At 62.0% G+C, this 115343-nt stretch carries 99 protein-coding genes (1 of these 99 running past the window's edge); 65 read left to right on the forward strand and 34 right to left on the reverse strand.

All coding sequences use genetic code 11. The features are described from left to right. Positions 1 to 408: 408 nt before the first annotated feature. Together C9383_RS12375 and aptA are read right to left on the reverse strand one after the other, a co-directional pair. Entirely contained in the window at positions 409 to 1902 is a 1494-nt protein-coding gene (locus C9383_RS12375) for a CoA-acylating methylmalonate-semialdehyde dehydrogenase (RefSeq protein ID WP_090366986.1), read from the reverse strand. A 39-nt stretch (positions 1903 to 1941) separates the two neighbouring features. Then, entirely contained in the window at positions 1942 to 3291 is a 1350-nt protein-coding gene (gene aptA / locus C9383_RS12380) for an omega-aminotransferase AptA (protein ID WP_060755746.1), read from the reverse strand. Between the two features lie 126 nt (positions 3292 to 3417). Between aptA and C9383_RS12385 the strand changes: the two genes are divergently transcribed. The 6 genes from C9383_RS12385 (at position 3418) to C9383_RS12410 (ending at position 9533) form a co-directional block, all read left to right on the forward strand. Beyond that, on the forward strand, positions 3418 to 4338 hold the full coding sequence (locus C9383_RS12385; RefSeq protein WP_090366988.1) for a LysR family transcriptional regulator: 921 nt from the start codon (positions 3418 to 3420) through the stop codon (positions 4336 to 4338). 88 nt (positions 4339 to 4426) lie between these two features. Continuing rightward, a complete protein-coding gene (locus C9383_RS12390; RefSeq protein ID WP_090366990.1) occupies positions 4427 to 5812 on the forward strand; it encodes a uracil-xanthine permease family protein in 1386 nt (461 codons plus the stop codon). A gap of 96 nt (positions 5813 to 5908) precedes the next feature. Beyond that, positions 5909 to 6568, forward strand: coding sequence for a TetR/AcrR family transcriptional regulator (locus C9383_RS12395; protein WP_060755744.1), 660 nt, complete (start codon positions 5909 to 5911; stop codon positions 6566 to 6568). A 12-nt stretch (positions 6569 to 6580) separates the two neighbouring features. Further along, positions 6581 to 7162 (forward strand): IMPACT family protein, encoded by a 582-nt coding sequence (locus C9383_RS12400; protein WP_060755743.1) that lies wholly within the window; start codon positions 6581 to 6583, stop codon positions 7160 to 7162. 185 nt (positions 7163 to 7347) lie between these two features. Next, complete coding sequence (locus tag C9383_RS12405) at positions 7348 to 8034, forward strand: SDR family oxidoreductase (RefSeq protein WP_090366992.1); 687 nt, start codon at positions 7348 to 7350, stop codon at positions 8032 to 8034. A gap of 143 nt (positions 8035 to 8177) precedes the next feature. After that, positions 8178 to 9533, forward strand: coding sequence for an 8-oxoguanine deaminase (locus C9383_RS12410; RefSeq protein ID WP_060755741.1), 1356 nt, complete (start codon positions 8178 to 8180; stop codon positions 9531 to 9533). Here the strand turns inward: C9383_RS12410 and C9383_RS12415 are convergent, their stop codons facing one another. Further along, on the reverse strand, positions 9534 to 10625 hold the full coding sequence (locus C9383_RS12415; RefSeq protein ID WP_060755740.1) for a calcium:cation antiporter: 1092 nt from the start codon (positions 10623 to 10625) through the stop codon (positions 9534 to 9536). It abuts the gene before it with no gap. 192 nt (positions 10626 to 10817) lie between these two features. On the opposite strand from C9383_RS12415, the gene C9383_RS12420 reads away from it, so the two are divergent. Further along, on the forward strand, positions 10818 to 11771 hold the full coding sequence (locus tag C9383_RS12420; protein WP_043051475.1) for an adenosine deaminase: 954 nt from the start codon (positions 10818 to 10820) through the stop codon (positions 11769 to 11771). Between the two features lie 64 nt (positions 11772 to 11835). Here C9383_RS12420 and C9383_RS12425 read toward each other — a convergent pair whose 3' ends face one another. The 3 genes from C9383_RS12425 to C9383_RS12435 form a co-directional block, all read right to left on the reverse strand. After that, entirely contained in the window at positions 11836 to 13206 is a 1371-nt protein-coding gene (locus C9383_RS12425; RefSeq protein WP_090366994.1) for an MFS transporter, read from the reverse strand. Positions 13207 to 13315: 109 nt separating this feature from the next. Then, positions 13316 to 14011 (reverse strand): ArsR/SmtB family transcription factor, encoded by a 696-nt coding sequence (locus C9383_RS12430; RefSeq protein ID WP_060755737.1) that lies wholly within the window; start codon positions 14009 to 14011, stop codon positions 13316 to 13318. A gap of 134 nt (positions 14012 to 14145) precedes the next feature. Continuing rightward, positions 14146 to 15075 (reverse strand): LysR family transcriptional regulator, encoded by a 930-nt coding sequence (locus C9383_RS12435; RefSeq protein ID WP_090366996.1) that lies wholly within the window; start codon positions 15073 to 15075, stop codon positions 14146 to 14148. Positions 15076 to 15191: 116 nt separating this feature from the next. On the opposite strand from C9383_RS12435, the gene C9383_RS12440 reads away from it, so the two are divergent. The 3 genes from C9383_RS12440 to C9383_RS28180 all read left to right on the forward strand — a co-directional run bounded on the left by C9383_RS12440 (position 15192) and on the right by C9383_RS28180 (position 16842). After that, positions 15192 to 15485, forward strand: coding sequence for a putative quinol monooxygenase (locus C9383_RS12440; RefSeq protein WP_060755735.1), 294 nt, complete (start codon positions 15192 to 15194; stop codon positions 15483 to 15485). A 24-nt stretch (positions 15486 to 15509) separates the two neighbouring features. Next, positions 15510 to 16523, forward strand: a complete 1014-nt coding sequence (locus tag C9383_RS12445; RefSeq protein WP_060755734.1) for a zinc-binding alcohol dehydrogenase family protein — start codon at positions 15510 to 15512, stop codon at positions 16521 to 16523. Between the two features lie 145 nt (positions 16524 to 16668). Beyond that, positions 16669 to 16842, forward strand: coding sequence for a hypothetical protein (locus C9383_RS28180; protein ID WP_162843517.1), 174 nt, complete (start codon positions 16669 to 16671; stop codon positions 16840 to 16842). A gap of 8 nt (positions 16843 to 16850) precedes the next feature. On the opposite strand, the gene C9383_RS12450 is transcribed toward C9383_RS28180, so the two are convergent. After that, complete coding sequence (locus C9383_RS12450; protein ID WP_090366998.1) at positions 16851 to 18044, reverse strand: multidrug effflux MFS transporter; 1194 nt, start codon at positions 18042 to 18044, stop codon at positions 16851 to 16853. A gap of 87 nt (positions 18045 to 18131) precedes the next feature. After that, positions 18132 to 18329 carry a heavy-metal-associated domain-containing protein gene (locus C9383_RS12455; protein WP_090367000.1) on the reverse strand — a complete coding sequence of 66 codons (198 nt, stop codon included), beginning with the start codon at positions 18327 to 18329 and terminating at the stop codon, positions 18132 to 18134. 289 nt (positions 18330 to 18618) lie between these two features. Between C9383_RS12455 and C9383_RS12460 the strand changes: the two genes are divergently transcribed. From C9383_RS12460 to cueR, 3 genes are all read left to right on the forward strand, one after another. After that, on the forward strand, positions 18619 to 18999 hold the full coding sequence (locus tag C9383_RS12460) for a hypothetical protein (protein ID WP_060755731.1): 381 nt from the start codon (positions 18619 to 18621) through the stop codon (positions 18997 to 18999). Positions 19000 to 19066: 67 nt separating this feature from the next. Further along, a complete protein-coding gene (locus tag C9383_RS12465; protein WP_090367002.1) occupies positions 19067 to 21268 on the forward strand; it encodes a heavy metal translocating P-type ATPase in 2202 nt (733 codons plus the stop codon). Then, entirely contained in the window at positions 21265 to 21666 is a 402-nt protein-coding gene (gene cueR, locus C9383_RS12470; protein ID WP_060755729.1) for a Cu(I)-responsive transcriptional regulator, read from the forward strand. The genes C9383_RS12465 and cueR overlap by 4 nt, the downstream gene beginning before the upstream one ends. A 142-nt stretch (positions 21667 to 21808) precedes the next feature. Here cueR and C9383_RS12475 read toward each other — a convergent pair whose 3' ends face one another. Then, on the reverse strand, positions 21809 to 22708 hold the full coding sequence (locus C9383_RS12475) for a PA4780 family RIO1-like protein kinase (protein ID WP_090367004.1): 900 nt from the start codon (positions 22706 to 22708) through the stop codon (positions 21809 to 21811). A 124-nt stretch (positions 22709 to 22832) separates the two neighbouring features. Then, positions 22833 to 24110 (reverse strand): acetyl-CoA C-acetyltransferase, encoded by a 1278-nt coding sequence (locus C9383_RS12480; RefSeq protein ID WP_060755727.1) that lies wholly within the window; start codon positions 24108 to 24110, stop codon positions 22833 to 22835. Between the two features lie 114 nt (positions 24111 to 24224). Between C9383_RS12480 and C9383_RS12485 the strand changes: the two genes are divergently transcribed. The 4 genes from C9383_RS12485 (at position 24225) to C9383_RS12500 (ending at position 30357) form a co-directional block, all read left to right on the forward strand. Beyond that, on the forward strand, positions 24225 to 25568 hold the full coding sequence (locus C9383_RS12485; protein WP_090367007.1) for a 3-oxoacyl-ACP reductase: 1344 nt from the start codon (positions 24225 to 24227) through the stop codon (positions 25566 to 25568). A gap of 2 nt (positions 25569 to 25570) precedes the next feature. Further along, positions 25571 to 26419, forward strand: coding sequence for a MaoC family dehydratase (locus tag C9383_RS12490; protein WP_090367009.1), 849 nt, complete (start codon positions 25571 to 25573; stop codon positions 26417 to 26419). A 300-nt stretch (positions 26420 to 26719) separates the two neighbouring features. After that, on the forward strand, positions 26720 to 28489 hold the full coding sequence (locus tag C9383_RS12495; protein ID WP_235863193.1) for a collagen-like triple helix repeat-containing protein: 1770 nt from the start codon (positions 26720 to 26722) through the stop codon (positions 28487 to 28489). A 185-nt stretch (positions 28490 to 28674) separates the two neighbouring features. Next, positions 28675 to 30357 carry a ShlB/FhaC/HecB family hemolysin secretion/activation protein gene (locus C9383_RS12500; protein WP_090367011.1) on the forward strand — a complete coding sequence of 561 codons (1683 nt, stop codon included), beginning with the start codon at positions 28675 to 28677 and terminating at the stop codon, positions 30355 to 30357. Positions 30358 to 30673: 316 nt separating this feature from the next. On the opposite strand, the gene C9383_RS12505 is transcribed toward C9383_RS12500, so the two are convergent. From C9383_RS12505 to C9383_RS12515, 3 genes are read right to left on the reverse strand one after another with little or no spacing between them, the layout of a single operon-like run. Continuing rightward, complete coding sequence (locus C9383_RS12505) at positions 30674 to 31081, reverse strand: response regulator (RefSeq protein WP_060755723.1); 408 nt, start codon at positions 31079 to 31081, stop codon at positions 30674 to 30676. Positions 31082 to 31139: 58 nt separating this feature from the next. Beyond that, positions 31140 to 31328 (reverse strand): Flp family type IVb pilin, encoded by a 189-nt coding sequence (locus C9383_RS12510; protein WP_090367013.1) that lies wholly within the window; start codon positions 31326 to 31328, stop codon positions 31140 to 31142. Between the two features lie 36 nt (positions 31329 to 31364). After that, positions 31365 to 31553 carry a Flp family type IVb pilin gene (locus C9383_RS12515; RefSeq protein ID WP_060755721.1) on the reverse strand — a complete coding sequence of 63 codons (189 nt, stop codon included), beginning with the start codon at positions 31551 to 31553 and terminating at the stop codon, positions 31365 to 31367. 333 nt (positions 31554 to 31886) lie between these two features. Between C9383_RS12515 and cpaB the strand changes: the two genes are divergently transcribed. Genes cpaB through C9383_RS12555 form a run of 8 tightly spaced genes read left to right on the forward strand, consistent with a single transcriptional unit; the run spans position 31887 to position 39305 of the window. Beyond that, positions 31887 to 32816, forward strand: a complete 930-nt coding sequence (gene cpaB, locus C9383_RS12520) for a Flp pilus assembly protein CpaB (RefSeq protein WP_090367016.1) — start codon at positions 31887 to 31889, stop codon at positions 32814 to 32816. A 15-nt stretch (positions 32817 to 32831) separates the two neighbouring features. Then, a complete protein-coding gene (locus C9383_RS12525; RefSeq protein WP_090367017.1) occupies positions 32832 to 34052 on the forward strand; it encodes a type II and III secretion system protein family protein in 1221 nt (406 codons plus the stop codon). Further along, positions 34049 to 35242: a CpaE/TadZ family protein gene (locus C9383_RS12530; RefSeq protein WP_060755718.1), complete on the forward strand. Its 1194-nt coding sequence runs from the start codon at positions 34049 to 34051 to the stop codon at positions 35240 to 35242. Before C9383_RS12525 ends, C9383_RS12530 begins: the two co-directional genes overlap by 4 nt. Continuing rightward, entirely contained in the window at positions 35239 to 36507 is a 1269-nt protein-coding gene (locus tag C9383_RS12535) for a TadA family conjugal transfer-associated ATPase (protein WP_090367019.1), read from the forward strand. The genes C9383_RS12530 and C9383_RS12535 overlap by 4 nt, the downstream gene beginning before the upstream one ends. A gap of 13 nt (positions 36508 to 36520) precedes the next feature. Next, positions 36521 to 37402 (forward strand): type II secretion system F family protein, encoded by an 882-nt coding sequence (locus tag C9383_RS12540; protein ID WP_090367020.1) that lies wholly within the window; start codon positions 36521 to 36523, stop codon positions 37400 to 37402. A gap of 1 nt (position 37403) precedes the next feature. Continuing rightward, positions 37404 to 38297: a type II secretion system F family protein gene (locus tag C9383_RS12545; RefSeq protein WP_090367022.1), complete on the forward strand. Its 894-nt coding sequence runs from the start codon at positions 37404 to 37406 to the stop codon at positions 38295 to 38297. A 10-nt stretch (positions 38298 to 38307) separates the two neighbouring features. Beyond that, positions 38308 to 39030 carry a tetratricopeptide repeat protein gene (locus tag C9383_RS12550; RefSeq protein ID WP_090367023.1) on the forward strand — a complete coding sequence of 241 codons (723 nt, stop codon included), beginning with the start codon at positions 38308 to 38310 and terminating at the stop codon, positions 39028 to 39030. Positions 39031 to 39032: 2 nt separating this feature from the next. Then, positions 39033 to 39305, forward strand: coding sequence for a DUF3613 domain-containing protein (locus C9383_RS12555; RefSeq protein WP_060755714.1), 273 nt, complete (start codon positions 39033 to 39035; stop codon positions 39303 to 39305). Between the two features lie 26 nt (positions 39306 to 39331). On the opposite strand, the gene C9383_RS12560 is transcribed toward C9383_RS12555, so the two are convergent. Together C9383_RS12560 and C9383_RS12565 are read right to left on the reverse strand one after the other, a co-directional pair. Then, positions 39332 to 40105, reverse strand: a complete 774-nt coding sequence (locus tag C9383_RS12560) for a response regulator transcription factor (RefSeq protein ID WP_060755713.1) — start codon at positions 40103 to 40105, stop codon at positions 39332 to 39334. Between the two features lie 143 nt (positions 40106 to 40248). Next, on the reverse strand, positions 40249 to 40722 hold the full coding sequence (locus C9383_RS12565) for a prepilin peptidase (protein WP_060755712.1): 474 nt from the start codon (positions 40720 to 40722) through the stop codon (positions 40249 to 40251). Positions 40723 to 40794: 72 nt separating this feature from the next. Here C9383_RS12565 and C9383_RS12570 point away from each other — a divergent pair, with 72 nt between their 5' ends. Then, entirely contained in the window at positions 40795 to 41235 is a 441-nt protein-coding gene (locus tag C9383_RS12570) for a TadE/TadG family type IV pilus assembly protein (RefSeq protein ID WP_060755711.1), read from the forward strand. Next, positions 41232 to 43952, forward strand: a complete 2721-nt coding sequence (locus C9383_RS12575; RefSeq protein WP_090367025.1) for an ATP-binding protein — start codon at positions 41232 to 41234, stop codon at positions 43950 to 43952. The genes C9383_RS12570 and C9383_RS12575 overlap by 4 nt, the downstream gene beginning before the upstream one ends. Here C9383_RS12575 and C9383_RS12580 read toward each other — a convergent pair. The 5 genes from C9383_RS12580 to C9383_RS12600 form a co-directional block, all read right to left on the reverse strand. After that, positions 43949 to 45925 carry a pilus assembly protein TadG-related protein gene (locus C9383_RS12580; RefSeq protein ID WP_090367027.1) on the reverse strand — a complete coding sequence of 659 codons (1977 nt, stop codon included), beginning with the start codon at positions 45923 to 45925 and terminating at the stop codon, positions 43949 to 43951. The genes C9383_RS12575 and C9383_RS12580 overlap by 4 nt on opposite strands. A 382-nt stretch (positions 45926 to 46307) precedes the next feature. Then, entirely contained in the window at positions 46308 to 46865 is a 558-nt protein-coding gene (locus C9383_RS12585) for a DUF4136 domain-containing protein (protein ID WP_060755009.1), read from the reverse strand. Between the two features lie 44 nt (positions 46866 to 46909). Continuing rightward, positions 46910 to 47512 carry a DUF4136 domain-containing protein gene (locus tag C9383_RS12590; protein WP_060755010.1) on the reverse strand — a complete coding sequence of 201 codons (603 nt, stop codon included), beginning with the start codon at positions 47510 to 47512 and terminating at the stop codon, positions 46910 to 46912. A gap of 23 nt (positions 47513 to 47535) precedes the next feature. Continuing rightward, positions 47536 to 48285 (reverse strand): methyltransferase, encoded by a 750-nt coding sequence (locus tag C9383_RS12595; RefSeq protein ID WP_060755011.1) that lies wholly within the window; start codon positions 48283 to 48285, stop codon positions 47536 to 47538. Further along, positions 48278 to 48586 carry a MazG-like family protein gene (locus C9383_RS12600; RefSeq protein ID WP_003188211.1) on the reverse strand — a complete coding sequence of 103 codons (309 nt, stop codon included), beginning with the start codon at positions 48584 to 48586 and terminating at the stop codon, positions 48278 to 48280. Before C9383_RS12600 ends, C9383_RS12595 begins: the two co-directional genes overlap by 8 nt. Positions 48587 to 48765: 179 nt before the next feature. On the opposite strand from C9383_RS12600, the gene C9383_RS12605 reads away from it, so the two are divergent. Continuing rightward, positions 48766 to 49059 (forward strand): hypothetical protein, encoded by a 294-nt coding sequence (locus tag C9383_RS12605; RefSeq protein WP_060755012.1) that lies wholly within the window; start codon positions 48766 to 48768, stop codon positions 49057 to 49059. Between the two features lie 3 nt (positions 49060 to 49062). Continuing rightward, positions 49063 to 50406, forward strand: a complete 1344-nt coding sequence (locus tag C9383_RS12610) for an MATE family efflux transporter (RefSeq protein ID WP_090367029.1) — start codon at positions 49063 to 49065, stop codon at positions 50404 to 50406. A 48-nt stretch (positions 50407 to 50454) separates the two neighbouring features. On the opposite strand, the gene speA is transcribed toward C9383_RS12610, so the two are convergent. From speA to C9383_RS12630, 4 genes are all read right to left on the reverse strand, one after another. Further along, positions 50455 to 52368, reverse strand: a complete 1914-nt coding sequence (speA, locus tag C9383_RS12615) for an arginine decarboxylase (RefSeq protein WP_060755014.1) — start codon at positions 52366 to 52368, stop codon at positions 50455 to 50457. 142 nt (positions 52369 to 52510) lie between these two features. Then, a complete protein-coding gene (locus tag C9383_RS12620) occupies positions 52511 to 52882 on the reverse strand; it encodes a translation initiation factor Sui1 (RefSeq protein WP_060755015.1) in 372 nt (123 codons plus the stop codon). Between the two features lie 182 nt (positions 52883 to 53064). Next, positions 53065 to 53601, reverse strand: coding sequence for an NUDIX hydrolase (locus C9383_RS12625; protein ID WP_090367031.1), 537 nt, complete (start codon positions 53599 to 53601; stop codon positions 53065 to 53067). Positions 53602 to 53603: 2 nt separating this feature from the next. Beyond that, complete coding sequence (locus tag C9383_RS12630; RefSeq protein ID WP_372241630.1) at positions 53604 to 54581, reverse strand: DUF2333 family protein; 978 nt, start codon at positions 54579 to 54581, stop codon at positions 53604 to 53606. Positions 54582 to 54969: 388 nt separating this feature from the next. Here C9383_RS12630 and C9383_RS12635 point away from each other — a divergent pair, with 388 nt between their 5' ends. The 13 genes from C9383_RS12635 (at position 54970) to C9383_RS12695 (ending at position 71952) form a co-directional block, all read left to right on the forward strand. Beyond that, positions 54970 to 56640, forward strand: a complete 1671-nt coding sequence (locus C9383_RS12635; protein ID WP_060755018.1) for a response regulator — start codon at positions 54970 to 54972, stop codon at positions 56638 to 56640. A gap of 53 nt (positions 56641 to 56693) precedes the next feature. Then, a complete protein-coding gene (locus C9383_RS12640; RefSeq protein WP_090367033.1) occupies positions 56694 to 58655 on the forward strand; it encodes a methyl-accepting chemotaxis protein in 1962 nt (653 codons plus the stop codon). A 283-nt stretch (positions 58656 to 58938) separates the two neighbouring features. Continuing rightward, a complete protein-coding gene (gene aroQ / locus C9383_RS12645) occupies positions 58939 to 59394 on the forward strand; it encodes a type II 3-dehydroquinate dehydratase (protein WP_010213488.1) in 456 nt (151 codons plus the stop codon). 24 nt (positions 59395 to 59418) lie between these two features. Continuing rightward, positions 59419 to 59880, forward strand: coding sequence for an acetyl-CoA carboxylase biotin carboxyl carrier protein (accB, locus tag C9383_RS12650; protein WP_090367035.1), 462 nt, complete (start codon positions 59419 to 59421; stop codon positions 59878 to 59880). Positions 59881 to 59897: 17 nt separating this feature from the next. Then, entirely contained in the window at positions 59898 to 61259 is a 1362-nt protein-coding gene (accC, locus tag C9383_RS12655) for an acetyl-CoA carboxylase biotin carboxylase subunit (RefSeq protein ID WP_060755021.1), read from the forward strand. 219 nt (positions 61260 to 61478) lie between these two features. Beyond that, on the forward strand, positions 61479 to 62357 hold the full coding sequence (gene prmA / locus C9383_RS12660; RefSeq protein ID WP_090367037.1) for a 50S ribosomal protein L11 methyltransferase: 879 nt from the start codon (positions 61479 to 61481) through the stop codon (positions 62355 to 62357). A gap of 30 nt (positions 62358 to 62387) precedes the next feature. Next, positions 62388 to 63623, forward strand: coding sequence for a DUF3426 domain-containing protein (locus C9383_RS12665; RefSeq protein ID WP_090367038.1), 1236 nt, complete (start codon positions 62388 to 62390; stop codon positions 63621 to 63623). A 185-nt stretch (positions 63624 to 63808) separates the two neighbouring features. Further along, positions 63809 to 64822 carry a tRNA dihydrouridine synthase DusB gene (dusB, locus tag C9383_RS12670; protein ID WP_060755024.1) on the forward strand — a complete coding sequence of 338 codons (1014 nt, stop codon included), beginning with the start codon at positions 63809 to 63811 and terminating at the stop codon, positions 64820 to 64822. Further along, the gene (gene fis / locus C9383_RS12675; protein WP_002555375.1) at positions 64819 to 65139 is read left to right on the forward strand and encodes a DNA-binding transcriptional regulator Fis; all 321 of its coding nucleotides are present in this window, start codon (positions 64819 to 64821) and stop codon (positions 65137 to 65139) included. Before dusB ends, fis begins: the two co-directional genes overlap by 4 nt. Before the next feature lie 81 nt (positions 65140 to 65220). Then, positions 65221 to 66828: a bifunctional phosphoribosylaminoimidazolecarboxamide formyltransferase/IMP cyclohydrolase gene (gene purH / locus C9383_RS12680; protein WP_060755025.1), complete on the forward strand. Its 1608-nt coding sequence runs from the start codon at positions 65221 to 65223 to the stop codon at positions 66826 to 66828. 129 nt (positions 66829 to 66957) lie between these two features. After that, on the forward strand, positions 66958 to 68250 hold the full coding sequence (purD, locus tag C9383_RS12685; protein WP_060755026.1) for a phosphoribosylamine--glycine ligase: 1293 nt from the start codon (positions 66958 to 66960) through the stop codon (positions 68248 to 68250). Between the two features lie 124 nt (positions 68251 to 68374). Then, the gene (locus C9383_RS12690) at positions 68375 to 71146 is read left to right on the forward strand and encodes a hybrid sensor histidine kinase/response regulator (RefSeq protein WP_090367040.1); all 2772 of its coding nucleotides are present in this window, start codon (positions 68375 to 68377) and stop codon (positions 71144 to 71146) included. A 209-nt stretch (positions 71147 to 71355) separates the two neighbouring features. After that, entirely contained in the window at positions 71356 to 71952 is a 597-nt protein-coding gene (locus C9383_RS12695) for a MarC family protein (protein WP_060755028.1), read from the forward strand. On the opposite strand, the gene C9383_RS12700 is transcribed toward C9383_RS12695, so the two are convergent. The 5 genes from C9383_RS12700 to cobG form a co-directional block, all read right to left on the reverse strand. Continuing rightward, complete coding sequence (locus C9383_RS12700; protein WP_090367042.1) at positions 71949 to 72728, reverse strand: hypothetical protein; 780 nt, start codon at positions 72726 to 72728, stop codon at positions 71949 to 71951. The two genes, C9383_RS12695 and C9383_RS12700, sit on opposite strands and share 4 nt — an antisense overlap. Before the next feature lie 236 nt (positions 72729 to 72964). Next, the gene (gene cobJ / locus C9383_RS12705; RefSeq protein ID WP_090367043.1) at positions 72965 to 74602 is read right to left on the reverse strand and encodes a precorrin-3B C(17)-methyltransferase; all 1638 of its coding nucleotides are present in this window, start codon (positions 74600 to 74602) and stop codon (positions 72965 to 72967) included. Beyond that, entirely contained in the window at positions 74602 to 75333 is a 732-nt protein-coding gene (locus C9383_RS12710; RefSeq protein ID WP_090367045.1) for a precorrin-2 C(20)-methyltransferase, read from the reverse strand. Before C9383_RS12710 ends, cobJ begins: the two co-directional genes overlap by 1 nt. Beyond that, complete coding sequence (locus tag C9383_RS12715) at positions 75333 to 75959, reverse strand: precorrin-8X methylmutase (RefSeq protein ID WP_090367047.1); 627 nt, start codon at positions 75957 to 75959, stop codon at positions 75333 to 75335. The genes C9383_RS12710 and C9383_RS12715 overlap by 1 nt, the downstream gene beginning before the upstream one ends. Further along, the gene (gene cobG, locus C9383_RS12720; protein WP_090367049.1) at positions 75952 to 77298 is read right to left on the reverse strand and encodes a precorrin-3B synthase; all 1347 of its coding nucleotides are present in this window, start codon (positions 77296 to 77298) and stop codon (positions 75952 to 75954) included. The genes C9383_RS12715 and cobG overlap by 8 nt, the downstream gene beginning before the upstream one ends. A gap of 38 nt (positions 77299 to 77336) precedes the next feature. Here cobG and cbiE point away from each other — a divergent pair, with 38 nt between their 5' ends. Genes cbiE through C9383_RS12740 form a run of 4 tightly spaced genes read left to right on the forward strand, consistent with a single transcriptional unit; the run spans position 77337 to position 80155 of the window. Continuing rightward, positions 77337 to 78542: a precorrin-6y C5,15-methyltransferase (decarboxylating) subunit CbiE gene (gene cbiE, locus C9383_RS12725; RefSeq protein ID WP_090367051.1), complete on the forward strand. Its 1206-nt coding sequence runs from the start codon at positions 77337 to 77339 to the stop codon at positions 78540 to 78542. Further along, positions 78539 to 79264, forward strand: coding sequence for a cobalt-precorrin-6A reductase (locus C9383_RS12730; protein WP_090367053.1), 726 nt, complete (start codon positions 78539 to 78541; stop codon positions 79262 to 79264). Before cbiE ends, C9383_RS12730 begins: the two co-directional genes overlap by 4 nt. 55 nt (positions 79265 to 79319) lie before the next feature. Continuing rightward, positions 79320 to 79670 (forward strand): hypothetical protein, encoded by a 351-nt coding sequence (locus C9383_RS12735; RefSeq protein WP_211322900.1) that lies wholly within the window; start codon positions 79320 to 79322, stop codon positions 79668 to 79670. Beyond that, positions 79667 to 80155, forward strand: a complete 489-nt coding sequence (locus C9383_RS12740; protein WP_090367057.1) for a PIN domain-containing protein — start codon at positions 79667 to 79669, stop codon at positions 80153 to 80155. The genes C9383_RS12735 and C9383_RS12740 overlap by 4 nt, the downstream gene beginning before the upstream one ends. Positions 80156 to 80212: 57 nt before the next feature. On the opposite strand, the gene C9383_RS12745 is transcribed toward C9383_RS12740, so the two are convergent. After that, a complete protein-coding gene (locus tag C9383_RS12745; protein WP_060755038.1) occupies positions 80213 to 80464 on the reverse strand; it encodes a DUF6124 family protein in 252 nt (83 codons plus the stop codon). Between the two features lie 517 nt (positions 80465 to 80981). Between C9383_RS12745 and C9383_RS12750 the strand changes: the two genes are divergently transcribed. The 7 genes from C9383_RS12750 (at position 80982) to C9383_RS12780 (ending at position 86837) form a co-directional block, all read left to right on the forward strand. Continuing rightward, the gene (locus C9383_RS12750; protein WP_090367059.1) at positions 80982 to 81296 is read left to right on the forward strand and encodes a type II toxin-antitoxin system RelE/ParE family toxin; all 315 of its coding nucleotides are present in this window, start codon (positions 80982 to 80984) and stop codon (positions 81294 to 81296) included. Then, on the forward strand, positions 81289 to 81576 hold the full coding sequence (locus tag C9383_RS12755; RefSeq protein ID WP_090367061.1) for an addiction module antidote protein: 288 nt from the start codon (positions 81289 to 81291) through the stop codon (positions 81574 to 81576). The genes C9383_RS12750 and C9383_RS12755 overlap by 8 nt, the downstream gene beginning before the upstream one ends. 98 nt (positions 81577 to 81674) lie before the next feature. Beyond that, a complete protein-coding gene (locus C9383_RS12760) occupies positions 81675 to 82070 on the forward strand; it encodes a DUF2946 domain-containing protein (RefSeq protein ID WP_090367063.1) in 396 nt (131 codons plus the stop codon). 46 nt (positions 82071 to 82116) lie between these two features. Then, positions 82117 to 82599 (forward strand): copper chaperone PCu(A)C, encoded by a 483-nt coding sequence (locus tag C9383_RS12765; RefSeq protein ID WP_060755042.1) that lies wholly within the window; start codon positions 82117 to 82119, stop codon positions 82597 to 82599. A gap of 11 nt (positions 82600 to 82610) precedes the next feature. Continuing rightward, on the forward strand, positions 82611 to 83000 hold the full coding sequence (locus C9383_RS12770; RefSeq protein WP_090367065.1) for a DUF2946 domain-containing protein: 390 nt from the start codon (positions 82611 to 82613) through the stop codon (positions 82998 to 83000). A 95-nt stretch (positions 83001 to 83095) separates the two neighbouring features. After that, positions 83096 to 85156, forward strand: coding sequence for a TonB-dependent copper receptor (locus C9383_RS12775; RefSeq protein ID WP_090367067.1), 2061 nt, complete (start codon positions 83096 to 83098; stop codon positions 85154 to 85156). Positions 85157 to 85463: 307 nt separating this feature from the next. Then, positions 85464 to 86837 carry a PepSY-associated TM helix domain-containing protein gene (locus C9383_RS12780; protein WP_090367069.1) on the forward strand — a complete coding sequence of 458 codons (1374 nt, stop codon included), beginning with the start codon at positions 85464 to 85466 and terminating at the stop codon, positions 86835 to 86837. On the opposite strand, the gene C9383_RS12785 is transcribed toward C9383_RS12780, so the two are convergent. Beyond that, complete coding sequence (locus C9383_RS12785) at positions 86832 to 91415, reverse strand: DUF4329 domain-containing protein (RefSeq protein ID WP_090367071.1); 4584 nt, start codon at positions 91413 to 91415, stop codon at positions 86832 to 86834. The two genes, C9383_RS12780 and C9383_RS12785, sit on opposite strands and share 6 nt — an antisense overlap. Positions 91416 to 91714: 299 nt before the next feature. Between C9383_RS12785 and urtA the strand changes: the two genes are divergently transcribed. The 11 genes from urtA (at position 91715) to ureC (ending at position 101739) form a co-directional block, all read left to right on the forward strand. Then, positions 91715 to 92980, forward strand: coding sequence for an urea ABC transporter substrate-binding protein (gene urtA, locus C9383_RS12790; RefSeq protein WP_090367073.1), 1266 nt, complete (start codon positions 91715 to 91717; stop codon positions 92978 to 92980). A gap of 134 nt (positions 92981 to 93114) precedes the next feature. Next, a complete protein-coding gene (urtB, locus tag C9383_RS12795; protein WP_090367074.1) occupies positions 93115 to 94617 on the forward strand; it encodes an urea ABC transporter permease subunit UrtB in 1503 nt (500 codons plus the stop codon). Next, the gene (gene urtC / locus C9383_RS12800) at positions 94617 to 95684 is read left to right on the forward strand and encodes an urea ABC transporter permease subunit UrtC (protein ID WP_090367076.1); all 1068 of its coding nucleotides are present in this window, start codon (positions 94617 to 94619) and stop codon (positions 95682 to 95684) included. The genes urtB and urtC overlap by 1 nt, the downstream gene beginning before the upstream one ends. Then, entirely contained in the window at positions 95681 to 96514 is an 834-nt protein-coding gene (urtD, locus tag C9383_RS12805) for an urea ABC transporter ATP-binding protein UrtD (RefSeq protein WP_162493818.1), read from the forward strand. The genes urtC and urtD overlap by 4 nt, the downstream gene beginning before the upstream one ends. A gap of 148 nt (positions 96515 to 96662) precedes the next feature. Beyond that, the gene (urtE, locus tag C9383_RS12810; protein ID WP_090367080.1) at positions 96663 to 97361 is read left to right on the forward strand and encodes an urea ABC transporter ATP-binding subunit UrtE; all 699 of its coding nucleotides are present in this window, start codon (positions 96663 to 96665) and stop codon (positions 97359 to 97361) included. A 31-nt stretch (positions 97362 to 97392) separates the two neighbouring features. Next, positions 97393 to 98232 (forward strand): urease accessory protein UreD, encoded by an 840-nt coding sequence (locus C9383_RS12815; RefSeq protein ID WP_090367082.1) that lies wholly within the window; start codon positions 97393 to 97395, stop codon positions 98230 to 98232. A 3-nt stretch (positions 98233 to 98235) separates the two neighbouring features. Next, the gene (gene ureA, locus C9383_RS12820) at positions 98236 to 98538 is read left to right on the forward strand and encodes an urease subunit gamma (RefSeq protein WP_003171437.1); all 303 of its coding nucleotides are present in this window, start codon (positions 98236 to 98238) and stop codon (positions 98536 to 98538) included. A gap of 8 nt (positions 98539 to 98546) precedes the next feature. After that, positions 98547 to 99059, forward strand: a complete 513-nt coding sequence (locus tag C9383_RS12825; protein WP_090367084.1) for a GNAT family N-acetyltransferase — start codon at positions 98547 to 98549, stop codon at positions 99057 to 99059. A 5-nt stretch (positions 99060 to 99064) separates the two neighbouring features. Beyond that, positions 99065 to 99598 (forward strand): GNAT family N-acetyltransferase, encoded by a 534-nt coding sequence (locus C9383_RS12830; protein ID WP_090367086.1) that lies wholly within the window; start codon positions 99065 to 99067, stop codon positions 99596 to 99598. Continuing rightward, positions 99595 to 99900, forward strand: coding sequence for an urease subunit beta (locus C9383_RS12835; protein WP_060755055.1), 306 nt, complete (start codon positions 99595 to 99597; stop codon positions 99898 to 99900). The genes C9383_RS12830 and C9383_RS12835 overlap by 4 nt, the downstream gene beginning before the upstream one ends. 138 nt (positions 99901 to 100038) lie before the next feature. Beyond that, on the forward strand, positions 100039 to 101739 hold the full coding sequence (ureC, locus tag C9383_RS12840) for an urease subunit alpha (protein WP_090367088.1): 1701 nt from the start codon (positions 100039 to 100041) through the stop codon (positions 101737 to 101739). Here the strand turns inward: ureC and C9383_RS12845 are convergent. The 3 genes from C9383_RS12845 to C9383_RS12855 form a co-directional block, all read right to left on the reverse strand. Further along, positions 101736 to 107624 (reverse strand): NEL-type E3 ubiquitin ligase domain-containing protein, encoded by a 5889-nt coding sequence (locus tag C9383_RS12845; protein WP_090367090.1) that lies wholly within the window; start codon positions 107622 to 107624, stop codon positions 101736 to 101738. The two genes, ureC and C9383_RS12845, sit on opposite strands and share 4 nt — an antisense overlap. A 97-nt stretch (positions 107625 to 107721) precedes the next feature. Next, positions 107722 to 113361, reverse strand: a complete 5640-nt coding sequence (locus tag C9383_RS12850; RefSeq protein ID WP_090367092.1) for an NEL-type E3 ubiquitin ligase domain-containing protein — start codon at positions 113359 to 113361, stop codon at positions 107722 to 107724. 108 nt (positions 113362 to 113469) lie between these two features. Next, complete coding sequence (locus C9383_RS12855) at positions 113470 to 114408, reverse strand: DnaJ C-terminal domain-containing protein (RefSeq protein WP_090367094.1); 939 nt, start codon at positions 114406 to 114408, stop codon at positions 113470 to 113472. A gap of 239 nt (positions 114409 to 114647) precedes the next feature. On the opposite strand from C9383_RS12855, the gene C9383_RS12860 reads away from it, so the two are divergent. Continuing rightward, a protein-coding gene (locus C9383_RS12860; protein WP_060755060.1) for an Hsp70 family protein crosses the window boundary here: on the forward strand, positions 114648 to 115343 show its 5' portion. Its footprint extends 573 nt past the window's final position; only the first 696 of its 1269 coding nucleotides appear in the window; its start codon is at positions 114648 to 114650; its stop codon lies off the right edge, out of view.

Raw genomic sequence — 115343 nt, forward strand, 5'->3', positions numbered from 1 at the left:
TTGCTGTCAAGTGATTATTTTCAGAAGCTTTCGAAGATTTCTTCAACAACTTCAACCACTTGCGCTTCCGATCTCTCGTTAGCGGGAGGCGAATTCTACAGCGTTACACGCTGCTGTCAACACCTCTTTTTCTCCGCTTTCGACCGAGAAGATCGAACCGTTGATAGAGCCAAACAACACCGCCCTACCAACTCCTTCTGGGCTTCGATGAACTGAAGCTATTCGCTGCCTGAATCTTCGTAACCTCTTGTTTACCAAGGAGTTTTCAGTTTCGACTGCGCCGGAAGTGGGGCGAATTATAGACAGATACAATTCGCCGTCAACCGCTTTTTTCACATTTCTGTCATATCAGTCAAAAAAGCCCCAAAAACACAAAGCCGGCCCCAAGGGGCCGGCTTTCAGTTCACCTTACAAACTAGGGAAGGCAAACTGCGAAGCTTCATGGCTGGCACGTTGCGGCCAACGCTGGGTAATCGCCTTGCGACGGGTATAGAAACGCACCCCGTCCGGCCCATAGGCATGCAAGTCGCCAAACAGCGAACGCTTCCAGCCCCCGAAGCTGTGATAGGCCACCGGCACCGGCAGTGGAACGTTTACGCCAACCATCCCCACTTCAATCTCATCACAGAACAAGCGTGCCGCTTCCCCATCACGGGTGAAGATGCAGGTGCCATTGCCGTATTCGTGATCGTTGATCAGTTGCATCGCGGCTTCCAGGCTGTTCACCCGGACCACACACAACACAGGCCCAAAGATCTCCTCTTTATAGATCCGCATCTCGGGGGTCACACGGTCAAACAGGCTGCCGCCCAGGAAGAAACCTTCTTCATGCCCGGACACACTCAGGCCACGACCGTCCACCACAAGCTCGGCACCCGATGCCACACCGTCTTCTATATAACCACTGACCTTATCCCGTGCCTGGCCTGTCACCAACGGCCCCATATCCAGGCCACAAGAAGTGCCCGCACCAATCTTCAGCGCCTTGACCTGCGGCACCAGCTTGGCAATCAACGCGTCCGCCACCTGGTCGCCCACGCATACGGCCACCGAGATAGCCATACAACGCTCGCCACAGGAACCATACGCCGCTCCCATCAAAGCACTGACGGCGTTGTCCAGATCGGCATCCGGCATCAGAACCGCATGGTTCTTCGCCCCACCCAGCGCTTGCACGCGCTTGCCACGCTTGGTGGCTTCGGCATAGATGTACTCGGCAATCGGAGTCGAACCGACAAAGCTCAGGGCTTTTACTTCGGGTGCTTCGATCAGCGCATCCACTGCCCCCTTGTCCCCGTGCACCACGTTCAGCACGCCTTTTGGCAGACCCGCTTCTTGCAGCAGTTGCGCGATCAGCAACGTTGAACTCGGATCACGCTCCGACGGTTTCAGGATAAAACAGTTACCGCAGACGATCGCCAGCGGATACATCCACAATGGCACCATCGCAGGGAAGTTGAACGGGGTGATACCCGCAACCACGCCGAGCGGCTGGAAGTCCGACCATGCATCAATGTTCGGCCCCACGTTGCGGCTGTATTCACCCTTGAGAATCTCCGGCGCCGAACAGGCGTACTCGACGTTCTCGATCCCGCGCTTCAGCTCACCTGCGGCGTCCTCCAGAGTCTTGCCGTGCTCTTCACTGATCAACTGCGAGATACGCGCCTCGTTCTGCTCCAGCAATTGCTTGAAACGAAACATCACCTGGGCACGCCTGGCTGGTGGGGTATTACGCCAGGCCGGAAACGCAGCCTTGGCCGAGTCGATCGCCTGTTGAATGGTTTCGCGACTGGCCAATGGCACCTGGTGGATCACCTGGCCGGTAGACGGGTTGTACACATCGGCGCTACGACGGCTGTCATTGACCAGTTCACCGTTGATCAAGTGTTGGATAAGGCTCATGCAAGGCTCCTGAAAAATTGTTCTATATAGAAGGAGAAATCAGTCGATCTTGTTCAGCACTTCGCCGACCGCGTCGAACAAGCGATCCAGATCCTGCGGCTTGCTGTTGAAGGTTGGCCCGAACTGCAGGGTGTCCCCGCCAAAGCGCACATAGAAACCAGCCTTCCACAAGGCCATACCGGCTTCGAATGGACGCACGATCGCATCACCGTCACGCGCGGCAATCTGGATAGCGCCGGCCAGGCCATAGTTGCGAATATCGATCACATTCTTGCTGCCCTTCAAACCATGCAGCGCATTCTCAAAGTGCGGGGCGACTTCAGCCACGCTCTGCACCAGGTTTTCCTTCTGCAACAAGTCCAGTGCCGCCAGGCCGGCTGCACAAGCCACCGGGTGCGCCGAGTAGGTGTAGCCGTGCGGGAACTCCACGGCGTACTCAGGCGTCGCCTGATTCATGAAGGTCTGATAGATCTCGCTGCTGGCAATCACTGCGCCCATCGGGATTGCGCCGTTGGTGACCTGTTTGGCGATGCACATCAGGTCCGGGGTCACTCCAAAGCTCTGCGCACCGAACATCGAGCCGGTACGGCCGAAACCGGTGATAACTTCATCGAACACCAACAGGATGTTGTGCTGATCACAGATTTCACGCAGACGCTTCAGATACCCCTGAGGCGGCACCAGTACGCCAGCTGAGCCAGCCATCGGCTCGACAAATACAGCGGCGATGTTCGAGGCGTCATGCAACTCGATCAATTTGAGCAACTCATCGGCCAGCGCAATCCCACCCTGCTCCGGCATGCCACGGGAAAAAGCATTGCTCGCCAGCAAGGTGTGCGGCAGATGGTCAACGTCCATCATTGCCTGCCCAAACATCTTACGGTTGCCGTTGACGCCACCCAGGCTGGTGCCGGCGATGTTCACACCGTGATAGCCACGGGCGCGGCCGATCATCTTGGTCTTGGTCGCCTGGCCCTTCAGGCGCCAGTAGGCGCGCACCATCTTCACCGCCGTATCGGCACACTCGGAGCCGGAGTCGGTGAAGAAAACGTGGTTCAGGTTGCCCGGGGTCAGATCGGTGATCTTTTCCGCCAACTGAAAGGACAGTGGATGACCATATTGGAAGCCTGGGGAGTAATCCAGGGTACTCAATTGCTTGGCGACCGCCTCCTGAATCTCCTTGCGGGTGTGCCCTGCGCCGCAGGTCCACAAGCCCGACAACGAGTCGTACACCTTGCGGCCCTTGTCATCGGTCAACCAACTGCCTTCGGCAGCCACGATCAGGCGCGGGTCACGCTGGAAGTTACGGTTGGCGGTGTAAGGCATCCAGTGGGCATCCAACTTCAGTTGGCTGGCCAGGGACGAAGGGGCGTTTTCGGGCATGTTCATCAGCAAAACCTCGCAGGGCAAAAGGCAGCGTCGGGATTGGAAAGCACAGGTTGCAGCTAAGTTGCCACGGCGATAAAGTCGGTGAAATCCAACTCTTCTAACCTTCAGTCAGGCTTTTACTAAACTATGAGCAGCCGTCGCCCCGATCCCCTGGCCCAAGTCAGCGACTTCGATATTCGCCTGCTGCGCATTTTTCGCAGCGTGGTGGAATGCGGTGGCTTCTCGGCAGCTGAAACCGTACTGGGTATCGGGCGCTCAGCCATCAGCCAACAAATGAGCGACCTGGAGCAACGCCTCGGCTTGAGGTTGTGCCAGCGCGGACGTGCCGGTTTTTCCCTGACGGAAGAAGGCCGCGAGGTTTATCAATCGGCCCTGCAACTTTTGAGTGCCCTGGAAAGTTTCCGCACCGAGGTCAACGGCCTGCACCAGCATTTGCGCGGCGAGCTGATCATCGGTCTCACCGACAACCTGGTCACCCTGCCGCACATGCGCATCACCCATGCCCTGGCGCAGTTGAAAGAACGCGGCCCGGACGTGCAGATCCAGATCCGCATGATCGCGCCCAATGAGGTCGAACAAGGCGTGCTCGACGGCCGCCTGCATGTCGGCGTAGTCCCCCAGGCCAGCGCTCTCTCGGGGCTTGAATACCAACCGCTGTACAGCGAACGGTCGCTGCTTTACTGCGCGGTCGGCCACCCGCTGTTTTATGCCGACGACACGCTGCTGGACAACGCCCGCATCGACAGCCAGGACGCCATCGCCCCCACCTTCCGCCTGCCCGCCGAGATCCAGGCCCATTATCAGGCCCTCAACTGCACCGCCAGCGCATCGGACCGCGAAGGCATGGCGTTCCTGATCCTCACCGGGCGTTACATCGGTTATCTGCCCGACCACTACGCCAGCCTCTGGGTACAACAAGGCCGACTACGTGCGCTGAAACCGGCTACACGCTTTTACGATTTAAGCCTGGCATCGGTCACGCGCAAGGGCCGGCGCCCTCATTTGGTGCTGGAAAGCTTCCTCGAAAGCCTGGCCGCAACGCGCTAACTCGGGCCTCGCACAAAAAGCTGAGCAACTGGACAGCTTTTTGCAAGAGAGCCAGGACCTTGAACCGTCCGCCTTGAGTTTGCCCGCCATGCCACCAGATTCCGCCAACACCAATGACCTGATCTACGGCCTCAACGACCGGCCAAAACCCGCTGCCGCCTGCCTGGCCGCCTTGCAACACGTGCTGGCCGCCTTCGTCGGCATCATCACCCCGCCGCTGATCATCGGCTCCACGTTGGGCCTGACCGCCCATTTGCCCTACCTGATCAGCATGGCGCTCATGGTCTCCGGTGTAGGGACCTTCATCCAGGCGCGTAGGCCGTTTGGGATAGGCGCCGGCATGATCTGCCTGCAAGGCACCAGCTTTGCGTTTCTCGGCGCGGTGCTGTCGGCGGGTTTCCTGGTCAAACAACGCGGCGGCAGCCCGGAGGACATCATGGCGATGATCTTCGGCGTGTGCTTTTTCGGCGCCGCGGTGCAGATTCTGTTGAGCCGTTTCATCGGCCAGTTGCGCCGGGTAATCACGCCGTTGGTGACCGGGATTGTCATCACGCTGATCGGCATCAGCCTGATCAAAGTGGGCATCACCGACCTGGGCGGAGGTTTCAACGCGCCGGACTTCGGCGCTCCCGGCAATCTGGCCTTGGGCCTGTTCGTGGTACTGACGATCATCCTGCTCAATCGCTCGAACACGCCGTGGGTGCGTCTCTCGGCGATCATCATCGGCCTGGCCCTCGGCAGCCTTGCGGCGTGGCTGAGCGGCAAACTGGTCCCTCAAGCCCTGCCCGACTTGCCCGTGATCAGCTTGCCGATCCCGTTTCGCTTTGGTTTCAATTTCGACTGGAGCGCTTTCCTGCCGATCGCGCTGATTTACCTGATCAGCAGCATCGAAACCGTTGGCGACCTCACCGCCAATTGCATGATTGCCCGTCAACCTATCAGCGGCCCTTCTTACATAAGCCGACTCAAGGGCGGCGTCCTGGGCGATGGTGTCAGTTGCATGATCGCCGCCACGTTCAGCGCCTTTCCCAACACCACCTTTGCGCAGAACAACGGCGTCATCCAGCTCACCGGCGTGGCAAGCCGTTACGTCGGTTTATACATAGGCTTGTTACTGTTCTGCCTGGGTTTGTTCCCGCTGGTGGGTGCCATCCTGCAGCAAATCCCCAAGCCGGTGCTGGGCGGTGCAACCCTGGTGATGTTCGGCAGCGTGGCCGCCGCCGGTGTGCGCATCCTCGCCCAGGCGCCGCTGGACCGGCGCAGCATGCTGATCATCGCCACCTCGTTTGGCGTGGGCCTGGGTATCGCCGCCCAACCCAACCTGCTGCATTTGATGCCACCCCTGGTGCAGAACCTGTTCGACTCGGCCATCACCAGCGGCGGCCTGACCGCCATCCTGTTGTGCCTGTTATTGCCCGAAGCCAAAGCCACGCACATTGCCGCAAATCACACGGCGCAAAGCGACACGCTGTAACAGCTTTAAGGGTTTTATTGCATCGGGACTTGTCTGAGGCTTGAGGGTGGGTTATCTGTGCACACGTCGCCTCTATCGATCAGCACGGAAACCTCCATGAGCCTCGAAGTTCCTGCCCACAGCCACCACGCCGGCAAGCCCGCCAGCCGCATTCGACAAAAGAACGAACAAGCGATTCTTCAAGCAGCTGAAGATGAGTTCGCGCGCCACGGCTACAAAGGCACCAGCATGAACACCATCGCCTCGAGTGCCGGACTGCCCAAGGCCAACTTGCATTACTACTTCACCAACAAACTGGGCCTGTATATCGCCGTGCTCAGCAACATCCTCGAACTGTGGGACAGCACCTTCAACGCGCTGACCGCCGAGGACGACCCAGCGGTGGCCCTTACCCGCTACATCCGCACCAAGATGGAGTTTTCCCGGCGACACCCACAAGCCTCGCGGATCTTCGCCATGGAGATCATCAGCGGCGGTGAATGCCTGACCGAATACTTCAGCCAAGACTACCGCGCCTGGTTCAGCGGCCGGGCGGCGGTGTTCCAGGCCTGGATCGAGGCAGGCAAGATGGACCCCATCGACCCCGTGCACCTGATCTTCCTGCTATGGGGCAGCACCCAGCACTATGCCGACTTCGCAACGCAAATCTGCCGCGTCACCGGCCGTACCAAGCTGACCAAACAGGATATGGAAGACGCCGGTACCAACCTGATCCATATCATTCTCAAAGGCTGTGGCATCAAGCCGGCCCTCTGAACGAAGCGACTTATGCCTTTCACGCTCACCGGCCTTTGCGAATTTCGTGAAGAAATCCGCAAAAGCCGCTTCATCACTCTCGCCGCGCCGATCACCAGCCCGCAGGACGCCCAGGCGTTCTTCGAGCAACACAGCGACCTCAACGCCACGCACAACTGTTGGGCCTGGAAGCTCGCCGATCAGTACCGTAGCAATGACGATGGCGAACCAGGCGGCACGGCCGGGCGGCCGATCCTGGCGGCTATCGAAGCCCAGGGGTTTGATCAGGTCGCCGTGCTGGTGATTCGCTGGTACGGCGGTATCCAGCTGGGTACGGGCGGCCTGGCCCGTGCCTATGGGGGTGGCGCGAACAAATGCCTGCAGAATGCCGAGCGCATCGAACTGATCAGCCGTGTACCGCTGAGCTGTGCCTGCGGGTTCTCCGAGTTGAACCTGGTGAAACTGCGCGTCGCCGAACTGGGCGGCCTGGTGGTGGACGAACACTTCACCGCCAATGGCGTCGAACTACAGCTCGCACTGGGCGAGGCGCACATCGATACCCTGCAAACCCAACTCGCCGACCTCAGCCGTGGGCGCATCCTGCTGCAACGTTGAAACTGCCCACATGTACTGTGCACCTGCCTGTGGATAACCTGAGCACATCGGCCTGTAACCCTTCTGTCACAAGGGGTTGCGAGCACTGTTCGTTTTTTGCTCAACAACACTTGACCCCATTTGCCCAAGCCTGGGGTAATGTGGTCAGCCGAATTCACTGAACCGCGACTCCAAAGGAAGCCTTCATGTCTACGCCAAAAACCGCATTGATCATCGGCGCCTCGCGCGGGCTGGGCCTTGGCCTGGTCAAGCAATTGCTTCAGGACGGCTGGGACGTGACCGCCACCGTGCGTGATCCGAACAAGGCCGATGCTCTGAAAGCATTGGGCCCGGTGCATATCGAGAAGCTGGATATGGATGATCAACAAGCCGTGATCGCCTTGAGCCAGCGCCTCAAGGACCGCACTTTCGACCTGCTGTTCGTCAATGCCGGCGTCAAGGGCCCGGCCAATCAGGAGCCGGGCCACGCCACACTGGCGGAAGTCGGCCAATTGTTCTTCACCAACGCGGTGGCGCCGATCAACCTGGCCCAACGCTTTGTCGGGCGGATCCGCCAGGACAGCGGCGTACTGGCGTTCATGAGTTCGGTGCTGGGCAGCGTGACCATTCCCGACGGCTCGGACCTGGCGCTGTACAAAGCCAGCAAAGCCGCGCTCAACTCCATGACCAACAGCTTCATCACTCAACTTGGCGATCACAAGCTCACCGTGCTGTCGCTGCACCCGGGCTGGGTGAAGACCGACATGGGCGGGGAAGACGCGCACATCGATGTCGACACCAGCGTGCGCGGCCTGGTGGACCAGGTGAACGCCTACACCGGCAAAGGCGGCCATCACTTCATCGACTACAAGGGCGATACCATCGCCTGGTAAACCGGTGGGGCGTTATCGACCGATTGCGGCCGATAACGCTCCACGCGTAGACTGCCCCCTCGCCTTCACCGGCGACCCTGGATCAGCAGACAGGGCAACACTGAGCTGGCAAACCTGAACCCATCATTCAGAGGAGCCGGCCAATGCCTGCGACCCGTATCTGGTTAAAAAACCCCCTCGCAATTTTCACTGCCAACGGCCTCGACGCCCGTGGCGGCCTGGTGCTGCAAGACGGCGTGATTGCCGAACTGCTGGCCCCAGGGCAAGAACCCGCGCAGCCCTGTGCACAGGTGTTCGATGCTCGCGAACATGTCGTTCTTCCCGGGTTGATCAACACCCATCACCACTTCTACCAGACCTTGACCCGCGCCTGGGCGCCCGTGGTCAACCAGCCGTTGTTCCCGTGGCTGAAAACCCTCTACCCGGTCTGGGCGCGACTGACCCCGGAAAAACTCGCGCTGGCGTCCAAGGTGGCGCTGGCCGAATTGCTGCTTTCGGGCTGCACCACGGCAGCGGATCACCACTACCTGTTCCCCGACGGCCTGGAAAACGCCATCGACGTGCAAGTGCAGAGCGTGCGTGAACTGGGGATGCGCGCCATGCTGACCCGCGGTTCCATGAGCCTGGGCGAAGCCGACGGTGGGCTGCCACCGCAGCAGACCGTCCAACAGGGCCAAGTGATTCTCGAAGACAGCCAACGCCTGATCCACACCTACCACGAGCGTGGCGAGGGCGCGCAGATCCAGATAGCCCTGGCGCCCTGCTCGCCGTTTTCCGTCACCCCGCAAATCATGCAAGCCAGCGCCGAACTGGCCGACACGCTCGACGTGCGCCTGCATACGCACCTGGCGGAAACCCTCGATGAAGAAGACTTCTGCCTGCAACGTTTCGGCCTGCGCACCGTGGACTATCTCGACAGTGTCGGTTGGCTCGGCCCGCGCACGTGGCTGGCCCACGGTATCCATTTCAACCCCGACGAGATCGCACGCCTGGGTGCCGCCGGCACCGGTATCTGCCATTGCCCCAGTTCGAATATGCGCCTGGCCTCGGGTATCTGCCCCACCCTGGACCTGCTGGCCGCAGGCGCGCCCATTGGCCTGGGCGTAGACGGTTCTGCGTCCAACGATGCGTCGAACATGATCCTTGAGGCCCGTCAGGCCCTGTATATCCAACGCCTGCGTTATGGGGCGGAAAAAATCACCCCTGAAGGCGTGCTGGGCTGGGCCACCAAAGGCTCGGCGCAATTGCTTGGGCGTACGGATATCGGTGAGTTGGCGGTCGGGAAGCAGGCCGACCTGGCGCTGTTCAAGCTCGATGAACTGCGTTTTTCCGGCAGCCACGACCCGATCTCGGCGCTGCTGTTGTGCGGTGCGGATCGTGCGGATCGGGTCATGGTTGGCGGCCAATGGCGAGTCATCGACGGCCAGGTCGAGGGCCTGGATCTGAAAGGCTTGATTGCCGATCACACCCAGGCGGCACGGCAGTTGATCGCAGGCTGATTACAAGCCCAACAGCGACAACATGATAAAGGTCGCGAACAACACGAAATGGGTCATCCCTTCGATGGCGTTGGTTTCGCCATCGTTGAGGTTGATCGCGCTGACGATCAGCGTGATAAACACCATCACCGTTTGCACCGGCGTCATCGCCATCTGAAACGGCTGGCCGGTGTAGAGTGCCATGGCCTCCATCACCGGCACGGTCAGGATCACCGTCGATAACGAAGCGCCCAACGCGATGTTCACCACCGACTGCATGCGGTTGGCCAAGGCGGCGCGCAACGCGGTGAGGATTTCCGGTGCGGCCGAAATAGCCGCAACCACGATCGCCGTAATCACCGGCGGCGCGCCCGTGCCTTCCAGGCCCAGGTCGAGGGTCTTGGACATCACCTCGGCCAATGCGCCAATCACAATCACCCCAAACACCAACGTAGCGATGGAAAACGCCAGGTTGATCGGCGGCTCCTGGTGTTCTTCCGGCTGTTTCTTACGACGCTTTTCCGGGTAGCTGTAGCTGAAGAAATAACTGTGCGGCCCCACCTGCATGCGCAGGAACAAGGTGTAGAGCAGCACCATCGCGCCGATGGTAAACGCCGAGTAGATTTTCCAGTCAGCTTCAGGGATAAATTCCGGCACCACCATCGACACCCCCATGGCGGTGAGGATCATCACACTGTAGGTGCGCGCCGAATCGTCATTGTAGGACTGCTCCCCGTGCTTGATGCCGCCCATCAGCGCGGCCAGGCCGAGGATGCCGTTGATGTCGAGCATCACCGCCGAATAGATGGTGTCGCGCACCAGGGTGGGCGACGGCTCGTTGCTCATCATGATCGCCAGGATCACCACTTCCACCAGCACGGCGGCCAGGGTCAGGATCATGGTGCCGTAGGGGTCGCCGACCTTTTCCGCCAATTGTTCGGCGTGATGGGCCACGCGCATCGAAGCCATCACGATAAAAACGATCAGGGCCAGGCCGGCGAGCAACGCGACCATTTGTCCGCTGTGGAGCATCCAGTGCTCCAGCGGGTAGGCGGCGATGGCGGCAACCAGCGCCAGGAGCATGAATTTTTCTTGCTTGAGGGATGTGAGCATTCCGGGCCTTATCAAACAGCTAATCAGTCATTGATGGGGTAAAGACTACGGCACATCGCTAACGTTTCGTTACACCTTAGTTCACGCTGCTCTGGCGTGAACCAAGCAAAACTCTCCTGCTGGTCAGGTTTTGCCAAATATTTCGTCCATGGCCTGTAGAATGCCGCCATTGCACCTGATGAGAAACTAGACATGTACGATTGGCTCAACGCCCTGCCCAAGGCTGAACTGCACCTGCACCTGGAAGGCTCGCTGGAGCCTGAGTTGCTGTTCGCCCTGGCCGAGCGCAACAAGATTGCGCTGCCGTGGAACGACGTCGAAACCCTGCGCAAGGCTTACGCCTTCAACAACCTGCAGGAATTTCTCGACCTGTATTACAAGGGCGCCGACGTGCTGCGCACCTCCCAGGATTTCTACGATCTGACCTGGGCCTACCTGCTGCGCTGCAAAGCACAGAACGTGATCCACACCGAACCCTTCTTCGACCCGCAAACCCATACCGACCGTGGTGTGCCGTTCGAAGTAGTGCTCAACGGCATCGCCGCCGCACTGAAAGATGGCGAGCAGCAACTGGGGATCACCAGCGGTTTGATCTTGAGCTTCCTGCGCCACCTGAGCGAAGCCGAGGCTGAGAAAACCCTCGACCAGGCCCTGCCGTTCCGTGATGCATTCGTGGCCGTGGGCCTGGACAGTTCGGAGATGGGTCACCCGCCGAGCAAATTCCAGCGCGTGTTCGACCGTGCCCGCCACGAAGGCTTCCTCACCGTGGCCCACGCAGGTGAAGAAGGCCCGCCCGAGTACATCTGGGAAGCCATCGACCTGCTGAAAATCCAGCGTATCGACCATGGCGTGCGGGCCATCGAAGACGAGCGCCTGATGCAGCGCATCATCGACGAGCAGATCCCATTGACCGTGTGCCCGCTGTCCAACACCAAACTGTGCGTGTTCGACGATATGGCCCAGCACAACATCCTCGACATGCTTGAGCGTGGCGTGAAGGTGACGGTGAACTCGGATGACCCGGCGTACTTCGGCGGTTATGTCACCGAGAACTTCCACGCGCTGTACACCTCGCTGGGCATGACCCAGGACCAGGCCAAGCGCCTGGCGCAGAACAGCCTGGATGCGCGCCTGGTAAAGCCATAACGCAATAAATGCAGCTCGACAGGTGAGAGGGGGCCTGCCCCCTCTCGCACTGTGCTCATCAACTTCAGGCTTGCGTCAGCTCTTCCAGAGTCTTGCCCTTCGTCTCCATACCGAATACCCACACCACCAGCGCCGCCACTGCAAAGCACAGCGCGCCCAAGGCAAACACCCCGCCCTGCCCGGTAACCGGGAACACCAACCCCGTCACCAACGGCCCCAGCAATGAGCCGACCCGACCAATCGCCGAGGCGAACCCCGAGCCGGTCGCCCGTGCCGAGGTGGGATACAACTCCGGCGTGTAGGTGTACAGCACCGCCCACATGCCAAACAGAAAGAACTGCATCAATAAACCCGAGGTGATCAGCAAACCGACATTGCCGCCGAATACCGCGCTCTGCCCATACACAAACGCCATCACCCCGCCGCCGAGCAAGGTCACCACGCACACCGGCTTACGCCCCCAGCGCTCCACCAACCAGGCGGCCATCAGGAACCCGGGGATGCCGCCCAGGGAAATGATCACGGTGTAATACACCGACTGGGTCACCGCAAAACCTGACTGCTGCAGCAATGCACTCAGCCACGAAGTCAGGCCGTAAAAACCGAGCAAGGCAAAGAACCAGACGCACCAGATCATCATCGTGCGCTGGCGATACTGCGCCGACCACAACTGCTGGAATGCCGAAAAAAACGTCCCTGGCGCGCTTTCCACCCGTGGCAGGCGGATCGGCTCCGGCAAATCGACGCGGCCCAATGAAGCACGCACTTTCTGTTCGATACCCTGCAAGACCTGGTCGGCAGCCGCATGCCGCCCGGCCTGCTCCAGCCAGCGCGGCGACTCCGGGATAAAAAACCGAATCGCCAGTACAAACACGGCCGGCACCGCAAGCACCAGGAAGATGTCACGCCAGCCAATCACCGGCAGCAGAAAGTAAGACAGCACACCCGCCGCCACAAACCCCAGCGGCCAGAAGCCATCCATCAACGCAATGTACCGACCACGCCCCTTGGCCGGAATCAGCTCCGAGAGCATCGACTGGGCAATCGGGAATTCCATGCCCATGCCGATCCCCAGCAAGATGCGAAACAACGTCAGCATCTCCAGCGTCTGCGCCGTGGAACACAGGTAGCTGGCAATGCCCCATAACACGATGCTCCACTGGAACACCGGCTTACGGCCAAAGCGATCAGCCAACATGCCCGACAACGAGGCGCCGACCACCATGCCGAAAAAGCTCGAACTGGCCAGTAACCCGGCCTGGGCCGTGCTCAGGCCAAACTCGGTTTTGATGGAACCTAACAGGAAGGTCATCATCGCCAAGTCCATGGAGTCGAAGAAAAACGCCAGGGCGATAATGATGAAGATGATTCGGTGGTAGCCGCTGATGGGCAACCGTTCCAGACGCTCCGCCGCGCTATAGCCCTGTAAACCCATGCCGCACCCCCAGTGTGAAAATCCCCTCGGTCAGTGTGCGGCATCATTGGCGCGGGTTATTGCTGGATGCGACCTGGTCGAAACCCTGAACGACGCCGGCCGACGGGCGTCAGGGTTGCTCAGGCGCCGCGATCAACTGGATGTGTGCAAGCCCGACGTCGTTCACCAACAAGGCCCGAAACTCGTTGATCACACTGATCCAGTTCGACTGCAGGAACAGTTGCAGCAGCCCCACGCCCAAGGCGCCACCCAAGTGGGGTTGTGGCTGGCTCCAGTCGAAACAGTCGCAGACCAGCGGCGACGCCAGCGCCTGAGTAAAAATACCCAGGTCTGCCAGGCATTGCGCACCCTTGACCGTGACCTCGATACGTTGTTCGTGACGCTCAATCCAACCCGCCGCCAACATGCGCTGATACAACCCCGCCGCCAACTCCCCACCGAGATGCCCATGGCACAACCGGGCACGGCGCAACAGCGGCGGCGCCACCAACGCCGGTGGCGAAACAGACGGGCGGCTACGGGCGGCGCTGGCCATGGTGGTACTGGCCAGCGCGTCGATGGCGGCACTCACATCGGCGGCCGCCACACGAAACAGGCGCTTGCCGCGTCGGGCCTCGGTGAGCAGCAGGCCGCTTGCGGTCAGCCGAGCCAAATGGGCGTTGGCCGACGCGGCGGACAACCCGGTGAGCACCGCCAACTCCTCTGAAGATTTCACGGAACCGTCCATCAAGGCCCAGAGCATGGCCGTACGTTTAGGCTCGGCAAGCAAGCTGGCGATCTGACTGATGCAAGGTGCTTCTTCCACGTATTCACTCCCTGTTGAATCATTTATCTGCTGCGGTTGGCGCCAAAGTATAGGTGCGCACCCCGCACGCACCGCCGGGTCTGACGCTGCAGATAGGGACAGGGTCTGAGTGAAATTTCCTGCTGTGGTGGAAGCTATTGCCCAGTGTTCAAGCGCTCCGACCATTGCGCAGTCAATGTCGCACAACGGGATACCAGCATCTCCCGCAGCAAGTTGATCGGCTTGCTCAATTGCGCACGGTGGGCGCATAGCAGGTTGAGCGGTGTGCGCTCCCCGCACAGCTCAGGCAGGATCACCCGCAAACGCCCGGCCAGCACATCCGTGCTCACATCCAACCAGGACTTGTAGGCAATGCCGACACCCGCGACAGCCCAGCGACGAACGACGTCGGCATCGTCACTGAAACGGTCGCCGGCCACCGTCAGGCTCACCTCACGCCGGCCGTCGTGAAAACTCCAGCGATCGTGGACTCGGCTGCCGAGCATATAGAGCAGGCAATTATGCTGGGCCAGTTGCTCCAGGTGCCGGGGCTCGCCATGCCGGGCGAGGTAACTGGGGGCGGCACACAGCACGCGAACATTGTCCGGGGCGATGGGCAGTGCAATCAGGCTCGAGTCCTCGGGCTCGCCGTAGCGCAAGGCAATATCGACAGGCTGGCGGAACAGGTCGGCAATGCGATCGCCCAGCAACAGGCGCACCGCCAGTTGCGGGTATTCACGCTGGAACTCATCCAGCCATGGCAACAGCTGGTTACGCCCGAAGTCCGAGGGCGCCGACAATTGCAACACGCCGCTGACATGGTCCTGGCCACTGGCCAATAAGCGCCGTCCTTCGTCCAGCGAACTCAATGCGGCACGGGCGTATTCCAGGAAACCTTCACCTTCGGCGGTCAACCGCAGGCTGCGCGTCGAGCGCGCCAACAAGCGCGTGCCCAGTTGCTGTTCGATGCGCTTGAGCGCAGCGCTGGCCACCGCAGGCGACAGGTCCATGACCCTCGCCGCGGCAGACAGGCTGCCCAGGTCCGCCGCGCGCACAAACAGCTGCAAATCATCGAAGCGCAGCATGTGTTCTCGCTCATTATCAAAAATTTATTGAAACAGCCTGCTGTTTTAGCCGCTTTTTCCTTCACGGGAAATAGCCAATCATCTATCCACCGCTTATCACGTGCCAGGAGTTGAGTATGTCTGCTGCCTTTAATGTCATTGCCACGCTGGTTGCCAAACCCGGCCAACAGGCCACGCTGGAAACCCTGCTGCGCGGCCTGCTGGAACCGACCCGCCTCGAAGCCGGTTGCGAGCAGTACGACCTGCACCAGGACCTGCAACACCCCGAAACTTTCTACATGCTCGAACGCTGGAGCGACGATGCGGCGCTGGCCGACCACGACCAGAGTGCACATATCCAGAGTTTCCGCGCCAAAGCCGCGGATGTCCTCGAACACTTCGAACTCAAGCGCCTGAAATTTCTCGCCTGATTGCCGCCCTTTTCCGGAGCCCCCATGAAAGCCATTGCCTACTACGCCTCACTGCCGATCAACGATCCCCAATCCCTGCAAGACATCGAACTGCCGGAGCCCGTCGCCGGCCCACGCGACTTGCTGGTAGAAGTCAAAGCCATCTCGGTCAACCCGGTGGACACCAAGGTGCGCCACAACGTCGCCCCGGAAAATGGCGCCGCCAAGGTGCTGGGCTGGGACGTGGCCGGTGTGGTCAAGGCGGTCGGCAGCGACGTGACGCTGTTCAAGGCCGGCGACAAGGTGTTCTATGCCGGTTCGCTGGTGCGCCCGGGTGGCAACAGTGAGCTGCACACGGTGGATGAGCGCATCGTCGGGCATATGCCCAAGAGCCTGGGTTTCGCCGAAGCGGCCGCGCTGCCGCTGACCGCCATCACCGCCTGGGAGCTGCTGTTCGAGCGCCTGCAAATCCGTGAAGGTCAGGAAGACCAAGGCCAGAGCTTGCTGATCGTTGGCGCGGCCGGTGGCGTAGGTTCGATCCTGACCCAACTGGCCAGCCGGCTCACTGCGCTGAAAGTCATCGGCACGGCCTCGCGCCCGGAGACTCAGGAATGGGCCAAGGCGCTGGGCGCCGATCTGGTGGTCGACCACAGCCAACCACTGAGCGAAGCCTTGAAAGCCGCCGGCCACCCGCAGGTGACCCACGTGGCCAGCCTGACCCAGACCGACCATCACCTGGACCAACTGGTCGAGGCCCTGCTACCTCAAGGCAAGCTGGCGCTGATCGACGACCCCAAGGCGCTGGACGTGAGCAAGCTCAAGCGCAAGAGCCTGTCGCTGCATTGGGAGTTCATGTACACCCGCTCGATGTTCGAGACCCCTGACATGATCGAACAGCACAACCTGCTCAATCGCGTCGCTCAACTGATCGATGCCGGCACCTTGAAAACCACGGTCGGCGAGCACTTCGGCGTGATCAACGCAGCGAACCTGCGACGCGCCCACGCCCTGCTCGAAAGCGGCAAGGCCAAGGGCAAGATCGTGCTCGAAGGGTTCTGAATAACAGCGGTCGGAGGCGTCCATTATTCATGTGGGTAATGGACGACACCATTAGTCCGAGAGTTGATCTTTGTCATATTTACGCGCGCATTCGGGTTTATATTGGCCGCCTTTGCCACGATTCTTTTACGTGAGGAAGTCAGCAATGAAGATCCTGATAAAAGCGTTAGCAAAATCCCAATGGGAAGTCCGCCTGGACCAAAAAGCCATTACCTTTCGCAGTGAGGCCGAAGCCCGAGCTTTTGCCGACACCCTGAAAGCCCGAATCCAGGCGCCCCACCACATTCCCCTCAGCCAGCAGCACTACGCCGCCGGCTGATCCGCACGTCAGACCTGCGCCTGCATGGCCCTGGCCCGTTGCAGGCGCTGGGTCGACACCGCCACCGTCACCGCCAAGACACCGCACAAGCTGATGACCATCGCCATCGGCATGGCCGTGCCGTCGTGCAACACGCCGACCAACGAAGCAGCCCCCGCCGCCACACCAAACTGAATGCAGCCGAGCAACGCCGACGCACTGCCGGCCCGCGCCCCCTGCCCGGCCATGGCACAGGCCGAGGTGTTGGGCAAAATGCAGCCCAGGCTTGCGATGCAAATGAACAGCGGCACCAGCAATGGCCACAACGCTTCGGTACGCAACGCGGCGATACCGAGCAAGGTCAACGCCGCCAGCACATAGACCCACACCGTACGCGACAACAGAAACGCCGGGCCGCGCTTGGACAGCAGCCGTGCATTGAGTTGCGCCACCAGAATGAAACCTGCGGCATTGGAACCGAACAGCCAGCCGTAATGCTCCGGGGCCACGCCATAGAGCTTGATGAACACGAACGGTGAACCGGCGATGTAGGCAAACATCCCGGCAATCGAGATCCCCCCGGTGAGGGCGTAGCCGAGGTAGACCCGATCCGACAGCAGCGCACCGTAGCGGCGCAGCGAGCCGGAGAGCGGCTGGCGCGGCTTGTCGGCCGGAAAGGTTTCCGGCAAGCCGACCGCGACAGCCAGGGCCGCCATCACGCTGAACATCGATAGCGCCAAAAAGATCGACTGCCAGCCCCACAGGCCGACCATCACCCCGCCCGCCAACGGCGCGAGGATGGGTGCCAGGCCGGTCACCAGCATCAGTTGCGAATACACCTTGGCCGAGCCCACGGCATCACATTTGTCGCTGACCACCGCACGGGAAATCACCATGCCCGCACATCCGCCGAGGGCTTGGACGAAACGCGCACCGATCAGCCACTCCAGCGACGGCGCATAGGCGCACGCGAATGAGGCCAGGGTGAACAAGGTCACACCGCTGAGCAGTGGGCCGCGTCGGCCAAACCGGTCCGCCAGCGGGCCGTAGATCAACTGGCCGATGGCCAAGCCGCCGAAATACACCGCCAGGGTCAACTGGATATGCTTCTCGTCGGTCGCGAAGGCCGTGGCCATGGCCGGAAAGCCGGGCAAGTAGAAATCGATCGCCAACGGCGCAAAGGCGCTCAAGGCGCCCAGAATCAGGATTATGCGGAGGTTCATCAGACACCCAAGTGAGTCGGCAGCTCGACAGTCTAGCCGCGCTTGGGTGTCATGAACATTAAGTTAGCTCGCTAACTATCAGAAAATTCAAGCGAGCCTGGCGCTGTAGCCTTCCTCACTGATCAGGCTGATCACCTGCTCGGCAGACAGACGGCTTTCAACCCCGACTTCCTTGGCCGCCAGGTCGACCGTCACACTCGCCGCCGGGTCCTGGCTTTGCACCGCCTGGGTCACGGCCCGGACGCAATGGCCGCAGGTCATTCCTTCAACACTGAATACTTGCATGATATTTCTCCTTGAACGAGGTAGGCAGTAGTGAGCGGGCTTGCCCCGCGCTGGGGGGCGAAGCCGCCCCAACAAGGGCCCCGCGGTGTTTCAGGACGACCGAGGTGCCTGGGTTTAGGGCGGCTACGCCACCCGCCGCGGGGCAAGCCCGCTCACTACAAGGTTGGAGGCAGTCTTGGGCTTGCCACGATGGTAAGGTCAAGTTCTGAAAATTTCTGCCGGGCTGGTATTCGGCGGCTTCAAAGGCCAAGCTTCACCTATCGTTGATTCAAACCACGGAGCATTCGCCATGCGCTGGTTGTTTTTTGCCCTTGCCGGCCTGATGGGCTTATCTGTCGCTGCGCCACAAGCCTTGGCCGCTGAAGACTATGCGGTGTTGATTATTTCCCGGGAGCGCCTGGAAGTACCGACCAATTGTGAAATCGGCCTGTACCTGAACGACCAGCTGGCAGGCCGACTGTTCCAGGAGCAGGCCAATTCCTTCAACCTGCCGGCGGGCAACCTGTCATTACGCCTGAAACTGCTGCCGGGCCAGGCTCCGGGTTGCCTGCCGGGCCTGCTGGCGCCGCCGGCGCAGAACATCACGCTGAAGGCCGGGGATGTACGCAAGTTGCGTATCGCTCAGGGCCCGGACGGCATGTACCTGAAACCCGCCGCACTGGAATACTGATCGGCCCTTGACCTTCCCCACAGGTCAAGGTTGATCCTAGGGGCAACTTCTTCTGGAGGACTGCCCCATGAATGGATCCACCGCCTTTGACCTGCCCATCAGCGGCATGACCTGTGCCAGCTGTGCCGGCCGCGTCGAACGCGCCCTGAGCAAGGTGCCGGGGGTGAAAAGCGTCAGCGTCAACCTGGCCAATGAACGTGCGCATGTCGAAGTCCTGGGGCAGCTGGACCCCGGCGTGTTGATCGCTGCCGTCGACAAAGCCGGCTACAGCGCCAGCCTGCCCCAGAGTGAAACCGCTACGGACGCCAACCAGGCCCAGCGCCTGCATCGCGAGCGCTGGTCGTTGCTGCTGGCAATTCTATTGGCGCTGCCGTTGGTGTTGCCCATGCTGGTGGAGCCCTTCGGCCTGCACTGGATGTTGCCCGCCTGGATGCAGTTCGCCCTGGCCACGCCAGTGCAGTTCATCTTTGGTGCACGCTTTTATATCGCCGCCTGGAAAGCCGTGCGTGCCGGCGCCGGGAATATGGACCTGCTGGTGGCCATCGGCACCAGCGCCGGTTACGGCTTGAGTATCTATGAATGGCTCACCACCACGGCAGGCGGCATGCCGCACCTGTACTTCGAAGCCTCGGCAGTAGTGATCGCCCTTGTACTGCTCGGCAAATACCTCGAAAGCCGCGCCAAACGCCAGACCGCCAGCGCCATCCGCGCCCTCGAAGCCTTGCGTCCGGAACGTGCGGTGCGGGTGCTCGATGGCCGTGAAGAAGAGGTGGCGATCAACGCGTTGAAGCTCGACGACCTGGTGCTGGTCAAGCCCGGCGAACGTTTCCCGGTGGACGGCGAAGTGGTGGACGGCCAGAGCCATGCCGACGAAGCGCTGATCAGCGGCGAAAGCCTGCCGGTGCCGAAGCAGCCCGGCGACAAAGTCACCGGCGGCGCCATCAACGGTGAAGGCCGCTTGCTGGTGCGTACCCAGGCCCTGGGCGCGGAAAGTGTACTGGCGCGAATCATCCGCCTAGTGGAAGAGGCCCAAGCGGCCAAGGCGCCGATCCAGAAACTGGTGGATAAAGTCAGCCAGGTATTCGTGCCCGCCGTGTTGGTGCTGGCGTTGATCACGCTCGTGGGCTGGTGGTGGTACGGCGCATCCCTGGAGACGGCAATCATCAATGCCGTCGCCGTCCTGGTGATCGCCTGCCCCTGCGCCCTGGGCCTGGCGACACCGACGGCGATCATGGCCGGTACCGGCGTGGCCGCGCGTCATGGCATCTTGATCAAGGACGCCGAAGCCCTGGAACGTGCGCATGAAGTCAGCGCCGTGGTGTTCGACAAGACCGGCACCCTCACTTCCGGTGCGCCGAAAATTGCCCATATGGCGGCGGTGGATGGCAATCAAGCCTTGTTGCTGCAACAGGCCGGCGCCTTGCAACGCGGCAGCGAACACCCCCTGGCCAAGGCCGTGCTGGACGCCTGCCACGAGCAGGGGCTGAACGTGGCGGATGTGAGTGCCAGCCAAGCCCTGAGCGGTCGCGGTATCGCCGGCACGCTCGACAGCCGGCAACTGGCCCTGGGCAATCGCCGTCTGCTGGAAGAGGCCGGTTTGAACGCGGGTGACTTGACCGCATCCGCCAAGGCCTGGGAAGCCGAAGGCCGCACCTTATCCTGGCTGATCGAGCAAGGCACCCAACCCCGTGTGCTCGGGCTGTTCGCGTTCGGCGACACACTCAAGCCCGGCGCGCTGGAAGCGGTGGAGCAGCTCAAGGCGCAACACATCAGCAGCCACTTGCTGACCGGCGATAATCGCGGCAGCGCCCGGGTGGTTGCGCAAGCGCTGGGCATCGAAGATGTGCACGCCGAAGTGCTGCCGGCGGACAAAGCCGCCACGGTCGCCGAGCTGAAAAAAACTGCGGTGGTGGCCATGGTCGGCGACGGTATCAACGATGCTCCAGCCCTGGCCGCAGCCGATATCGGCATCGCCATGGGCGGCGGCACCGACGTGGCCATGCACGCCGCCGGTATCACCCTGATGCGTGGCGACCCGCGCCTGGTGCCCGCGGCACTTGAAATCAGCCGCAAGACCTACGCAAAAATCCGCCAGAACCTGTTCTGGGCCTTTGTGTATAACCTGATTGGCATTCCCCTCGCGGCTTTCGGCCTGCTTAACCCGGTACTGGCGGGCGCGGCGATGGCCTTGTCCAGCGTCAGCGTGGTGAGCAATGCGTTACTGTTGAAGACGTGGAAACCCAAGGACCTGGAGGATCAACGCCCATGAACATCGGCCAAGCCGCTCGCCAAAGCGGGCTGAGCGCAAAGATGATTCGCTACTACGAATCCATCGGCCTGCTCAAAGCCGCGCACCGCACCGACAGCGGCTACCGTGTGTATGGCCCCGACGACCTGCACACGCTGGCGTTTATCAAGCGCTCGCGGGATCTGGGGTTTTCATTGGAAGAGGTCGGCAAGCTGCTGACCCTATGGCAGGACCGGCAACGGGCCAGCGCTGATGTGAAAGCCTTGGCGCGCCAGCATATCGATGAGCTGAACCAGAAGATTCTGGAGCTGGGACAACTGCGCGATACGCTGCAGGACCTGGTGGAACATTGCCAGGGCGATCATCGGCCGGATTGCCCGATCCTCAAGGAATTGGCCTCAGGCAGTTGCTGTACCTGATGCTTGACTGACTCCACACATCAAAATGTGGGAGGGGGCTTACTCCCGATAGCGGCGGATCAGTCAACTTATCTGTAGCTGACCCACTGCAATCGGGAGCAAACCCCCTCCCACATTTTTCAGATCTTCATTCCTTGCAAGATCACTGCATCCAGGGCGGTGGCGGGGGTTCGTCAGACGCTTTGCCGGGTGGCGCATCATCCGCCGCGCGAATCGCCTGGCGACGTTCTTCATCCCGCCGTGCCGCTTCAATTTCGCGCATCACGCCGCCCACGTCAGCCAGCTCTTCCGGTTCGTCGAATTCGCCGGTCAAGACGCTGGCCGGGTGCAGCGTACCGGCTTCGTACAACGCCCACATTTCCTTGGCGTACTTGGTCTTTTTCAACTCCGGGGCAAAGCGCCCGAAGTAAGACGCCATGTTGCCCACGTCCCGTTCCAGCATGCTGAACGCGTGGTTGTTGCCAGCCGCATCCACCGCCTGGGGCAGGTCGATGATCACCGGGCCGGTCGGGGTGAGCAGCACGTTGAACTCGGACAAGTCACCGTGCACCAGGCCGGTACACAGCATCAGCACGATCTGGGAGATCAGGAAGGCGTGGTACTCGCGCGCCTGGTCCGGCTCCAGCACCACGTCATTCAGACGTGGCGCCGCATCGCCGTACTCGTCGGCCACCAGTTCCATCAACAGCACGCCTTCGAGGAAGTCGTAGGGTTTAGGCACGCGCACACCAGCACCGGCCAGGCGGAACAGCGCCGCCACTTCGGCGTTCTGCCAGGCATCTTCGGTTTCTTTGCGGCCGAATTTAGAACCCTTGGCCATGGCCCGGGCTTGCCGGCTGTTGCGGACCTTGCGGCCCTCCTGGTATTCGGACGCCTGACGAAAACTTCGTTTATTCGCCTCCTTGTAAACCTTGGCGCAACGTAATTCGTTACCGCAGCGCACCACATAAACAGCTGCTTCTTTACCACTCATGAGTGGGCGCAGCACTTCGTCGACCAGACCGTCTTCGATCAGGGGTTCAATGCGTTTAGGAGTCTTCATCAGCTTTTATTGTGGGTCCTGTATTACCAAACACGCGTGTGGCACTCGTTATACGGCAATCGGCTCGCCGGTGGGAGAGGCTACCGACCGTTGATCACTTAAGAATGCATCCAATATGCCAGTTTCAACGCTCAATGATCGCGGTAACCCCCTGGCCACCGGCTGCACAGATGGAAATCAGGCCGCGCCCCTTGCCCGCCGCATCCAACAGTTTGGCCAGGTTGGCGACAATACGCCCGCCTGTGGCGGCGAACGGGTGCCCGGCGGCCAGCGAACTGCCCTTGACGTTGAGCCGGCTGCGGTCGATGGCACCCAACGGCGCATCCAGCCCCAGGCGTGTTTTGCAGTAATCCGCATCTTCCCAGGCTTTGAGCGTGCACAACACCTGGGCAGCAAAGGCTTCGTGGATTTCGTAGTAATCGAAGTCCTGCAGCGTCAGGCCATTCCTTGCCAGCAAACGCGGCACCGCATACACGGGCGCCATCAACAAGCCTTCGGCGCCGTTGACGAAATCCACCGCCGCCGCCTCGCCATCGCGCAAGTACGCCAAAATCGGCAAGCCACGCTCCTTGGCCCAGGCTTCACTGCCCAGCAATACCAATGACGCACCGTCGGTGAGCGGCGTGGAGTTACCGGCGGTCAGCGTGCCCTTGTCGCTGCGCTCGAATACCGGCTTGAGGCTGGCGAGTTTTTCCAGGGTCAGGTCGGCGCGCAGGTTGTTGTCGCGGGTCAGGCCCAAAAACGGTGTCAGCAGATCGTTGTGCCAGCCTTCAGCGTAGGACGCGGCCATTTTCTGGTGGCTTTCAAGTGCCAGCTGGTCTTGCTCGGCACGCGGAATCTGCCAGGTTTGCGCCATCAGCTCACAGTGCTGGCCCATGGACAAACCCGTGCGCGGTTCACCGTTGCGCGGCAGCTCGGGCTTGAGGTGATGAGGGCGAAGTTGTAACAGCAGTTTTAATTTATCGGCCATGGATTTGCTGCGGTTGGCCTGCAGCAGAATCTTGCGCAGCCCTTCATTCACGCCGATCGGCGCGTCGGAAGTGGTATCCACCCCACCGGCAATCCCGCATTCGATCTGGCCCAGGGCGATCTTGTTGGCCACCAGCAATGCCGCCTCAAGCCCCGTGCCGCAAGCCTGTTGAATATCGTACGCCGGGGTTTGCGGCGACAGGCGTGAGCCCAGCACACATTCGCGGGTGAGGTTGAAGTCGCGGGAATGTTTGAGCACCGCTCCGGCCGCCACCTCACCGATCCGCAGGCCGTGCAGGTTGTAGCGTTCGATCAGGCCCTCCAGGGCAGCGGTCAGCATGGCCTGGTTGCTCGCCGTGGCATAGGGGCCGTTGGAGCGGGCGAAGGGAATGCGGTTACCGCCAATGATCGCTACACGGCGCAATTGAGTCATGGAAAGCTCCCTGATGGTGGTGGGTGGAATCATCAAGCCTAGCCTAGGCTCAATCGAACGACCGATACCCATTGATGGTCCACCGTTTGAACCCCAGCACTCGGAGAGCGTTCCATGTCTGACCGTTATATCGACTTCGCCAACTCAAGCCTCGGCCATCGCCTGGTCGCCGCCATTGGCCTGCCGTCACCGGTACGCCTGGAACGCTGGCAGGCCGGACGCCTGCGCCCGGTCGAAGGCGCCTTGCTGCTCGGCGGCGGTGCGCTGGCGAATCAGGTGCACGCCTTCGCCCATAAACTCACCGACGCCATCTACAGCTACGGCACCACGACGTCGACGTGGATTCCGGGCCACGGCCCCAAGCTCAAGGCGGTGGTGTTCGATGCCAGTGACCTGCAACACACCGACCAGCTCAAGCAGTTGCGTGAGTTCTTCCAGCCCCTGTTGAAAAACCTGGATAACAGCGCGCACCTGGTGATTCTCGGCCGTGCGCCGGAGAGCCTCAGCGACCCGTTCGCCGCCAGCGCACAACGGGCCCTGGAGGGTTTCAGCCGCTCGTTGGCCAAGGAACTGCGCAACGGCGGTGTGGCGCAGTTGCTGTATGTCGGCGACGGTGCCGAGGAGCAGTTGGAAGGCGCATTGCGGTTTTTCCTCTCGCCTAAAAGCGCCTATATCTCCGGCCAGGTCATTCGCCTGCAAGCCTGCGCCACTGCGGTCGAGGATTGGACTCGCCCTCTCGCCGGGCGCAAGGCCCTGGTGACCGGTGCCGCCCGAGGTATTGGCGCGTCCATTGCTGAAACCCTCGCCCGCGACGGTGCAGAGGTGATTCTGCTCGACGTGCCCCAGGCCAAGGCTGATCTCGAAGCCCTCGCCGCCCGTCTCGGGGCACGTACCCTCGTGCTGGATATCTGCGCAGAAGACGCCGCCACGCGGCTGATCGAACAGTTGCCGGATGGCCTCGATATCCTGGTGCACAATGCCGGTATCACCCGCGACAAGACCCTGGCGAACATGACCCCGGAATATTGGGACGCGGTACTGGCGGTCAATCTCACTGCCCCCCAGGTGCTGACCAAGGCGTTGCTCGACAGCGGCACCCTGCACGACAACGCCCGCGTGGTGCTGCTGGCCTCCATCAGTGGCATTGCCGGCAACCGTGGGCAAACCAACTATGCCGCGAGCAAGGCCGGCTTGATCGGGTTGGCGCAGGCGTGGGCGCCGTTGCTGAAGGAACGCGGGATCAGCATCAACGCAGTGGCGCCCGGGTTTATCGAAACCCAGATGACCGCGCATATTCCCTTCGCCCTGCGTGAAGCCGGGCGGCGCATGAGTTCGTTGGGCCAGGGCGGCCTGCCCCAAGACGTGGCTGAGGCCGTGGCCTGGCTTGGCCAACCGGGCTCTGGTGCGGTCAGCGGCCAAGCCTTGCGCGTGTGTGGGCAAAGCCTGCTGGGAGCCTGAACATGGAATGGCAGACACTCGACCGCACCCCGCCTCTGCCGCCGCTGTACTGGCGGGCCGCGCTCAAGCGCAAGATCACCGGCGAAACCCTGCCCGATGCAGGACTGCGCTGTCACATTCGCCTGAACCCCACGGAGGTGGCCGCCTATCGCCAGGTCTGCGGGTTCGCTGACAGTTCGGTCCTGCCAGGGACTTATCCGCATATCCTGGCGTTTGGTTTGCAGATGCAATTACTCACCGACAAACAGTTTCCCTTTCCTTTGCTGGGGCTGATTCACCTGAGCAATCGGATCCGTATCCATCGTCCGCTGGGAGGCGTGAGCAATGTGCTGATCAGCGTGTACGCGCACAACCTGCGGCCCCATGCCAAGGGGGCGACCTTTGATATTGTGACCACGGTCGAGGATTCACTGGGACTGTTGTGGGAGGCGGATAGCCGTATGCTCTGCCGCGCAGTGAAACTCGAAGGCGACACCCCGGAAGAGCATTTGTCGGTAACCGATAACGTCAGCGAACTGGCCCGCTGGAAGGCGCCCGCCGATATTGGCCGCCGATACGCTCGGGTATCCGGCGATTACAACCCGATCCACCTGAGCGCATTGACGGCCAGGCTCTTCGGGTTCCCCCAGGCTATCGCCCATGGGCTGTGGAATACCGCCCGGACACTGGCCGCATTGCACGAGCATTTGCCCGCCGCCAATGTCGAGATAGACGTCGAATTCAAAAAGCCGGTGCGCCTGCCCAGTGAAGTTGTATTACTCACCACGGCTGCGGGTTCCAGTGGCGAGTTGCAACTCAAGGGGGCCGGCGACATTCAACATATGCTCGGCAAGTGGCGACCTATTGCGTGAACCACAGGAATTAATTGTATATAAACCCTAAGTTATAGCGGACGCTTCGGCGTCCGCTTTTTTACTTAACTCATTGTTCTTAATGAAAGAACCCCATCCAAATCCCCTCTATTTTACATACTTGGTATTAGTCATTAAGCCAACTAACGCCGCGCCTATATAAATCGTTAATACCAAGTTGAGCATTGCGAGAAAGAGCACTCAGGTCTGTGATTAACCCACGGACAAACGTATGCCTATCCCTAGAAATAGTCGACGTTTGAAACAACCAAGGTTGTACAGGTGCAAGGGAACTCAATCATGAAAACTCAAACTCAAGTAGTGCTATGGAAAGCAAGTACCGCGCTGGCCCTGGTCATGGCGATGAGCCTTGGCGGCTGCAGCAGCGGTGGCGGCGGCCATCACAGCAGTGTGGCGGCGTCTTCCCCGGATGCGGGTGCGGGAAGTGGTAGTGGAGGCACAGGTGGCGGTAGTGGGACTGGAAGCGGCACTGGCGGTACCGGCGGTGGCACTGCTGGCACTGGCGGCGGCACTGACGGTACCGGCGGTGGCACTGCTGGCACTGGCGGCGGCACTGACGGCACCGGCGGCGGCACTGACGGCACCGGCGGTGGCACTGCTGGCACTGGCGGCGGCACTGACGGCACCGGCGGCGGTACTGGCGGCATCGGCGGTGGCACTGCTGGTACTGGCGGCGGCACTGGCGGCACCGGCGGTGGTACTGGCGGCACCGGCGGTGGCACTGGCGGCACCGGTTCGACAACTACCCCGCTGGTCACAGGCCAGATCGCAGGCACGCTGGGCACTACCGTCGGTAACGTCGGTGCTGCCGTCGGCGATCTTGGCTCGACACTCAACGGCGTCCCCGTCGTCGGTGTCACGGCCGGTGGCCTCGTCACCGCGACCGGCAATGCCGTCACCAGCATCGGCAGCGGCGTGACCAATGGCCTGGGTACCCTGGGCACCAACAGCAATGCGCTGGGCACCACCGTCGCCGGCATCGGTACTGGCGTGGCCAACCTCGGCACCGGCGTGTCGAACACCGGCAGCACCCTGGGCACCACGTTGGGTGGCGTGCCAGTCGTCGGCGGGTTGACCGGCGGCGTCGGCACCGCAGCGGGGGGGCTGGTGAGTAACGTTGGCCAAGCCGTGACCATGCTCGGCGATACCCTGAGTACCGCCAGCACCACCGGACCACTGGGCAGCGCAACCAACACCCTGAGCAGGAGTGCACTGGTACCGGTGGTTTCCCTGGTGGAAAACACTACTGGCAACCTCGGTAGAGCTACCGGCCTGGGCACTCCGCTCAACGGCCTGCTGAATCAAGTCGGCTCGACCGTTACTGGCGTGGGCGGCCAAGTCGCCGGTGCCGGCGGCGCAGGCAACCCTGTCACCACGGCGGCCGGCGGCGCGCTGGCCAGCGTCGGTGGCGTGCTCAACCAGTCAGGTGGCTATGTTGCGCCCGCCGGCGGTGCCGCAGCTCCCGGCCTGCCGGAACTGGTCGGCGGTGTAGTCGCCAACGTAGGTAGCGGCCTGACGGCCGGCAGTACTAACGGCACAGTCGGTACTGCGGGTGTCACCGGTGGGGCACTGGGCAATACCGTGGCCTCGCTGGGCACTGTCATCGGCGGCACCGGCGTCGCCAATACCGCCCCCACGACGCCAGTCGCAGGCTTGGCGACCAACGTCGGCACAGCGCTGGCCCCGGTCACCAACGGCGTCACCAGCCTGACGCAAAACGTCGGCACCACCACCGGCATCGGCGCTCCAGTCAACGGTCTGGTCACCCAGGTCGGCGGCGCTGTCAGCAGCCTGGGCACCAACCTGACCACCGCCAACGCCAACCCGGTCACCAACGCCGTGGGCACGACGGTAACGTCGCTCGGCAACACCGTAGGCTCAGTGGGTGGCTTGGTCACCGGCGGAACCGGCAGCACGGGTGGCGGCCTGCTCGGTGGCTTGAACGTCGGCGCCAGCACCACGACCAACACCTCGGTCAACGGCAGTGCCACCACCGGGACAACGGGTGGCCTGGGAGGCTTGCTGAACGGCGTGACCGGCACACATTAGAATTGCACCTGGCCGATTAGACGGCCTCCCCTCCAGCGCCTACGCTTGGTTGAGACGAGAGACCCTGAGTAAGTCTCTCGTCTTTTTTATGGGCCGGCCTTGTCGAACAACGCCTGGTCCTCCCGAACCGAGTCCCAGAACCCGGCGGGCCCGAGACGCTGCTGCAGTTGACCATGGAGTGTCCTATGCGCGTGTTCACACCGTTGTTAGTCCTTTCCCTCAGTGCTTACGCCCAAGCCGAGAGCCTGCCCAACTTTCTCAACAGCAACGACACCATCCGCAACCTGCCGGTGCCCAACCTGCCCGCCGACGCCTACCGACCGGTCACGCCCAAGACCCAGGTGCCGGAGGCACCCGTTTCCCAGGGCCAGCCTCTGTTGATGGACACCAAAATCACCATCCGCAAGTTGCAGATCGAGGGCGGCACGATATACCCGCTCGGCGAGACCGCCAAAGCCTACTCGGCGTTGATCGGCCATGAGACCAACCTGGCGCAATTGATCGAAGCCACCCGCAGCATCACCCGTCGTTATCAAGAGGACGGTTACCTGCTGTCCTACGCCTTCCTGCCGCAACAGAACTTTGAAAACGGCCTGGTACGCGTAGTGCTGGTGGAGGGCTACATCAAGGACTACCAACAGAGCGGCGACATCGGTTCGGTGTCGGCCTATGTCGATAAACTGGCGAACAAACTCCTGGCCGAACGCCCGCTCACACGCAAGACGTTCGAGCGCTATACCACGCTCATGGGCCGTATCCCCGGCGTGACGCTGCAAGCGCAAGTACCGCCGCCGGGGACCACCGATGGCGCCGCGCACATGGTGATCCAGGCCAGCCGCAAACCCTTCACCACCAGCATGAGCCTGGAGGAAGACAACCGCAGCGGCACCCAAGCGTTGCTCACCGCCACCAGCAATGCCCAGACATCCATGGGCGAACAGCTCAACGTCAGCGGCCTGTTCCCGCCCGGCGACGACAAAAAGCATTATTACCGCGTGGGCTACAGCCAGTTCATCAATGCCGAAGGCAGCCAGCTTGTGCTGGGGGCCGAACGTTATCGCGCCGACCCCAAAAGCAATATCCAGCTGGACGGCGGCTTCGAGCTCAAGCCGCACCAGTCGATCGATCGCTACACCATCGGCCTCAGCCACCCACTGATCGCCTCGCCCACCGAATCCTTGACCCTGGGCGCGCGCCTGTATGCGGTGGACCAAACCACACGCTATCAACTGGTGGGCTACCCCAACCGCTTCGATATCGAAACCAACCTGCGCGCGCTGGCGTTCGAAGGTGACTGGCGCAAGGCCGACGCCCGGCAATTGCGCATCCTCAGCGCCGGTCTGTATCAGGGTATCAACGGCCTGCGCGCCAGGACGCACAGTGATCTGACCAGTACCACGCCTGACCTCGACTTCTTCCGCCTGCGCCTCTCCGGCGTGCAGAGCGACAAGTTCTTCGATAACTGGCAAGGGGTACTGTCGGGCGCGTTCTACTGGAGCGATGCCACCCTGCCCGACAGCGAACGCGCCACCTTCGGCGGGCAGAACTTCGGCCGTGGCTACCCTGACGACCAGGCTTCCGGTGACAAGGGTTGGGGCGTGGCGTACGAGGTCAACTACAGCTTCAACCGCGCCGGTGACTGGGTGAAGGTGCTGCAACCCTACGTTGTGCTTGATCGTGCCAAGACCTGGTTCAACACCCTGCCGGTCAAGGGCAACGACATGTCATCGGCGGCCGTGGGCCTGCGTTTTGGCGATAACAAGTACTACAACATCGCGCTGGAAGCCTCCAAACCCATGTCGGATATCGCCCTCGACAGCCTCAACCGGCGGCCGCGGTATACGCTGAGCTTCAGCTACCAGCTCTGACGATCGTAGTGAGCGGGCTTGTCCCGCGCTGGGTGGCGAAGCCGCCTCAAAGCCAGCCAACTCGGTTTTTCTGAAATACCGTGGCGTTATTGTTGGGGCTGCTGCGCAGCCCAGCGCGGGGCGAGCCCGCTCACTACAAGGCGAGGGGACCGACCAAGCGCACCCGGACAGAGCTCTGGCAATAATTGTAGTGAGCGGGCTTGTCCCGCGCTGGGTGGCGAAGCCGCCCCAAAGCCGGCCAACTCCGGTTTTTCTGTAATACCGTGGCGTCCTTGTTGGGGCTGCTACGCAGCCCAGCGCGGGGCGAGCCCGCTCACTACAAGGGGTGTTTGATCAGGGGGAAGAGGTTGTTGAGGGTATCGATCAAGCGCACCAGGTAGATGGGCTTGCGAAACAGATCCAGCACCTGCAAACGCAGCATATCGCTGACATCATCCATCTGGGCATGCCCCGACATCACGATCACCGGCAAGTGCTGGCGCTCGGTGTGTTCGCGCAAGCGCTTGATCAGTGAGATACCGCTTTCCTCGGGCATGCTCAGGTCGGTGATCACCAGGGCGATGTCCGGGTTCAGGGTCAACTCCTGCAAGGCGAGGGTGACGGAGGTGGCGGTAAAGCAAACGAAGCCCTCGTTCTCCAGCGACTCGGCCAGTTCTACGAGGGCATCTTCTTCGTCGTCCACCAACAGGATTTGTTGGCGAAAAGGTGCAGTTGCAGCATTCATGGGTACTACCTAGCGTTGCCAAACAATGACGTGTGTACTCACCGATGCTGTCTGAAGCTCAGGTTATCGCGGTCGTGATTTTAGCAATGAACGTCGTGATCTGCGGCCCCAGGGTCGCCCCCGCCGCCAGTACGACCAGCGCCACGATAGCCACGAGAATGAGGTATTCAATCGCCGTAGCGCCGTCTTTTCGATACAACAGCAATAGTAGCTGGTCACGCACTCTTATCAACAGATCAAGGACCATAGCACTTCTCCTCAGTCGCAGGATACGGTCTGGAACTCAGGTCAGGGCAGTGTTGATTTTACCGAAGAAGGTCGTGATTTTAGGTCCCAGGGTTGTCCCGGCAGCCAGGATCACCAGGGCCACGATGGCTACCAGAATCAAGTACTCAATCGCCGTAGCACCGTCTTTGCGCTGAAAAAGCAACTGAAGTTGAATATGAAGTTTTACCAACAACTCAAGGATCATCGTACTTCTCCTCAGGCGCTGGGCGCCTTATCAGCACGCCGCACGGTAATTGCGATGTGCCATCTGAGCATTGTCAACAAACCCGAGCCTCACAACTGTAAGAACTGATTAATCACAAAGTAGGGGGTTACTTTATTGACGCCTTAATTCCGTGGTTTTCAACGTCATCCCGCCCTTCGCACAAGAAAACTTGCTGTCAGTAATGGCATTTTGTCCTAGCTGAACTACCTTCAAATAGCGAAATAGTTAGTCACAGGTTCATAGCAGCCGCGTTGCGAAATTAGCCCGCTCGGAGAGACGGGTGTGTCGTGCAACAGCAAAGGGAGCGCCGTCATGAACACGCGTCTGAGCATGGTGTTGGCCGGGGTGCTTCTGCTCGGTGCGCTGTTTGCCGGTTATTGGGGATTGGTCCTGAGCCGGGCGCCCGTACCGGCACCGCCTCCCCCGGTCCCCCAAGCAGCACCTGTCGAAAAAGCCGTTACCGTGGTGGAAGACCAGACCCGCCAACCGGTGGTGGTACTGGCCCGCGACATCCCGCCCTTTGCGCCCCTGAGCGCCGCCGATCTCGCGGTGGAAAAACTGCGCACCGTACCGGCCGGCAGCATGAGCAGCGTCGACCAGGCCATCGGCCGCACGCCTTGGCGAGCCCTGCGGGCAGGCACCTGGTTGAATGAAGACAGTTTCACCCCAGGTGGCCCGCTGGCGCGAATGATTCGCCCCGACGAACGCGCCCTGGCCGTAGCCGTGGATGAAGTGATTGGCGCCGCCGGCCAACTGAGCCCCGGCGATTATGTGGACGTATTGCTGTACCTGCGCCAGGACGCCGCCAACCTCGAACAATCGGCCCAGGTGGTGGTGCCCGCCATGCGTTTGCTCAGCGTCGGCGATCAAATGGGCTTGAGCAATGATGGCACCCCAGCCTCCCCGCCTGCGCTCACCGCCGAGGAACGAGCCCAGCGTCGCGGCCCGCCACGCACCGTGGTGCTGGCGGTGCCCGAGGCCCTGCTGAGCCGCCTGATGCTCGCCACTCAAGCCGGCACTTTACGCCTGGCAGTACGCAGTGCCGACGAACGTTTACTGGGCCAATACTGGGCCGGCGAAAGCGATGTGCCGGGCAAAGTGCAAAGCGCCAACCGCGACCTTTATCAGTTCACGCAACTGGCCTTCGCCCAAGCGCCGAAAAAACTCGTCCAGGGCAGCCCGCGTCGCACCGGTATCGAGGTGATCCGCGGCAATCAAGCCACCCAACAAACGCCTGACTGAACAAGGATGCCCTGCATGAACCGACGTTTCGCACCCGTGTTCACGCTGAAAATCGCCTGTGCCCTGCTGCTGTCGAACCTGTCCGTGGAACTGGCCGTGGCTGCCCCCGGCAATTGCGCCAGCCTGGGTCAACTACCCGCCGCCCTGTCGGTCGGTGAAGGCTTGCAACAGGAACTGCAATCACCGGTAGCCATCACCCGCCTGGCGATTGGTGACCCGAAAATTGCCGACGTCCACCTCAACGGCGACCGGGGTTTCCTGCTGACCGGCGTCGCCTCCGGCACCACCAGCCTGATGGTCTGGACCGCCTGTTCGAACACGCCGCGCCAGAGCATGGTGTTCGTCAAGGGCAAGGCCATCTCGGCGCTGACCAGCCTGTCATTGTCGCCATCGGAAGATCCCTTGCTGCCCAGCCAGGTACAGACCGACATCCGTTTTGTCGAGGTCAGCCGCACCAAGCTCAAGGAGGCCAGCACCAAGATTCTGGGCAGTGGCAAGAACTTCTTCCTGGGCAGCCCCAACCTGCTATCGCCCTCCGAAGGTGTCTTCAAACTGCCGGTGAGCCCCGACAACTTCAATATCGGGTTTGGCGGGGGGCGCGTATCCGCGATGATCAATGCCCTGGAAAGCAGCGGGTTCGCCTATACCCTGGCACGTCCAAGCCTGGTGGCCATGAGCGGCCAGAGTGCGACCTTCCTGGCGGGCGGCGAGGTACCGATCCCGGTGCCGAGCAGCGCCAGCAACAACATCTCGATCGAATACAAAGAGTTCGGCATCCGCCTGACCTTGACCCCGACCGTGATCGACCGTAGCCGGATCTCCCTCAAAGTCGCACCGGAAGTCAGTGAGCTGGACTACACCAACGCGGTGGTCATCGACAATATCAAGGTCCCGGCCCTGACCATTCGCCGCACGGACACCAGTGTGTCCCTGGCAGACGGCGAAAGCTTCGTGATCAGCGGGCTGATCAGCAGCAGCAACACCACCAGCATCAGCAAGTTTCCCGGCCTGGGTGACATCCCGATCCTGGGTGCGTTCTTTCGCGATTCCAACATCAATCGCCAGGACAAGGAACTGCTGATGATCGTCACCCCGCACCTGGTGCAGCCGTTGGCGGCCAATGCCCAGTTGCCGTCCTTGCCAGGCGAGAAACTGCGGAACTACGACCCGAACTGGTATCGCCTGTACTTCCTGGAAAACGGCAACTTCGACCGACTCAACGGACTGTCCCAATGAGCGATAGCCTGAGCCAGACGTTCCTGGCAATCACGCGCAACACCACCGACCTGGAATGGCTGCAGGGCGCACTGGCACCGCTTGGCCAAGTGGTCAGCGCCGGCAGCGGCACCTTGGACGAACTGCTCGCGCTGGTCGATGTGACCTTTGCCGGCCTGGTGTTTATCGGCCTTGACCGTGAACACGTGGTGGCCCAAAGCGCCTTGATCGAAGGCGCCCTGGAAGCCAAACCGATGCTCGCCATCGTCGCCCTCGGTGACGGCATGGACAACCAGTTGGTACTCAATGCCATGCGCGCCGGCGCGCGGGATTTTGTCGCCTACGGCTCGCGCTCCAGCGAAGTGGCCGGGCTGGTAAGGCGCCTGAGCAAACGCCTGCCGCCGGTCACCACCAACACCCAGCTGGGTGGCCTCAGCGTGCTGTATGGCACCCAGGGCAATGCCGATGGCGCACTGTTGGCCAGCCACCTGGCGCTGGTCGTGCAAAAGAGTGGTCAGCACACCTTGCTGCTGGACCTGGGCCTGCCCCGAGGTGACAGCCTGGCGCTGCTGGGGCTGGAAAGCTCGTTCCATTTCGGCGATGCCCTGCGCCACCTGCGACGGCTGGACACGACCCTGATCAACAGCGCATTCACCAGCGCGCAAGACGGCCTGCGCATCCTGGCCTACGCCCCCAACGATGAGCCCCTGGAGCGCACCAGCGCCGCCGAGTTGTACATGCTGCTCAGCGCGTTGCGCCAACATTTCCAGCACATTGTGGTGAACCTGGTTGGCCAACCGGACAGCGAAGCCCTGCGCACCTTCGTCAGCCATTGCGACAAGCTGTTGTGGTACACCGACCAGAGCGTGCTGGACTGCCGACGTAACCTCGCGGTGCTGAACCTGTGGCGCGAAAAGGGCATGAAGCTGGAGCACGCCAAACTGTTGGTCGACAGCTACCTCAAGAGCTGTGCACCGGACGCCGAAACCCTGGGCAAAAGCTTCGGCCTGGAGGTGATTGCCGTGCTGCCGCTGAGCCCGGACGTGCGCCTGAATGCAAAAAACCAAGGCCAGACCTTGTTCGCCCTGGCGCCACGCGAACCCCTGACCCAGGGTCTGAAAACCCTCGGGGAGCGCCTGGCAAAACGTTCGGCAGGCAACGAACAACCCTCCAACAAATGGCTTGATCGCCTGCTGAGAGCCGGCAAATGAACAGTGAAAAACTTTTCGGTGCCCCCACCGCGGGCTTCGGTGGCAACACTGAGCACGACGGGCTCAAGCTGGTGTTCCATCGCTACATCATCGATGCCATCGAAGAGTCGGGAAAAAACCTGCTGGAAGGTTCTCGCCAGTTGCTGGCGCAGTTTGTCATCGACAAAGTGGCCGAATACAGCAACCGCATGCACTTGGCGATCTCCCGCTATGAGATGGAACGCCTGGCCGAAGAAATCGTCGACGAGCTGACCGGCTTCGGCCCGCTGGAAGTGCTGCTGCGCGACCCGTCCGTTACCGAGATCCTGGTCAACGGCCCGCATCGGGTGTTCATAGAGCGCGACGGTCTGCTGCACCAGAGTGACCTGCGGTTCATCGACTCGCACCATGTGGAGCGCGTGATGCAACGCATCCTCGCGCCCCTCGGGCGACGCCTGGACGAGTCCTCGCCCATGGTCGATGCGCGCCTGCCCGATGGCAGCCGGGTCAACGCGATCATCCCGCCGATCGCCCTGGACGGGCCATGCCTGTCGATTCGCAAGTTTCGCAAGGACATGCTCAAAAGCAGCGACCTGGTGGCCATGCAGACCATCGACCAGAACATCTTCGACTTCTTCCAGGAGGCCGTGGGCAAGCGCTGCAACATCCTCATCAGCGGCGGCACCGGCACCGGCAAAACCACATTGCTGAACATCCTCAGCCAACTGATCAACCCCCATGAACGGCTGGTGACCATCGAAGACGTGGCCGAACTGCAACTGGGCCACCCCCATGTGGTGCGCCTGGAAACCCGCCCGCCGAATGCCGAGGGCCATGGCGAGGTCAAGGCCAGCGACCTGATCCGCAACGCCCTGCGGATGCGCCCCGACCGCATCATCCTGGGTGAGATCCGTGGCGTGGAAGTGCTCGATGTTCTCACCGCCATGAACACCGGCCACGACGGTTCCATGAGTACCGTGCATGCCAACAACGCCGCCGATGCCCTGCTGCGCCTGGAAACACTGGTGGGCCTGACTGGCCGGACGGTGGCGGAAAAAACCCTGCGCCAAATGATCTGTGCGGCGCTGGATGTGGTGATTCAACTGACCCGCCTGCCCGACGGCCGCCGCTGTGTGAGCGAGGTGGTCGAGGTGGTGGGCATTCGCGAAGACGTGTACGTGACCAACACGCTGTTCCGCCATGACCGGCGAACCGGCTTCGGCTTCCTGCGCGAGGCGGTCAACCCGGCCGGTGAAAAGCTGCGCCGCGAGCCGGCATTGCCGTGAAAGGGATTCGACCATGACTGGGGCCATCCTGCTGCTGATTTGCCTGATCCTGACCGGCCTGTCGATTCGATCGTTTTACCATGGCCTGCGCCGCGCCCAGACCGAACGCGTATTGGACCGTCTTGCCGAAGGCCAGCCCAAGCTCGCCGAAGAGGCCAGCCACTGGGACGGCCTGGAGCGCATGTTCCTGCGCGCAGGCTTGGGCAAACCCAGTGACAGCCTGGGGCTGTGGCTGGCGTTGTGGGCCCTGGGCGTCGCGTTGGGGTTGATGGTTGCCGGCTGGTTTGGCCTGGTGATGATGCTGCTGGTGCCACCGCTGTTGCTGCGTTTGTACCTCGCCTGGCGGTATCAGCGGCTCATCAAGCGCATGATCGAACAGCTGCCGCAGTTGCTCGATCACACGGTACGCAGCCTCAAGGCCGGGCGCACCTTGACCGACGCGGTGCTGGGCGGCATCGAGGTCAGCGAAGACCCACTGAAAAAAGCCATGGGCCGCATCCAGCGCAACGTGCAGTTGGGCGTCAGCCTGCCGGAGTCGACGCATGACTTTGCCGAATTCTATGAGCGCGACGAATTTCGCCTGTTCGCGTTGGGCTTGAAGGTCAACCACCGCTATGGCGGCAACGCCAGCGAGCTGTTGGAAAACCTGATCAAGATGATCCGCGAACGCGAGCAAGCCGCCCGTCAGCTGCGCGCCCTGACCGGCGAAACCCGGGTGACCGCCTATGTCCTCACCGCCCTGCCCATTTCCATGGTGGGCTACTTCCTGGCAGTGAACCCCGCGTACCTGATGACCATGTGGAACGACGACACGGGTCGCCTGTTGCTGTTCGTGGCCCTGGCCATGCAACTCATGGGTTGCTTCACCTTATGGCGCATGTTGCGGAGTGTATGACATGGCGATTGCCCTGCTGATCAGCGCCGTCCTGTTCCTTGCCGCCCTGGCGCTGGTGCTCGCCAACCTGGTCAGGCAGCGACGCGGCCAACGCCTGGTTGCCCAGCGCTTGCAGGGCCAGCTGGGCCGCAAAGACAAATTTGGCAGCCTGATGCAGCAACTGGGCAGCAGCCCGCTGGCGCAACGTTCGCTTAGCCTGGACCATGAAACCCAGGTCCTGCTCAACCGGGTCGGCTGGCGTAAAGCCAGCCAACGCTCGATGTTCGCCGCCTTCCAGATCGGCACGCCGCTGGTGCTGATGGGCCTTGTGGGGGTGGCCCAGGGCGTGTTGTTTGGCCACAGCGACTCGCCCTGGCTCGCGCCCCTGATTGCCTTGGGCATTGGCTACCTGCTGCCCAAGCGCGTGCTATCCAGCCTCGCCAAAAGTCGCCAGCAGCAGATCGCCCGCGAGGTGGCAACCTTCATCCCGCTGCTGCGCATCCTGTTCGAATCAGGCATGGCCGTCGAACAGACACTGCGCGTGCTCAGCCTTGAAGCGCAGCGCCTGCTGCCGGCCTTGACCCATGAACTACGCCTGATCCTGACACGGGTCGACTCCGGCCTGGAACTCAGCGAGGAGCTGGGTAAGACCGCGCGGCTGCTGGCCGTGGATGAGTTCACCGATACCTGCACCATCCTCCAGCAATTGGTCCAGCAAGGGGGCGGCGCGATGAAGTCGTTACTGGCGCTCAAGCAATTGTTCGACGACCGCCGCCTGACCCGCATCCAGGAATTCGTTTCGAAGATGTCGGCGAAGATGTCGGTGGTGATGATGGTTTTTCTGTTTCCCGCCTTGCTGATCGTGCTCGGAGGGCCTGCGTTCATCGGCATCTCCCGAGCCTTGAGTAACCTATGAGGAGCGCCCGATGAAAGCCTTGATAGCCGGTTTGAGCCTGTTATTGCTCGGCGGTTGTGCCACCAATGGTCAAACCCCGTGGAGCGCACTCACGGCCACCGGCAGTTGCCCCAAGCCCGCTTCCGACCAGGAGCTGGCATTGAACCTGGCCGATGAAATGGCCAACGACGGCAAGCTGCACGCCAGCCTGGCCAACCTGCAGAACCTGCCCTCGCACTTGCCCCAGGTGCGCCTGCGCCAGGCCAAGGCCTATCGTTTGCTGGGCCGCGGCGAGGCCGAGCCGTTGTACCGCAGCCTGCTCGGCACCTGCATGGCCGCCGAAGGAGAGCACGGCCTGGGCCAGCTGGCCTCGGCCAAGGGCGACAACGGGCAAGCCATGGCGCACTTGCAACGTGCGGCACGCTTGGCACCCACCGACGAAAAAATCCGCAATGACCTGGGCGTGGTGTACCTCAACCAACTGCGCCTGGAAGACGCCCGTTTCGAATTCATGACCGCCATGGAACTCAAGCAGAGCGACCCGCTGGCGGCGATCAACCTGGTGACCTTGCTGATCTATCAGGACAACTGGAAGCAGGCCGCACAAGTGGTCGGCCAGATGGGCCTGAGCCCGGAACAAGTCACCGAGGCCCAGGCCAGGGCCGAGAAACTCAAAGGCTCCGGCGCTCCCGTCGCCAAGGCCGGCGATCAGCTCGCCACGGTCAGTGAGACCATCGGCAACTCGAGGAATTGATGATGAAACGACCCTATCTCACCAGCCTGGCAGTGCTGACATTGCCCATGAGTGTGCTGGCCATAGAGCCCGGGCCCTCATCCCCGCAACAGGCCGCCACTGAAAATTGGCTGACGTTGCAGGTCAGCGGCAAGCTCGCATCCAGCACCCAGCAAAAAGCCACCGCCGCCGAACGCGAACAGGCTGCCCAGCGGTTGCTGGACAGCTACAAGCATCCGATTCCAGAGTTTTTCGAACAGAAAGTCGGCGGGCAAACCGGCGGCAATCATCAGTAGTTTGTGGGAGGGGGATGGTGTTGTGATCAGTGAGCCGTCACCTGCTGGTGCGGCGCCAATTTGCCAGGCGACAGCGCCAGTGCCAGTTGCGTACGGTTATGCATGTGGGTCAGGCGCAGCACCTGAGAGACGTACAACTTCACAGTGTTTTCGGTAATGCCCAATTCGCAGGCAATCTGATAGTTGGTCTGGCCTGTGCCCACCAGCCGCGCTACATCCCACTGGCGCGGTGACAGCGGTTTGAAGATCGCCGGAATTTCCGACGGCCCCGCCGGGACCGCTTCGCCCTGCGCCCCTGGCGGGCTGCGGCGGACTTTATCGATGTCCTGATACAGCTCGTTGATGGACTCGGACAGAAATTGCAGCTTCTGATTCAAGTGCCCCAGTTGCAGATCCTTCCTGCGCTCTTGCAATGCGGCGTCCTGGCGCTGCAAGCCTTCGAGCAATTCATCCAGGTTGATCGGCTTCTGATAGTAGTCGGCGAACCCGGCCCGCAGGGCCTTGATCACATCCTGCTTGTCGGCGCGCCCGGTCAACATGATGGCTTCGAAAGCCCGCTGCTTACCGGCGACCTTTTGCAACGCCTGGACCAATTCGATGCCGTCCATGTCCGGCATATGCAGGTCGCACAACACCAGGCCGATCTCGGCGTCTTCGCTGAAACACGTCAAGGCCTGCTGGCTGGACTGACAAGGGACGCAACGATAGCCGCTGCTTTCGAGAAACTCACAGAGCTCCTCCACGATCAGTGGCTGATCGTCGACCACGAGCACTTTAACCGCAGAGGTAAGCTTGTTCACACGCTACTCCATGCCAGGCACGCCAAAAGATTGGCCCATCTTTTACGACGAATATCCCTACACAACTTAAACAACATTCCTACACAACTTAAACGTAGACGTACTTTCCGACTATGTACATAGCGTTAATACCCCCATGACGACTAATGGATCCAAAACCACGTAAGTACGAATCCCACCAGCAAAAACGGCGCGAACGGCAGTTTTTTTGACGATTGCGGCGCCAAACCGGCCATTTGGTCTTTAAACACCGGCCCCAGAAGCGCCCACACTTTTGGCGCAAGCATCAGCCAGAGCACACTGGCGAATGCCGCCCCGATGAAAGACCCCAGCAGATACTCGGCATTCGAGGCCAGCGCCAACGCCGCGAGCAACTTCACATCGCCCGCGCCCAGGCGGCCCAGGGCGTAACCCGGCAGGGTCAGCAGCAGCGCCAGCACCAACGCCAGCGCACCCTGCCCGGCCGGCGCGCCCAGCCATGTGCTGCCCGTGCCCAGCAGGTAGATCAACGCCAACAGGGCCGCCCCCAGCGTCAGGCGGTTAGCCAGCAACCGCTGCCGAGCGTCCTGCGCCGCACACAGCCCCAACCACACCAATACCACGGCACCCTGGATCACGTAAAAAACATCCCTTTTTGCTGATTGATTCTATGCTGATATCAAGTAGTAGCCGTCAGGGTAGACGCGGTGATGAGAACAAGCCTCCCCAAAAAGCAAAAGGGTACGGCGGCGATCGAATTCGTCGCCGTGTTCATGATTTTTTTCGGCGTGTTCTACGCAATGGTCAGCTATAGCCTGCCACTGCTGTTAAAACAGTCGTTCAACCAGGCGACCGCTGAAGCCGTGCGCCTGGTCGTGGGCCTGGACCCCACGATGCAAGGCTATGACGCGGCGGTGATCAACATGGCCAATACCACCGTCGCGACACGCCTGGGGTGGCTTCCCGCAGCCTTCAATTTCAACGCAGCGACACAGGTCACCACCACCTTGGTCAGCGGCCTGGTGACGGTAAAAATCAACTACCCCACGGCCAATCTGCAGAATGTGATGCCCTTTATCGTGTTGCCCGGCATTGGCAGCGTGCCGCAGTTGCCGGCGACGCTGCAGGCCCAGTCGAGCCTGCAGTTTTGACCGCCGGGGACAAACTCTTCGGGCGTCTGCTCGGCCGCAGCGGCGCGCTGGCCCTCGACACGCCGGCGCCACCTAGCGCGGGGCTGCACCTGCACCTGGATGCCCAGGGGCGCGTGCTCGATATCAGCGGCACCTTGCGCCAATACCTCGCGCCGCACGCAGTCGCGTTACCGTTGCAAGACTTGCTGTGCGCCGACAGCGCCCTGGCGGTGGAAGGTGTTCCCGCCGACTGGCAACGCCACAGCCTCGACCTGGATTTCCAGGGGGCCGCCGGGCAGCCCTTGCACACCCGTGGCACGCTGGAGCCGCACGCCAACGGCTGGTTGCTGCATGCGGTGGATATCGGCGATTTACTCGGCGGCCGGCAATTGGCCGAGCAACGCGAACAGAACCACCAGCTCACCAGCCTGGTCAGCGCGCAACTGCGGGTGTGCAGCCTCAGCCGTTTGTCCGAGGTGTTCAACGAACAGTTGTGCAGTGTGGCGCAGCGCTGGCGCATTCCCTGTGTGGCTCTCGCATTGCTCGATCAGGAAGACCAGGGCTGGCAGATCTACAGCCAGTACGCCAACCATGATGCGCCGCAGCTCTGGCACACCGGGCAGCGCCTCGGCACCTGCCTGGACAACCTCAACGGCACCACCCCGCTGGCGCTCAAAGCCCCCTATGGGCGTGGCGAGCACCCGCGTTTACACAGTGTATTCGGCAACGCCGATGGCTTCCTGGTGCCCTATCGCGACGGCCAGGGCGTCGCCGCGTGGCTACTGTGCGGCCCCTACAACGGCCATCCCCACTGCACGGATCGCGACTGGCTGAACCTCGCCGCCGCCCTCGCCGCGCCGTTGCTCAGCCGCGTGCGCGAACAGCACCACCACCAGCAGTTGGAGCGCCTGGAAGCCCTGCAAGGCTTGCTGGGTACCGGCTGGTGGGAGCTGTTGCCCAGCAGCGACGAGATCCAACTTGCCCCGCAATTGATGCGCAACCTGGGCCAGGCAGAAGAACCGACCCGGCAAGCCCTGGACACCTGGCTGCACCTGATCCACCCCGCCGACCGTCTTGAACTGCAGAGCCGTCTGCGGGATCTGCATCACCTTGGCAAACCTCTGCTCGCCAGCGTGCGCTTAAGCCGCAGCGACAGCACCTGGTATCGCGTCCAGGGCCAAGTGCTGGGCACCGGTGAGCAACGCCGTTGCATCGGTTTCATGCTCGACATCAGCGACATCAAAAACCAGCAGTTGCAGGCCGACGTCGCCCATTCGCGCCTGGAAAACCTGATCGCCAGCTCGCCCGCGATCATCTACGTGCAACGCTATGTGGATGGCGCGCTGCAACCGGTTTTTTTCAGCGACAGCCTGCTGCCGCTGCTGGGCCGTACCCTGGCCGAATGCAACCACGAAAGCCTGGTGCAATGGGTGCACCCGGATGATCGTGACCTGTACTTCCAACGCACCCGCCAGTTGCTGCGCGAAGGCAGCGTACGCAGCCGTTATCGGGTACAAGACAAACAGGGCGGTTACCACTGGCTGCTCGATGAAGCCAAGCTGTTGCGCGACGACCTCGGCCTGCCGGTGGAGGCGGTCGGCCTATGGCTGGACGTCACCGAGGCGACCTTGACCGCGCAGCAAGTCAAGGACAGCGAGGAGCGCTACCGAATTCTGGTGGAGGACTCCCCGGCGATGATCTGCCGCTACCGCCCGGACCTGACGCTGACCTTCGGCAACACGCCATTGGCCAACTACCTGGAATGCCTGCCGGCCCAACTGCCGGGCCTGAACCTGGGCGGCTGGTTGTCGGACGAACAACGCCAGGCGTTTTTACAACGCATCCACCAATTGACCCCCGAATTTCCGGTCAGTACCGCAGAAATCAGCCTGCAACTGCCGGGGCGCGAGCATGCCTGGTGGGTATGGTCGGACCGTGGGGTGTTTGATGAGCAGGGCGCGTTGCTGGAAGTGCAGGCCGTGGGCCGCGACAACACGGAAGTCCGCCGCTCCCAGCAACAACTGACCCAAAGCGCGAAAATGGCCACCCTCGGCGAAATGGCCACGGGCCTGGCCCATGAGATCAACCAGCCGCTGAACGTGATGCGCATGGCGATCGTCAACGTGCTCAAGCGCCTGAGCACCGGCAACGCACAGGTGGATTACCTCACTGAAAAACTCCAGCGCATCGACGCCCAGGTGCAGCGCGCGGCACGGGTGGTGGACCATATGCGCGTGTTCGGCCGCCGCTCGGAAGTCGAGCAGCAACCGTTCGACCCGGCGCAGGCGGTCGAAGGCACCCTGTCGTTGCTCAGCGAAGGTCTGCGCGGCAAAGGCGTCGAGGTGCGCGTGAGCCAGGCGGATATCCCGGTGCAAGTCAAAGGTCACATCGATCAGCTTGAGCAGGTGCTGATCAACCTGATGGTCAACGCCCGTGATGCGCTGCTCGGCCAGCGCGAGAGAAACCCCGAGTTACGCCCGTGGATCGCCCTACACACCGAGCACGACAGCCAGCACGTACGCCTCTGGGTCGAAGACAACGGGGGTGGCATCGACCCTCGCTTGCTGGAGCGCATCTTCGAACCCTTTTTCACCACCAAGCCGATAGGCGTAGGCACCGGGCTGGGCTTGTCGGTGAGCTATGGCATTGTGGAAAACATGGGCGGGCGCCTGAGCGTCAGCAACGGCGAGCACGGCGCACGCTTTTGCGTGGAACTGCCCAGGGCCACCGACGCTTAAATCACCAGGTAGGCTTCCCCGGTCTGGCCACAGCTCAGGTTGGCGCCGACATTCACGTTCGCCAGGCTGATCCCCAAGCTGTTCAACAGGTTGTTGAGGATCGGGTTCAACAGCGAGCCCAACAGGCCATCCACCACCGGTGTGACGATAGCGCTGACGCCACTGAGCAGCGACACGGTATTGGTGATCAGGCTGCCCAGCGGGTTACTGCCCACCGGCTGGTAGGCCGTGAGACCGACGCCGCTGAGGGTCGCGGAAAGGCTGCTGACCACATTGGTGGCCGGCGTGGCGGCTTGATAGGTCGGTGCAAGGCCGACGTTAGGCGGCGTGGCAAATGGCGCGGTACTGGAGAACACCTGGGTCTGGTTGCTTCCGGCGATCGGGCTTTGCACCTTGATCCCGATGCCACCGCCGGCAAACGGCACACGGCTGTCACAGCTGCCAATGAAGGCAATCATATGGCAGGTCTTGGTGCCGATATCGATCAGCGCCAGCGGCGCCACCGTCATCGGCTGGGTGGTCGAAAAAGCATTGGTGATGCTGCCGATATTCAGCGAGGCCAGCGAGGTAGTGGTGCTGGCCGTCAGGCTCTTGGTGCCCGTGCCGCCCGTTGGGCAATTGTAGGCGGTGACATAACTGCTGGCGCCACCGGCATCCAACACGACATTGAGCGGCAGGTTGCCCGGCATCACCAGCAAATCCAATTGCTGGCAACCAGCCCCCAGCAAGCACAAGGCCGAATTGATCGAGGTCACCAGGTTCAAGCTCAGCAGGCCATTGACCACGGGGGTCAGTGGCCCCAGCAAGTTATCCACCGCCGTAGTCAACCCCGACAAACTGTTCAACACCGGCAAACTCACCGTCACTTCGGTGCGTACCTGGGCCGTACGCACGTAGATCGCATTCGGCCCCTGTGGGTTGGCCGCCGCCAGCGCCGGGTTACCGACGGCCGACAGTTGCGGCGGCTGGGTGACTTTGACCTGGGTGGTGATGTTGGCCAGCCCCAGCAGGCTGACCGGCAAGGTCGCCGCCACCGCGCTCTGGCTGTTGGACAGTTGCACAATGCCCTGGACCAGTTGGAAGACTTGAAGGTTGGCGTTCAGCGCCGACGCCGTGGTGCCGGTCTGCACCTGCAGGATCTGCCCAAGCGTCAGCGGTGCCTGGTTGATTGCGGCCAATTGCAGGTTGCCCAGGGCGGTCAACACATCCACCGAGGCGCCGTTGGCGGTCAGCACATTGATCGCGGCCTGGATCAACTGCGTCGCGGTGACGTTGGTGTTGAGCAACTGCGTGTAATTGCCGGCGGTCAGGTTCAGGTTGATCGCCAATTGGTTGAGGTAACTGAGCAGGTTGATATTGGTATTGATCAGGCCATTCCAACCGGCGACCGTCAGGTTGACGTTGCCACCGAGCAGCCCGGAAAACAGCGGGTTCAACAGGCCGGCATTGGCCGTATTGACGCTGGCCAGCGTGCTGTTGATGGTGAGCTGGGCCAATGCCGGCGTGGGTATCGCCGCCACGGCCGTGGCGGTCAAGACGGTACTGAGGCTGAGAGGGTTGCCGGAGGTCAGTGCCCAGACGCCTGCCGCGATGCTGGTTGGCACGGTATTGCTGACCACCACTTGAATCGCTGACGACAGCGCCGGGTTGGCACTGAAGGTGCGCATGCCCGAAGCGCCGGTGGTCACCGAACCGCAGCGGGCCACCAAGGTATTGCCGTTGCCCAGTACAAAATTATTGCGCGCCACACTCTGCGCAGCAAAAGCCGCAGCGCTCAAACCGGCCTGGCACGTTCCCCCGCGGCTGACGGCCTCCAGCGCGGCCGTGTCCGCCACGCCTTGCAACTGGCGCTTGGCCAAGTACAAACGGCCGCTGTCGATCACCAGTAATGTGCACATCAACGCCAATGCCAACACACCTACCGTCATCAGACCCACGGCGCCACGCTGCTTGTCATGAAATCGGGGAGACATCGAGCACTCCTGTGCCGGCGAGTCGCCGAGCGCTTACTCTCCTGGAGTGTAGATGAGGGCTCATGCAAACGCAGGCGTCAGGGTACCGAAGGTCTTGTGTGGGGGGCTTGCTCCGCTATCGGGAGCAAGCCCTAACGCCAGTCAGTTAAAGGGTGGGCTGTAGAACACATCATCTGTAGTGAGCGGGCTTGCCCCGCGCTGGGTGGCGCAGCCGCCCCAAACCCAGGCACCTCGGTCCTTCTGAAATACCGTAGCGTCTTTGTTGGGGCGGCTTTGCCACCCAGCGCGGGGCAAGCCCGCTCACTACAGAGTTTGGTCGCGGCAGGTTCTTTTAACTGACTGGCATTAGGGCAAGTCCCCTGCCACAGGATTTGCGCTGTCTTTATCGGGGTGGGTAGTTGGACAGGATCTTGCCCACGGTGGAGCGAATCGCATTGCTGCGGTCCTGCGGGTTCGGCGAGCTGGCCATGATCTGTTCGTCACTGCCCCGCCATACCAGTTTGCCGTCCTTGCCGTCGAGCAAGTCGATCTGGATGGTCGCCACTTTGTAGGTGATGTTGCGCGTTTCGTTGTACATCGGCGCGCCCCAGTAACCATTCCATGGGCCGCCCCAGGCGCCGCCGTAATTGGTGGTGACTTGCTGCTGGCGGTCCTCGACGATCAGGTAGGCCTGCACCTTCAGGTCGGCATGCCCACCCGCCGCCGCAGGGCGCAAGCCGCGTTGGTCGAGTTGTTCGCCCACGGCCTGGCGGATGCGTTGTTCGGTAAGGTCGCTCTTGATCCGTGGATCATCCGGGCGGTATTGCAGCGCCGGGTCTTTCCAGGCCCAGCTGCGGTAGGCGCCAAAGTCGCGGCTGGCATCGAAGTCATGGTTGACCTGACTGGTCTGGCAGCCGCCCAGCAATACAACAACGGCAAGTGCAGCAATACGACGAAACATGGAGGTTCTCCAAAAGACGTTCGAGCCTGAAATGAGAATAGCGGCTAACTGGGCGGATAGGCGGACATTGCCTTCTGCATCGCCTCGCGCAATGCATCAGCTCGCTCACTCAGGCTGCCCTGGCTGCTGGTTTCGGCGCTGGTGCTCCAGACCGGCTGACGGGTGCGCGCATCGAACAGGCTGATCCGCGCCACCGCGACGGTGACTTCATAGGTGCGCACCACCGGCACCGTGTTGTACATGCCGTAACCATTGCCATAGCGGTTATAGCCGCCATAGCCGTAGCCATAGTCGTCCTGCACCTGCCGCAGGCGCTTTTCCAGGCGCACGTCGGCACTGACCAGCAGATCTGGCGCACGGTTGTCATGCAACAGGCGCAGACCGCGCTGGTCGAGGGCACCATTCACTGCCTCGGCAATCTGTGCCGAATCGACCCAGGCCGAGCCCGCCGGCAATTGGCCGTTGAGCCAGGCCCAACTGCGGTAGGCACCGTAGTCACGCACCGGCGCCGGGTAGGCGCTGGCATCGAAGGTCTTGGCCGCCTGGGCCGGTGCCGGCGGCATCGGCGCCGAAGCCGCCACATAGGGGTTGGGGCTGGAACAGGCGCCCAGACCGAGAGACAACAGGATCAAACACAGACGACGCATTTCGACCTCCGCAACTGGGCCGCTCAAACCGGACGGCAGATCCAGTGTAAATAACGCCCAAGTCCGGCAAAGCTTGGGTGACGACGATGAGCGAGTTCCATCTCCAACAAATCCTGCAGGTCGGCACGGGCCTGGAACTCCACAGGCATATAGTCGTGGAACACCCGCACACCACTTTGACTTTCGACTTGCCACAGCCCCTCAAGTTGCGCCGCCAACTCCCGTGGATCAAGCGGCTGTTGCGGGGTGAGGCTCTGCTTTTCGCCGGCCATGTCGTTCTTGCGCATCTTGCGGAAGTGGCCTTTGAGCAGGTTGCGATAAATCAGCGCATCGCGGTTGTAGAACGCCAGCGACAGCCAGCCACCAGGCACGGTGAGTTGGTGCAGCACCGGCAGGATCGCGTGGGGTTCGGCCAGCCATTCCAGCACGGCGTGGCACAGCACCAGGTCGTAGGGCTCGGTGAGCTGCCCGAGCAAGTCCTGCCAGGGCGCATGGATAAAAGTCGCGGCCTGCCCGGCCTCGGCGAAACGTTGACGGGCGCCCTCGAGCATCGGCTCGGCGGGTTCGGCCAACGTCACGTCATGGCCGCGCTCGGCCAACCACAGCGACATGTGCCCCAGGCCCGCACCGATGTCCAATACGCGCAACGGGCGATCCGGCAGCGCTTCACTAAGGTCGGCCTGCAATACAGCCAGGCGAATGGCGCCCTTGGCACCGCCATAAATCTTCTCGGCGAACCGTGTGGCCAGTTGGTCGAAATGACGATCACTCATGGGCAAACCGCCGTTCGCTATCGGCCAGCTTGGCGCGCACCACCTCGTTCATGTCCAGGCCCAACTCACTGCACAGCAACAACAGGTACAGTACGATGTCGCCGACTTCCTGGCCGGCGTGGGCGAGTTTGTCCGCGGGCAACTGGCGCGACTGGTCTTCGGTCAGCCACTGGAAAATTTCCACCAGCTCGGCCATTTCCACACTGGCGGCCATGGCCAGGTTTTTCGGACTGTGAAATTGCTTCCAATCGTTGGTATCGCGGATGCGATGCAAGCGTTCGGTGAGGTGTTCAAGGTTCATGCGCGGGCTCCTGAAGGCGTATAGCTTCGGGCGGATAAGCCATCAAGGCAAGTGAATCCAGCGACGCCCAACACAGCCCATGATTACCACGCGGCAAACCTCTATGCTTATAGGGAACTCGCCGGGCGCAATCGCAACCCAAGGCACAGCAACGTCCACTCTCTCATCAGGGCACACACATGCAGGTAGAAAGCTTTTTCGGATGGTTGGGCCAGGCGCTCGGTTCCATCATCCGCTTTATCGTCGACGGGCTCAGCGGGCTATTCGGTGCCTTGACCAACGCCGGTGGCAACTTCGTCGATGGACTGTCGCGCACCTTGGGCATGGACACCTCGATCATCAGCATCATTACCCTGATCATCGGCCTGATGCTGTTGTACTCGGCGGTGCGCGCCTTTATGCGGGCGTCGATCATCGTCGGGATCATCTGGCTGATGCTGGGCCTTTGGCTGCTCAGCTGGGTCGTGCATTAATAATTGAATACCCTACTCACCGACTGGCGCCACCGTTCCACCCATCGTCGCGTCTGGGCCCTGGCCGCACCGATGATCCTGTCCAATATCTCCGTGCCGCTGGTGGCCCTGGTGGACAGCATGGTCATCGGTCACCTGCCCCACGCCCATCAATTGGGCGCCGTGGCCGTGGGCGCCAGCCTGTATACCTTTCTCGCCTGGGCCATGGGGTTCTTGCGCATGGGCTCCACCGGGTTTGCCGCGCAAGCCGCCGGGCGCGGCGATGGCGCGGCGTTGCGGCAAATCCTGCTGCAAGGTCTGTCGCTCGCGCTGGGCATGGCGATAGTGCTGGGCACAGTCGGCATTCCTCTCAGCCACCTGGCCCTGGAATGGATGCAACCGTCCCCCGAACTGACTGAGCTGACCCGCGAATTCTTCCACACCCGCCTGTTCGGCCTGCCCGCCGCACTGGCCAGCTATGCGCTGGTGGGCTGGTTCCTCGGCACCCAGAACGCCCGTGCACCGCTGGCGATCCTGCTGACCACCAACCTGGTCAACATCGCCTTGAACCTGTGGTTCGTACTCGGCCTGGATTGGGGGGTAGTCGGTTCGGCGCGAGCGTCGGTGGTGGCCGAGTGGGCCGGCGCCCTGCTCGGCCTGGCGATGACGCACAAAGCCCTGCGCGCCTACCCCGGGCATATCGCCTGGGCGGCGTTGACGCGGTGGAAAAGCTGGCGCCCGCTGCTGGCGGTCAACCGCGACATTTTCATCCGCAGCCTCGCGTTGCAATCGGTGTTTTTCATGATCACGGTGCAAGGTGCGCGCCTGGGTGACGCCACCGTAGCGGCCAATGCACTGCTGCTCAACGGCCTGCTGCTGACGGCTCACGCGCTGGACGGCCTGGCACACGCGGTGGAAGCGCTGTGCGGTCACGCCATTGGTGCGCATGATCGCCAGGCCTTGCGTCGCTCACTGGTGGTAGCCGGCGGCTGGTCACTGATCGCCAGTACGGGGTTCGCCGTGCTGTTCACCTTCGGCGGCCACCTGTTTATCGCCATGCAAACCGATATCGCCAGCGTGCGCGAAACCGCCGACCGCTACCTGCCCTACCTGGCCGCGCTGCCGCTGATCGCCGTCTGGAGTTACCTGCTGGACGGCCTGTTCATCGGCGCAACGCGGGCACGGGAAATGCGCAATGGCATGCTGCTGACGGTCTTGCTGACATTCCCATTCGCCTGGGCGTTGCAGGGCATGGGTAACCACGGCCTGTGGATAACCTTCCTGCTCTTCATGGCGCTGCGCAGCCTGACCCTGGCATTCATCGGCTGGCGCCTGAACACGCAGAATCGCTGGTTGGTCGGGTCATGAAATAAAAAACCCACCTGAGAAGGTGGGTTTTGCTCAACCGCTATCGCCTCACGACGACAGGTAAGACGAGCGAGTCAACCCGAGGCGCAATGCGTCGAGGAACTGGGTACGTTCACTCGCACTGATCTTCGCGCTGGCGCACTTGTCACGGTAGTGCGTCATCAACTCCTCCGGCGACAAGTGCACGTAGCGCAGCATGTCTTCGATGGTGTCATGGGTCTCGATCCCGGCGCTGTACACCGAACCGTCTTCGCGCTGGTAGATGTTCACCGAATCGGTATCGCCGAACAGGTTGTGCATGTCTCCCAGGATTTCCTGGTAGGCGCCCACCAGGAAGATACCCAGCAGGTAGTCCTCACCTTCATTCAGGGCGTGCACGGGCAGGCTGGTCTCGATGGACTGCTCATCGACGTACTGCTTGATCTTGCCGTCGGAGTCGCAGGTCAGGTCCTGCAATACCGCACGGCGCAGCGGCTCTTCGTCGAGGCGGTGCAGCGGCAGGATCGGCAGCACCTGGCCGATAGCCCAGGTGTCCGGCAGGCTCTGGAACACCGAGAAGTTGCAGATGTACTTGTCGGCCAGCTTGTCGTTGAGTTCATCCAGCACCTGGCGGTGCGAGCGCTGGCGCGCCTTCAACGAGTTGTGCAGGCGGCGGCACACGGCGAAGTAGCATTGTTCGGCCAGGGCTTTCTCGGCCAGGGTCAGCTTGCCGTCGGCGTACTGGGCGGCCACGTCGCTCATGTAGTGCGTGGCGCGCCAGTAGGTTTCGGTGACCATTTCGATGTCGGTCGGGCCGAGCAGGTCGACCAGCCACTGCACGGTCTCCGGCAGCGCTTCCTTGTTCTCGATCTGCGGCACGTCGTCGTTGTGTTTCTCGACGTCGGTGACCTGTACCACCAGCATGGCGTGGTGCGCGGTCAGCGAGCGACCGCTTTCGGAGAAGATGTGCGGGTGCGGCAGGCTCTGCGCATCGCAGAATTCCTTGAGCATCCCCACTACCACGCCGGCGTAATCGTCCATGTCGTAGTTGATCGAGCTGGCGTTACGCGAGTGCGTACCGTCGTAGTCCACGCCCAGGCCGCCGCCGACGTCAATGTGGTCCACCGGCAGGCCGAGGTTGCGCAGCTCGCCGTAGTAACGGATGGCTTCCTTGAACCCATGCTGGTAGTCGGCCAGGTTGGCGATCTGCGAGCCCATGTGGAAGTGCAGCAGGCGGATGCCCTGGTCCAGGCCGGCAGCGCGGAAGCGCTCGACCACCGACAGCAACTGCGCCGCCGACAAACCGAACTTGGATTTCTCGCCGCCAGTGTCCGCCCATTTGCTCGACGCCAGCGACGACAAACGCACGCGCAAGCCAACCTGTGGCTTGACCTTGAGGCTCGCGGCCTCTTCGATCACCAGGCCGACTTCGGACTCTTTCTCGATCACGATAAATACATTGTGGCCCAGCTTCTGGCCCATCAGCGCGAGGCGGATGAACTCACGGTCCTTGTAACCGTTGCAGACGATGGTGCCGCCCTTCGGTGCCAGGGCCAGCACGGCCAGCAGCTCAGGCTTGGAACCGGCTTCCAGGCCGATGGACACGTTCTGGGTGGCGATGATGTTTTCGATCACCGCTTCCTGCTGGTTCACCTTGATCGGATACAGCGCGGTGTACTTGCTCTGGTATTCCAGGCGCTCGATGTTCGAATCGAACGCGCCGGTCAGTTGGCGCACGCGGTCTTGCAGGATGTCAGGAAAGCGCACCAGCAACGGCAAGGACAAGCCGCTTTTGCGTAACTCGTCGACTTGCTCGTACAAGTCGACGGGTGTGCTGTTCGGACCGTTCGGACGGACTTCAACGCGACCGGCATCATTGATCGCGAAATACCCGGCCCCCCAATGGCGAATCCCGTAAACACTGCGGCTGTCCGCAACTGTCCATTGGCTGCCATCGTCTTTGCGTGTGCGTCGTACGGACATCGAAGTCCCCTATAAATGAAGTCGAAGGCACCGCCCCCATCTGAGGCTGGCGCAGTCTAAAGAATTAAAATGACGATTTGCCTGTAAGAGAGGTAGACCCCGCTCGCAGGACAGAGTTTAGACACAGGTCGGGAAGAGGCTTTCAGCCGCCGGACTTCTTGGCCTTGTACCCGAGCTTGATCAGCTCGGCCAACAGCAACTCGACGTGATCGCCCTGGATCTCGATGACGCCGTCTTTCAACGCGCCACCGGTGCCACAGCGCTTTTTCAGCGTCGTGGCCAGCTCCTTCAGGGCATCTTCGGCCAGCGGTACGCCGGTGATGGTCGTCACCGTCTTGCCGCCACGGCCTTTGCTCTCGCGTCGCACGCGGGCAATGCCGTCGCCTTCAGGGATCAGGGTCTGTTTGCAGGTGCAAGCGGCCACGGGCTGACGACAGTCCGGGCAGTGTCGACCTGCGTCGGTGGAAAATACCAGGCCACCAAGGGCGGCGAAGGATGCGGCTTTTTTGGCCACCGGCAATCCTCTTGGGAGGACAAAGACAGATCGGTACCTGCGAAGAGGTCACCGACCGCGAAGCCCCACTCAGGCAGGGGCAGCGCTACCGAACCGCACAGGGTGGTTCGGGTGAAAAGTCGCGCAGTGTAACCACAAAAAGCCGACTTGCTAAGAGCCAAATGGCGCCAATTTATACAACTTTAGCGACGCGAGGCCAGATAGCGCCGCAGGCCCTCTTGAGCGTCCGGGCAATAAGGCGTTTGCTCAGCCTCCAGCAGCACGGTTTCAATGGGTAAAAAGCGTGCTTCCATGACTTCCTCTGGCTGCAACCGCAGGGGGCCATCCCACACGGCGGAGTAGGATTTGCACCAAAGCCGGCTATCGCCGTCTTCAAAGAAGAAGTGATCGCACTCGGTCAGTACCGCCCCGGCGACGCCCAGTTCTTCTTCCAGCTCCCGCGCCGCCGATTCAGCGTAGGACTCACCTGCCGCCACCATGCCACCCGCCGCCGTGTCCCAGAACCCGGGATACAGCGCCTTGCTCAGGGTGCGTCGGTGCACACACAGCAAACCTGCCGAATTGAACAGGAAGATAAAGGTGCAACGGCCGATCAGGCCGCGCTGGCGCAGGTCAGACCTGACGAGGTGGCCGAGCAGGTTGTCTTGCCTGTCGACCCAGCAGATCAGTTCAGCATCAGAGGCCGCACGGTGCGCGGCCTCGTTTGGAGTAGCGTCCATCATCAACCCTGGTTGAGGAGCTGACGCAAATCGATCACTGCAGCGTTTGCCCGGGAAATATAGTTGGCCATCACCAACGAGTGGTTGGCGAGAACGCCGAAACCACTGCCATTAAGAATCATAGGACTCCAAACGGTTTCCTGCGAGGCCTCCAGTTCGCGAATGATCTGACGCACGCTGACGGTGGCGTTCTTCTTGGCCAGCACATCGGCAAAGTCGACTTCAATCGCGCGCAGCAAATGGGACAATGCCCACGCCTGGCCACGGGCTTCGTAGAACACGTTGTCGATCTGCATCCACGGCGTTTCCACCACTTCTTCATCGACCTGCGGCACTTCACCTGGAGCCAGGGCTTCAGTTTTCAGTGCAGTGTTCAGCTTGACCCGGCCCACGCTGGCCGACAGGCGTTGCGACAGCGAACCCAGGCGTGTGGCGACATCCCCCAGCCAGTTGTTCAGGTTGTCGGCACGCGCATAGAACAGCGCGCCCCGCTGGTTCGGGTCAGATAGGCGCGCTTCATAGCGGCTCAGGGAGTTGATGCCTTCCTGGTATTCCGACTCACTGGACGGCAGCACCCAACTCTTGTTGTCGAAGTTGAAGCGCGGCTCGGCCTTGGCCAGATCGGCGTCTTCAGCCGACTGCGACTGGGAACGGGCAAAATCCTTACGCAGGGCGCGGGTCAGGTCACGCACCTGTACCAGTACGCCGTACTCCCAGCTCGGCATGTTGTCCATCCACAGGCCAGGCGGGAAACGATCGTTGGAAATGTAGCCACCGGGCTTGTTCAGCAACGTGCCGACCACGGTCTTGAGGGTTTCAACGGTGGTGTAGCCCACCACCATCTGCTTGCCTTCCTTCTCGGCGGCAAGCTGGGCGTTTTGCTGGACCGGGAACAGCGCCGGCTCTTCGCTCCAGTACCAACCCAGGGCACCGGTGACCAACAGGTACAAGCCCAACACGCTGAGCAAGGCTTTGCTCATCAGCAGGTTGCGAAAGTAGCCACGATTGGCCGACTTGGGCTCAGGGGCGGGGCCTTTGGCACTGCCTTCACGGTTTTTCCAGTCCAGCATGGCGATATCCTTTCAATCACTTGAGTTCATGCACATCAATTGTCCGGGTGCGTTCAAACACTCCGACCACAACCCTACCCCATCGTGCCCGCCGGTGCGGGCCTTTTAAACGAAAGTGGCACACAGGCAGATTCGACTATAAAGGATGCACGCTTTTTACGCTGCGCGACCACTCGGTCAAAAACTGAATGGCAGGGACTTGCACTTAATTGACGTATGACACTCATGCAACATAAAAGAGGTGCTAGCATAGAGCCATCAGTCGACCTCAGCATGCACCCTCACTAGTAGTCAGGATATGACCGAGCCAGAAGACCCCAGCCGTGAGCGTCTCAAGCACCATTTTGCCCAGCGGGTAATTCATCAGGCACGTCAAATTCTTGAGATCTGGCAACGCCTGCAACGCAGTGAATGGTCGAACGCCGATTTCTCCGAACTCAGCGAAGCCAACCTGCGCCTGCTGCGCTTCGCCGAGCGCTTCGAGCAGCCGGAGCACGGTCAGCTGGCACGGCATATCGGCGAGTCCCTGCAGGCCGTGGACGAAAATCGCGGGCGCTTGAGCAGCCAACTGATCACCGAACTCAACCGCCTGATGCAACGCCTGTCACGCACCGGCCTGCGCCAGGGCGACCAGTTGGAACAAACCTTCCTGCCACCGATGCGCAAGCCGATCTACGTGATGTTGGCCGATCACGACCGCGCCGAGCGCTTGGCCAAGCAGCTGGAATTCTTTGGCATGAGCGCCCAATCCCTGGACAGCATCGCGGCTTTTCGGGCGTCCATGGCCGAGCGTCTGCCGTCCGCCATCGTGATGGATGTGGACTTCTGCGGCGAAGGCCAGGGCCTCAAGCTCGCCGCCGAAGCCCAGGAGGGCTTGGAGCAAAAGCTGCCGCTGCTGTTTTTCAGTTTGCATGAAACCGACACCCCGACCCGCCTGGCCGCCGTGCGCGCCGGCGGCCAGGAGTTCCTCACCGGCACGCTGGAAGCCTCAAGCCTGCTGGAAAAGATCGAAGTGCTGACCTGCGTTGCCCAGTACGAACCCTATAAAGTCCTGATCATCGATGACTCACGCGCCCAGGCATTGCACACTGAGCGGCTGCTCAACAGTGCCGGTATCGTCACCCGCACCCTGATCGAACCGATCCAGGCCATGGCTGAACTGGCGGATTTCCAGCCAGACCTGATCATCCTCGACATGTACATGCCCGCCTGCACCGGCACCGAACTGGCCAAGGTGATCCGCCACAACGACCGCTACGTCAGCGTGCCGATCATTTACCTGTCGGCCGAGGATGACCTGGACAAACAGCTGGATGCCATGAGCGAAGGCGGCGACGACTTCCTCACCAAACCGATCAAGCCGCGCCACCTGATCACCACCGTGCGCAACCGCGCCGCGCGTGCGCGCAACTTGAAGGCGCGGATGGTGCGCGACAGCCTGACCGGCCTGTATAACCACACCCATATCCTGCAACTGCTCGAAGACTGCAGCTTCCGCGCGCGCCGCGAGAACAAGCCGTTGAGCTTCGCCATGCTCGATATCGACCATTTCAAACGGGTCAATGACAGCCACGGCCACCCTATGGGCGACCGCGTGATCAAGAGCCTGGCGCTGTTTCTCAAGCAGCGCTTGCGCAAGACCGACTATATCGGGCGCTACGGCGGTGAAGAGTTCGCCATCGTGATGCCCGACACCGACCTGGAATCGGCCTGCAAGGTACTGGATGAAATCCGCGGGCGTTTTGCCGAAATTCACTACCCGGCCCAACCCCAGGATTTGTGGTGCACCTTCAGCGCCGGCCTGGTGGAATTGTGTGATGGCTCCGACAGTTTGATGATGGCCGCCCAGGCCGACGAGGCGCTGTACCGCGCCAAGGATGCCGGACGCAACCGCGTACTGGCCGCACGCACGACAAGGCAAAGTGCCACTTTTTCACCGGAATCCACTGATTCCGTCATAACTATGTAATAGAAACGCAATAACTTCAGGCACTTATCTTTCGCCGTCGGTTGAAACCCCGCATGCGCCTGAAGCTGCTGACCAATCTCAATACCCTTCTATTGGTGGCCGTGTGCCTGGCCTTGGGTGCGACACTCTGGTGGTCGCAACGGGCGCTGGAACGACCTTACCTGTTGATGGAGCGTTATCTGGGTTTGTCCCAGACCTTTCAGAACCAGGCCGCGCGCAATATCGACGATTACCTGGCCAGCGGTGATGCCTTGCGCCTGAGCAGTGCCGGCCAGAGCCTGGAAAGCCTGCTGCAGCATCTGGATGACCTGCCGGCGGAGCTCGCGCAGAACCTGCGCCCCAGCCTCGTTGACCTTGATGCGTTCAGCAAAACCGACCTGCTGGCCGCCGGCAAACTGGCGGGTGACCCGCAAGCGCTGTTGCTGCAAGCCGAACGTGAAGTGGGTGCGAACCTGGAACAACTGAGCCAGTACGCGATGGGCGTCAACTCGCCGGAGGCGGCGCGCTACCTGCCGCCGCTGCTGGACGCGTCCCAGCACCTGGGCAAATTATCCCTGGCCCGCGACAAGCTGGTCAGCAGCGGGCGCGCCGAACTGGCCGACGATGTAGAGCGAGAGCTGGCCAGCATCCGCACCCAGGCCGAACGGTTGGCGCAATTGCCCTTGCTGGGCGTCAAGGCCAGTAGCGAATCCAGCGCCGATGACTTCTCCGCCATGATGGGCCTGGAAAACAACGAAAAGACCGAAGCACAAGACACCGGCGTCGACCTCAAGCGCGAACTCAACAGCCTGCTGACCCGCTACCCGGCCGAACTCAAGCGCACCCGCGAGCAGATCCGGCAACGGGCCGACCTCGCCACGGCCACCCATTTGAAAATCGCCGCCGTGCAGCAAGCCATCGCCGGCCTGGAGCCCGTGGTGCGTGCGCAACACGGCAAGATCCAAGGCGAAGTGCGCTTGATGCAGGGCGTGATGATCGGTCTGATCCTGCTGATCGCCTTGTTGATCGATACCCTGCAACGGCGCCTGGCGCGGGTGCTGACCCATCTCGCCCCGGCGCTTTCGACCTGGGCCGAAGGCGACTTCGGCCAACCGATCGCCCTGGGCAAGACCAACCGCGAACTGCACGACATCGAAGCCTCCCTGAACCGTCTGCGCGCCTACCTGGTGGACTTGGTCGGCACCATTCGCGGCAATGCCGAGGAAGTTGCCGGCACCAGCCGTACCCTCGCCGAGCTGAGCAGCGGCCTGCACGACGGAGCCGAGCGTCAGGCGGGCGATACGGCGCAGATTCGTGACTCCCTGGGCGAGCTGGAAGCCACCATCCAGCAAGTGGCGGGTGATGCAAGCCAGGCCGCCGACGCCAGCCGCAGCGCGGGCCAGGCTGTGGAACAGGGTCAACGGGTGATCGGCTTGAGCCTCACCGGGCTGCATTCGCTGGTCGGCGAAGTGCAGCAAAATGCGCAGATGATCGAAAAACTTGCCGAGGAGTCCGCCACGATTGGCGGCGTGCTGACGGTGATCCGCTCGATTGCCGACCAGACCAACCTGCTCGCGCTCAACGCTGCCATCGAGGCCGCCCGCGCGGGTGAGGCCGGGCGCGGGTTTGCCGTGGTCGCCGATGAGGTGCGCTCCCTGGCCCAACGCACGGCGGGCGCCACGGCGCAAATCCAGGACCTGATCGCCGGCCTGCAAACCGCCGCCCACCAATCGGTGCAAGGCATGCGCGCCCAGGTCGAACACGCCGAAGCCACAGCCCAGCAAGCCCAGGCGGCGGATGGCGCGCTGGATGAAATCGTCGGGGCGATCCAGACCATCTCCGACACAGCAGTGCGCATCGCCGATGTGACGGCACAACAGAGCGGCGCCGTCAGTGAGATTCGCGATAACAGCGAGCGGATTCACCAGCTGGGTGAGGATAACCTGCAGCGCATCGGCCAAGGGCGCAGTCAGGGTGAGCACTTGCTGGTGCTGGGAGGCCAGCTGAATACGGCAGTCAAAGCCTTCCGCGTCTAACGCCATATGAGGATAAATGTGGGAGGGGGCTTGCTCCCGATTGCGGAGTGTCAGTCTCAGTATCCATGACTGATCCACCGCTATCGGGAGCAAGCCCCCTCCCACAGTTGATGTTCGTTGGATTCGGAGTGTGTCGCCAATGACCGGATCCTGCGGCGCAGTCACAAACTTTGCGCTATCCTCGCTAATCGTGCCGCCTACTGCATAGAACTGGACAGTCACAAAGGCTTTGCGGCATAGTCGCCGGGTTCTGCCGTACCCCATCCATAACAAGGAACAGCCGATGGCGACCTTACTGGTTCTTCACGGACCCAACCTGAACCTGCTCGGCACCCGCGAACCGGGCGTCTATGGGGCAGTGACCCTGGATCAGATCAACCTTGATCTTGAGCGACGGGCCCGTGAAGCCGGCCACCATCTGCTCTACCTGCAAAGCAATGCCGAGTACGAATTGATTGATCGCATCCATGCCGCACGCGGTGAAGGCGTGGACTTTATCCTGATCAATCCCGCCGCTTTTACACACACAAGCGTTGCATTACGTGACGCATTGCTGGCGGTGAGCATCCCATTCATCGAAGTGCATTTGTCCAACGTGCATAAACGCGAAGCTTTCCGCCATCACTCTTATTTCTCCGACGTAGCGGTAGGAGTGATCTGCGGCCTTGGCGCCAGCGGTTACCGACTGGCCCTGGAGGCCGCCCTGGAACAACTTGAACAACCGGCCAAGCGCCCCTGACCGACCCTTGGGAGTTGATGATTCATGGATATCCGTAAAGTTAAGAAACTGATCGAACTGCTGGAAGAATCCGGTATCGACGAGCTGGAAATCAAGGAAGGCGAAGAGTCCGTACGCATCAGCCGTCACAGCAAGACGCCGGCCCAGCCGTACTACGCGCCACAAATGCAGGCACCGGCTGCCGCACCTGCTCCGGCCGCCGCACCCGCTGCCGCTGCTGCACCTGCCGCCCCAGCCGCTCCTGCGCTGAACGGTTTCGTGGTCAAGTCGCCAATGGTCGGTACTTTCTACCGTACCCCGGCACCGGGTTCGCCAGCCTTCGTTGAAGTCGGCAAAACCGTGAAAGTGGGCGACACCATCTGCATCGTTGAAGCGATGAAGATGATGAACCACATCACCGCTGAAAAAGCCGGCGTCATTGAATCCATCCTGGTAGAAAACGGTCAGCCGGTTGAGTACGACCAGCCGCTGTTCACCATCGTTTGAACCGCGGAGCGCCTTCGATGTTGAAACCTGCGAAGAAACTGCAAAAAGTCCTGATCGCCAACCGCGGCGAGATCGCGCTGCGTATCCTGCGCGCCTGTAAGGAAGAGGGCATCAAGACCGTCGCTGTTTACTCGACGGCCGATACCGAATTGATGCACGTGAAGCTGGCGGACGAAAGCATTTGCATCGGCCCGCCACTGGCCTCGAACTCGTACCTGAAAGTCTCCAACATCATCGCGGCCGCGGAAGTGACCGGCGCTGATGGCATCCACCCGGGCTACGGCTTCCTCGCGGAAAACGCCGACTTCGCCGAACAGGTGGAAAAATCCGGCTTCGCCTTCATTGGCCCCAAAGCCGACACCATCCGCCTGATGGGCGACAAGGTGTCGGCCAAGGACGCGATGATTGCGACCGGCGTGCCAACCGTTCCAGGTTCTGATGGCCCGCTGCCTGAAGACGAGGAAACCGCCCTGCGCATCGGTCGCGAAGTCGGTTACCCGGTGATCATCAAAGCCGCTGGTGGTGGTGGTGGTCGGGGCATGCGTGTGGTGCACAAGGAAGAAGACCTGATCGAAGCGGCCAAACAGACCCGCGCCGAAGCCGGTGCCTGGTTCGGCAACTCGATGGTCTACCTGGAAAAGTACCTGACCAACCCACGTCACGTGGAAGTGCAGGTACTCTCCGACGGCCAGGGCAACGCCGTCCATTTGGGCGACCGCGATTGCTCGCTGCAACGTCGTCACCAGAAGGTACTGGAAGAAGCTCCGGCACCGGGCCTGGACGAAAAGGCTCGCCAGGAAGTGCTGGCTCGCTGCGTCAAGGCGTGCATCGACATCAACTACCGTGGCGCCGGCACCTTCGAGTTCCTCTACGAGAACGGCCGCTTCTACTTCATCGAGATGAACACTCGTGTGCAGGTAGAGCATCCGGTCACGGAGATGGTCACCGGTGTCGACATCGTCAAGGAGATGCTCAGCATCGCCGCTGGCAACAAGCTGTCCTTCACCCAGGACGACGTGAAGATCCACGGTCACTCCCTGGAGTGCCGGATCAACGCCGAAGACCCGAAAACCTTTATCCCAAGTCCGGGCCTGGTCAAGCATTTCCATGCTCCCGGCGGCAACGGCGTTCGCGTCGACTCGCACCTGTACAGCGGCTACAAGGTTCCGTCCAACTACGACTCGCTGATCGGCAAGCTGATCACCTGGGGCGCGACCCGCGACGAGGCCATGGCCCGCATGCGTAACGCCCTGGACGAAATCGTGGTCGACGGCATCAAGACCAACGTCCCCCTGCATCGGGACCTGGTTCGTGATGAAGGCTTCTGCGAAGGTGGTGTAAACATTCACTACCTGGAACACAAGCTGGCCAACCAGTAAGTGCTCTACCCAACAAAGCCGCCTTCGGGCGGCTTTGTTGTTTCTGGCCTGCTGATGTGATCGTTCCCACGCTCCGCGTGGGAATGCATCTTGTGACGCTCCGCGTCACGAACGCGGGAACGATCGTCGGCACAGTCGTCTTCTGCCCGCCTCTCGCGTAAACTTGCGCGCTTTCGCGACACATGTAGTCGTACACTCATTTTTTCAAAGGTGCCCGCCATGCCTTGGCTGCAAGTCCGTCTCGCCATCAGCCCAGAACAAGCCGAAACCTATGAAGACGCTTTCCTCGAAGTAGGCGCCGTTTCGGTCACGTTCATGGACGCCGAAGACCAGCCGATCTTCGAACCCGAACTCAACACCACGCCGCTGTGGTCCCACACCCACCTGCTGGCGCTATTCGAAGACGGCACCGATGCCGCCAGCGTGCTGGCCCATATGGAATTGCTCACCGGTAGCCCGCTGCCGGAGCATCACAGCGAAGTGATCGAAGACCAGGATTGGGAACGCAGCTGGATGGACAACTTCCAGCCAATGCGTTTCGGCCAGCGCCTGTGGATCGTGCCGAGCTGGCACGCCGCACCGGAGCCTGGCGCCGTCAACCTGCTGCTGGACCCGGGCCTGGCGTTCGGCACCGGCACCCACCCCACCACTGCGCTGTGCCTGGAATGGCTGGACGGCCAGGACCTCACCGACTGCAACGTACTGGACTTCGGCTGCGGCTCGGGGATTCTGGCGATTGCCGCGCTGTTGCTGGGCGCCAAGCAAGCCGTGGGCACCGACATCGACGTGCAAGCCCTGGAAGCCTCCCGCGATAACGCGGGGCGCAACCACATTGCCGAGGACAAATTCCCGCTCTACCTGCCGGAGCAATTGCCCCAGGTGCAGGCCGACGTGCTGGTGGCCAACATCCTCGCCGGACCGCTGGTTGCCCTGGCGCCGCAACTGTCGAGCCTGGTCAAGCCGGGCGGCCGCCTGGCGTTGTCGGGCATCCTGGCCGAGCAAGGCGAGGATGTCGCCGCCGCTTACGCCGAGGATTTCGAACTGGACCCGATCGCCAATCGTGATGGTTGGGTACGCATCAGCGGTCGTCGGCGCTAGAATGAGCGCTTGCCTGAATCGGATGGCCGCATGACCGACAGTTTCGTCACCCAGTGCCCGCATTGCCAAGCCCGCTTTCGCGTCAGCCACGCCCAGTTGAGCGTGGCCCGTGGCGTGGTGCGCTGCGGCTCGTGCCTGCAAGTGTTCAACGCGGCTCGCCAGTTGCTGGAGCAACGCGCTCAAGCACCTGTAGCCGCACCTGCGCCGGAACCTGAACAACCGACCGCCGTCGAGGCAGCACCCGCGACGCCACGCGCCATCAGCCAGAAGCAGTGGACCGCCGAAGTACTGGACCTGGATAACCTGGACCTGGACGAAGAACTGGCCAAGCTGGAACGCCGTGAGATTCAGCATACTCAGCCATTGAACGCAGAGCGCCGCCAGGCGGGCGCTGACCGCCGGCAAAAAGACGCCCTCAGCGCCAGCCGCGACACCGCCAAGGCGGAGGAAGAAAAATGGGCCGCCAGCCTGTTCAGCGAACCGCCGGAAGAACGCGCCCAAGCCAATGACGCCGAACCACCCTCTGCGACCCGGCAGCGCACCGAACCGTCCATGTCGCATCCTATCGACGATCTGGATGATGAACCGCCGCTGAGTTCAGGCCCTGAGGATGAGGTTTTCGACCCGCCCGTGACGCCGGTCATCGACGAAGTGGAAGAGCCCGCGCCCGAAGAATCACAGCCGCGCCGCAAACAGGCACGGCCACAAGCAAGCGTTCACGACGACGTCCTCCAGGACCTGGAAGACGATCCGCTGCACCTTTATTCACAAAAACGTCCGTCAGGCTGGGGCCGTCGACTGCTCTGGCTGCTGCTGGTAGTAATCGCCGCCGGCGGCCTCGCCGGCCAGTACATCGCCTACCAATTCGACGACCTGTCGCGCCAGGATGCCTACCGCCCCTGGTTCCAGCAGTTGTGCCCGAAATTGGGATGTACGGTGCCATCACGGGTCGACATTGCTCATATCAAGAGCAGCAACCTGGTGGTGCGCAGCCACCCGGAATTCGCCGGAGCACTGGTGGTGGATGCGATCATCTATAACCGTGCAACGTTCTCCCAGCCGTTTCCGCTGCTGGAACTGCGTTTCGCGGACCTGAACGGCAACCTGATCGCCAGTCGTCGCTTCAAACCCGCCGAATACCTGAGCGGCGAGCTGGCCGGTGTGAGCGAAATGCCCTCGCAGACCCCCATCCACATCTCCCTGGACATCCTCGACCCAGGCAATAAAGCCGTGAATTACAGCCTGAGCTTTCACTCGCCCGAGTGAAGCGGTGCACAACCGAAGGTTTGGCGACGGATTATTGACTGCATCGCCGCCGACCAAACCGACGGCGATAAAGAAATAGCTGCTCAGATTTTATCCAATTCAGCCTTTATCCAGTCATCGAGAGCGGGTATCATGCCAACCCTTTTTCGAACTCTAATGATCCGGCCCCACAACAGGGAAGTCCTATGTCGGCGGTACGCATCGGCCCATACACATTGCAGAACGGCTTGATTCTCGCCCCAATGGCGGGCGTCACCGACCAGCCCTTTCGTCAGTTGTGCAAGCGTTTGGGCGCGGGTCTAGTAGTCTCGGAAATGGTCACCAGCGACATGAGCTTGTGGAATACCCGCAAATCGCGGATGCGCATGATCCACGAAGGTGATCCCGAGCCCCGCTCGGTTCAGATCGCCGGTGGTGATGCACAGATGCTGGCGGATGCGGCCCGGGCCAATGTGGAACTGGGTGCGCAGATCATCGATATCAACATGGGCTGCCCGGCCAAGAAGGTCTGCAACAAGGCCGCCGGTTCCGCGCTGTTGAAAGATGAGCAGTTGGTTGCCGAGATCCTGCAGGCCGTTGTTGGCGCAGTGGATGTGCCGGTCACGTTAAAGATTCGCACCGGCTGGGACCGGGACAACAAGAACGGCCTGACGGTGGCGAAGATCGCCGAACAGGCAGGAATTACAGCGCTGGCAGTGCATGGTCGCACCCGCGCCGACCTTTACACCGGTGAAGCCGAGTACGACACCATTGCCGCGATCAAGCAGGCGGTGTCGATGCCGGTCTTTGCCAACGGCGATATCGACTCAGCCGAGAAAGCCCGGCGCGTGCTGCACGCAACCGGTGCCGATGGCTTGTTGATTGGCCGGGCTGCCCAGGGGCGGCCGTGGATTTTCCGTGAGGTCGATCACTTTCTGCGTACCGGCGAAGTCTTGCCGGCACCGGAGCTGATCGAGGTGGAACGTATTCTGCTAGAGCATCTGGCCGCCCTGCACGCCTTCTATGGGGACGTGATGGGTGTACGCATTGCTCGCAAGCATGTCGGCTGGTATCTCGCAACCCTGCCGGGCGCCAGGGAGTTTCGCGCCCACTTCAATCGTTTGGATGATACGCAAGCACAGGTCACCACCGTTCGAGAGTACTTCAGCGAGCGCGAAAAGAGCCTGAGGACAGGGAACGGAGAGGGGGTGGCCGCATGACGATGATGACCGAGACTTTAGTGAGTGGAACAACACCCGTGAGCGACAACGTCAATTTGAAACAGCACCTCAACACACCGAGCGAAGAAGGCCAGACCCTTCGCGGGAGTGTCGAGAAGGCGCTGCACAATTATTTCGCCCACCTTGAGGGCGCTTCCGTCACGGACGTGTACAACCTGGTCCTCTCGGAAGTCGAGGCGCCCTTGCTCGAAAGCGTGATGAACTACGTCAAGGGCAACCAGACCAAAGCCAGTGAGCTGCTGGGCCTCAACCGGGGCACCTTGCGCAAAAAGCTCAAGCAGTACGATTTGCTGTAAGCATTCAATCAACCCAGAAAGGCGCCCGCGTAAAAACGGTCGCCTTTTTTGCTGACTCCTTTGCTTTTGATGGAAATTGAAATGACCGACCAGACTACCCGCCTTCCGATCCGCCGCGCCTTGATCAGTGTTTCTGACAAGACCGGGATCCTCGAATTTGCCCGGGAGCTGGAAGCTCTGGGTGTCGAAATCCTCTCCACGGGCGGGACCTTCAAACTGCTGCAGGACAACGGCGTGGCCGCAGTAGAAGTCGCGGACTACACCGGTTTCGCGGAAATGATGGACGGTCGGGTCAAGACCCTGCATCCGAAAATCCATGGCGGCATCCTCGGCCGTCGCGGTATCGATGACGCCATCATGAGCGAGCACGGCATCAAGCCGATCGACCTGGTTGCCGTCAACCTGTACCCATTCGAAGCCACCATCAACAAGCCAGGCTGCGACCTGCCGACCGCCATCGAAAACATCGATATCGGCGGCCCGACCATGGTGCGCTCGGCGGCCAAGAACCACAAAGACGTGGCCATCGTGGTCAACGCCGGCGACTACGGCCAAGTGCTGGAAAGCCTGAAAGCCGGTGGCCTGACCTACGCCCAGCGCTTTGACCTGATGCTCAAGGCGTTCGAACACACCGCCGCCTACGACGGCATGATCGCCAACTACATGGGCACCGTGAACCAGGCCGCGCAAACCCTGAGCACAGAAGGCCGCAGCCAGTTCCCGCGGACCTTCAACAGCCAGTTCATCAAGGCCCAGGAAATGCGCTACGGCGAGAACCCGCACCAGAGCGCGGCGTTCTACGTGGAAGCCAAGCCGGCCGAAGTGGGCATCGCCACCGCGACCCAACTGCAAGGCAAAGAGCTTTCCTACAACAACGTGGCCGATACCGACGCCGCGCTGGAATGCGTGAAGAGCTTCGTCAAGCCGGCCTGTGTGATCGTCAAACACGCCAACCCATGCGGCGTGGCCGTGAGCCCGGACGCAGAAGGCGGGATTCGCCAGGCGTATGAACTGGCCTACGCCACCGATACCGAATCGGCCTTCGGCGGCATCATCGCCTTCAACCGCGAACTGGATGCCGAAACCGCCAAGGCGATCGTTGATCGTCAGTTCGTCGAAGTGATCATCGCGCCAAGCGTGAGCGAAGAGGCACGTGCAATCGTTGCCGCCAAAGCCAACGTACGCCTGCTGGCCTGCGGCGAATGGTCGGCCGAACGAGCCGCTGCCTGGGACTACAAGCGCGTCAACGGCGGCTTGCTGGTACAGAGCCGCGACATCGGCATGATCAGCAGCGCCGACCTGAAAGTGGTGACCCAGCGCGCCCCGACCGAACACGAGATCAACGACCTGATCTTCGCCTGGAAAGTGGCCAAGTACGTCAAGTCCAACGCCATCGTCTACGCCAAGAACCGCCAGACCATCGGTGTCGGCGCTGGCCAGATGAGCCGTGTGAACTCGGCGCGTATCGCCGCGATCAAGGCCGAACATGCCGGCCTGCAGGTTGCCGGTTCGGTGATGGCCTCCGACGCATTCTTCCCGTTCCGTGACGGTTTGGACAACGCCGCGAAAGCCGGTGTAACCGCCGTGATCCAACCGGGCGGCTCGATGCGCGATGCCGAAGTGATTGCCGCGGCCGATGAAGCCGGCATTGCCATGGTCTTCACCGGCATGCGCCACTTCCGTCACTGATCGATCGTTCCCACGCTCCGCGTGGGAACGCAGCCTGGGACGCTTCGCGTCCCAAAGCGTGACGCTTCGCGTCACAAGAGGCATTCCCACGCAGAGCGTGGGAACGATGACCCAAACGAGGTTTTTGAAATGAATGTTTTGATCATTGGCAGCGGTGGCCGTGAACACGCCCTGGCTTGGAAAGTTGCCCAGGACCCACGCGTTCAGAAAGTCTTCGTGGCCCCCGGCAACGCCGGCACCGCGATTGAAGCCAAGTGCGAAAACGTCGCCATCGACGTGCTGGCCCTTGAGCAACTGGCCGACTTCGCCGAAAAGAACGTCGCCCTGACCATCGTCGGCCCGGAAGTCCCGCTGGTTGCAGGCGTCGTGGATCTGTTCCGCAGCCGTGGCCTGGACTGCTTCGGCCCAACCGCCGGCGCGGCCCAACTGGAAGGCTCCAAGGCGTTCACCAAGGATTTTCTGGCTCGCCACAAGATCCCGACCGCCGACTACCAGAACTTCACCGAGATCGAGCCGGCCCTGGCTTACCTGCGTGAAAAAGGTGCACCGATCGTGATCAAGGCCGATGGCCTGGCCGCCGGCAAAGGCGTGATCGTTGCCATGACCCTGCAGGAAGCCGAAGACGCCGTGCGCGACATGCTCGCCGGCAACGCCTTCGGTGAGGCCGGCTCGCGCGTCGTCATCGAAGAATTCCTCGATGGCGAAGAAGCCAGCTTCATTGTGATGGTCGACGGCAAGAACGTATTGCCAATGGCCACCAGCCAGGACCACAAACGCGTCGGCGACGGCGACACTGGCCCGAACACCGGCGGCATGGGTGCGTACTCCCCTGCCCCAGTGGTCACCAGCGAGGTGCACCAGCGTGTCATGGACCAGGTGATCTGGCCGACCGTGCGCGGCATGGCCGACGAAGGCAACGTGTACACCGGTTTCCTGTACGCCGGCCTGATGATCGACAAAGCCGGCAACCCGAAAGTCATCGAGTTCAACTGCCGTTTCGGCGATCCGGAAACCCAGCCGGTGATGTTGCGCCTGCAATCGAGCCTGGTGCTGCTGGTGGAAGCCGCCCTGGCCCAGGCGCTGGACAAGGTTGAAGCGCAGTGGGACCCTCGCCCGAGCGTCGGCATTGTGCTGGCGGCCGGTGGCTATCCTGCCGACTACGCCAAGGGCGATGTGATTGAAGGCCTGGACGCGGCAGCTGCGCTGGAAGGCAAGGTGTTCCACGCGGGCACCGCGCTCAAGGATGGCAAAGTCGTGACCGCAGGTGGCCGCGTGCTGTGCGCCACGGCAATGGGCGCCAGTGTCGACGCGGCGCAACAACAGGCATACAAGCTGGCGGCGAAAATCGACTGGAAAGGCTGTTTCTACCGTACGGACATCGGCTATCGCGCCATTGCCCGTGAACGTGGCCAGAACAGCTGAGCCGCTACTCTCCAGTAGCTATCCGTTCGGTTAGGTAAGGGCCTTCGGCCCTTGCCCTACACATGTCGCCCCGCGCATAGTTAACCCATGCATCACGTGCATCAACCTACGAAGGGATTTCGCCGTGCGCTGGCTCAGGATCGCCATAGGTTTCACCGTCAGCCTGCTGACACTGCTCTGCTTGTTCCCGGCCCAGGCCGCGGCGCAAGGCAGTGGTTGGGCGGTATTACTTGATGAACAGGCCGACCTGCAACTGAGCGACATCCGCTCCTCACGCTACACCAATCAATTCAGCCCCATCGAACTGGACCGGATTACCGCTGCGCAACCGGACGGCGCGTTGTGGGTGCGCTTCAGGCTGCAACCCGGCAAGCACGAGCAAGTGCTGCGGGTGTTTGCCCCGGACTTGTCCCATCTGAGCCTGTATGTGCTGGACGGCGACACTCTGGTGGAACAACAGACCACCGGCACCCGTCAACCCCAGGTTGAAAGGCCACTACCCAGCAGCGATTTCATGCTGCCGATGCCCCAGAGCCCCAAACCGCTCGACGTCTACCTGCGCCTGGTGTCGGAGCATGAGCTGCGCCCCTATATCACCCTGGAGCCGGCCGTACTGGCGGCGGCCGACCAGCACCAGACGCTGATCTACGGGCTGCTGTTCGGCGTCCTCTTGATGCTGATCCTGCACAACCTCACGCGCTTCGCCTACCACCGCTCGCGGAGCAGCCTCTGGCTGGCCGCCTGCGAGTTCCTGTTGATGCTCAGCCTGCTGCTGTTGCTCAACCTGATCGGGCCCTGGCTGCCGAACTGGCAAGCCATCCAGACGCCCGGCGCCTACCTCGCGCTATTGCTGACCGCCCCCTGCGGGCTGATGTTTGCCTACCGCTTCTTCATGCCGCTGGGCCCACATCCGCTGAACAAATTGTTGATGGCGGACATCCTGTTCATCGTGCTGTGCGGCCTGCTGCTGTTGTTCGTCAACACCTTGCCGCTGAACATCATTACCTATGCCCTGGTCGCCCTGGCCGGGTTGAGCATGCTGTTTATCTCGGCCTACCACTGGCAGAAAGGCTATCGCCCGGCACGCTTGTTCGTGGCGGCCATGGTGGTGTTCAACCTCGGCACGCTGATCATCCTGCCGGCCCTGCTCGGCCTGACACTGGTAGCACCGCAGGGTTTGATCGTCACCCTGCTGAGCTTTATCTGCCTCAGTGGCCTGCTGATGAGCCTGGCCCTGGGCGAGCGCCAGCGTGCAATTGTTGAAACCCGTTTCAGCCTCAGCCGCGACCTGGCCGCCAGCAACGCCGAGATCGCGGCCAAGGCCGAGTTCCTGGCGAAGATCAGCCACGAAATCCGCACCCCCATGAACGGTGTGCTGGGCATGACCGAATTGCTGCTGGGAACGCCGTTGTCGGTCAAACAGCGGGACTACGTGCAGACCATCCACAGCGCAGGGAATGAGCTGCTCACGCTGATCAACGAGATCCTCGATATCTCCAAGCTGGAGTCCGGGCAGATCGAGCTCGATGATGTGCAGTTCGACCTCAACGCACTGATTGAAGATTGCTTGAGTATCTTCCGCGCCAAGGCCGAGCAGCAAAATGTCGAACTGATCAGTTTTATCCAGCCCCAGGTGCCTCGTGTGATCAGTGGCGACCCGACACGTCTGCGCCAGGCAGTGTTGAGCCTGCTGGAAAACGCCCTGCAGAAAACCGACGAAGGCGAAGTGCTGATCGTCGTCGCCCTGGACGAGCGCAGCCCCAAGCCGCGCCTGCGCATTGCCGTGCAAGACAGCGGCGTCCCCATGGACGCCATCGAGCGCGATGCCCTGCTGCACAGCGAACTGCACAGCAAGAACTTCCTCTCGGCCACCCGTTTGAGTGGCCATCTGGGCCTGGTCATCGCCCGCCAACTGATCCTGCTGATGAACGGCGAGTTCGGCATCAAGAGCAGCAGCCATCAGGGCAGCACCCTGTGGTTGACCCTGCCGCTGGACCCGGAACGTCTCGAACACCCGACCTCCGACCTCGATGGCCCGCTCAAGGGCGCACGGGTGCTGGTAGTGGACGACAACGACACCTGTCGCAAAGTGCTGGTGCAGCAATGCTCGGCCTGGGGCCTGAACGTGAGTGCCGCGCCCTCCGGCAAAGAGGCCCTGGCCTTGTTGCGCACCAAGGCACATCTGCGCGATTACTTCGATGTGGTGCTGCTGGACCAGAACATGCCGGGCATGACCGGCATGCAGCTGGCGGCAAAGATCAAGGAAGACCCGAGCCTGAACCACGACATCCTGCTGATCATGCTCACCGGCATCAGCAATGCGCCGAGCAAGATCATCGCGCGCAATTGCGGGATCAAGCGCATTCTCGCCAAGCCAGTGGCCGGGTATACGCTCAAGACCACCCTGGCCGACGAGCTGACGCAGCGCAGCAAAGGCAACGTGCCGCCACGCCCCGTCCTCAGTGCCCCGGCAGCCATCACCGTACCTGCCGATTTCCGCATCCTGGTGGCTGAAGACAACAGCATCTCCACCAAGGTGATCCGTGGCATGCTCGGCAAGCTCAACCTCAACCCGGACACCGCCAGCAACGGCGAAGAAGCGCTGGAGGCCATGAAAGCCCAGCGTTACGACCTGGTCCTGATGGACTGTGAGATGCCGATCCTCGATGGCTTCTCGGCGACCCAGCAACTGCGTGCCTGGGAAGTCAGCCACCAGCGCATCCGTACGCCGGTCGTGGCGCTGACGGCGCACATTCTGTCGGAACACAAAGAACGCGCACGCCTGGCCGGGATGGATGGGCATATGGCCAAGCCGGTGGAGTTGTCGCAGTTGCGTGAGTTGGTGGAATACTGGGTGGCGCAGCGTCAACAGCGCCCGGAACACGCCCCCTCCTGAGAAATTTGTAGTGAGCGGGCTTGCCCCGCGCTGGGTGGCGAAGCCGCCCCAATAACAACGCCGCAGTGTTTCAGAAAGACCGAGGTGTCTGGTTTTAGGGCGGCTTCGCCACCCAGCGCGGGCAAGCCCGCTCACTACAAAGCCCCTTGCAGATTTGGTGTGTGTCGCCTGATAGACTCCACACACTTTCTCCACCACGAGCCACTCACATGCTCCACGTGTTATTCAGCGTCTACCTGAAAATGCTGGTGCTCTACAGCCCGTTCTTCGTGCTGTCCTGTTTTATCAGTCTTACCCGGGGTTATTCCAGCAAGGAGCGTCGGCGCCTGGCGTGGAAAGTGGCGCTGGCCACACTGGTGTCGAGCGTGCTGCTCTACCTGTTCGGCCGCGTGATTTTCAGTGTCTTCGGCATCACGGTGGATGCCTTCCGCATCGGCGCCGGTAGCGTACTGTTCATTTCCGCCCTGGGCATGGCCCAGGGCAAGTCGGCGGTACAGGCCGACAATGTGCAGCAGGACGTGACCATCGTACCGCTGACCATCCCCCTCACGGTCGGCCCCGGTACGATCGGCGCCCTGCTGGTGATGGGCGTGAGCCAGCCGCATTGGGATGACAAGATCATGGCCATCCTCAGCATCGCCCTGGCCAGCCTCACGGTCGGTGTGGTGCTGTATTTGTCCAACCGCATCGAACGCATTCTTGGCGACCAGGGCTTGCAGATTGTCAGCCGGCTGATGGGGCTGTTCGTCTGCGCGCTGGCCGCGCAGATCATCTTTACCGGCGTGCGCGGTTACCTGGTGCCCTAGATGCGGTACTTGGCGATCGCCAGTTGCACCTTGTCTCCCGCACTCTCGCGCATCAGCTGAAGGGTCTTTTCGTTGACCACCGTGGTGTTCAGCACCAGGCAGGTCTGCCCGCTGAAAGCCTCGAACGAGGAGCTGTCCCACTCCAGGAAGGGCAAGCCCACCTGTTTATCCACGCCACGGGTGCTGTAGGTCACCAGCACCATCATCAATCCACCCTCTGTTTGCGCACAGGACGCCAGGCCAAAATCACCGCCCTGATGCACGGAGCTATTGCGTTTGAACAACTCGAACGACGCCGGCGTCTGCTTCAACGCCTCCAATGCATCGGCCGCCAGTTTCGGCAGCGCAGTGAGCAGCGGCCCGGACAAGGCACTCGACGCCAGCATGCCGGCGATGAGGTTCAGCGCCGCCAATTGCACGGTCAGGCCCTTGCCCATGCGTGAGACCCGCTCGAAGCTGCTGCGCACCGGCAACCACCCCAGGCTGACCATCACCTTGATGAATTCGTCGTACCAATCCTCGGTTCCACGGTGCACTTTCAGCACATCGCTGACGTAGCTGCTGGCCAGCAAATAGCTTTTACGCACGTACTCCCTGTTCAGGCCGGACAAGCCTTCGGCAAACGAGATGACGCCATTGTTGACCACGGCTGCATTGAAGTCGTCCTCGGCGTCCTGCGGTAAAGCCGCCTGCCTGGCTGATGCTCCCGGCAGTTTGTAGGCAGCAATCAACTTGCGCCGTTTTGTACTGCTGATCCCTCTGTGATGTCGCTCCATTTTGATTCTCCACAAGCACCCCAACTCGGGGCTTATGTCCACCCTAGTCCACGGGCTGATAGGCTTTCCAGACGCTATAAATCCCTTGGCCCAACCCGGCGAAGCGCGCTGCCCAGCAATCACGCCGCGTGACGGGCAGGCTTACGGATTTCGTCGCAGAAAAAAGAAAAAGCCCCGAACGACGCCAGGAAAATCCCTGGGTCATTCGGAGCTTTCCGGCGACCAATAAAGCGTTTTCAGGAGGCGGGCTTTTCGCCGTACCAACGCGGTGTATATACCCATTGACCGCCACCGGCACGCGGGAATGTGCAGGTAGTGGACGAGCCGACCAACACCATGGTGCGCATGTCCACCTGCTCCGGCGTCAGTTGCCCCAACGTGGTGACACGCAGGGTCTGGCCCGGACGACCGATATCGCGCCCCAGCACCACGGGCGTTTCAGGCGTGCGGTGCAGTGCCACGATTTCCAGTGCACGCCCCAGCTGCCACGGCCGTGAGCGGGAGATCGGATTGTAGAACGCCAGCGCCAGATCGGCCTGGGACGCGAGATCCAGGCGTTTTTCGATGATCGACCACGGTTTGAGGTTGTCCGACAGCGACATCACGCAGAAGTCATGACCCAACGGCGCCCCCGCCTGGGCGGCGGTGGCGAGCGAGGCCGAGACACCCGGCAGGATTTGCAGGTCGACCTGATGCCACGTCGGGTCGGTGGACTCGTGCAAAGCCTCGATCACCGCGGCGGCCATGGCGAACACGCCCGGGTCGCCGGACGACACCACCACCACCGAGCGCCCCTGGGCCGCCAGCTCGAAAGCGTGGCGCGCGCGCTGCATTTCTTCGCGGTTATCGGTGCAGTGCTGCACCTGATCGTCACGAAACGGGCCGGCCATGCGCACGTAGGTTTCATAACCCAGCACGTCGGTGCAACGCGCCAGTTCAGCCTTGACCGCCGGCACCATCAACTCGGCTGCGCCAGGGCCCAGGCCGATCACAGCAAGGCGGCCACGCACCCGGCCGACTTGCGACAGGTCCAATGGTTGCTCGGCGACATCGATGACGATATCGGCATCGCGGCCGGCACTGACGAAACGCAGCGGTACACCCAGCTCCAACGCCGCTGCGTGCAACGACGCTTCAGCCATGTGCGTATCGCTGGCCAGCAGGCACGCCAGGGATTGCACGGCGATACCCGCCTCACGCAGCGCCGTGCGCACACGCTCAGCCAGTTGTGCACCTGGCTTGCAGGTCACGCTCACGTTCTTCGGATAAATCAGCAACTCATCGGGCGCTGGGCTGCGCTCGGCATTGCCCACGTGAATCGCCAGGCGTGCCTGTGCGTCCTGGGGCAGGTTGGCCTGGTCCAACCACGGCGCTACGCCCTCGATGCGTACCCTTTCACCGGCCAGCAGGTCGGAAACGAAGCGCTTGCCCAGCTCCAGATCCGCCAACTCATAGCCCTTGGGCGGGTTGAGCAGGCAAGTGCCGAAACGCAGCTCGCCACTGGTGGTAATCGCAGCGGCCACCTGCAGCGCAGCGCCAATGTCGCGTGCCATGACGTTCACGCCGCCCAGCCCGCCGAGCAGCGGCACCACGGCGCTACCGTCTTCGGCAACCGCCAGCACGGCGGGTTCTTCGCCCTTTTCCAGCAGCAGCGGCGCCAGGGTGCGGATCACAATGCCGGCGGCGCACAGCGCAATCAGCGGCGTGCCTTGTTGATAGAGCTGGCGCAGGGTCGTACCGAACTCACTGTAGACCCGGTCGGCGCCGTCGACCCGAGCCGCCAGGCCGTAGATCAAGGCGCCGGGGTACACCTGCTGGATCTTGCGCGCAGTGGCCAGGCTGCCCTGGCCGAGGATGACAATCGCCGGGCTCATCAACCTTGCCACCGTTCACCGGGTACGATGATCAACGAAAAGTACGGCGACGAAGCAGGATCAACCTGATCCAGCGGTACGATCTTCTGGTTGGCCATGGTCGCGCGCTCCACATACAGCGCACGCTTGGCCAGGCCGAGCTCTTCGAGCACCTGGCGCACCTTGGGAAAGTTGCGCCCCAGCTTCATGATCACCGCGGCGTCGGCGTCCGCCAGGCGGCGCTTGAGATCGTCGTGGGGCAACACGCCCGAAAGCACCGACAAGCTCTGGTTGCGATACACCAACGGCGCGCCGAGCACCGACGCACCACCGAGCATCGAACACACCCCCGGAATGACCTGGGCTTCATAGCGTTCGGCCAGGCGGTCGTGCAGGTACATGTAGGAGCCATAGAAGAACGGGTCGCCTTCGCAGATCACCGCCACGTCGCGGCCGGCGTCCAAGTGCACGGCCACGTCGACACTGGCGGCGTCGTAGAAATCGCTGATGACCTGTTCATAGGACATCGGTGCCGGCAGCACCTCGGTGGTCACCGGGTACACCAACGGCATCAGGGTCTGTTGCGGCACCAGGTGGTCTTCGATGATGCCGAAGGCGTTGCCCTTCTTGCCCTTGGCCACGAAGTAAGCCACCACCGGCGACTCGCGCAGCAGGCGCAGGGCCTTGAGGGTGATGAGTTCCGGGTCACCGGGGCCGACGCCCAGGCCGATCAAACGTCCGCGTGCCTGCATTATTCGACCTCCGTGGCCAAGGCGTTGACCGCAGCGGCAGCCATCGCACTGCCGCCCAGGCGGCCCTGCATGATCACAAAGGGCACGCCACGACTATCGGCTGCAAGCATGGCCTTGGATTCGGCAGCGCCGACAAACCCCACCGGGAAACCCAGGATCAATGCCGGTTTCGGGGCGCCGGCGTCGAGCATTTCCAGCAAGTAGAACAAGGCCGTCGGCGCGTTGCCGATCACCACCACGCTACCTTCCAGGTGCGGGCGCCACAGCTCCAGGGCGGCAGCGGAACGGGTGTTGCCCAACTCCCGCGCCAATTGCGGCACGCTGTCGTCGCGCAGGGTGCAGATCACGGGGTTATTGGCCGGCAGGCGTGCTCGGGTCACGCCTTCGGAGACCATTCGCGCATCACACAGAATCGGCGCGCCAGCGGCCAACGCAGCGCGCCCGGCCTGGCCCGCGCCTTCGGAAAACTGCAGGCCGTCGATTGCCTCGACCATGCCGCACGCATGAATCACGCGCACCGCGAGTTTTTCCAGGTCGGCCGGGATGCGGTCCAACTTGGCTTCCGCGCGAATAATGGCAAAGGAGTTGCGATAGATCTCCTGACCGTCGCGGATGTAATCAATCATCGGTGTTGCTCCGTGGGCGGGCGCGTAGCAAGGCGCCCGTCGCTTCAATGGAAAGGTTGTGCGCGTGCAGCCGGCCGAAACCGGGTTGGGCTGGATCACGAAAATAGAGGTCGTAGTGGCCCGGGCTTACCGCCAGCAGCGTGACCGGCGCGGTGTGCGCGGCGGCGCAGGAACGCGGGCAGCCGGACAGGTGCACGTCATGGCCGGGGTGCAACGCGGCGAGTTGCACCGCGTCAGCCTTGGTGTCGGCCAGGGCTTTGCCGCAGCCGCTGGAGCCGGTGCAGGCGATCATGCGCGCCAGGGGCTGCTCGATAGAACAGAGAAAGCCCAACTGCGCCAGGCGTTGGGTCACTGCGTGCGGCTTTTCGACGTAGGGCAGTAGCACGCCTTGCCAAGGCGTGAAACGCAAGGTGCCGTCGCCGTACTCGTTGGCCAGTTGCGCAGCGCCTTTGAGCATCGTCGAATCCAGGCGGCCCAACGGGGCGATAGCCGCGACGTAGAACTGGTTCTTTTGCTCCTGCGGATAGGTTCCGAGGTGCAGCAACGCACCGCTGGGCGGGCGTTTGAAACCGTCGGTGGGCAGCAGCGGCAGGTTGAGACGGCCCAGCACACTCTCCACGGGCAGATGGCGCATGCGGGTTTGCGCAGGGCTCGCCAGATCGAGGAACGCTTCCAGGACCGCCACCACCAGGGCATGGCCCTGCTCCAGCGGTACGGCGCCCAACGGTGCATTCAGCCCAGGGCAACCAGCCAGGCCGAACGCGAGCAGCGTCTGGCCGTCGCGTACAAACGCCGACAGCCACAGATCGTGATGATGTTCGAGCATCGCCAGGGCTTCGCCACCATCCAGCTGCACCGCGAACTTGGCCGACAGCTCATGGAAGCGCGGGTGGCTTTGCAAGGTGGCGAGAATCTGGTCGGCCAACGGGCGAGTGTCGAACAGCATTTGCGGGTCGATACCGGCGCTGGGACTGAGCATCAGGTTGCGCACGTCGTCGCCGCCGGCGTTGCGGGGGCCAAGACCTGCGGCCAGCAGCGTCGCAATCAGCGCTTCCTGGTCGGCACCGATTCCGCGAATCTGCAGGTTGGCGCGGTTGGTCGCCTCGATCACCCCACCGGCATAGGCCTGGGCCGCGTCTGCCACGGCGCCGGCTTGGGCGGCGGTGATTGAACCGCCCGCCAGTTTGACCCGGCAAATGCCGCCATCCAGCGCCTGGACAATACGCAGCAACCCCGGACAAGCCGAGGGGCGCAAGGTATTCACAGCGGGCGTTGGGTTCACGGGGCTACCGGTTGACGGGTCAAGGCGCGGTATTATGCCTGCTTTGTCCGGCGGCATGAAAAGCCTGCCCGTCGGATGTCGTTCAAGGAATTGATATGTCGCCCTGGCTGACGGTTGTAGGCATCGGTGAAGACGGTTTCAAGGGGCTGGGCAGAAATGCCCGGCATGCCCTGTTGCGCGCCACGCGGATCATCGGCGGCCAGCGCCAGCTGGACCTGTTGCCGGTATGCATTCGGGGTGAGCGCCAAGTGTGGCCAAGCCCGTTTTCCCTGGAGCCGGTGCTGGCTCGGCGTGGCGAACCGGTGTGCGTGCTGGCCAGCGGCGATCCGATGTTCTATGGCGTGGGCGCAAGCCTGGCGCGGCAGGTGCCGGCGGCAGAGTTGCTGATAGTGCCGGCGCCGTCGTCGGTGTCGCTGGCGGCGGCGCGATTGGGCTGGCCATTGCAGGAAGTGGTGACGTTATCCGTGGTGGCCCGGCCCTTGGCGGCGCTGAATATGCACTTGGCCAGCGGCGTGCGGTTGCTGGTGTTGAGCAACGACGGTCGCAGCCCTGCTGCGATCGCCTCGTTGCTGGCTGAATCCGGGTTCGGGCCCAGCCGGTTGAGCGTGTTTGAACACCTGGGCGGCGCGGACGAGCGGCGTATCGACGGTTTGGCGGCTGATTGGCAACAGGCTTCAGTCGCCGATTTGAACCTGGTCGCCATCGACTGCGTAGCCTCCTGCGCAACACCCCGCCTGTCACGCCTGGCGGGCCTGCCCGATTCCGCCTTCAAGCACGACGGTCAATTGACCAAGCGCGACGTGCGCGCCATCACCCTGGCCCGCCTCGCGCCGGTGCCCGGTGAACTGCTGTGGGACGTGGGCGCGGGCAGCGGCTCCATTGGTATCGAATGGATGCGTGCGCACCCCAGTTGCCGTGCGCTGGCGATTGAAGCGGATGAAGGTCGCCAGGGCCTGATCGAACACAACCGCGATGCGCTGGGCGTGCCTGGGCTGCAACTGGTTCGCGGCAAGGCGCCCGAGGCGTTACGCGGCCTGGAGGCACCGGACGCGATCTTCATCGGCGGCGGCGTCACCCGCGACGGCGTGCTCGAGACCTGCTGGCAACAGCTGCGGCCTGGCGGAAGGCTGGTCGCCAACGCCGTGACCCTGCAAAGCGAAATGACCTTGATGAACTGGCGCGCCCAGCATGGCGGCGAGCTGACCCGTGTCCATGTGGCACAGGCACAGCCGCTGGGCGAGTTCGATACTTGGCGCCAGGCGTTGCCGATTACCTTGCTGGACGTGGTCAAGCCGCAATGAAACGCATCTTGCTGCTGGGCGGCGTGACCGAGGCGCTGGCTATTGCGCGGACTCTGGGGCCGGAGCATATCTACAGTCTGGCCGGGGTGGGCCGCGTGCCGACCGACCTCACATGCCAGGTGCGGGTTGGCGGCTACGGCGGGGCCGAGGGCTTGGCGGCGTTTGTTCGGGACGAGGGAATTGGCCTGATTCTCGACGCGACCCACCCCTACGCGGCGCAGATCAGCCGCAATGCCGCCGAGGCTGCACAGTTGAGCGGCATCCCATGCTGGGCGCTGCGGCGTCCGGCATGGCAGCCGCAGGCCGGGGATGATTGGCGCGAGGTCAGCGACTGGGCCGACTTGATCGCCGCCCTGAAACCCTTCAAGCGCCCCCTGTTCACATTGGGCCGCGAACCGTTGCAGCACCTCGATGAAATCCCGGTTGACCAGTTCTGGACACTGCGCGCGCTGGATGGGTATCCGGGGAATGAGCGGTGTGAGGTGATCGGCGCGCGTGGGCCGTTTTTGATTGAGGACGAACACGAGTTGTTTGAACGGCGCGCGATTGATGTGTTGATCAGCAAGAACAGCGGTAGCGCAGCGACGGAGCCGAAGCTGGAAGTGGCGCGGGAGCGTGGGCTACCGGTGTTGGTGTTGAAGCGGCCGGTGTTGGCTGCGGTGGACCGCGAGTTCCTGTCGCCCGCTGAAACAATCGATTCGTTGGCAGATTTCATTCGGTAGATCAGGATCATTCGCCACCCTCTATCCAATCTGTTTGTTACCTCAAGGGACGGCGATGAACCCACAATACGAAGTGCTAAACTCCAGCAGCAGTTCAAGCCAGGCCCAACGCTATCCAGGAGCTGACATGATAGAAGTTAAAGACGCCGTTAAAGTTGCGAAAGCAGCAGCAAACGATTTTCTCGGGCAGGAAATGGCGTTGAACGATTTAATGCTTGAGGAAGTAGAACTCGACCCAAATAGCAACACATGGGCAATAACACTAGGCTTCAACGTCCCAAACCCGAATAGACTCCAGAGAATTGGCGCCGCTCTTTCCGGAGAAATATTTTCAAGAAAATACAAGACTTTCATCATTGATGCGCAGACTGGCGAATTCCGCTCCATGAAGATCCGCGAAATATGATGGACACCTACATCAAGCAATATCGAAGAAAAGGAATCATAGTCGACACCAACTTGTTACTGCTGGCACTGATAGGAGGAACGGCCAGCATCGTGGAGTTCAAGAGAACACGCGGCTACAGCCATGAAGACTATCAACTTTTGCTAAAAGTGATTGATCAGTTCGAAAAGCTGGTTTCAACCCCTCACATTCTCGCTGAAGTCAGCAACCTGACGAATGGACTTTATGGGAGCAAGCTTCACGACTTCTATGCAACGTTAAAGAACTCACTTTCAACAATAATCGAGATTCACCATCCAGCCCTGGATATAAGTCGTGACTATGAACTGTCACCCTATGGCCTTACCGACGTCGGCATTGTTGCCGCAGCAAAAGATAATTACCTGGTGTTGACTGACGACCTTAGAGTCGCGGGGTTTGCTCATCAGCACTGCGTAGATGTCGTCAACTTCAACCATATACGAGAAGCCAGCTGGGAGGTCTGAGACCTGCCACACGATCATTCCCACGCATAAGCGCAGGAACGATCATTTATCGAACTGTTAACGACCCGCGGCTGCCGCCTGCCCTGCACCTTCGTGAACCCTTTCAGCGAGCAACTGCGCCAGCTCAATCAACTGCGCAACACCCAGCAATTCCTCACGTGGTGCACCTTCCAGGTTAAAGGCAATGTCGCAACTCAATGCATTGGCCGAGGCGAGTGTTTCGCTGAGGTTGACCAACAGGTCTTCGGTGCTGATTTCATCGGCCACGGTGAAGAGCCGGATGGGGGGATTTGGGGTGGGTTTAATCATTGTGAAGCTCCTTAGAAAAGTGGAGCTGCCACTGATTCGCCGCGACGCGAGGGGGTGGCAGCTGTACGCAGGTTCGCGGACCGGTCCTAAGGCAACCCGGCATACCCGAAGGTATCCCGCGCACAGCCACCATTGCGCCGCACAGTAGACGATAAAAAAGCATCAACTGAAAGCAGACGATAGCGCTTTTGCTCTTAGAAAATCCGGGCCGCGACGCCCGACTGCTGGGTTCACAGCGGTGTACGGAGACTAGAGATCGAGTGTCCTAGGGGCAACCTCAAAGACTTGTCGGATATTTCCATTTGTACGAATAACCAGCGGGACCGTCACCGATTGCACTCCTCGCCTTGAAGCCGAATCCCCCTACAAACACTTCCGAACCAGCCGGCTGGTTCAGCCAAAAGCCACCGCTCTAACCTCCCCTCTCGCGGTTTCGCACCAGCATCCGCGATGGGGATGCACTGATTTTGCAGTGCGTCGCACTTGTCATGCTGTATCCCAAGGAATACGATCCGAGATGATCCGTTTCAAGAGATCCGCCGAGTTTCAGGAGTGGTTTCATTCGTTGCGCGATAACCCCGCCCGTGGACGCGTACTGACAAGATTAGATAACGCAACGATGGGCAACTTCGGAGACTGCGAAACCGTTGGAAATGGCGTATCGGAAATGCGCATCCACTATGGCCCGGGATACCGGGTTTACTTCATGCGCATAGGTGAGGTGGTTTACCTGCTGTTGATAGGAGGCGATAAATCAACGCAACAGCGCGACATTCAGCGTGCGAAACAAATTGCAGATGAGTTTAGAAAAAAAGGAGTGGTCCATGACTGAATTTAAAGATTTCGACATAGCCGAATACCTCAAGACCCCCGAGGACATGGCCGAGTATCTTGAAGCCTCTTTCGAGGAGGATTCAGGTGACGGATTGCTGATTCGTTCAGCCCTTAATCACATCGCTCGCGCCCAAGGCATGACCCAAACCGCCCGCGACGCCGGCCTCGGACGCGAAAGCTTGTACAAAGCCCTTTCCAGCACTGGCAATCCCGAATTCGCGACTATCATGAAAGTCATGAAAGCGCTGGGGCTGAAGCTCCACGCCAGCGCTCGCTGATAGCACTGCGACACCAAACCACACCGCCCCTTTTTACTTATCCCCCCCGATCAGGCTAAATACCCGCCTGATCGTTAAACCCCTACGGATTGTCCGCCATGGCCCGTCAACGCTTTGCAATTGTGTGGATCGCCTGCCTTGCAGTGCTGTTCAACGCCTTTGCCATGCCGATGGCCGGGGCGATGCAACAGTCCCAGGACCCCGTGCAGCAATTGCTGTGGGGCAGTTTCTGCTCCTCCAATGGCGCCAGCCTGAAGACCATTGCCCTGGGCAAACTGGAGATTCCGGCGCCGCAGCAGGACGATCATTCCGCCATGCAGCACTGCTGGTGTTGCTCGGGCTCGGCGCCGTTGGTGGCGCTGCCGGGGCATGTGCCGCAGTTGTATGTCACCCGGTTCGACGCCGCGCAGAGCTTGCCGGCGCCCCGAGTGCAAACCCCAACCCCGCGCCAGCAATGGCCCAGCCTAAACCCTCGCGCCTCTCCAACGGCCTGATGTCTTCGCAAGTGAACTGCGTTTAGAACCGTTCTGGAGAACTGCCATGCTCAAATCTTCCCTGCTTCTGGCTGCGTTGCTGTTGCCGGTGTTCAGTGCCGCCAACGCCGAGGACTACAAGGCCGGCGACTTGCTGGTCAGCCAACCCTGGTCCCAGGAGTTGCCGCCCAATGCGCCGACCGTCGCGGCGTATTTTGTGATTCATAACACCGGTGAAACGCCGGACCGCCTGCTCAGCGTGCAAACGCCGGTGGCGGACAAGGCCGAGCTGCATGAGCATGTGATGCAGGGCGACTTGATGAAGATGCAGCAAGTACCCAGCGTGGCAGTGCCGGCCAAGGGCGAGCTGACCTTCGCACCGATGGCCTATCACGTGATGTTGCTGGGGCTCAAAGACCGCAGCCTGTTGACCGATGGCAAGCAGTTCCCACTGGTATTGACCTTCGAAAAAGCCGGCAAGGTGCAGGTACAGGTCTCGGTGCAGAAAGCACCGCCAATGGCCGGCCACGAGCATAAGCACGCCCAATAGGCTGACGCGCAATGGGCGCCCCTCGCGCCAGGCTATCGGTACACCGCCGCGTGAAGCGCGGCAGTTGGATCAGCCTGTTCGCCATGTTGATGATCTTTATCGGTCCGCTGATCTCTCAAGCGATGCCGATGGATCATCACGCCGGTATGTCGATGAGCATGCCGATGGAGCATGGCCAAGCCCATCATAAAAAAGCACCTGACGAACACCACGCACTCTGGGCCAAGTGCGGCTATTGCGACCTGCTCTTCAGCTGCCCGGCGCTGCCCGGCGGCGTTTCGCCGGTGCTGCTCGAGACCCCGCCGCCCGCCAACGCCCTCACCCCCGCCACGCGCCTGGGCCATGCCCGGCAGAGCATCTTCCCCGGCGCCCGCAGCCGCGCCCCACCCATCCCTGCGTAAGCGCACCAAGCACCGTTACTTCACCCCGGCCGACTTTAGACAGACAGCCGCAGGCTGCTGGCCGTGTTGTTTACGAATGATTGATGGAATTTTTCATGTCCAGGTTTTCTGCTGACTCCCGTTTGGGATGCTCCCCCGTTTTCGCCGTTCTGTGCGGCGCACTGCTGGTTCCACAGGCCCATGCCGACGAGCACGAGTTGAGCCCTACCGTGATCACCGCGATCGCGCCGAGCTCGCCGCTGACGGTCATCACCAACCCGAAAGACCCGCGCCAACCGGTGCCCGCCAGCGACGGTGGCGACTACCTCAAGACCATCCCCGGCTTTGCCCTGGTGCGCAATGGCGGCACCAATGGCGACCCGGTGCTGCGCGGCATGTTCGGCTCGCGCCTGAACATCCTCACCAACGGCGGCATGATGCTCGGCGCCTGCCCCGGGCGGATGGATGCGCCCACCTCGTACATCTCACCGGAGACCTATGACAAGCTGACCGTGATCAAAGGCCCGCAAACCGTGCTCTGGGGCCCAGGCGCATCGGCCGGCACGATCCTGTTCGACCGCGAACCCGAGCAGTTCGGTGAGCTGGGCACGCGGGTCAACGCCAGCGTGCTGGCCGGTTCGAATGGGCGTTTCGACAAGGTCATCGATGCCGCCGCCGGCGGGCCGCTGGGCTATGTGCGGGTGATCGGCAACCAGGCCCACGCCGATGATTACAAGGACGGCAACAACAAAACGGTCGCCTCGCGCTACGACAAGTGGAACGGCGACGTGGCCGTCGGTTTCACGCCCGACGCCGATACCCTGCTGGAACTCACCGCCGGGCGCGGTGATGGAGAAGCGCGGTACGCCGGGCGCGGCATGGACGGCTCGCAGTTCCTGCGCGAAAGCCTGGGCCTGCGTTTCGAGAAATCCAACATCGGCGAAGTGCTGGACAAGGTCGAAGCCCAGGTCTACTACAACTATGCCGACCACGTGATGGACAACTACAGCCTGCGCGTACCGTCGGGCACCGGCATGATGGCCGGGCCGATGGCCTCCAACGTCGACCGTCGCACCCTCGGCGCCCGCATCAAGGCCACCTGGCGCTGGGCCGATGTGCAATTGATCAGCGGCCTGGACGCGCAAACCAATGAACACCGCCAGCGCAGCAGCATGGGCATCGACACGTACAAGGATCTGCCGCGCAACAAGGACGCCAACTTCCACAACTACGGCGTGTTCGGCGAACTGACCTGGTACGCCGCCGACCGCGACCGCCTGATCACCGGGGCACGCCTGGACCGCGCCTCGGCCAAGGATTTTCGCCAGACCACCGGCTCGGGCATGATGTCCCGCCCCAACCCCACCGCCGACGACACGCGCGCCGATACCCTACCCTCGGGCTTCGTGCGCTACGAGCACGACCTGGCTGACACACCCACCACCGTCTACGCAGGCTTGGGCCACGCCGAACGTTTCCCGGACTACTGGGAACTGTTTTCCCCCAACACCGGCGCGGCCGGCTCGGTCAACGCCTTCGATGGCGTCAAGCCTGAGAAAACCACCCAACTCGACTTCGGCGCGCAATACAAAACCGCCGATCTGGAAGCCTGGGCCTCGGGTTACATCGGCCGGGTGCAGGACTTCATTCTGTTCGACTACAGGCCGGGCATGATGGGCACCACCTCCCAGGCACGTAATATCGATGCACGCATCATGGGCGGTGAACTGGGCGCAGCCTACAAGCTGACGCGCAACTGGAAGGCCGACGCCACCCTTGCCTACGCCTGGGGCAAGAACAGCAGCGATGGCAAGGCACTGCCGCAAATGCCACCGCTCGATGCCCGTTTCGGCCTGACCTACAGCGAAGATGACTGGAGCGCCGGCGCCTTGTGGCGGGTGGTCGCGGCACAGAATCGCATCGCCCAGAACCAGGGCAACGTGGTCGGCAAGGACTTCGACAAGAGCGGCGGCTTTGGCGTGTTCTCGCTGAACGCCGCGTACCGCATCAATAAGAATTTCAAGGTCAGCACCGGCGTCGACAACCTGTTCGGCAAGGCTTATGCCGAGCACCTGAACCTGGCCGGTAATGCCGGGTTCGGCTACCCGGCCAACGACCCGCAAGCCCTCAAGGAGCCGGGGCGCACCCTCTGGACCAAAGTCGACATGAGCTTCTGACCGCCTCGCGGCAAGCCCCCTCCCACATTTGCAATGCATTCCAATGTGGGAGGGGGATGTAGAACACATCATCTGTAGTGAGCGGGCTTGCCCGCGCTGGGTGGCGCAGCCGCCCCAAACCCAGGCACCTCGGTCCTCCTGAAATACCGCGGCGTCTTTATTGGGGCGGCTTCGCCACCCAGCGCGGGGCAAGCCCGCTCACTACAGAGTTTGGTCGCGGCAGGTTCTCTTAACTGACCAGCATTAGGGCTTGCCCCCGATAGCGGCCTACCTGACACAAAAAAACCAACGCCTTGCGGAGCCCCTGATGTCCACTCAAAAAGTTTCCTTCTACAACCTGGCCTGGCGCTGGCACTTCTACGCCGGCCTGTTCGTCGCCCCGTTCATGGTGCTGCTGGCCCTCACCGGCATCATCTACCTGTTCAAACCCCAGCTCGACCCGCTGATGTATGGCGACCTGCTGACCGTGCCCAGCGCCGAGCATGCCCTGAGTGCCGATGAGCAATTGCAACGAGCCCAGGCCGCGTTCCCCCAGGCCCGGATCAGCAAATACCTGCCACCGGCCGACGCCACCCGCAGCGCGCAGTTCGTCATGCACAACGACGGCCGCGAAGTGACGGTATTCGTCGACCCGTATCGTGGCACCGTGCTCGGCCAACAGGACGCCAAATACAACCTGCAAGCCATCGCCCGCGCCCTGCACGGTGAGCTGATGATCGGCACCGTCGGCGATCGCCTGGTGGAACTCGCCGCCGGCTGGGGCGTGATGCTGGTGGTGTCGGGCCTGTACCTGTGGTGGCCGCGAGGCAAGTCGGCGGCCGGTGTGTTGTGGCCTCGGTTGAATGCACGCGGCCGGGTGTTCTGGCGCGATATGCATGCCGTGGTCGGTTTCTGGGGCGCCGCGTTTCTGCTGGTGATGCTGCTCAGCGGCATGACCTGGACCGGCTTCTGGGGCAAGCAGTATGCGCAGCTGTGGAACCGCTTCCCGGACGCCATGTGGAACAACGTGCCGCAATCCGACCAGCAGGCCCGCACCCTCAATACCGCCAGCCAACAGACCGTGCCGTGGGCCGTGGAAAACACACCCATGCCGATGTCCGGCGACCATGCCGAACACATGAACCACGGCGCCATGCATACAGGCCCGGCCGCACCGGCGCTGCGCCTGCAACAAGTGGTCGACCTGGCCAGCGCACGCAAGGTCGAGCCCGGCTACAGCATCACCTTCCCCACCACGGCCACCGGCGTGTTCACGGTCGCGGTGTTTGCCGATGACCCGCACAACGACGCCACCCTGCATGTGGATCAATACACCGGCAAGGTCCTGGCCGATGTGCGCTGGGAACACTACAACAGCGTCGCACGCGCCACCGAGACCGGCGTGATGCTGCACGAGGGCAAGATGTTCGGCGTGGTGAACCAGATCATCGTCTTGCTGATCTGTCTGATGATTCTACTCAGCGCGGTCAGTGGCCTGGTGATCTGGTGGAAGCGCCGCCCGGCGGGCGGCTTAGGCGTTCCACCGCTGCGCCATGACCTACCCACGTGGAAAACCGCAATGGTGATTATGTTCGGCCTGGCGCTCCTGTTCCCGCTGGTGGGGGTTTCACTGGTGTTGATGTGGGCCTTGGATCGGCTGGTGTTGTCACGATTTTTCTGGCAAAGCGCGAGCGGCTCATAGCTCGTCTTTGGTCGGCACCAGCACCACCTCGCCGACCGACGAGGCCAGGTCGGCGCCGAGTTTTCCGCGCAGACGCCAGAACGCCGACGGGTGAATCACCCGCAACTCACCGAGGCGCGCCAGCTCCAGAACCACATGGGCGGGGGCTGGCGCATACGCAGTGTAGCCGCCGGCCTGGGACCATTTGAGGCCGGTGTCCAACAGGTTGTACTCATCGTTGCTGAAACTTGGCTGGTAGCTCAACAGGGCACCATCGCGTGTGGTCAGGTACAGCGCGTTGATCGCCACCCCGGCACTCTTCAAGGTGTGAACGTAGAAACCTACTTCACGCCACGAGACGAAGGACCTGCGGTAATTGTCTTCACTCGCCCTTGCAGGCTGGTCGAGCCCGTCGTGAAACACCAGGTGCGCGGCGCAGAACCGGTAGCCATCAGGCAGCTGCGGCACCCTGCGGGCCGGGCCGATGCCCTTGAAAGCCTGGGGGAACAAGCGCTCGGCGACCAGGGAGGGGTAGCCCTGGTCCAGCGTCGGAAGGACCGGCAGGTAGCCACTGCCCGCCGTGTTTTTCAGCTGCGCCCCCAGGAACTGTTTACCGGCAAACTGCCCCGCCAGCTCATGGATATGCAGCGCCGCATCTTCAGTATGGATGTACACCGGCCCCAGGCTCAGGGTGTGTTCGTCGGGTGCCGGCACGCCCTGCGAACGTCCCGGTTGCCACTGGCTGTCCACCACGCCAAGGCCCGGCCAGTTGTCACTGGAGCGCAGGATGCGCAAGTCGCCGGCCGCCGCCATGCGCCGGATGAAATCGCGCGGGCTCAGCACCCGTGCGTGCAAATCCGACTGGTCGCGGTATTGAACAAACCGATCGTTGACCACCACGAACTTAAGCAAGGCGCCGTCGGCACAGAAGATGTACAACGGCAGGCTCGCACGCTCACGGGTGCCACGGACCTGATACAGCGCATCCTTGAGGTCGTAGGGCGAAAACAGCCCTTGGAAGATCTTGTCGCCACTGATGACACCAGAGGGACGCAATTCGAAAGGCTGCGACACGCAAAAGTACAGCCCTGCCATTGCGTAGCCACGCGGGTAACCCGCGTCACTGAACACCCGTCGATGGGCGAACCGCGCACCACTGTCCTTGATCGGCAAGGTCGCGACGAAGTGGCCGTCCTGGGACTTGAGCAGAGAACCGATCTGCAGCTCGTCGCACGTCGTCAGCGCCGGGGACAACGACCGCGCAGCATCGTCCAATTGAGTACAGACCGGTCCAAACGCCGGGTCATGCCGCGCTCGTACATAACCGCGCTCGGCGCTCTGCGGCGTGGCGTAAGGCACCCAACCCGACACCGGCCCTGGCGCGCCCCACAGCGCGCTACCCAGCACCACGTCCAGGGAGAACGAGGCAGCGACCCGATTGACGTACTCCACTGGCGTCAACTCGCCGGAGCGCAACACGCGTTCAGTCTCGCCATAGAGCCAGTCGCGACGGTTGTGCGGACGCATGACCAGGTTGGCCTGGGTGATCAGCGGGTATTTGACCCGGGCCGTCGCCAGCAGGCGAATCAGCGAGCCGTCCTGCCCCAGCGAGTAGTGCGTGATGCCCTTATGCCCCTCACTCATCGCATGGGCCAACAGCCGGGTGGAAAATATGTTGCTGTACACGGTGGCCTGCTCGCTCGTCAGCAGGAACGGCATGCGCGTCACTGGACGCGAAGAATAATAGGCCACCAATTTACAGCGCTCGGGGTAAAGCCCACGGGCCACCAGCTCATCGGGAAACAACCCGCTCTGATCCAACGCCTCATCGGCAAGCCATAACGGTTCGCTGGCGATGAACCAGCCGTCATCGCGACGCAGAATCGCCCCGCCGTAGCTTCTTGTGCCACCCCCTCGTGCCATTCTGCTGCACACATAGCGCGCGGCATCGTCCATCGACAGGAACGCCGCGCTCATGCGCCGACGCGGCAGATGCGCATAAGCCTCCCAGGTGCCCGAGACGATGCCCGGGCGGTCCCAGCAGGGGCTGGCAGCAACCACTCGCAACTCACCGGCGGCAGCCACCTTGTGCACGAACCCAAGCCCGTCCAGGGTACCAAAACTCAACTTGGCCTTGATCTGCTCGACGCTGTCACCGCTGCTCTCGGCCTCGAACAGACCACCGGGCGAGGGCGAGCGGTAACTCAACAAAGCACCTTCCGGCGGCGCGATGTAAATCGTCGCACCACGGCTCGATGAGGGAATCGCGGTGCGCCCCTCAATGATGGCCGTGCTCAAATCATCGGGCAGGATAAACAGTCGCTCCAGCCATGCCGTCGAACGGCTGCCCGCCATTTGCCGGGTGTAGTACACGCCCTGGCAGGCAAAGCCTTCAGGCACCGGGTTGGCGGACACGCCAGGCAGCGACAGCAGTGGGGTTTTCTGCGTGACCGGCACCCACTCGCTGGCCACATATTCTTCACGGCTCTGGTGCTTGAAGATGAACGCGAAGAACACGCTGGCATAGCGCGGGTAGGCGCGCTCCGGTTGCCGATGCTGCAGGTCCAGGGCCGCGGCGTCGGCGCTGGCGAACACCGCGCCATAACTCAACTCGTCGGGCCGTTGAAACTCCAGCACCCGCACGAACGGCGCCCAATCCGTCTCGACCTTTTCCGCCGGCCCCCACAGCGTGCTGGCGGTCATCACGCGCAGCGTGCCAGGCTCGGCCAGAATGCGCACAACATCGGCAGGCTTGATCGCGCCGCTGTCCAGACGCTGAGCGATCGGGCTCATGCCGCCGGAGGCCGGTGTCTGCCACTGCTGGCGCCAGGCCGGCGTGGCCTCGCCCGGCTGGAAGGCGATCAGGCTGTCCTGTGTTCCCGAGAGGTAACCCGGACAATGGGATTGCAGGATGGCCTGTATATCCAGGTCGCTGAACATCTGCGCATGCAGCTCGGCTTCCTGATGGCTCCACTTGAGTCGCGTGCCCTGGGCGCGATCACTTTTCCACAATGCCTGGCGCGCCCCATATCGCGCATGCAGGCGATGGCCGGCGTGCAAAATGATCAGGCCACCTTGGCGGTCCTTCGGGTAGCCGCCATCCAGCGCGAACGGGCTGCCCTGAGCCCGCACCGGGTCAGTGACGACGAAGCGCCCGTCGCTGCGTTGCAGAATCAACCCGCCATAGGCCTGGTCGCGCTGCTCGTCAATGTGCAGGTGCGCATGCCGGGCGGCGTCGTCGGCCGATAGAAAAGCCTGCTTGAGCGGCATCAGTACGCGGTTCGAATAGGGGCGCCAGTGTGCGTCGACCACTCCGGGGCGATCCCACAGGGCACTGGTTTTTTCCACCGTCAGCTCGCCGGCCCTGGCCACACGCAGCACATAGTCGCGCGTCAGCAAGGCGCCGCCGGCCAACTGCGCCTGCAAGCCCTGATCACGAACCGCACCATCGGCCTCAGTCGCAAACAGCAGTGATTCGTCCGCCGAGCCGGAGAACCGATAACGCAACAGCGCCTCGTCACGCAGGCGAATAAACAGCGAGGCGCCCAGGGTCGAAGGCTGTGCCAGCGCATAGCCACGAAACTGGGCAATGCACTGCGCCAGCTCCAGCGGACTGATGAAGTTCTTGTACAACCAGGCTTCCAGCTCGGGATAGTTGCCAGGCAAGGGTCGCGAATGCACGTACACACCGTGCAGGTGGAAGCCTTCCGGCAGGGGCGGCAGTTGCTTGAGCTGAGCGGGCGGTTGCGGCTCGGCGGCGGTATACAGGCCTTTGACGCTGTGCTGTAACACCAGCACCTGCTGTCGTACGGTGGGTTGGCGCTGGATACGCGTCGAGGCATGTGCAAGCGCCTGCTGTACTTCTGCGTACACCGGCCCGCAAGCTATCGGCAACTCGGGTGCCTTGAACGCCTTGTAGGGTTCCCAGTCAACCGGCACGTCTCCCACCGAACCACCCCACACCGGGCTGGACACCACAAAGCGTATCAACCCCACAACGGCCAGCGCTTTATAGGCGCCCTCTTCCGTCCCTTCCCGGTCATGGGCGGAGGTCCACGTGCCTTCCCGGCGCAGCCAGCGCACACGTTGCTCTTCGGCACGGGTGTTGGTGGATTGGTAGCGGATCAATTCGCCACTGGGGCCGGATAAGTAGGCGTAAGGCAACGAATGGCGCAGACGCCAATTGAGAATGATATCTCCCGTGGCGAAAAACCCGTTAAACGCCTTGACCTGTTGCAGCGACCACGTGGGGTTCTGACGTTGGGTTTCGTCATAGCTCTCTGGGTGCGAATGCAGCCCCGCGACCAGACGGTAACCCTGTGGGCTCACCAGATCGCCGGTTTGACTGTCGCGCTCAAGTATCTTGGCGAGATCAAAGAGCTTTTCTTCATCCCGAACCGGCTCGGTCGCAACAAACAATTGGTCCGAGAGGCGTTGCACGATCACGCTGCCGTACTCGACGTCACGTCGACCGCCTATTTGCTCGTGCACGTACCGCGCCGCGTCATCAATATTGAGAAAGGCCGGCGTGAGCTTGGGCAGTTTAGAGTGGCCGACGGGGATAGCCGCACGCTTTGCAGGTTGGCTGTGTTCGTCCATGAAAAACACCTATTCACTAAGAAGTTGATCAATCAGGCCCACACAGGCGGGCACTGAATCGTCCAACATCTTGGAAGCGCCCCCGTGCAAAGGGGCGCTACATAAATCAAACCAGCACCAAGACAGCTCACTGCCATGCCCAATTACGCCGCAGAGGAGCCACAATGGTGCGCGATACGTAAACCGAAGCAGCCAACCGCCCCGCCAGTGAGGTTTTTTGACTTAGGCACAGCCCTTGCTATCTCCAGTGCAACGCCCCTTAACAGCCATCCAACAAAAATCGGCACGGAGAACGCACCATGAAGCGTCGCAGCTTGATCAAGGCTTTCACTCTTTCGGCATCCATTGCCGCCATGGGCCTGACCTGGACCGTACAGGCCGCCGAGACCATCAAGGTCGGCATCCTGCACTCTCTGTCCGGCACCATGGCCATCTCCGAGACGTCGCTCAAAGACATGGCGCTGATGACCATCGATGAGATCAACGCCAAGGGCGGTGTGAACGGCAAGATGCTCGAACCGGTGGTCGTCGATCCGGCGTCGAACTGGCCGCTGTTCGCCGAGAAAGGCCGACAGTTGCTGACCCAGGACAAGGTCGCCGTGGTGTTCGGCTGCTGGACTTCGGTGTCGCGTAAATCCGTGTTGCCGGTGTTCGAAGAACTCAACGGCCTGCTGTTCTACCCGGTGCAATATGAAGGCGAAGAGATGTCGCCCAACGTGTTCTATACCGGTGCGGCGCCGAACCAGCAGGCGATCCCGGCCGTGGAATACCTGATGAGCGAAGAAGGCGGCAGCGCCAAGCGCTTCTTCCTGCTGGGCACCGACTACGTCTACCCGCGCACCACCAACAAGATCCTGCGCTCGTTCCTGCATTCCAAAGGCGTCGCCGACAAAGACATCGAAGAGGTCTACACACCGTTTGGCCATGCCGACTACCAGACCATCGTCGCCAACATCAAGAAGTTCTCCGCCGGCGGCAAAACCGCAGTGATCTCCACGGTCAACGGCGACTCCAACGTGCCGTTCTACAAGGAACTGGCCAACCAGGGCCTGAAAGCCACCGAAGTGCCGGTGGTCGCATTCTCGGTCGGTGAAGAAGAACTGCGCGGCATCGACACCAAACCGCTGGTGGGCAACCTCGCTGCCTGGAACTACTTCCAGTCGGTGGAAAACCCGGTGAACCAGAAATTCGTCGCAGACTGGAAAGCCTATGCCAAGGCCCACAACCTGCCGGGCGCGGATAAAGCGGTGACCAACGACCCGATGGAAGCCACCTACGTGGGTATCCATATGTGGGCGCAGGCCGCCGAGAAAGCCAAGTCCACCGACGTCGATAAAGTGCGCGAAGCCCTGGCCGGCCAGACCTTCGCCGCGCCGTCGGGTTTCACCCTGACCATGGACAAGACCAACCACCACCTGCACAAGCCGGTGATGATCGGCGAAATCCAGGCCGATGGGCAGTTCTCGGTGGTGTGGCAGACCCAGGAGCCGATCCGCGCCCAGCCGTGGAGCCCCTACATCCCGGGGAATGACAAGAAGCCGGATTACGCCGTCAAGAGCAACTAAGCCCGCGGTACTGATCGTTCCCACGCTCTGCGTGGGAATGCATCGCGTGACACTCTGCGTCACAACGCGGACGCAGAGCGTCCAAGGCGGCATTCCCACGCAGAGCGTGGGAACGATCTATAGGAAACTTGTTTATGCCCACTGCCCTTTACCGCTTCATCCTGACGGCCCTGCTGTTGCTGCCCTTTGCCGCACACGCCAACGACGCCGAAGACTTCCTTGCCGCCAACCCGGCCCAACAAGCCAAGCTGCTCCAGGACTGGGCCGCCCAGCCCGACCCTGCACGCATCGAGTTGGTGGACGCCCTGCAACAAGGCCAACTCACGGTCAACGGTGAAACCAAAACCGTACGCCTGAACAACCGTCTGCGCGGCCTGATCGACAACGTACAAGCCAGCCAGCAATTGCTCGCTGCCGATCCCAAGCTGCGCTTGGCCGCTGCACAGACCCTGCAAAAAAGCGCACAGCCCACGCAACTGAAATTTCTCGACCAGCAAGTCGCCGCCGAAACCGACGAAGGCGTGCATACCGCCCTCAGCTTGGCGTTGGCCAACCTGCAATTGGTGGACACCGACCCCGTTGTTCGCCTCGCCGCCGTACGCCTATTGGGTGGCACCGGCGACCCGCTGGCGCGCACCCGCCTTGAAGCCCTGCTCGCCCCCGGCGTGGAAACCGATGCGGCCGTGCACACCGCCGCCGAAACCAGCCTGGCCCAGGTCAAGCGTAAATTGATGCTGGGCGAACTGCTCGGCCAGGCGTTCAGCGGCCTGTCGCTGGGCTCGATCCTGTTGCTTGCGGCGCTCGGCCTGGCGATTACCTTTGGCCTGCTCGGCGTGATCAACATGGCCCACGGCGAGATGCTGATGCTCGGCGCCTACTCGACCTACGTGGTGCAATTGATGATGCAGCGCTATGTGCCGCATGCCATCGAGTTTTACCCGCTGGTTGCGCTGCCGGTGGCGTTTTTCGTCACCGCCGCCATCGGCATGGCCCTGGAACGCACGGTGATTCGTCACCTCTATGGCCGCCCGCTGGAAACCCTGCTCGCCACCTGGGGCATCAGCCTGATGCTGATCCAGCTGGTACGTCTGGTATTCGGCGCCCAGAACGTCGAGGTGTCCAACCCCGCATGGCTGTCCGGCGGTATTCAAGTGCTGCCCAACCTGGTGCTGCCCTATAACCGCATCGTGATCATCGCCTTCGCCCTGTGCGTGGTGATGCTGACCTGGTTGCTGCTGAACAAGACGCGCCTGGGCCTGAACGTGCGCGCCGTCACCCAGAACCGCAACATGGCGGCCTGCTGTGGAGTGCCCACCGGGCGCGTGGACATGCTTGCCTTTGGCCTGGGCTCCGGCATCGCCGGCTTGGGCGGCGTGGCGCTGAGCCAGATCGGCAACGTCGGCCCGGACCTGGGCCAGAGCTACATCATCGATTCGTTCCTGGTGGTGGTGCTCGGCGGTGTCGGCCAGTTGGCCGGCAGCGTGACGGCAGCCTTCGGGCTGGGCATCGCCAACAAGATCCTGGAACCGCAGATCGGTGCGGTGCTGGGCAAGATCCTGATCCTCGCGCTGATCATTCTGTTTATCCAGAAACGCCCGCAGGGACTCTTCGCACTGAAAGGACGGGTGATCGACTGATGAACCAACCATTGATGCTGACGGCCACGCAGAAGGCCGGCCCCAAGCTGACGATTGCGCTGGGCGCGCTGGTCCTCGTGGTGTTGCTCGCCCTGCCGCTGCTGTCATTGTTGCCGCCGGACAACGCGTTGCATGTCTCGGCCTACACCCTGACCCTGGTGGGCAAGATCCTCTGCTACGCCATCGTCGCCCTCGCGCTGGACCTGGTGTGGGGTTATGCGGGCATGTTGTCCCTCGGGCACGGCCTGTTCTTCGCACTGGGCGGTTACGCCATGGGCATGTACCTGATGCGCCAGGCCGCCGGGGATGAGTTACCGGCGTTCATGACCTTTTTGTCGTGGACCGAATTGCCCTGGTACTGGGTCGGCACTCAACACTTTCTCTGGGCGTTGTGCCTGGTGGTCCTGGCGCCGGGCCTGCTGGCGCTGGTGTTCGGTTTCTTCGCCTTTCGTTCGCGGATCAAGGGCGTGTACTTCTCGATCATGACCCAGGCCCTGACCTTTGCCGGGATGCTGTTGTTCTTTCGCAACGAGACCGGCTTTGGCGGCAACAACGGTTTCACCAACTTTCGCAGCATCCTCGGGTTCGGCATTACCGAGCCTGGCACGCGAGCGGTGTTGTTCGTCGCGACGGTGCTGTTGCTGGTCACGAGTCTGTTGATCGGTTGGCGCTTGGCCAAGAGCAAGTTCGGCCGGGTGCTCACGGCCCTGCGTGACGCGGAAAACCGCCTGATGTTCTGCGGCTACGACCCGCGTGGCTTCAAGCTGTTCGTGTGGGTGTTGAGTGCAGTGCTGTGCGGCTTGGCCGGGGCGCTGTATGTACCGCAAGTGGGCATTATCAACCCCAGCGAAATGTCGCCGACCAACTCCATCGAAGCGGCCGTTTGGGTGGCCTTGGGCGGGCGCGGCACGTTGATCGGCCCGCTGCTCGGCGCCGGTGTGGTCAACGGCATGAAGAGCTGGTTCACCGTGGCGTTCCCGGAATACTGGCTGTTCTTCCTCGGGGCGCTGTTCATCATCGTCACCCTGTACCTGCCCAAGGGCGTTATCGGGCTGCTGAAGAAATGAGGAACGTCATGCTTGAACCTATTTTCGATGCCGGCATCGGCCGCGACGCCATCGGCCTGGGCCAGGCCGCCGGCAAGGGCCTGAATACCCGCCACGGCACCATTTTGACCCTTGAGAGCATCAGTGTGAGCTTCGATGGCTTCAAGGCGCTCAACGACTTGAACCTGTACATCGGCGTCGGTGAACTGCGCTGCATCATCGGCCCCAACGGGGCAGGCAAGACGACGCTGATGGATGTGATCACCGGCAAGACCCGCCCCAGCCAGGGCCACGCCTGGTTCGGCGAAACCCTGGACTTGACCGGTATGAGCGAAGTCCAGATCGCCCAGGCCGGGATTGGCCGCAAGTTCCAGAAACCCACGGTGTTCGAAGCCCTCAGTGTGTTCGAAAACCTGGAGCTGGCGCAGAAGACCGACAAGTCGGTATGGGCCAGCTTGCGCGCGCGCCTGAGCGGCGAACAGAAAGACCGCATTGCCGAGGTACTCGACACCATCCGCCTCAGCGCCTCGGCGCAGCGCCCGGCCGGGCTCTTGTCCCATGGCCAGAAGCAGTTCCTGGAAATCGGCATGCTGCTGATGCAAGACCCTCAGTTGTTATTGCTGGACGAACCGGTGGCAGGCATGACCGACGCCGAAACCGAATTTACCGCCGAACTGTTCAAGCGCCTGGCGGGCAAGCATTCGTTGATGGTGGTGGAGCACGACATGGGCTTTGTCGGCTCGATTGCCGACCACGTCACCGTGTTGCACCAGGGCAGCGTGCTGGCCGAAGGGTCGCTTGCGCAGGTACAGGAAAACGAGCGGGTGATCGAAGTCTATCTCGGTCGCTAAACCTGCCACGGACCGCTGATCGTTCCCACGCTCCGCGTGGGAACGCATCCAGTGACGCTCCGCGTCACGACTTTAAGAGCGACGCGGAGCGTCCTGAGCGGCATTCCCACGCAGAGCGTGGGAACGATCGATTGAGGAGAGTTTGAACATGCTGCAAGTCGACAAGTTGCACCAGTATTACGGCGGTAGCCATATCCTGCGGGGGCTGTCCTTCGAGGTGAAGATCGGCGAGGTGACTTGCCTGCTCGGCCGTAACGGCGTGGGCAAGACCACCCTGCTCAAGTGCCTGATGGGCCTGTTGCCGGCCAAGGAAGGCGCAGTCAATTGGGAGGGCAAGGCCATCACTGGATTCAAGCCGCACCAGCGCGTACAGGCCGGTATCGCCTATGTGCCCCAGGGCCGTGAAATTTTCGGGCGGCTGACGGTGGAAGAAAACCTGTTGATGGGGCTTTCGCGTTTTCCGGGTTCAGAAGCCAAGGAAGTACCCGCTTTCATCTACGAACTGTTTCCGGTGCTGCTGCAAATGAAGCATCGGCGTGGCGGCGACCTGTCCGGCGGCCAGCAGCAACAGCTCGCTATCGGCCGGGCGTTGGCCAGTCGACCGAGGCTGCTGATCCTGGATGAACCCACCGAAGGCATCCAGCCGTCGGTGATCAAGGAGATCGGCGCGGTGATCAAGAAGCTTGCTGAGCGCGGGGATATGGCCATCTTGCTGGTCGAGCAGTTCTACGACTTTGCCGCCGAATTGGCCGACCAGTACCTGGTGATGTCTCGCGGTGAAATCCTGCAGCAAGGCCGTGGTGAAAATATGGAACGCGAGGGTGTACGCGGCTTGGTAACCATCTAATCTGTAGCCTTCTAACGATAAGCACTCTGCCATGAACCTGCCCGTTTCCCCTGCCCTGTTCACCCCCAGCTGGCATGCCGCGCTGGAACTCGGCTACGCGCGTTTCGGCGACACGACGCGCCCGGTGATGCGTCGCCACCTCGGCCCGCTACGGGTGCAAAAGCACTTGTACGCTGAAGGCCCCGAGGTGTGCCAACACATCATCGTGCACCCGCCTGGCGGAATCGCCGGCGGCGACCGCCTGGCGATCAGCGCACGGGTGGGCGAAGGCGCCTGGGCGCAGTTGACCAGCCCCGGCGCGGCCAAGTGGTACCGCGCCCAGAGCCCGGCCTTCCAGCACCTGGACTTGACCGTCGAAGCCGGCGCCACCCTGGAGTGGCTGCCCCAGGAAACCATCGTGTTCAGCGCCGCTCAAGCCGAGCTCAGCACCCGTATTGAGCTGCACGGCGACGCCCGGCTGTTCTACTGGGATGTGGTCGCCCTGGGCCGCCCGGCCAGCGACGAACGCTTCGACCTCGGCCACTTTCAATCACACCTGGATATCCGCCGCGACGGCCGGTTGCTCTGGCATGAGCGCCAGCGCATTGTAGGTGCCGACGGTTTGCTCGACTCCCCCATCGGCCTGGACGGGCAGCCGGTCTTTGCGACGTTGCTGCTGACGGCCGACATCGAGCCTGAACTGCTGCACACCTGCCGCGCCCTGCCCCACGCCGTGCGCGGCGACCTGACCCAACTGCCCGGCCTGCTGGTCGCCCGCTGCCTGGCCGGCGAAGCGCTGCTGGCACGCGCCTGGCTGATCGATTTATGGCGGCTGCTGCGCCCGGCGACGCTGGGCCGGGAAGCCGTTTCACCCCGAATCTGGAGCACCTGAACCATGGACCTGACCCCACGGGAAAAAGACAAGCTGTTGATCTTCACAGCAGGCTTGGTCGCCGAGCGGCGCCTGGCGCGCGGCGTGAAGCTCAACTACCCGGAAACCATCGCCTACATTTCCGCCGCCTTGATGGAGGGTGCCCGCGATGGCCGCACCGTGGCCGACCTGATGCACTACGGCACCACCTTGCTCAGCCGTGAACAAGTGATGGAGGGCATCCCGGAAATGATCCCGGACATCCAGGTGGAAGCCACCTTCCCCGACGGCACCAAGCTGGTCACCGTCCACCAACCCATCGCCTGAGGCCCCCCATGATTCGTGATGCAACCGAACAGGATCTGCCGGCGATCCGCGATATCTATAACGACGCGGTGCGCAACACCACGGCGATCTGGAACGAACAACCGGTGGACCTGGCCAACCGCCTGGCCTGGTTCAGTGCGCGTCAGGCCCAGGGTTATCCGGTGCTGGTGTCCACCGAAAACAATGAAGTCACCGGCTACGCCTCGTTCGGCGACTGGCGGCCGTTCGAAGGTTTTCGCTACAGCGTCGAGCACTCGGTGTATGTGCGCAGCGACCAACGCGGTAAAGGGGTCGGTCCACGCTTGATGGAGGCCCTGATCGAACGCGCGCGGGCTTGCGGCAAACACGTCATGGTCGCCGCCATCGAAAGCGGCAACCAGGCCTCGATCCGCCTGCATGAGCGCCAAGGTTTTATAACGACCGGGCAGATGCCCCGAGTAGGTATCAAGTTTGGCCGCTGGCTGGACTTGACCTTCATGCAACTGGCCCTGAACCCGGGTGCCGAGCCACCCCAGGAGTGACCCCGATGAGCGCCACGCACCTGCGTCGAGTGAATGCTGAAAGTTTTGCCCATTACCGTCTGGGCCTGGTCGAGCTGTTGCTGGACGCGGTCAAGCATGGCGCCAGCGTCGGGTTCATGGCCGACTTTGATGAGGCCCAGGCCCGCGTCTATCTGAGCGGCGTGCAGGCCAGCATCGAGGATGGCAGCCTGTTGCTGTGGGTGGTGGTCCGTGAGGAGCAGGTAATAGCCAGCGTGCAATTGGCGCTGTGCCAGAAAGCCAACGGCCTGAACCGCGCCGAGGTGCAGAAGCTGTTGGTGCACAGCAGCGCGCGGCGTCATGGCCTGGGCCAACAATTGATGCATACCCTGGAACTCGCCGCCCGCCAGCACAAGCGTGGCCTGCTGTACCTGGACACCGAGGCCGGTTCGGCCGCCGAAGCCTTCTACCAGGCGCTGCGCTACACCAAGTTGGGCGAATTGCCCGATTACTGCCAAAGCCCGGACGGGCGCTACACCCCGACCGCCATCTACTTCAAGACACTGGGGCAACCTGCATGATTCCTGGCGAATATCAGATCCAGCCTGGCGACATCGAACTCAACGTGGGCCGGCGCACCGTCAGCCTGAGCGTGGCCAACAGCGGCGACCGACCGATCCAGGTCGGCTCGCATTATCATTTTTTCGAGACCAACGACGCACTGACCTTCGACCGCGCCGCCAGCCGTGGCATGCGCCTGAATATTCCAGCGGGCACGGCGGTGCGGTTTGAGCCGGGGCAAAGTCGTGAAATCGAGTTGGTGGATTTGAGCGGTGGACGGCGGGTATTTGGCTTCGCCGGGAAAATCATGGGTGATCTTTAGGGGCTTCACTGATCGTTCCCACGCTCCGCGTGGGAATACATCCGGTGACGCTCCGCGTCACGACTTTAAGAGCGGACGCAGAGCGTCCTGAGCGGCATTCCCACGCAGAGCGTGGGAACGATCGAGGAATAACGTGCGATGAAAATTTCCAGACAAGCCTATGCCGACATGTACGGCCCCACCGTCGGTGACAAGGTCCGCCTGGCCGACACGGAGCTGTTCGTCGAAGTGGAGAAAGACTTCACGGTCTATGGCGAAGAAGTAAAATTCGGCGGCGGCAAGGTGATCCGCGACGGCCAGGGCCAGAGCCAATTGCTCGCCCATGAAGTCGTCGACACGGTCATCACCAACGCGCTGATCATCGACCATTGGGGCATCGTCAAGGCTGACGTCGGTTTGAAGAACGGCCGCATCGCCGCCATCGGCAAGGCCGGTAACCCGGACATCCAGCCCGGCGTGACCCTCGCCATCGGCGCCAGCACCGAAGTGATCGCCGGCGAAGGCATGATCCTCACCGCCGGCGGTATCGACAGCCACGTGCACTTCATCTGCCCGCAGCAGATCGAAGAGGCGCTGACCAGTGGCGTGACCACCATGATCGGCGGCGGCACCGGGCCTGCCACCGGCACCAATGCCACCACCTGCACCTCCGGGCCCTGGCACCTGGCACGCATGCTCCAGGCCAGCGATTCGTTCCCGATGAACATCGGTTTTACCGGCAAGGGCAACGCCAGCTTGCCCGAGCCGCTGATCGAGCAGGTCAAGGCCGGCGCCATCGGCTTGAAGCTGCATGAGGACTGGGGCACCACCCCGGCGAGTATCGACAACTGCCTGAGCGTGGCCGATGAGTATGACGTGCAGGTGGCGATCCACAGCGACACCCTCAACGAGTCCGGCTTCGTCGAAACCACCCTCGCCGCGCTCAAGGGGCGCACCATCCACACCTATCACACCGAAGGTGCCGGGGGCGGCCATGCGCCGGATATCATCAAGGCCTGTGGTTTCCCCAACGTGTTGCCCAGCTCCACCAACCCGACACGGCCGTTCACCCGCAACACCATCGACGAACACCTCGACATGCTGATGGTCTGCCATCACCTGGACCCGAGCATTGCCGAAGACGTGGCGTTTGCCGAAAGCCGTATCCGTCGCGAAACCATCGCCGCCGAAGACATCCTGCACGACCTCGGCGCGTTCTCCATGATCAGCTCCGACAGCCAGGCCATGGGCCGCGTCGGCGAAGTCATCACGCGCACCTGGCAGACCGCCGACAAGATGAAAAAACAGCGCGGCGCCCTGCCCGGCGACGGCGCGGGCAACGACAACTTCCGCATCAAGCGCTACATCGCCAAGTACACCATCAACCCGGCGATCACCCACGGTATCAGCCATGAGGTGGGCTCGATCGAAGTCGGTAAATGGGCCGACCTGGTGCTGTGGCGCCCGGCGTTTTTCGGGGTCAAGCCGACGTTGATTCTCAAGGGTGGGGCGATCGCATCGAGCCTGATGGGCGATGCCAACGCGTCGATTCCCACCCCGCAACCGGTGCACTACCGCCCCATGTTCGCCAGCTTCGGCAGCTCGCTACAGGCCACCAGCCTGACATTTATCAGCCAGGCGGCGTTTGCCGCCGGGCTGCCCGAAGCCTTGGGTTTGAAAAAGCAGATCGGCGTGGTCAAGGGCTGCCGCTCGGTACAGAAAACCGACCTGATCCATAACGACTACCTGCCGCAGATCGACGTCGACACGCAAACCTACCAGGTCAAGGCCGACGGCGTGTTGCTGTGGTGCGAGCCGGCGGAAATGCTACCGATGGCGCAGCGCTATTTCCTGTTTTAACTTGCGGCCAGCTCCTCACGGGTCAACGCTTCGATCAGGTTGGCCTCTTCGATCGCCAGTTGGGCCTGCAAGTCCTTGGCCTGTGCGGCATATTCATCGCCGGTCAGCAGGCCGGTCGCGGACTGCTCGTACAGCACCGCCAGGCGCTCCTGGTACGGCTTGCTCAGGGCATCGAACTGCGTGCGGTATTTATGCGTCACGTAGTCGAGCCAGAAGTCCCGGGACAGCAGCGCTTCGAACTCCTGCGGCGAATTGTCGAGTGCGAGCACCCGCGTGCGAGCGCTGTCGAGCATCGCCTGGGTGACATTCCCCATATTGGTGAATCGCACCTGTTCCGGTTGGCCGGGCAAGTCGAGCTGGTCGGCGTCCTTGAGGCCGAAGCGATACGCCAGGCGGATTTCGACCTCCTCCAGGCGGCTGACGCGTCGGGCTTTCTCGGCATCGCTCAAATGCGGCGTGGCGTTGATGGCAGCGGTCCGTTCGGCAATGTCGTTGAGGGCGATTTTTTCCACCTCATCCAAGCGGAACAGCCCCCGCGACAGTTTGCGCAATGCCGCGCCCTGGGTCGCGTCGGTGGCGGCTGCCCGTGCCTTGTAGACCATCGCCATGACTTCGAGGTTGCTGAACGACAACGCCGCCCGATCACAACACGCCGGCCGGCCGGCCCATTCGAACATCTGCTCGCGCAGGCGCTCCGACTCGCTGCTGTTTTGCGTGATGCAGTCGATCACCTCCCAGACGCGGCCTTGCAGGTCGGTGTGCTGCTCGCTGACCACGTGCAAATCGCTGAGCACCCGGAAAAACCCAGCGCTCCCCGGCCGTTCCCGCAGTGCCAGCCACTGAGCCCTGCGCGTCGCCAATTGCGCCTCGGAAAAACCCAGGCTCCAGCGCTCGAACACCAGCCCGGGGGCCGTATTCAAGAGTTCACGGTGCGCGATGCGCAAGGCCGAGACCACCAACAGGTTCGGGCTGCCCGGCTCACTCAATGCGTTCTGCTCGAGGCGTTCGGAATACACCCGCACCTGCGCCAGCGTCGCTTCGCTCAGCGGGTTGTTGCTCACGTTGGTCACCCGGCTCAGGCGCAACGATTGTGCCCGTTGTTCGGGCTGTGGCGCGACCAGGAAGTCCGGTAGCGTGGTGATCCGGTTGGCACTCAAGTCGACCATGTCCAGCAACGGCTGCTCACCCAACCCCGGCGGCCAGGTGTCGATATTGACGTTTTTCAGGCTCAGCGAACGCATGTCGGGAATCCGGCTGAAATCCGGCGCGATGCCCAACGGGTTGTTGTCCAGCCACAACGCCCGCAAGCTGGTGCGACCGGCCAGCACCTCGGCGGTCTGCGTCGTCAACTGGATCTGGTTTTTCTGCAAGAACAAGCGCGTCAGCCCGTGCATCTCACCCAGGGCCGGTGGCAATTCACGCAGTTGGTTATTCGACAGGTCCAGCCAGCGCACGCTGCGATAACGCGCCAGGAAACCTTCGGGGGAGGCGCTCAGCGCCATCCCGCTGAGCTTGAGCGAACCCACATGAGAGAAATCCGCATCCAAGTCCGGCAAGCTGGGCAGGCGTAGATTGCCCAGGTCCAGCTCCAGGCCGATGGGAGTACCGTCATGGGCGAGTTTCATCGGCGCCTCACGACGCCAGCATTGCAGGATGCGTGACTTGGCGATGTAGCGGTCATCCCGCGTCGTCGCGTTGCTGCGCAGTTGATCGGAGCGAATATAGCGTTCACTGGCGCCGCCACCGGAGAACGCCCAGGCGTTGAGCTGCTCGGTCAGCCTGTCGAACTCGGTCGCACGCCGCGCCAACTCGGCTTCGGCGCCCTCGCCCAGGCTCCAGATCAACTCTCTGGCGGCCTTGATGGTCTTGTCCGGGTACATGCGCTGCACCGTCAAAATGGCGGGGGACTCGACGGAAAACGCATCGGCAATCCCACTCTGTGCCAACTCCGGTACGACCTCGCCCAAACGCTTCCAATAGTTGTCCACTTCCAGCATGCAGGCCTCGGAGAACGGGTTGCCGCCGATCACCGTCACACCATTGATCTGTATCGTGCTCTGGAAATGTTCGGCCTGCGGGTAGAGGTGTTCTCGCGGGATCTCGCTCAGTTGGTTGTTGCGCAGGTCCACGCGCAGCAGATCGGCATGGCTCAGCAGGCCCCGAGGCCACTGGGTGATGCCGGTATTACTCAGGTCGAGGAACTTGAGGTGCTGCAGGGCAGTGAAATCCGGCGTTATGTGCAGGGGGTTGCCAGCCAGGTCAAGGCTTTGCAGTTGATCCAGCCCGGCGAGTTTTTCAGCGCTGGCGTCGGTCAGGCGAATGCGGTTGCCGCGCAAGCGCAGATGAGTCAGCTGACGCAGGTCGCCGACGATATCGGGCAGTTCCGTCATGCCGGTATCGCTGATGCGCAGTTCGCGGATGTGCATGAAGTTTTTCAAGAATGCCTGGGTGTCGGCATTCCACACGATTTTGCCGAGGGCCAGTTCCTCCACGTGACTGAAATCGGCGGTCAGCGCCGGCAGGCTGCGCGGGGCGATGGCCGACAGCGACAGTTCGCTGCCGGTTTCGCGGCGCCAGCAACGTCGGATGTCCATGGCGAACCGCGCGCCACTGGCATCGGACGGCGTATCGGTGGCGCGCACCCAGGTCTTGAGGCTGCGATCCAGGTTGGCGTAGTCGGCTTCCAGTTGCGTCAACCGGACCCGCACATCGGCCCCCAGGAACTGGATATACACACTGACATCGGCATCGGAAAACGAAGGGTACAAGCGCCGCACTCGCGCCTCATTGCTGCGCAGTGTATTCACCAGTTGCTTGAAACCGCGCCCTCCCCCAAGCAGGCGCATCGTGGGGTCAATGACCGGTCGGCGTAACGGGTGATCGAGCAACACCGTACGCAAGGGTTCGCGTGGCAAGGGGTTGCGCAGGATGGCCGACTTGAGCTGCGTCACGTGGGTGAAATTCATCGCCTGTTGTTCGGCCGGCGTGAGCACTTGCCACAGCGCCGTGTAAAAGTCCTCGCCCTGAAACTGCCCATCGGCGTCCTGCACCAGGATACGCCGCGCAGTGGCTTCGGGATGGCCGATGGCATCCAGCACCTGGCCTTCGGCAAAATGCTCGCGCAGTTCCAGGCGTGTACCGCGTGCCCAACCCGGCAACAGTTCCAAGGTGCGCAGCGCAAGACGCTGAGTGTCGATATTGCTCATCGAGTCGAGGAACAGGCCCTCATAGGCGCGGGATACGCGGACCTCCTGCTCGCTCCAGCGCAGCCGCTCATGGATCGGGCCGGGGAGGCGCCGGCTGCTGCGAAAGACTTGCAGGTCCTCGGCGCTCATCCCATCGAGCAATAGCTTGGCCACCGGCGCGGGCAATTGCGGGTAGGTGTTGAGCACACGCTGCACGTCGACATCGGCGGAGCAGTTTTGCGCCTTATAGCGTTCTTCCAGCAGCGAGCCTTTGAGCTGTTCGGCGGCGTCGGCCAGGTACAGGCGCAACTGGGCGGCGCGTTCGCCGAGCGTCTGCGCGGCCATGCCGGGTATGTCCTTGAGCGCCGGGTCGCTGCCTTGCAAGGTGTACAGCACCTGTTCGAGTAATTCGCCCCGCGCCTGTTGCACCGCATCCAGTGCGACGACCCGGCGAACCTGGGACGCGGGCGCCGGGTCGTTCCATAGCTCGCGCCCGTCACTGCCGAGCACACGCAGCGAGGGCTCGTTGGAGAGCATGCCACGGCGTTTCATCAGCTCCAGTTGCAGCGTCGCATCGGCCTTGGCGTAGGTCGCAGGATTGCGACTGCGCAATTGCTCGATACTGTTCTCCAGCTCGCGATGCAAAGCAAAGCGCTTGAGGCTGTCGGCCAACAGCCGCGGCGTGGCGTGCTGGTCGAACAATGCTTCACGCAGCGCCTCGGTCTCGACCCCGCTGGCCAGGCGCGCCTGTTGCAAGCGCTCGGCGCTGAGGTCGGCGGCCGGTTTGCCCAGTCGCCGCAGCAAGGTCGCCTCGCCCCAGGTCAGCGGGTCTTCGCCTTCGTGGGTCCAGGCACCTTCGCCGTTGTGCTCCAGCAGCGGACGATAGGCGTCCGTGCGGACTGGGTGCTGCACACGGTACTGGCCGGTGCCGGTTTCCTGCTCGACCTGATAGTGCTCGCCTTCAAGGACCAGCACCGGTTTTCCCTCGTGACGGTACAGGCCCAGGCCGTCGGGTTTGGCATCCGTGGCCATCTGGATATTGGCTTTGTAGCGTGACACGTCCGGGTTCCACAGCTTCTGCTTGCCGTCGGCCAGGATCACCGGCTTGAGCGCCTCGACCACACCGGACACTTGCACGTGGGGCAGCACGGTTGCGCCCGTGCCGAGCATGGCCACGTTCAGCGCAATGCTGGAAAAATGCGCCCACATTTCACGGGGCTCGCCTTGTTCGTAGGCATCGATGCCTTCGTACACTTCCTCGCACATCTGCGCGGCGCCCACCACCAGCATGAGCGGGCCAAGGCCCGGCACCACGAAGGCGGCCAGGTTGAACACGCTGAGCACGGCATCCTTGAAACCTTCCAACCGCGCCGCACGGGTCTTGGCGTCCTCGTCATCGGTGGGCACCGCCACGGCGCGGGCGTCGGCGAGGATTTTGTCGACATGGGCCTGGTGGCGGTGCTGCCACAGGTCGCCTTTGATGGTCGATTCGTCCATCGCCAGCTCCGCGGGTTGGACCGACCGCGAAGGCCGGCACAGCGCGTTGATTTTGTCGAAGAACGCACCTTGCTCGGACACCGGTACGAACCGGCTGAAGAAGCGCCGGTACTCGAGGCTCTTCAAGCGCTCGCCCAAGTCGGCCAGAAACTCGTACAGGTTGGCGTATTCCTTCAGCGGTTGCTGTGGGTCATCGGGCAGGTACACCACCAGGCGCTCGACCCGCGCCGCGCGCTTGCGCCTTGGCCCGATCAGCAACGGCCCGACCAACTCCACGCCCAGCAACTGCAGGTTGGCGAACGTCACCGGGCGGCCATCCAGCGTCGGCGCGGCCTTGGCGGCGAGCACATGCTTGAGCATCTGGTAAGCCTCACTGCTGACCCCGGCACCAACCAGGTAGCTGTTGGGCTTCTTGGCAAATTGCTGCCAGGCGATTTCAGTGCTGAGCGCCAGTTGCTGGCGCTGGTGCTCCTGCAGTTGCTTGACCAGCGCCTGGCGTTTTTTCTCGTCCTTGGGTTGCAGGATGGCCTTGATGTGTTGCTGGTACAGGCGACCCAGATCCAGGCTGCGACACAGTTTGGCGAACGCGGCGGGCGCAATGGGCTTGGCCTGGGAGTTGACCGCCGCGAAGTCCGGGATGACGTCGCCGTCGTAGCGGCCCCAGCCGGTGATGATTTCGCAATCGGCGCAACGCGCCGGGTGTTCTTCTTCGGGCAGGAAGTTGGCCAGCGCCACCTCCAGCAACGATACGCCCCGGTACTCCTCATCCAGCCGCGATGTGCGGGTGCGGTCAAAGCTGAAAAAACCATAGAAATCATCACGGGCGCCGGGCGCGAACTTGCGCGCCAGGTAGACGTTGCGCACGTCTATATCGAGCTTGAAGCGTTCCTTGATCGCGGCTTTAAGCAAGGGTTCGGCAAACGCTTGCACATCCTGGATCGTTGCAAGGGTGGCATCGACCTGATTGAAGATTGCGCGGTACCGGCTATGGCTGGCGGCCAGCGCTTGTTTTTGGGTGCCCGAGGCTTTGACGTACCACGCGGGCAATACCAGCGCGTGGTCGGCCAGTTCCTGCCGGCGCGGCGCCCGCGCCTGGCTGAACCAGCTCGGCACGCCGGCCTTGATAAAGTCGTAGTGGACACCCCGAAGGTCGGCATGGAACACACCTTCGGGGCGCGGTGCTGGGGTTTTGCGGTCTGACATGAGCGGTCGTCCGTCACTGATGGAAACCTCAGCCTACGCAACGACCGTGCGCCACAGTGCCTGCTTAGTTACCGCACAGCGGCACTGAACTGCCGCCTCAGGCGGTGGCCTCGAGGGCTGCGACTTCCTGGCGTGATAAGGCCAGCAGCCGTTGGTTGCGCGTGGTGTCGAGTTCGATCTGCAACGCGGTCACCGCCGCACCGTAGGCTTCGTCCAGAGCCTGATGCTCATCCTCCAGGCGCGAGCGACGCTGCTCGGACTCGCGCTCGAGGGTGTCGAACGACTCGGGGTATCTGGCCTTGAGGTAATCCACCCAGTAGCTGCGGCTGATCAGGTCTTCGTAAAACGGCTCGCCCTGTTCGGCCTGCTGTACGATTTCAATCGCCTGTTTCAGCACCTGACCCCGGATCGGCAGGCCGGACAGCATGCCCTGCGGCTGCCCGGGCAAGTCCAGTGGGGCCTTGAGGCCAAGGCGGTATTCAAGGCGCACTTCGGCCTTGTCCACATTCGCTCCCGCCACTCCATCCGCCAGTTTCTCCACCTCGCCCAGGCGAAACAGGCGCCGCGACAGGCGTAGCAATGCCGCGCCTCTGGCCGGCAGGTCATGCGGGTCGATCTCCTGTACCGCCTGGTACTCGAACACCTTCACTTCCAGCTCGCTGAAGGTCAGCATGCGTCCGTCCGCGCAGGTACCGTGCGTGCTCGACAGGCTGAACAGCAATTGACGCAATTCGGTATTGGCAGTGGCGGCCTCGATCACCGTCCATACGCGGCGGGTCAGGTCGGCGGAGTCCGCGCGATAGTCTGCGGATAACCGCAGCCGGGCCAGCAAATGGAAAAACGCCTGATTGTCGGGCTCGCTTGCCAATTGCAGCCACTGCTTACTGCGCACGTGAGTTTCGGGCACAGACAAACTGAAGACCCAGGGCAACAACTCCGTACTACTAGAGTCATCCTGCGCAAGCACCTCGTAGCCTTGAGCAGATGACACATGAGTTCCCAAGGTCTCTTCATCGCTATCCGGTTCAATATCCGGCAAGGTCCTTGCGCGCTGCATCGGTCTCATTACACGAGGGCTGGACAGGGGGCTCCCGAGAGGCGAATCATCCGTGCTGTCAATGTGGTAGTCCGGCCGTGGAATCCCAGTCGCCCAATTCAAAGGCTCAGGCGCCGGAGCAAGCGGTGTCTCGTTCCTTTCTCTGACCCTGGACGGCCAAAGTATGGGCCTCAATGACGCACCCGATTCCGACGTTTGCCTGTAGACGGTATCCAGAGGCGGTACGCCGGAAAAGCTGTTGCGAAAATCGTAGTTCAACTGCCAAAGAGACCGCTCCGCTCCCATTACTAGCGCAGTCACATGGGAGAAATCACCGCTGAGGACAGGCAGGTCCCGCAGTTCGTCAGTGGGTACGCCGGAGAGGTCCAGGCTCGTGGAAACCCCTGATACGTCATAACGCTTCATCAAACCTTCAACCCAACAAGCCATAAACATCCGTATCGTTTGTTGCCTGCCCAACCTCACGGCCACCGACGTCCCCCTGTCATGCCATTGCTCCAGTTCACGCAACTGCGCTGCGTATTCATCGCTGAACGCCTCGACGGCTTCGAAGCGGGTCTGGGCGTCCGGCCAGCGATCGACAATCCTGTCGATCAAGACATACAGACGCGAGCTCGGGTGGTACGTGACCGGCGCAATGAACTGGCCCATTCGCTCGATCTGGCCCATGGCATGCCCGGCCACCATGTGCTCCAGGTCGACCTCGTGCTGGGGGTGGTTCTTGATGTACTCATAAGCCGGCTTGAAGTTTTCTCGCGTCAATTTCGACCAGTCCAGCGACAGGCCCGCCCAAAGCTTTTCATGCCCCGGCTGGAGCAGACGCGCAGGTAATTGCCGCACGGTCGAGTATTGCAAGTTCAGGCGTTCGAGTTGAGGCAGGTCCAACGTGCTTTCTGGAAAGTGGCCCTGGTGGGTGTCGGAAATCGTCAGTTCGCGCAGCTGGGTCAGCGGGCGAACATCCAGATGATCGAACGAGGTGAGTACGCGATGCAGCTTCAGCGAATGCAGGTTGACCAGGCTCGCCAATTCGGCGGCCGCTTGGGGTTGGAATTCCACGAGGCCGTCGAGGGTCAGCGCCCTCAGCTCGGGCAGGCGATGCACGCCCGAGGGTAGATGGGGTACACGCTCCGAGGGCACATCCAGCCTGAGTTCGCGCACATTGGGAAAACGCTCCAGCATCTGGTTGATGTCGCGATCCGTTGGGGTATCCCCGCTAATCCGCAACTTACGCACATGGGAAAAATCGGCATCCAATAACGCCGGCAGTCGATCCTGGGCCGAGATTTCCAGTGCCGTATAGCGTGGGTCTTCGGCGGCCAGCGGCGCGTTGCGCCAACTGTCCTTGATGCTCAGGGCTGCGCGCTGCTTGCTTCTGCGGTTACCACCACGTGCGGCAACCCACTGGTCGAGCCTGGCTTCCAGGCGTTGCCATTCGCTCAGGCGATCATCAAGCAGGCTGAGAATTTGCGAGTTGCTCTTACCCGCGCGCAGTTGTTCGAGAATAAACCCATTGGCCTGCTGCTCCGTCAGTTGCGGGTAAACGTCCCGCACTCGTCTGACCAGTGCCGGCGCTTGCCCTTCCCCGCGACCACTGGCCGGGTAGCCCAAACGCATCCGGCCGATACGCTGCGGCGGTCGCAGGCGCGGCAGGCGCCTGTCGAGGACCTGCACCGCGTCGGCCGGGTGGGCGAGCGCATACTCGGTGATCGCCTGGCGCAACTCGGCACTGCGGGCCACCTCGGCAATGCCCAGGGCCTGGCGGGCGGCATCCGGCAAGGCATGCATCAACGACGGGTAAAAATTGTCGCTGTCCCTGGGCACGCTGTTGAGGGTTTCGCCACGCTCGTTGAAGGCTTGGTAGGACGGGCCTTTCTTGACCAGGTATTTGCGCTGCGTGGCGCGGGTGTCGCCAACGCCTGCAATCAACTGCCCGTCGATGCCGCCGTCGCGGATTTCCAGGCGCAGGTCGTCCGGCCAGCCCGGCAATTGGCCGAGGGCATGCAGGGCCAGGCGTTTGCTGTCAGTGGCGGCCAGGTTGTCCATATGCAATCCGGCCAGTGCTCGGCTGACGCGCCCCTGGCGTGCATGCCAACGTGATTGTTCCAACAGTGACAGAGGCGCGCGCGCAGTGCGCAGGCGGGTCAACTCCTCAGCAGAGGCGTGGTCCAGCACACTTTGCGCCGCCGGTTCACTTAAACCTGGGGTCAGGCGCTGCAGTTTCTGTACATCGGGGTCCTTGGCCGCTCGGCCTTGGTAGAGGCTTTCGAACAACGCCGGCTGGCGGGTACGGGCAAAGTCGGCCAACTGCTTGCGAAACTCCTCGGGCCGGGCGGCTTCGACACGGGCCGCTTCACCGCCCAGCAAACGGGTGATTTCCGCACCATCGAGGGACGCGAGGAGACGCACCGGCAACTGGCCGCCGAGCACGTCGGCGCGGCTGATTTTGATCGGCGCCTTGGCCGTGCCCTCCGAAGGTAAATGCTGGCTGCCGTATTGAATCGAAGGGCCGCTCAGCTCGGCGTTCTCGAACACTTGCAGCACTCGCCCCACGGGCCAGCGCGGTAATTCGCAGACCAGTGCCGGGGCGTACAGGTAACGTTCATCGATCGGCTGCTTGCCCTCCAACTGCGCCAAGACCTGCTGCACGCCTCGTTCGGCCTCGAACAGGCGCAGGGTATCGGCCAACTCAGGCGGCGGCGCGGCGTTGTCCAGATGCATCTTGCGCAGGCTACTGTCGCTGACCCCGCTGATATCGGCGGCCCTGAGCAACGCGGCGTCACTGTAGCCGTCGACAATCGGCCCCATACGCCGCAGTAATGTCAGGCGGTCCCACGCCAGCGGCTGCTCATGCACCTGACGCCAAGCACCGGCGCCGTTATGCACCAGTGGCGGTTGATAGGCCAGTGCATCACTGGGGTGTTGGATGCGCCAGCGCTGCGTCGACTCATCAAAGGCGTGCTCGACCACCTTGTCGCCCAGGCGCAGATAATGTTTGCCGGCGACTGCGTACTGCCCCAGCGGGTTGGCCTGGCCCTCAAGCTTGAGGTCCTGGTGATACGCCGACAGGTCCGCCCGCCACAGCTTTTGCTTGCCGTCGGCCAGGATCACCGGCCTGAGCGCATCCACCACGCCGGACATTTGCACTTGGGGCAGTACCGTAGCGCCGGTGGCAAGCATGGCCACGTTCAGCGCAATACTGGAAAAGTGCGCCCACATTTCGCGGATTTCGCTTTGTTCGTAGGCTTCGATGCCTTCATACACTTCTTCGCACATCTGCAGCGCGCCCACCGCCAGCATGATCGGCCCCAGGCCCGGCACCACAAAGGAGGCCAGGTTGAACACGCTGACCACGGCGTCCTTGAATCCCTCCATTCGCGCCGCGCGGGCCTTGGCGTCTTCGTCGTCGGTGGGCACCGCCACGGCGCGGGCATCAGCGAGGATTTTGTCGACACTGGCCTGGTAGCGGTGCTGCCACAGATCGCCCTTGATGGTCGCTTCGCCCATCCGCCAGTCAGGCGGTTGAGGCAGTCGCGACGACTGATACAACGCATTGAGCTGTCGGAAGAACTCACCTTGTTCAGACACCGGCACGAACCGGCTGAAATAGCGCCGGTACTCAGTGTCTTTCAAGCGGCCACCCAGGTCGGCCAGAAATTCATACAGGTTGGCGTACTCCTTCAGCGGCTGCTGCGGGTCATCGGGCAGATACACCACCAGGCGCTCGACCCGCGCCGCACGGATGCGCGAGGGGCCGATCAACAGCGGGCCGACCAGCGCCACGCCGAGTAATTGCAGGTTGGCGAACATGGCTGGGCGGCCATCCAGCGTCGGCACGGCTTTGGCGGCCAGGACGTGCTTGAGCATCTGATAGACATCGTGGCCGATCCCCGCGCCGACCACGTAGCTGTTAGGCTTTTTGGCAAATTGCTGCCAGGCAATTTCAACGCTGAGCGCCAGTTGCTGGCGCTCGTGTTCCTGCAATTGGCTGGCGAGTGTCTGGCGTTCGATAACACTCCTGGGCAGCAGGATGGCCTTGATGTGTTGCTGGTACAGGCGCCCCAGATCCAGGCTGCGGCACAGTGTGGCGAACGCGGCGGGCGCGATGGGTTTGGCCTGGGAGTTGACCGCCGCGAAATCTGCAATGACCTCGCCGTCGTAATTGCTCCACCCGGTGATGATTTCGCAATCGGCGCAAGCCGCAGGCTTTTCTTCTTCGGGCAGGAAGTTGGTGAGGGCCACCTCCAGTAATGAAACGCCTCGATACTCTTCATCCAGCCGCGAGGTGCGGGTGCGGTCCAGGGTGAAAAACCCATAGAAATCATCACGGGCGCCAGCCGCGAATTTGCGCGCCAGGTAGACGTTGCGCACGTCTATATCGAGCTTGAAACGCTCCTTGATCGCGGCCTTGAGCAGCGGCTCGGCGAATGCCTGGACATCCTGGATCGTTGCAAGGGTGGCATCGACCTGATTGAAGAGCGTGCGGTATTTGGCATGGCTGGCGGCCAAGGCGCTTTTTTGTGCGGCGGTGGCCTTGATGTACCAGGCGGGGATGACCAGGGCATGGTCGGCCAGTGCTTGCTGGCGGGGCAGGCGAGCCTGGGAAAACCAGGGCGGGATGGCGCGCGTGAGGAAAGCGCCGTGAATGCCGGATGAAACGGCAGGGCGGGTGACGTCGGGCATGGTGTCGCTCCAATAGATGGGAGCGCTAGCACATCACGTCAATCGCGGCGGTCGGGCGTAGATAGTTGTCGCCATGCAGCGCCCCCCGCCGGGGCGCTGCACTGAGGGTCAGAAGTTTTCGCGCGGGTTGAACGCGGCTTTCTGCGCCAGCTCTTGCCACAGCGCCTTGACCTCATCGTCAGCCGCCTTCGGCATCACCGCCTTGAGCTGCACGAACAGGTAACCCCGCTGCCCGGCCTTGTTCAGCAAACCGTGGCCCTTGGCGCGCATGCGCTGACCATTCTGGCTGCCGGCCGGCACCTTGAGGTTGATCTTGCCGGTGAGAGTCGGCACCGCCACCTCGGCACCCAGCGCCAATTCCCATGGCGCCAGCGGCAGGTTGATCACCAGGTTTTCGCCGTCCACTTCAAATTTGGCGTGCGGCGCGAACTTGATGATCAGGTACAGGTCGCCATTGGCCCCACCGCCAATACCCGGCGCGCCCTGCGCCTTGAGGCGGATGCGCTCGCCGTCGGCCACGCCGGCGGGGATCTTCACATTCAGGCTCTTGGTGGTGTTGCTGACGTGACGGCCCGAGGCGTCATATTGCGGCACCTGGAAGTTGATCTGCTTGGACTCGGCAGACAGCGTCTCCTCGAGGGACACCGTCAGTTGCATCTCCACGTCCTGGCCTTTACGCCCGGCAGGTCGGCGCTGGCCACCGCCGAAAGCGTCGCCACGCGAGCCGAAGATCGAACTGAAGAAGTCCGAAAAATCGCCCGCATCCTGGCCGCCGCCGAAACCGCCACGGCTCTGCCAGCCCGGCGGCCCCTGAAACGGCTGGCCATGCTGGCCGTATTTGCGCAGTTCATCGTACTCCGCACGTTTGTCGGCGCTTTTGAGCGCCTCGTAGGCTTCGGACGCGTCTTTGAATTTCTCCTCGGCGTCTTTTTCCTTGCTCACATCAGGGTGATATTTGCGCGCGAGCTTGCGATAAGCGGCCTTGATTGCCTTGTCGTCCGCGCTCGGCTCAACGCCCAATATCTTGTAGTAGTCTTTGAAATCCATCGGCGGTTCACCATCCTAAATCGGGATCGCACAGCCCGGGGCACAACGTGCGCTGCTTTGCACCTGTTGAGTCTTGTGGCCTGGGAGTGCGTCAAAGTGTTATCGGCGCTTGCCGTATGCAACAGATGTGGGGGCAAATTGCGCACTTTCAAGCACGATTTAACAGAGCGTTGGCCTACGCATCCGCCTTCGACTGGCATACACTGCGCGGCCGTTTTTTCGACCGGAACCCGATAGACATGAACAGCCCCTCCCCAGCCCGTGCCTGCGGCATCGACTTCGGCACGTCCAACTCCACCGTCGGCTGGATCCGCCCCGGCATGGAAACGCTCATCGCGCTGGAAGACGACAAGATTACCCTGCCGTCGGTGGTGTTCTTCAACATCGAGGAACGTCGTCCGGTCTACGGCCGCCTGGCCCTGCACGAGTACCTCGAAGGCTACGAAGGCCGTTTGATGCGCTCGCTCAAGAGCCTGCTGGGGTCCAAGCTGATCAAGCACGACACCAGCGTGCTGGGCACTGCGATGCCGTTCAAGGACTTGCTGGGCCTGTTTATCGGCCAGCTCAAGAATCGCGCCGAAGCCACCGCCGGCCGCGAGTTCGAGGAGGTTGTGCTGGGCCGCCCTGTGTTCTTCGTCGATGATGACCCGCTGGCCGACAAAGAAGCCGAAGACACTCTGGTGGAGGTGGCGCGCAAGCTGGGCTTCAAGGAAGTCTCGTTCCAGTACGAACCGATTGCGGCGGCATTCGACTACGAGTCCACCATCGAAAAAGAAGAGTTGGTGCTGATCGTCGACATCGGCGGCGGTACTTCAGACTTTTCCCTGGTGCGCCTGAGTCCCGAGCGCCGCACCGTCGATAATCGCCACGCCGACATCCTCGCCACCGGCGGCGTGCATATCGGCGGCACCGACTTCGACAAACAATTGTCGCTG

Origin of the sequence: Pseudomonas palleroniana (assembly GCF_003031675.1) — a bacterium.
GTDB lineage: Bacteria > Pseudomonadota > Gammaproteobacteria > Pseudomonadales > Pseudomonadaceae > Aquipseudomonas > Aquipseudomonas palleroniana.

Coding starts and splice junctions, on each gene's coding strand:
- C9383_RS12375 (WP_090366986.1), bottom strand. CDS start 1,902: ATGAGCCTTATCCAACACTTGATCAACGGTGAACTGGTCAATGACAGC.
- aptA (WP_060755746.1), bottom strand. CDS start 3,291: ATGAACATGCCCGAAAACGCCCCTTCGTCCCTGGCCAGCCAACTGAAG.
- C9383_RS12385 (WP_090366988.1), top strand. CDS start 3,418: ATGAGCAGCCGTCGCCCCGATCCCCTGGCCCAAGTCAGCGACTTCGAT.
- C9383_RS12390 (WP_090366990.1), top strand. CDS start 4,427: ATGCCACCAGATTCCGCCAACACCAATGACCTGATCTACGGCCTCAAC.
- C9383_RS12395 (WP_060755744.1), top strand. CDS start 5,909: ATGAGCCTCGAAGTTCCTGCCCACAGCCACCACGCCGGCAAGCCCGCC.
- C9383_RS12400 (WP_060755743.1), top strand. CDS start 6,581: ATGCCTTTCACGCTCACCGGCCTTTGCGAATTTCGTGAAGAAATCCGC.
- C9383_RS12405 (WP_090366992.1), top strand. CDS start 7,348: ATGTCTACGCCAAAAACCGCATTGATCATCGGCGCCTCGCGCGGGCTG.
- C9383_RS12410 (WP_060755741.1), top strand. CDS start 8,178: ATGCCTGCGACCCGTATCTGGTTAAAAAACCCCCTCGCAATTTTCACT.
- C9383_RS12415 (WP_060755740.1), bottom strand. CDS start 10,625: ATGCTCACATCCCTCAAGCAAGAAAAATTCATGCTCCTGGCGCTGGTT.
- C9383_RS12420 (WP_043051475.1), top strand. CDS start 10,818: ATGTACGATTGGCTCAACGCCCTGCCCAAGGCTGAACTGCACCTGCAC.
- C9383_RS12425 (WP_090366994.1), bottom strand. CDS start 13,206: ATGGGTTTACAGGGCTATAGCGCGGCGGAGCGTCTGGAACGGTTGCCC.
- C9383_RS12435 (WP_090366996.1), bottom strand. CDS start 15,075: ATGCTGCGCTTCGATGATTTGCAGCTGTTTGTGCGCGCGGCGGACCTG.
- C9383_RS12440 (WP_060755735.1), top strand. CDS start 15,192: ATGTCTGCTGCCTTTAATGTCATTGCCACGCTGGTTGCCAAACCCGGC.
- C9383_RS12445 (WP_060755734.1), top strand. CDS start 15,510: ATGAAAGCCATTGCCTACTACGCCTCACTGCCGATCAACGATCCCCAA.
- C9383_RS28180 (WP_162843517.1), top strand. CDS start 16,669: ATGAAGATCCTGATAAAAGCGTTAGCAAAATCCCAATGGGAAGTCCGC.
- C9383_RS12450 (WP_090366998.1), bottom strand. CDS start 18,044: ATGAACCTCCGCATAATCCTGATTCTGGGCGCCTTGAGCGCCTTTGCG.
- C9383_RS12455 (WP_090367000.1), bottom strand. CDS start 18,329: ATGCAAGTATTCAGTGTTGAAGGAATGACCTGCGGCCATTGCGTCCGG.
- C9383_RS12460 (WP_060755731.1), top strand. CDS start 18,619: ATGCGCTGGTTGTTTTTTGCCCTTGCCGGCCTGATGGGCTTATCTGTC.
- C9383_RS12465 (WP_090367002.1), top strand. CDS start 19,067: ATGAATGGATCCACCGCCTTTGACCTGCCCATCAGCGGCATGACCTGT.
- cueR (WP_060755729.1), top strand. CDS start 21,265: ATGAACATCGGCCAAGCCGCTCGCCAAAGCGGGCTGAGCGCAAAGATG.
- C9383_RS12475 (WP_090367004.1), bottom strand. CDS start 22,708: ATGAAGACTCCTAAACGCATTGAACCCCTGATCGAAGACGGTCTGGTC.
- C9383_RS12480 (WP_060755727.1), bottom strand. CDS start 24,110: ATGACTCAATTGCGCCGTGTAGCGATCATTGGCGGTAACCGCATTCCC.
- C9383_RS12485 (WP_090367007.1), top strand. CDS start 24,225: ATGTCTGACCGTTATATCGACTTCGCCAACTCAAGCCTCGGCCATCGC.
- C9383_RS12490 (WP_090367009.1), top strand. CDS start 25,571: ATGGAATGGCAGACACTCGACCGCACCCCGCCTCTGCCGCCGCTGTAC.
- C9383_RS12495 (WP_235863193.1), top strand. CDS start 26,720: ATGAAAACTCAAACTCAAGTAGTGCTATGGAAAGCAAGTACCGCGCTG.
- C9383_RS12500 (WP_090367011.1), top strand. CDS start 28,675: ATGCGCGTGTTCACACCGTTGTTAGTCCTTTCCCTCAGTGCTTACGCC.
- C9383_RS12505 (WP_060755723.1), bottom strand. CDS start 31,081: ATGAATGCTGCAACTGCACCTTTTCGCCAACAAATCCTGTTGGTGGAC.
- C9383_RS12510 (WP_090367013.1), bottom strand. CDS start 31,328: ATGGTCCTTGATCTGTTGATAAGAGTGCGTGACCAGCTACTATTGCTG.
- C9383_RS12515 (WP_060755721.1), bottom strand. CDS start 31,553: ATGATCCTTGAGTTGTTGGTAAAACTTCATATTCAACTTCAGTTGCTT.
- cpaB (WP_090367016.1), top strand. CDS start 31,887: ATGAACACGCGTCTGAGCATGGTGTTGGCCGGGGTGCTTCTGCTCGGT.
- C9383_RS12525 (WP_090367017.1), top strand. CDS start 32,832: ATGAACCGACGTTTCGCACCCGTGTTCACGCTGAAAATCGCCTGTGCC.
- C9383_RS12530 (WP_060755718.1), top strand. CDS start 34,049: ATGAGCGATAGCCTGAGCCAGACGTTCCTGGCAATCACGCGCAACACC.
- C9383_RS12535 (WP_090367019.1), top strand. CDS start 35,239: ATGAACAGTGAAAAACTTTTCGGTGCCCCCACCGCGGGCTTCGGTGGC.
- C9383_RS12540 (WP_090367020.1), top strand. CDS start 36,521: ATGACTGGGGCCATCCTGCTGCTGATTTGCCTGATCCTGACCGGCCTG.
- C9383_RS12545 (WP_090367022.1), top strand. CDS start 37,404: ATGGCGATTGCCCTGCTGATCAGCGCCGTCCTGTTCCTTGCCGCCCTG.
- C9383_RS12550 (WP_090367023.1), top strand. CDS start 38,308: ATGAAAGCCTTGATAGCCGGTTTGAGCCTGTTATTGCTCGGCGGTTGT.
- C9383_RS12555 (WP_060755714.1), top strand. CDS start 39,033: ATGAAACGACCCTATCTCACCAGCCTGGCAGTGCTGACATTGCCCATG.
- C9383_RS12570 (WP_060755711.1), top strand. CDS start 40,795: ATGAGAACAAGCCTCCCCAAAAAGCAAAAGGGTACGGCGGCGATCGAA.
- C9383_RS12580 (WP_090367027.1), bottom strand. CDS start 45,925: ATGTCTCCCCGATTTCATGACAAGCAGCGTGGCGCCGTGGGTCTGATG.
- C9383_RS12585 (WP_060755009.1), bottom strand. CDS start 46,865: ATGTTTCGTCGTATTGCTGCACTTGCCGTTGTTGTATTGCTGGGCGGC.
- C9383_RS12590 (WP_060755010.1), bottom strand. CDS start 47,512: ATGCGTCGTCTGTGTTTGATCCTGTTGTCTCTCGGTCTGGGCGCCTGT.
- C9383_RS12595 (WP_060755011.1), bottom strand. CDS start 48,285: ATGAGTGATCGTCATTTCGACCAACTGGCCACACGGTTCGCCGAGAAG.
- C9383_RS12600 (WP_003188211.1), bottom strand. CDS start 48,586: ATGAACCTTGAACACCTCACCGAACGCTTGCATCGCATCCGCGATACC.
- C9383_RS12605 (WP_060755012.1), top strand. CDS start 48,766: ATGCAGGTAGAAAGCTTTTTCGGATGGTTGGGCCAGGCGCTCGGTTCC.
- speA (WP_060755014.1), bottom strand. CDS start 52,368: ATGTCCGTACGACGCACACGCAAAGACGATGGCAGCCAATGGACAGTT.
- C9383_RS12625 (WP_090367031.1), bottom strand. CDS start 53,601: ATGGACGCTACTCCAAACGAGGCCGCGCACCGTGCGGCCTCTGATGCT.
- C9383_RS12630 (WP_372241630.1), bottom strand. CDS start 54,581: ATGAGCAAAGCCTTGCTCAGCGTGTTGGGCTTGTACCTGTTGGTCACC.
- C9383_RS12635 (WP_060755018.1), top strand. CDS start 54,970: ATGACCGAGCCAGAAGACCCCAGCCGTGAGCGTCTCAAGCACCATTTT.
- C9383_RS12640 (WP_090367033.1), top strand. CDS start 56,694: ATGCGCCTGAAGCTGCTGACCAATCTCAATACCCTTCTATTGGTGGCC.
- aroQ (WP_010213488.1), top strand. CDS start 58,939: ATGGCGACCTTACTGGTTCTTCACGGACCCAACCTGAACCTGCTCGGC.
- accB (WP_090367035.1), top strand. CDS start 59,419: ATGGATATCCGTAAAGTTAAGAAACTGATCGAACTGCTGGAAGAATCC.
- accC (WP_060755021.1), top strand. CDS start 59,898: ATGTTGAAACCTGCGAAGAAACTGCAAAAAGTCCTGATCGCCAACCGC.
- prmA (WP_090367037.1), top strand. CDS start 61,479: ATGCCTTGGCTGCAAGTCCGTCTCGCCATCAGCCCAGAACAAGCCGAA.
- C9383_RS12665 (WP_090367038.1), top strand. CDS start 62,388: ATGACCGACAGTTTCGTCACCCAGTGCCCGCATTGCCAAGCCCGCTTT.
- dusB (WP_060755024.1), top strand. CDS start 63,809: ATGTCGGCGGTACGCATCGGCCCATACACATTGCAGAACGGCTTGATT.
- fis (WP_002555375.1), top strand. CDS start 64,819: ATGACGATGATGACCGAGACTTTAGTGAGTGGAACAACACCCGTGAGC.
- purH (WP_060755025.1), top strand. CDS start 65,221: ATGACCGACCAGACTACCCGCCTTCCGATCCGCCGCGCCTTGATCAGT.
- purD (WP_060755026.1), top strand. CDS start 66,958: ATGAATGTTTTGATCATTGGCAGCGGTGGCCGTGAACACGCCCTGGCT.
- C9383_RS12695 (WP_060755028.1), top strand. CDS start 71,356: ATGCTCCACGTGTTATTCAGCGTCTACCTGAAAATGCTGGTGCTCTAC.
- C9383_RS12700 (WP_090367042.1), bottom strand. CDS start 72,728: ATGGAGCGACATCACAGAGGGATCAGCAGTACAAAACGGCGCAAGTTG.
- cobJ (WP_090367043.1), bottom strand. CDS start 74,602: ATGAGCCCGGCGATTGTCATCCTCGGCCAGGGCAGCCTGGCCACTGCG.
- C9383_RS12710 (WP_090367045.1), bottom strand. CDS start 75,333: ATGCAGGCACGCGGACGTTTGATCGGCCTGGGCGTCGGCCCCGGTGAC.
- C9383_RS12715 (WP_090367047.1), bottom strand. CDS start 75,959: ATGATTGATTACATCCGCGACGGTCAGGAGATCTATCGCAACTCCTTT.
- cobG (WP_090367049.1), bottom strand. CDS start 77,298: ATGCCGCCGGACAAAGCAGGCATAATACCGCGCCTTGACCCGTCAACC.
- cbiE (WP_090367051.1), top strand. CDS start 77,337: ATGTCGCCCTGGCTGACGGTTGTAGGCATCGGTGAAGACGGTTTCAAG.
- C9383_RS12730 (WP_090367053.1), top strand. CDS start 78,539: ATGAAACGCATCTTGCTGCTGGGCGGCGTGACCGAGGCGCTGGCTATT.
- C9383_RS12735 (WP_211322900.1), top strand. CDS start 79,320: ATGAACCCACAATACGAAGTGCTAAACTCCAGCAGCAGTTCAAGCCAG.
- C9383_RS12740 (WP_090367057.1), top strand. CDS start 79,667: ATGATGGACACCTACATCAAGCAATATCGAAGAAAAGGAATCATAGTC.
- C9383_RS12745 (WP_060755038.1), bottom strand. CDS start 80,464: ATGATTAAACCCACCCCAAATCCCCCCATCCGGCTCTTCACCGTGGCC.
- C9383_RS12750 (WP_090367059.1), top strand. CDS start 80,982: ATGATCCGTTTCAAGAGATCCGCCGAGTTTCAGGAGTGGTTTCATTCG.
- C9383_RS12755 (WP_090367061.1), top strand. CDS start 81,289: ATGACTGAATTTAAAGATTTCGACATAGCCGAATACCTCAAGACCCCC.
- C9383_RS12760 (WP_090367063.1), top strand. CDS start 81,675: ATGGCCCGTCAACGCTTTGCAATTGTGTGGATCGCCTGCCTTGCAGTG.
- C9383_RS12765 (WP_060755042.1), top strand. CDS start 82,117: ATGCTCAAATCTTCCCTGCTTCTGGCTGCGTTGCTGTTGCCGGTGTTC.
- C9383_RS12770 (WP_090367065.1), top strand. CDS start 82,611: ATGGGCGCCCCTCGCGCCAGGCTATCGGTACACCGCCGCGTGAAGCGC.
- C9383_RS12775 (WP_090367067.1), top strand. CDS start 83,096: ATGTCCAGGTTTTCTGCTGACTCCCGTTTGGGATGCTCCCCCGTTTTC.
- C9383_RS12780 (WP_090367069.1), top strand. CDS start 85,464: ATGTCCACTCAAAAAGTTTCCTTCTACAACCTGGCCTGGCGCTGGCAC.
- C9383_RS12785 (WP_090367071.1), bottom strand. CDS start 91,415: ATGGACGAACACAGCCAACCTGCAAAGCGTGCGGCTATCCCCGTCGGC.
- urtA (WP_090367073.1), top strand. CDS start 91,715: ATGAAGCGTCGCAGCTTGATCAAGGCTTTCACTCTTTCGGCATCCATT.
- urtB (WP_090367074.1), top strand. CDS start 93,115: ATGCCCACTGCCCTTTACCGCTTCATCCTGACGGCCCTGCTGTTGCTG.
- urtC (WP_090367076.1), top strand. CDS start 94,617: ATGAACCAACCATTGATGCTGACGGCCACGCAGAAGGCCGGCCCCAAG.
- urtD (WP_162493818.1), top strand. CDS start 95,681: ATGAGGAACGTCATGCTTGAACCTATTTTCGATGCCGGCATCGGCCGC.
- urtE (WP_090367080.1), top strand. CDS start 96,663: ATGCTGCAAGTCGACAAGTTGCACCAGTATTACGGCGGTAGCCATATC.
- C9383_RS12815 (WP_090367082.1), top strand. CDS start 97,393: ATGAACCTGCCCGTTTCCCCTGCCCTGTTCACCCCCAGCTGGCATGCC.
- ureA (WP_003171437.1), top strand. CDS start 98,236: ATGGACCTGACCCCACGGGAAAAAGACAAGCTGTTGATCTTCACAGCA.
- C9383_RS12825 (WP_090367084.1), top strand. CDS start 98,547: ATGATTCGTGATGCAACCGAACAGGATCTGCCGGCGATCCGCGATATC.
- C9383_RS12830 (WP_090367086.1), top strand. CDS start 99,065: ATGAGCGCCACGCACCTGCGTCGAGTGAATGCTGAAAGTTTTGCCCAT.
- C9383_RS12835 (WP_060755055.1), top strand. CDS start 99,595: ATGATTCCTGGCGAATATCAGATCCAGCCTGGCGACATCGAACTCAAC.
- ureC (WP_090367088.1), top strand. CDS start 100,039: ATGAAAATTTCCAGACAAGCCTATGCCGACATGTACGGCCCCACCGTC.
- C9383_RS12845 (WP_090367090.1), bottom strand. CDS start 107,624: ATGTCAGACCGCAAAACCCCAGCACCGCGCCCCGAAGGTGTGTTCCAT.
- C9383_RS12850 (WP_090367092.1), bottom strand. CDS start 113,361: ATGCCCGACGTCACCCGCCCTGCCGTTTCATCCGGCATTCACGGCGCT.
- C9383_RS12855 (WP_090367094.1), bottom strand. CDS start 114,408: ATGGATTTCAAAGACTACTACAAGATATTGGGCGTTGAGCCGAGCGCG.